This window comes from Pseudomonas sp. B16(2017) (assembly GCF_002113205.1).
Taxonomy (GTDB): domain Bacteria; phylum Pseudomonadota; class Gammaproteobacteria; order Pseudomonadales; family Pseudomonadaceae; genus Aquipseudomonas; species Aquipseudomonas pharyngis.
Genome location: NZ_NEKA01000002.1, coordinates 56726 through 170705, shown reverse-complemented (window position 1 = coordinate 170705; position 113980 = coordinate 56726). Strand labels below are relative to the sequence as shown.

At 61.8% G+C, this 113980-nt stretch carries 101 protein-coding genes (2 of these 101 cut by a window edge); 42 read left to right on the top strand and 59 right to left on the bottom strand.

Annotated elements, in window-relative coordinates:
* The 3 genes from CAG25_RS03525 to CAG25_RS03515 form a co-directional block, all read left to right on the top strand.
* A protein-coding gene (locus CAG25_RS03525) for a DUF2126 domain-containing protein (protein WP_085611054.1) crosses the window boundary here: on the top strand, nt 1-1670 show its 3' portion. Its footprint begins 1606 nt before the window's first position; the window shows 1670 of its 3276 coding nt (coding positions 1607-3276); its start codon lies off the left edge, out of view; its stop codon occupies nt 1668-1670.
* A gap of 88 nt (nt 1671-1758) precedes the next feature.
* Nucleotides 1759-4245 carry a circularly permuted type 2 ATP-grasp protein gene (locus CAG25_RS03520; RefSeq protein WP_085611053.1) on the top strand — a complete coding sequence of 829 codons (2487 nt, stop codon included), beginning with the start codon at nt 1759-1761 and terminating at the stop codon, nt 4243-4245.
* Entirely contained in the window at nt 4245-5138 is an 894-nt protein-coding gene (locus CAG25_RS03515; RefSeq protein ID WP_085611052.1) for a transglutaminase family protein, read from the top strand. Before CAG25_RS03520 ends, CAG25_RS03515 begins: the two co-directional genes overlap by 1 nt.
* 127 nt (nt 5139-5265) lie before the next feature.
* Here CAG25_RS03515 and CAG25_RS03510 read toward each other — a convergent pair whose 3' ends face one another.
* Together CAG25_RS03510 and CAG25_RS03505 are read right to left on the bottom strand one after the other, a co-directional pair.
* Entirely contained in the window at nt 5266-5448 is a 183-nt protein-coding gene (locus tag CAG25_RS03510; RefSeq protein ID WP_064593122.1) for a hypothetical protein, read from the bottom strand.
* Nucleotides 5449-5516: 68 nt separating this feature from the next.
* A complete protein-coding gene (locus CAG25_RS03505) occupies nt 5517-6104 on the bottom strand; it encodes a TIGR00730 family Rossman fold protein (RefSeq protein ID WP_064593125.1) in 588 nt (195 codons plus the stop codon).
* 340 nt (nt 6105-6444) lie between these two features.
* Between CAG25_RS03505 and azu the strand changes: the two genes are divergently transcribed.
* On the top strand, nt 6445-6891 hold the full coding sequence (gene azu / locus CAG25_RS03500; protein ID WP_064593127.1) for an azurin: 447 nt from the start codon (nt 6445-6447) through the stop codon (nt 6889-6891).
* A 224-nt stretch (nt 6892-7115) separates the two neighbouring features.
* Nucleotides 7116-8036 carry a hypothetical protein gene (locus CAG25_RS03495; protein WP_085611051.1) on the top strand — a complete coding sequence of 307 codons (921 nt, stop codon included), beginning with the start codon at nt 7116-7118 and terminating at the stop codon, nt 8034-8036.
* A gap of 76 nt (nt 8037-8112) precedes the next feature.
* On the opposite strand, the gene nadE is transcribed toward CAG25_RS03495, so the two are convergent.
* From nadE to CAG25_RS03480, 3 genes are all read right to left on the bottom strand, one after another.
* A complete protein-coding gene (gene nadE / locus CAG25_RS03490) occupies nt 8113-8940 on the bottom strand; it encodes an ammonia-dependent NAD(+) synthetase (RefSeq protein WP_085611050.1) in 828 nt (275 codons plus the stop codon).
* Nucleotides 8941-8944: 4 nt separating this feature from the next.
* Nucleotides 8945-10168, bottom strand: coding sequence for a nicotinate phosphoribosyltransferase (gene pncB, locus CAG25_RS03485; RefSeq protein ID WP_011332202.1), 1224 nt, complete (start codon nt 10166-10168; stop codon nt 8945-8947).
* A gap of 118 nt (nt 10169-10286) precedes the next feature.
* Complete coding sequence (locus tag CAG25_RS03480) at nt 10287-11186, bottom strand: LysR family transcriptional regulator (protein WP_085611049.1); 900 nt, start codon at nt 11184-11186, stop codon at nt 10287-10289.
* A gap of 161 nt (nt 11187-11347) precedes the next feature.
* Between CAG25_RS03480 and CAG25_RS03475 the strand changes: the two genes are divergently transcribed.
* The 9 genes from CAG25_RS03475 (at nt 11348) to CAG25_RS03430 (ending at nt 22347) form a co-directional block, all read left to right on the top strand.
* A complete protein-coding gene (locus tag CAG25_RS03475) occupies nt 11348-12838 on the top strand; it encodes an aldehyde dehydrogenase family protein (protein ID WP_085611048.1) in 1491 nt (496 codons plus the stop codon).
* A 156-nt stretch (nt 12839-12994) separates the two neighbouring features.
* Nucleotides 12995-14278, top strand: a complete 1284-nt coding sequence (locus CAG25_RS03470; RefSeq protein WP_039766701.1) for an FAD-binding oxidoreductase — start codon at nt 12995-12997, stop codon at nt 14276-14278.
* Nucleotides 14279-14642: 364 nt separating this feature from the next.
* Nucleotides 14643-15776, top strand: a complete 1134-nt coding sequence (locus CAG25_RS03465) for an ABC transporter substrate-binding protein (RefSeq protein ID WP_039766703.1) — start codon at nt 14643-14645, stop codon at nt 15774-15776.
* A 229-nt stretch (nt 15777-16005) separates the two neighbouring features.
* A complete protein-coding gene (locus CAG25_RS03460; protein WP_039766704.1) occupies nt 16006-16920 on the top strand; it encodes a branched-chain amino acid ABC transporter permease in 915 nt (304 codons plus the stop codon).
* Nucleotides 16921-16923: 3 nt separating this feature from the next.
* The gene (livM, locus tag CAG25_RS03455) at nt 16924-18225 is read left to right on the top strand and encodes a high-affinity branched-chain amino acid ABC transporter permease LivM (RefSeq protein ID WP_064593135.1); all 1302 of its coding nucleotides are present in this window, start codon (nt 16924-16926) and stop codon (nt 18223-18225) included.
* Nucleotides 18222-19094 carry an ATP-binding cassette domain-containing protein gene (locus CAG25_RS03450; protein ID WP_064593137.1) on the top strand — a complete coding sequence of 291 codons (873 nt, stop codon included), beginning with the start codon at nt 18222-18224 and terminating at the stop codon, nt 19092-19094. The genes livM and CAG25_RS03450 overlap by 4 nt, the downstream gene beginning before the upstream one ends.
* On the top strand, nt 19091-19807 hold the full coding sequence (locus CAG25_RS03445) for an ABC transporter ATP-binding protein (RefSeq protein ID WP_011332208.1): 717 nt from the start codon (nt 19091-19093) through the stop codon (nt 19805-19807). Before CAG25_RS03450 ends, CAG25_RS03445 begins: the two co-directional genes overlap by 4 nt.
* A gap of 739 nt (nt 19808-20546) precedes the next feature.
* Nucleotides 20547-21311, top strand: a complete 765-nt coding sequence (locus CAG25_RS03435; protein ID WP_085611047.1) for an SDR family oxidoreductase — start codon at nt 20547-20549, stop codon at nt 21309-21311.
* Nucleotides 21312-21441: 130 nt separating this feature from the next.
* The gene (locus tag CAG25_RS03430; RefSeq protein ID WP_064593138.1) at nt 21442-22347 is read left to right on the top strand and encodes a cation diffusion facilitator family transporter; all 906 of its coding nucleotides are present in this window, start codon (nt 21442-21444) and stop codon (nt 22345-22347) included.
* 30 nt (nt 22348-22377) lie between these two features.
* Here CAG25_RS03430 and CAG25_RS03425 read toward each other — a convergent pair whose 3' ends face one another.
* The 7 genes from CAG25_RS03425 to CAG25_RS03395 all read right to left on the bottom strand — a co-directional run bounded on the left by CAG25_RS03425 (nt 22378) and on the right by CAG25_RS03395 (nt 27482).
* Entirely contained in the window at nt 22378-23505 is a 1128-nt protein-coding gene (locus CAG25_RS03425; RefSeq protein WP_085611046.1) for an AGE family epimerase/isomerase, read from the bottom strand.
* Nucleotides 23506-23605: 100 nt separating this feature from the next.
* Nucleotides 23606-24178, bottom strand: a complete 573-nt coding sequence (locus CAG25_RS03420; RefSeq protein ID WP_085611045.1) for a HupE/UreJ family protein — start codon at nt 24176-24178, stop codon at nt 23606-23608.
* A gap of 27 nt (nt 24179-24205) precedes the next feature.
* Nucleotides 24206-24820: an urease accessory protein UreG gene (ureG, locus tag CAG25_RS03415; RefSeq protein ID WP_007950645.1), complete on the bottom strand. Its 615-nt coding sequence runs from the start codon at nt 24818-24820 to the stop codon at nt 24206-24208.
* Between the two features lie 22 nt (nt 24821-24842).
* Entirely contained in the window at nt 24843-25517 is a 675-nt protein-coding gene (locus CAG25_RS03410; RefSeq protein ID WP_085611044.1) for an urease accessory protein UreF, read from the bottom strand.
* Nucleotides 25514-26014, bottom strand: a complete 501-nt coding sequence (ureE, locus tag CAG25_RS03405; RefSeq protein WP_011332214.1) for an urease accessory protein UreE — start codon at nt 26012-26014, stop codon at nt 25514-25516. The genes CAG25_RS03410 and ureE overlap by 4 nt, the downstream gene beginning before the upstream one ends.
* A gap of 199 nt (nt 26015-26213) precedes the next feature.
* Nucleotides 26214-26846, bottom strand: a complete 633-nt coding sequence (locus tag CAG25_RS03400) for a TetR family transcriptional regulator (RefSeq protein WP_039766718.1) — start codon at nt 26844-26846, stop codon at nt 26214-26216.
* Nucleotides 26847-27017: 171 nt separating this feature from the next.
* On the bottom strand, nt 27018-27482 hold the full coding sequence (locus CAG25_RS03395) for a hypothetical protein (RefSeq protein ID WP_064379127.1): 465 nt from the start codon (nt 27480-27482) through the stop codon (nt 27018-27020).
* A gap of 380 nt (nt 27483-27862) precedes the next feature.
* On the opposite strand from CAG25_RS03395, the gene CAG25_RS03390 reads away from it, so the two are divergent.
* Entirely contained in the window at nt 27863-29938 is a 2076-nt protein-coding gene (locus tag CAG25_RS03390; protein ID WP_085611043.1) for an AsmA family protein, read from the top strand.
* A 111-nt stretch (nt 29939-30049) separates the two neighbouring features.
* Here the strand turns inward: CAG25_RS03390 and CAG25_RS03385 are convergent, their stop codons facing one another.
* Together CAG25_RS03385 and CAG25_RS03380 are read right to left on the bottom strand one after the other, a co-directional pair.
* Nucleotides 30050-30580 carry a bacterioferritin gene (locus CAG25_RS03385; RefSeq protein WP_064593148.1) on the bottom strand — a complete coding sequence of 177 codons (531 nt, stop codon included), beginning with the start codon at nt 30578-30580 and terminating at the stop codon, nt 30050-30052.
* Nucleotides 30581-30678: 98 nt separating this feature from the next.
* Nucleotides 30679-31581 (bottom strand): LysR substrate-binding domain-containing protein, encoded by a 903-nt coding sequence (locus tag CAG25_RS03380; protein ID WP_074689655.1) that lies wholly within the window; start codon nt 31579-31581, stop codon nt 30679-30681.
* A 120-nt stretch (nt 31582-31701) separates the two neighbouring features.
* Here CAG25_RS03380 and CAG25_RS03375 point away from each other — a divergent pair, with 120 nt between their 5' ends.
* The 3 genes from CAG25_RS03375 (at nt 31702) to CAG25_RS03365 (ending at nt 33628) form a co-directional block, all read left to right on the top strand.
* On the top strand, nt 31702-32340 hold the full coding sequence (locus CAG25_RS03375; protein ID WP_085611042.1) for an FMN-dependent NADH-azoreductase: 639 nt from the start codon (nt 31702-31704) through the stop codon (nt 32338-32340).
* Nucleotides 32341-32646 (top strand): multidrug efflux SMR transporter, encoded by a 306-nt coding sequence (locus CAG25_RS03370; RefSeq protein WP_011332220.1) that lies wholly within the window; start codon nt 32341-32343, stop codon nt 32644-32646. It begins immediately after the preceding gene.
* 91 nt (nt 32647-32737) lie between these two features.
* Nucleotides 32738-33628 (top strand): triacylglycerol lipase, encoded by an 891-nt coding sequence (locus CAG25_RS03365; protein ID WP_085611041.1) that lies wholly within the window; start codon nt 32738-32740, stop codon nt 33626-33628.
* Nucleotides 33629-33748: 120 nt separating this feature from the next.
* Here the strand turns inward: CAG25_RS03365 and CAG25_RS03360 are convergent, their stop codons facing one another.
* Complete coding sequence (locus CAG25_RS03360; RefSeq protein ID WP_085611040.1) at nt 33749-34636, bottom strand: DMT family transporter; 888 nt, start codon at nt 34634-34636, stop codon at nt 33749-33751.
* Between the two features lie 98 nt (nt 34637-34734).
* Between CAG25_RS03360 and CAG25_RS03355 the strand changes: the two genes are divergently transcribed.
* The 3 genes from CAG25_RS03355 (at nt 34735) to CAG25_RS03345 (ending at nt 37141) form a co-directional block, all read left to right on the top strand.
* Complete coding sequence (locus tag CAG25_RS03355) at nt 34735-35529, top strand: helix-turn-helix transcriptional regulator (protein ID WP_085611039.1); 795 nt, start codon at nt 34735-34737, stop codon at nt 35527-35529.
* A gap of 63 nt (nt 35530-35592) precedes the next feature.
* The gene (locus CAG25_RS03350) at nt 35593-35898 is read left to right on the top strand and encodes a PsiF family protein (RefSeq protein WP_085611038.1); all 306 of its coding nucleotides are present in this window, start codon (nt 35593-35595) and stop codon (nt 35896-35898) included.
* Between the two features lie 229 nt (nt 35899-36127).
* On the top strand, nt 36128-37141 hold the full coding sequence (locus CAG25_RS03345) for an AI-2E family transporter (RefSeq protein WP_064593159.1): 1014 nt from the start codon (nt 36128-36130) through the stop codon (nt 37139-37141).
* Between the two features lie 113 nt (nt 37142-37254).
* Here the strand turns inward: CAG25_RS03345 and CAG25_RS03340 are convergent, their stop codons facing one another.
* Nucleotides 37255-38529 (bottom strand): Hsp70 family protein, encoded by a 1275-nt coding sequence (locus CAG25_RS03340; RefSeq protein ID WP_085611037.1) that lies wholly within the window; start codon nt 38527-38529, stop codon nt 37255-37257.
* A gap of 292 nt (nt 38530-38821) precedes the next feature.
* Between CAG25_RS03340 and CAG25_RS03335 the strand changes: the two genes are divergently transcribed.
* Together CAG25_RS03335 and CAG25_RS03330 are read left to right on the top strand one after the other, a co-directional pair.
* The gene (locus CAG25_RS03335) at nt 38822-39772 is read left to right on the top strand and encodes a DnaJ C-terminal domain-containing protein (protein ID WP_064600657.1); all 951 of its coding nucleotides are present in this window, start codon (nt 38822-38824) and stop codon (nt 39770-39772) included.
* A 23-nt stretch (nt 39773-39795) separates the two neighbouring features.
* The gene (locus CAG25_RS03330) at nt 39796-40101 is read left to right on the top strand and encodes a chaperone modulator CbpM (protein ID WP_039766735.1); all 306 of its coding nucleotides are present in this window, start codon (nt 39796-39798) and stop codon (nt 40099-40101) included.
* Nucleotides 40102-40105: 4 nt separating this feature from the next.
* Here the strand turns inward: CAG25_RS03330 and CAG25_RS03325 are convergent, their stop codons facing one another.
* The 26 genes from CAG25_RS03325 to cbiE all read right to left on the bottom strand — a co-directional run bounded on the left by CAG25_RS03325 (nt 40106) and on the right by cbiE (nt 65785).
* Nucleotides 40106-41233 (bottom strand): sensor histidine kinase, encoded by a 1128-nt coding sequence (locus CAG25_RS03325; RefSeq protein WP_085611036.1) that lies wholly within the window; start codon nt 41231-41233, stop codon nt 40106-40108.
* 156 nt (nt 41234-41389) lie between these two features.
* Entirely contained in the window at nt 41390-43090 is a 1701-nt protein-coding gene (gene ureC, locus CAG25_RS03320; RefSeq protein ID WP_085611035.1) for an urease subunit alpha, read from the bottom strand.
* A gap of 149 nt (nt 43091-43239) precedes the next feature.
* A complete protein-coding gene (locus CAG25_RS03315) occupies nt 43240-43545 on the bottom strand; it encodes an urease subunit beta (RefSeq protein WP_085611034.1) in 306 nt (101 codons plus the stop codon).
* Nucleotides 43545-44078 (bottom strand): GNAT family N-acetyltransferase, encoded by a 534-nt coding sequence (locus CAG25_RS03310; protein WP_085611033.1) that lies wholly within the window; start codon nt 44076-44078, stop codon nt 43545-43547. The genes CAG25_RS03315 and CAG25_RS03310 overlap by 1 nt, the downstream gene beginning before the upstream one ends.
* Nucleotides 44079-44083: 5 nt before the next feature.
* Nucleotides 44084-44617 (bottom strand): GNAT family N-acetyltransferase, encoded by a 534-nt coding sequence (locus tag CAG25_RS03305; RefSeq protein WP_007950603.1) that lies wholly within the window; start codon nt 44615-44617, stop codon nt 44084-44086.
* A gap of 9 nt (nt 44618-44626) precedes the next feature.
* The gene (ureA, locus tag CAG25_RS03300) at nt 44627-44929 is read right to left on the bottom strand and encodes an urease subunit gamma (protein ID WP_039766748.1); all 303 of its coding nucleotides are present in this window, start codon (nt 44927-44929) and stop codon (nt 44627-44629) included.
* 33 nt (nt 44930-44962) lie between these two features.
* Nucleotides 44963-45802 (bottom strand): urease accessory protein UreD, encoded by an 840-nt coding sequence (locus CAG25_RS03295; RefSeq protein WP_085611032.1) that lies wholly within the window; start codon nt 45800-45802, stop codon nt 44963-44965.
* Between the two features lie 43 nt (nt 45803-45845).
* The gene (gene urtE / locus CAG25_RS03290) at nt 45846-46544 is read right to left on the bottom strand and encodes an urea ABC transporter ATP-binding subunit UrtE (RefSeq protein ID WP_039766753.1); all 699 of its coding nucleotides are present in this window, start codon (nt 46542-46544) and stop codon (nt 45846-45848) included.
* Between the two features lie 134 nt (nt 46545-46678).
* Nucleotides 46679-47548, bottom strand: a complete 870-nt coding sequence (gene urtD, locus CAG25_RS03285) for an urea ABC transporter ATP-binding protein UrtD (protein ID WP_007950599.1) — start codon at nt 47546-47548, stop codon at nt 46679-46681.
* Nucleotides 47545-48624: an urea ABC transporter permease subunit UrtC gene (gene urtC / locus CAG25_RS03280; RefSeq protein ID WP_039766758.1), complete on the bottom strand. Its 1080-nt coding sequence runs from the start codon at nt 48622-48624 to the stop codon at nt 47545-47547. Before urtC ends, urtD begins: the two co-directional genes overlap by 4 nt.
* Nucleotides 48624-50126, bottom strand: coding sequence for an urea ABC transporter permease subunit UrtB (gene urtB, locus CAG25_RS03275; protein ID WP_085611031.1), 1503 nt, complete (start codon nt 50124-50126; stop codon nt 48624-48626). Before urtB ends, urtC begins: the two co-directional genes overlap by 1 nt.
* Nucleotides 50127-50298: 172 nt before the next feature.
* Entirely contained in the window at nt 50299-51564 is a 1266-nt protein-coding gene (gene urtA, locus CAG25_RS03270) for an urea ABC transporter substrate-binding protein (protein WP_085611030.1), read from the bottom strand.
* A 205-nt stretch (nt 51565-51769) separates the two neighbouring features.
* Entirely contained in the window at nt 51770-52780 is a 1011-nt protein-coding gene (locus CAG25_RS03265; protein WP_085611029.1) for an iron ABC transporter permease, read from the bottom strand.
* Nucleotides 52777-53724 carry an ABC transporter substrate-binding protein gene (locus CAG25_RS03260; protein WP_085611028.1) on the bottom strand — a complete coding sequence of 316 codons (948 nt, stop codon included), beginning with the start codon at nt 53722-53724 and terminating at the stop codon, nt 52777-52779. Before CAG25_RS03260 ends, CAG25_RS03265 begins: the two co-directional genes overlap by 4 nt.
* Entirely contained in the window at nt 53721-54509 is a 789-nt protein-coding gene (locus tag CAG25_RS03255) for an ABC transporter ATP-binding protein (RefSeq protein ID WP_085611027.1), read from the bottom strand. The genes CAG25_RS03260 and CAG25_RS03255 overlap by 4 nt, the downstream gene beginning before the upstream one ends.
* Before the next feature lie 12 nt (nt 54510-54521).
* The gene (locus CAG25_RS03250) at nt 54522-56648 is read right to left on the bottom strand and encodes a TonB-dependent siderophore receptor (protein ID WP_085611026.1); all 2127 of its coding nucleotides are present in this window, start codon (nt 56646-56648) and stop codon (nt 54522-54524) included.
* 162 nt (nt 56649-56810) lie between these two features.
* Nucleotides 56811-58190, bottom strand: a complete 1380-nt coding sequence (locus tag CAG25_RS03245) for a PepSY domain-containing protein (protein WP_085611025.1) — start codon at nt 58188-58190, stop codon at nt 56811-56813.
* 80 nt (nt 58191-58270) lie between these two features.
* The gene (locus tag CAG25_RS03240) at nt 58271-60391 is read right to left on the bottom strand and encodes a TonB-dependent copper receptor (RefSeq protein WP_085611024.1); all 2121 of its coding nucleotides are present in this window, start codon (nt 60389-60391) and stop codon (nt 58271-58273) included.
* Between the two features lie 84 nt (nt 60392-60475).
* Entirely contained in the window at nt 60476-60922 is a 447-nt protein-coding gene (locus CAG25_RS03235) for a DUF2946 domain-containing protein (protein ID WP_085611023.1), read from the bottom strand.
* A 21-nt stretch (nt 60923-60943) separates the two neighbouring features.
* Entirely contained in the window at nt 60944-61423 is a 480-nt protein-coding gene (locus CAG25_RS03230) for a copper chaperone PCu(A)C (RefSeq protein WP_085611022.1), read from the bottom strand.
* A 48-nt stretch (nt 61424-61471) separates the two neighbouring features.
* The gene (locus CAG25_RS03225) at nt 61472-61873 is read right to left on the bottom strand and encodes a DUF2946 domain-containing protein (RefSeq protein ID WP_039772017.1); all 402 of its coding nucleotides are present in this window, start codon (nt 61871-61873) and stop codon (nt 61472-61474) included.
* Nucleotides 61874-61970: 97 nt separating this feature from the next.
* Nucleotides 61971-62261: an addiction module antidote protein gene (locus tag CAG25_RS03220; RefSeq protein WP_085609233.1), complete on the bottom strand. Its 291-nt coding sequence runs from the start codon at nt 62259-62261 to the stop codon at nt 61971-61973.
* A 3-nt stretch (nt 62262-62264) separates the two neighbouring features.
* On the bottom strand, nt 62265-62567 hold the full coding sequence (locus tag CAG25_RS03215) for a type II toxin-antitoxin system RelE/ParE family toxin (RefSeq protein ID WP_085611238.1): 303 nt from the start codon (nt 62565-62567) through the stop codon (nt 62265-62267).
* A 191-nt stretch (nt 62568-62758) separates the two neighbouring features.
* Complete coding sequence (locus CAG25_RS03210) at nt 62759-63487, bottom strand: cobalt-precorrin-6A reductase (RefSeq protein ID WP_085611021.1); 729 nt, start codon at nt 63485-63487, stop codon at nt 62759-62761.
* Nucleotides 63484-64581: a cobalt-precorrin-5B (C(1))-methyltransferase gene (locus tag CAG25_RS03205; RefSeq protein ID WP_085611020.1), complete on the bottom strand. Its 1098-nt coding sequence runs from the start codon at nt 64579-64581 to the stop codon at nt 63484-63486. The genes CAG25_RS03210 and CAG25_RS03205 overlap by 4 nt, the downstream gene beginning before the upstream one ends.
* Entirely contained in the window at nt 64574-65785 is a 1212-nt protein-coding gene (cbiE, locus tag CAG25_RS03200; protein WP_085611019.1) for a precorrin-6y C5,15-methyltransferase (decarboxylating) subunit CbiE, read from the bottom strand. Before cbiE ends, CAG25_RS03205 begins: the two co-directional genes overlap by 8 nt.
* Before the next feature lie 268 nt (nt 65786-66053).
* On the opposite strand from cbiE, the gene CAG25_RS03195 reads away from it, so the two are divergent.
* The 6 genes from CAG25_RS03195 (at nt 66054) to CAG25_RS03170 (ending at nt 78675) form a co-directional block, all read left to right on the top strand.
* Nucleotides 66054-66692 (top strand): hypothetical protein, encoded by a 639-nt coding sequence (locus CAG25_RS03195; protein ID WP_085611018.1) that lies wholly within the window; start codon nt 66054-66056, stop codon nt 66690-66692.
* Between the two features lie 159 nt (nt 66693-66851).
* Complete coding sequence (gene cobG / locus CAG25_RS03190; protein ID WP_085611017.1) at nt 66852-68150, top strand: precorrin-3B synthase; 1299 nt, start codon at nt 66852-66854, stop codon at nt 68148-68150.
* Nucleotides 68143-68769 (top strand): precorrin-8X methylmutase, encoded by a 627-nt coding sequence (locus tag CAG25_RS03185; RefSeq protein ID WP_085611016.1) that lies wholly within the window; start codon nt 68143-68145, stop codon nt 68767-68769. Before cobG ends, CAG25_RS03185 begins: the two co-directional genes overlap by 8 nt.
* Complete coding sequence (locus tag CAG25_RS03180; RefSeq protein WP_371857699.1) at nt 68766-69500, top strand: precorrin-2 C(20)-methyltransferase; 735 nt, start codon at nt 68766-68768, stop codon at nt 69498-69500. The genes CAG25_RS03185 and CAG25_RS03180 overlap by 4 nt, the downstream gene beginning before the upstream one ends.
* The gene (cobJ, locus tag CAG25_RS03175; protein ID WP_085611015.1) at nt 69500-71203 is read left to right on the top strand and encodes a precorrin-3B C(17)-methyltransferase; all 1704 of its coding nucleotides are present in this window, start codon (nt 69500-69502) and stop codon (nt 71201-71203) included. The genes CAG25_RS03180 and cobJ overlap by 1 nt, the downstream gene beginning before the upstream one ends.
* Before the next feature lie 344 nt (nt 71204-71547).
* Nucleotides 71548-78675: a TcdA/TcdB pore-forming domain-containing protein gene (locus CAG25_RS03170; RefSeq protein ID WP_085611014.1), complete on the top strand. Its 7128-nt coding sequence runs from the start codon at nt 71548-71550 to the stop codon at nt 78673-78675.
* Between the two features lie 88 nt (nt 78676-78763).
* Here CAG25_RS03170 and CAG25_RS03165 read toward each other — a convergent pair whose 3' ends face one another.
* The gene (locus CAG25_RS03165) at nt 78764-79360 is read right to left on the bottom strand and encodes a MarC family protein (protein WP_085611013.1); all 597 of its coding nucleotides are present in this window, start codon (nt 79358-79360) and stop codon (nt 78764-78766) included.
* Nucleotides 79361-79594: 234 nt separating this feature from the next.
* Between CAG25_RS03165 and CAG25_RS03160 the strand changes: the two genes are divergently transcribed.
* Both CAG25_RS03160 and CAG25_RS03155 read left to right on the top strand, forming a co-directional pair.
* Nucleotides 79595-80386, top strand: coding sequence for a hypothetical protein (locus CAG25_RS03160; RefSeq protein ID WP_085611012.1), 792 nt, complete (start codon nt 79595-79597; stop codon nt 80384-80386).
* 49 nt (nt 80387-80435) lie between these two features.
* Complete coding sequence (locus tag CAG25_RS03155) at nt 80436-81119, top strand: hypothetical protein (RefSeq protein ID WP_085611011.1); 684 nt, start codon at nt 80436-80438, stop codon at nt 81117-81119.
* A 28-nt stretch (nt 81120-81147) separates the two neighbouring features.
* Here CAG25_RS03155 and CAG25_RS03150 read toward each other — a convergent pair whose 3' ends face one another.
* From CAG25_RS03150 to gcbA, 13 genes are all read right to left on the bottom strand, one after another.
* Entirely contained in the window at nt 81148-83922 is a 2775-nt protein-coding gene (locus CAG25_RS03150; RefSeq protein WP_085611010.1) for a hybrid sensor histidine kinase/response regulator, read from the bottom strand.
* A 102-nt stretch (nt 83923-84024) separates the two neighbouring features.
* On the bottom strand, nt 84025-85317 hold the full coding sequence (gene purD / locus CAG25_RS03145; protein ID WP_007951030.1) for a phosphoribosylamine--glycine ligase: 1293 nt from the start codon (nt 85315-85317) through the stop codon (nt 84025-84027).
* A 147-nt stretch (nt 85318-85464) separates the two neighbouring features.
* Nucleotides 85465-87072 (bottom strand): bifunctional phosphoribosylaminoimidazolecarboxamide formyltransferase/IMP cyclohydrolase, encoded by a 1608-nt coding sequence (purH, locus tag CAG25_RS03140; protein WP_039772035.1) that lies wholly within the window; start codon nt 87070-87072, stop codon nt 85465-85467.
* An 82-nt stretch (nt 87073-87154) separates the two neighbouring features.
* Nucleotides 87155-87475 carry a DNA-binding transcriptional regulator Fis gene (fis, locus tag CAG25_RS03135; RefSeq protein ID WP_002555375.1) on the bottom strand — a complete coding sequence of 107 codons (321 nt, stop codon included), beginning with the start codon at nt 87473-87475 and terminating at the stop codon, nt 87155-87157.
* Nucleotides 87472-88482, bottom strand: coding sequence for a tRNA dihydrouridine synthase DusB (gene dusB, locus CAG25_RS03130; RefSeq protein ID WP_085611009.1), 1011 nt, complete (start codon nt 88480-88482; stop codon nt 87472-87474). Before dusB ends, fis begins: the two co-directional genes overlap by 4 nt.
* A gap of 185 nt (nt 88483-88667) precedes the next feature.
* Nucleotides 88668-89936 (bottom strand): DUF3426 domain-containing protein, encoded by a 1269-nt coding sequence (locus CAG25_RS03125; protein ID WP_085611008.1) that lies wholly within the window; start codon nt 89934-89936, stop codon nt 88668-88670.
* A 30-nt stretch (nt 89937-89966) separates the two neighbouring features.
* Nucleotides 89967-90845: a 50S ribosomal protein L11 methyltransferase gene (gene prmA, locus CAG25_RS03120; RefSeq protein WP_085611007.1), complete on the bottom strand. Its 879-nt coding sequence runs from the start codon at nt 90843-90845 to the stop codon at nt 89967-89969.
* A gap of 166 nt (nt 90846-91011) precedes the next feature.
* Entirely contained in the window at nt 91012-92370 is a 1359-nt protein-coding gene (gene accC, locus CAG25_RS03115; RefSeq protein ID WP_064593229.1) for an acetyl-CoA carboxylase biotin carboxylase subunit, read from the bottom strand.
* A gap of 17 nt (nt 92371-92387) precedes the next feature.
* Nucleotides 92388-92855, bottom strand: a complete 468-nt coding sequence (gene accB / locus CAG25_RS03110; RefSeq protein WP_007951023.1) for an acetyl-CoA carboxylase biotin carboxyl carrier protein — start codon at nt 92853-92855, stop codon at nt 92388-92390.
* A gap of 24 nt (nt 92856-92879) precedes the next feature.
* Nucleotides 92880-93335: a type II 3-dehydroquinate dehydratase gene (aroQ, locus tag CAG25_RS03105; protein ID WP_064593231.1), complete on the bottom strand. Its 456-nt coding sequence runs from the start codon at nt 93333-93335 to the stop codon at nt 92880-92882.
* A 132-nt stretch (nt 93336-93467) separates the two neighbouring features.
* A complete protein-coding gene (locus tag CAG25_RS03100; RefSeq protein ID WP_085611006.1) occupies nt 93468-95225 on the bottom strand; it encodes a protein-disulfide reductase DsbD in 1758 nt (585 codons plus the stop codon).
* Nucleotides 95226-95283: 58 nt separating this feature from the next.
* Nucleotides 95284-96327: a methyl-accepting chemotaxis protein gene (locus CAG25_RS29015; RefSeq protein ID WP_371857702.1), complete on the bottom strand. Its 1044-nt coding sequence runs from the start codon at nt 96325-96327 to the stop codon at nt 95284-95286.
* A gap of 953 nt (nt 96328-97280) precedes the next feature.
* Nucleotides 97281-98951, bottom strand: a complete 1671-nt coding sequence (gene gcbA / locus CAG25_RS03090; protein WP_039772046.1) for a diguanylate cyclase GcbA — start codon at nt 98949-98951, stop codon at nt 97281-97283.
* A gap of 428 nt (nt 98952-99379) precedes the next feature.
* Between gcbA and CAG25_RS03080 the strand changes: the two genes are divergently transcribed.
* The 6 genes from CAG25_RS03080 to CAG25_RS03055 all read left to right on the top strand — a co-directional run bounded on the left by CAG25_RS03080 (nt 99380) and on the right by CAG25_RS03055 (nt 106072).
* Nucleotides 99380-100447 (top strand): DUF2333 family protein, encoded by a 1068-nt coding sequence (locus tag CAG25_RS03080; protein ID WP_039772049.1) that lies wholly within the window; start codon nt 99380-99382, stop codon nt 100445-100447.
* Nucleotides 100448-100450: 3 nt separating this feature from the next.
* Nucleotides 100451-101008 (top strand): NUDIX hydrolase, encoded by a 558-nt coding sequence (locus CAG25_RS03075; protein WP_085611003.1) that lies wholly within the window; start codon nt 100451-100453, stop codon nt 101006-101008.
* Between the two features lie 187 nt (nt 101009-101195).
* The gene (locus CAG25_RS03070) at nt 101196-101567 is read left to right on the top strand and encodes a translation initiation factor Sui1 (RefSeq protein WP_085611002.1); all 372 of its coding nucleotides are present in this window, start codon (nt 101196-101198) and stop codon (nt 101565-101567) included.
* Between the two features lie 218 nt (nt 101568-101785).
* The gene (gene speA, locus CAG25_RS03065; RefSeq protein WP_085611001.1) at nt 101786-103699 is read left to right on the top strand and encodes an arginine decarboxylase; all 1914 of its coding nucleotides are present in this window, start codon (nt 101786-101788) and stop codon (nt 103697-103699) included.
* A 232-nt stretch (nt 103700-103931) separates the two neighbouring features.
* Nucleotides 103932-105281 (top strand): type VI secretion system Vgr family protein, encoded by a 1350-nt coding sequence (locus tag CAG25_RS03060; RefSeq protein ID WP_085611000.1) that lies wholly within the window; start codon nt 103932-103934, stop codon nt 105279-105281.
* A complete protein-coding gene (locus CAG25_RS03055; RefSeq protein ID WP_085610999.1) occupies nt 105278-106072 on the top strand; it encodes a DUF4123 domain-containing protein in 795 nt (264 codons plus the stop codon). The genes CAG25_RS03060 and CAG25_RS03055 overlap by 4 nt, the downstream gene beginning before the upstream one ends.
* A 9-nt stretch (nt 106073-106081) precedes the next feature.
* Here the strand turns inward: CAG25_RS03055 and CAG25_RS03050 are convergent, their stop codons facing one another.
* Together CAG25_RS03050 and CAG25_RS03045 are read right to left on the bottom strand one after the other, a co-directional pair.
* Complete coding sequence (locus tag CAG25_RS03050) at nt 106082-107431, bottom strand: MATE family efflux transporter (RefSeq protein WP_085610998.1); 1350 nt, start codon at nt 107429-107431, stop codon at nt 106082-106084.
* 37 nt (nt 107432-107468) lie between these two features.
* Nucleotides 107469-107762, bottom strand: coding sequence for a hypothetical protein (locus CAG25_RS03045; protein ID WP_007951010.1), 294 nt, complete (start codon nt 107760-107762; stop codon nt 107469-107471).
* Between the two features lie 143 nt (nt 107763-107905).
* Here CAG25_RS03045 and CAG25_RS03040 point away from each other — a divergent pair, with 143 nt between their 5' ends.
* The 5 genes from CAG25_RS03040 (at nt 107906) to CAG25_RS03020 (ending at nt 112341) form a co-directional block, all read left to right on the top strand.
* A complete protein-coding gene (locus CAG25_RS03040) occupies nt 107906-108208 on the top strand; it encodes a MazG-like family protein (protein ID WP_085610997.1) in 303 nt (100 codons plus the stop codon).
* Entirely contained in the window at nt 108208-108957 is a 750-nt protein-coding gene (locus CAG25_RS03035; protein ID WP_064593249.1) for a methyltransferase, read from the top strand. The genes CAG25_RS03040 and CAG25_RS03035 overlap by 1 nt, the downstream gene beginning before the upstream one ends.
* 12 nt (nt 108958-108969) lie before the next feature.
* The gene (locus CAG25_RS03030) at nt 108970-109581 is read left to right on the top strand and encodes a DUF4136 domain-containing protein (RefSeq protein ID WP_064379241.1); all 612 of its coding nucleotides are present in this window, start codon (nt 108970-108972) and stop codon (nt 109579-109581) included.
* A 53-nt stretch (nt 109582-109634) separates the two neighbouring features.
* Nucleotides 109635-110192, top strand: a complete 558-nt coding sequence (locus CAG25_RS03025) for a DUF4136 domain-containing protein (RefSeq protein ID WP_085610996.1) — start codon at nt 109635-109637, stop codon at nt 110190-110192.
* A 151-nt stretch (nt 110193-110343) separates the two neighbouring features.
* Nucleotides 110344-112341 carry a pilus assembly protein TadG-related protein gene (locus CAG25_RS03020; RefSeq protein ID WP_085610995.1) on the top strand — a complete coding sequence of 666 codons (1998 nt, stop codon included), beginning with the start codon at nt 110344-110346 and terminating at the stop codon, nt 112339-112341.
* Here CAG25_RS03020 and CAG25_RS03015 read toward each other — a convergent pair.
* A protein-coding gene (locus CAG25_RS03015) for an ATP-binding protein (protein WP_085610994.1) crosses the window boundary here: on the bottom strand, nt 112338-113980 show its 3' portion. The gene runs 1105 nt beyond the window's last position; only the last 1643 of its 2748 coding nucleotides appear in the window; the start codon falls outside the window, past its right edge; its stop codon occupies nt 112338-112340. The two genes, CAG25_RS03020 and CAG25_RS03015, sit on opposite strands and share 4 nt — an antisense overlap.

The following is a 113980-nucleotide window of genomic DNA, read 5'->3' as shown; positions in this document are numbered from 1 at the left end:
GCTCGCAGCCCTGGGTGAAGGCAGCGGAGTATCCGTTCATTCATCCGAACGACCCGAACCAGGATTTCCCCGAGCTGCCCGAAACATCGCAGCTCAACGACCACCGTGAGCCGGCTCCGGCAGACGAGCGTGTACCGAAGATCGATGAGTCCGCCGACTGGCTGACCCGCACCGCCTTGTGCGCCGAGGCCCGGGAAGGCCGGTTGTACCTGTTCATGCCGCCGCTGGAGCGGGTCGAGGATTATCTGGAACTGGTCGCGGCCATCGAAGCCACCGCCGAAGAGCTGCATTGTCCGGTGTTGCTGGAAGGCTACGAGCCGCCGAGCGATCCGCGCCTGAGCAATTTCCGCATCACCCCGGATCCCGGCGTGATCGAGGTCAACGTGCAGCCGTCCGCGACGTGGGACGAGTTGGTCGAACGCACCGAGTTTCTGTACGAAGAAGCGCGCCAGACCCGACTGTCCACCGAGAAATTCATGGTCGACGGGCGGCACACCGGCACCGGCGGTGGTAACCATTTCGTGCTCGGCGGCGCGACACCGGGCGACTCACCGTTTCTGCGCCGTCCGGACCTGCTGCGTAGCCTGATCAGTTACTGGCATAACCATCCTTCACTGTCGTACCTGTTTTCCGGTCTGTTCATCGGCCCGACCTCTCAGGCGCCGCGGGTCGACGAAGCGCGCAACGACGCGCTGTATGAACTGGAAATCGCTTTCGCACAAATGCCGGCGCCGGGAGAGGAATGCCCGCCGTGGCTGGTCGATCGCCTGTTGCGCAATTTGCTGATCGACGTCACCGGCAACACCCACCGCGCCGAGTTCTGCATCGACAAGCTGTATTCACCGGACGGCGCCACCGGGCGCCTCGGCTTGCTGGAGTTGCGTGGTTTCGAAATGCCACCCCATGCGCGCATGAGCTTGGCGCAGCAGCTGTTGTTGCGAGCGCTGGTGGCGCGGTTCTGGCGGGAGCCCTATGCGCCGCCGAAACTGGCGCGCTGGGGTACGGAGCTGCACGACCGCTTCATGTTGCCGCACTTCATCGAACAGGACTTCGCCGACGTCATCGTCGAACTCAACAATGCCGGTTACCCCCTGCGTGCGGAATGGTTTGCGGCGCATCTTGAGTTCCGTTTCCCCAAGGTCGGCGATTACGCCGTCAACGGTATCGAGCTGGAATTGCGCCAGGCTCTCGAACCCTGGCACGTGCTGGGCGAGGAGGGCGCGGCGGGCGGCACGGTGCGCTACGTCGATTCATCGCTGGAGCGTTTGCAGGTCAAGCTTACGGGGCTGCCGCCGCAGCGCTATCTGCTGACCTGCAATGGCATCCCGGTGCCGCTGCAACCGACCGGACGGGTTGGCGAGTTTGTCGCCGGCGTACGTTTTCGCGCGTGGCAACCGGCCAACTGTCTGCAACCGACGATCCCGGTGCATGCGCCGCTGGTGTTCGACTTGCTCGATACCTGGATGCAGCGTTCGCTGGGCGGCTGTCAGTACCACGTCGCCCATCCGGGCGGGCGCAATTACGAGACGCTGCCGGTCAACGCCAACGAAGCGGAGAGCCGGCGCATGGCGCGGTTCTTCCGCATCGGACACACGCCGGGGAAACTTCCTGTACCGAACCTGACTATCTCCGACGAACTGCCGATGACTCTCGATTTACGACGTTTTTGATTCGTACACGACGCCCGGATTTTTCGTATATCCGGGCGTCATGTGCCTGCGTTAGTCTGACTGTTCCCTGCCGGCTGCCGAGCTTTCCATGCCTGACCTGCTTGACCGCTACCCGCTGACTGCGGGCACCTATCACGAACTGCTCGACGACAGCGGGGCGGTGCGCCCGCACTGGCGGCGACTGGTCGACCATTTGCAGCGCAGCACCCCGGCGCACCTGGTGCAGCGTCAGGCATTGCTGACCCGGCAGATTCAGGAAAACGGCGTGACCTACAACGTCTATGCGGATCCGAAAGGCGCGGATCGTCCGTGGGAGCTGGATCTGCTGCCCCACGTGATCGCTGCTGACGAGTGGCAGCAACTGTCCGCCGGAATCGCCCAGCGCGCGCGGCTGCTCAATGCGGTGCTGGCGGATCTGTACGGCCCGCAGCGGCTGATCAGCGAAGGGCTGCTGCCGGCGGAGCTGGTGTTCGGCCACAACAACTTCCTCTGGCCCTGTCAGGGCATTGCGCCGCCGGACGGGGCCTTTCTGCACCTGTATGCCGTGGATCTGGCGCGCACGCCGGACGGACGCTGGTGGGTGACGGCGGATCGTACCCAGGCGCCATCCGGCGCCGGTTATGCGCTGGAAAACCGCACCATCGTGTCCCGCGCCTTCCCCGAGTTGTATCGGGATCTGAAAGTGCAGCATCTGGCCGGATTCTTCCGCACCCTGCAGGAAACCCTCGCCCGTCAGGCTCCCTGCGACGATGACGCGCCGCTGGTGGTGTTGCTGACCCCGGGGCGCTTCAACGAGAGCTATTTCGAACATCTTTATCTTGCCCGCCAGCTCGGTTATCCGCTGGTGGAGGGCGGTGACCTGACGGTGCGTGATGCCACGGTCTACCTGAAAACCCTCAGTGGCCTGCGCCGGGTGCACGCGATCCTGCGCCGGCTCGACGATGACTTCTGCGATCCGCTGGAATTGCGCACCGATTCCGCGCTGGGCGTTCCCGGATTGCTGGACGCGGTGCGTCAGGGCCGGGTGCTGGTGGCCAATGCACTGGGCAGTGGCGTACTGGAGTCGCCGGGGCTGCTCGGTTTTCTGCCGAAGATCAATCAGTACCTGTTCGGCGAAGACCTGATCCTGCCTTCCATCGCCACGTGGTGGTGCGGCGAAGCGCCGGTGTTGGCCCAGGCCCTGGAGAAACTGCCGGAGCTGTTGATCAAACCGGCGTTCCCGTCGCAAAGCTTCCCTCCGGTTTTTGGCCGGGATCTGAGCGAAAAACAGCGTGAAAGTCTCGCCGCGCGCATGCAGGCCCGCCCTTATGCCTATGTCGCGCAAGAACTCGCGCAGCTGTCCCAGGCGCCGATCTGGCAGCCCGAGGACGGGCAACTGCAACCCCGGGCGATCGGCATGCGCATGTACGCGGTGGCCAGTCACGACGGTTATCGGGTGTTGCCCGGTGGCCTGACCCGGGTCGCGGCCGAAGCCGATGCCGAAGTGGTGTCGATGCAGCGCGGTGGTGCGAGCAAGGACACCTGGGTGCTGGGGGATCGGCCGCCGAGCGGGGAACAGTGGAAAGCCCAGCGCAATATCGGCGTGCCCGATCTGGTGCGCCGCGATCCGTACCTGCCGTCGCGGGTGGTGGAAAACCTGTTCTGGTTCGGCCGTTACTGCGAGCGCTGCGACGACAGCGCGCGGCTGCTGCGGATCATGCTCGCGCGCTACGTCGACGGCGATGACCCGCAAGCCTTGCAGGCCGCTGTGGATCTGGGCGAGCGACTGATGCTGCTGCCGGACGAAGGTGAACTGCCGGAACGCTTGCTTGCGGCGCTGCTCGGCGAGGACTGGTCGTTCAGCCTGCGCTCCAACCTGCAGCGCTTGCAGTGGGCTGCATCGCAAGTGCGCGGCAAGTTGTCCCGGGAAAACTGGCAGGCGCTGGTGGAGCTGCAACGCGAGGCTTCGGAGCTGGACACCGACGAACCTGACTTCGGCGAGCTGCTGGATTTTCTCAACCGGTTGGTGATGTCGCTGGCGGCGCTGTCCGGGTTTGCCCTCGACGACATGACCCGTGACGAAGGCTGGCGCTTCCTGATGATCGGCCGGCGCATCGAACGCCTGCAATTTCTCAGCGGCAGTCTCGCGGGTTTCCTGCGGGGCGCCGGGGCGTTCGATCAGGCCGGGCTTGAGTGGTTGCTGGAGCTGGGCAACAGCAGCATCACCTATCGCTCGCGTTATCTGGCGGTGGCGCAGTTGATTCCGGTGCTCGACCTGTTGCTGCTGGACGAGCAGAACCCCCATGCGGTGCTGTTCCAGTTGAAGCTGGTGACCCGCACCCTCAAGCGGCTGAATGATGACTTCGGTATGCCGAGGGAGGCAGGATTGCCGCCGCTGGTCGAGCGTCTGGCGCGCTTCGACCTGAGCTGTCTGGAAAATCCCCTGTTCGGCGAGTCCAGCGTGCGTGCGGCCCTCGACGGACTGGCGGATTTGCTGCAGGAGATCGCCGACGCCAGCAGTCAGGTGTCGGACCGTCTGGCCCTGCGCCATTTCGCCCATGTCGATGATGTCAGCCAGCGTACGGTGTCCGTCTGATGAGCGCCCATTACCAGATCTTTCACGATACCTGCTATCGCTACGACAGCCCGGTATCCCTGGCCCAGCAACTGGCGCATCTGTGGCCGCGCGAGTGCGACTGGCAGCGCTGCACCGAGCAGCAATTGCTGATCAGCCCGGAGCCGACCACCCGCCGTGACGAGCAGGATGTGTTCGGCAATCCGCTGACCCGCCTGGCCTTCGAACGGCCCCACGATGAATTGCAGGTCAACGCACGGCTGACGGTCGAAGTGCTGGCGCGGCCCGTGGTGGATTTCCAGCAGTCGCCGGCCTGGGAACTGACCCGCAACGCGCTGACCTACAGCAGCCAGCCGCTGTCCGCTTCGTTGCTGGAAGTCTGTCGCTATCGATTTCAGTCGCCCTACGTGCATCTCAAACGCAGCTTCGTCGAGTTCTCGGAGAGCTGTTTCCCGGCCGGCAGACCGTTGATGCTGGGTGTGCAGGCCCTGATGCAGAAGATCTTCAGCGAATTCACCTTCGATGCCGAAGCGACGCAAGTCGCGACGCCGCTGGTGGAAGTGCTGGAGCGCCGACGCGGGGTCTGTCAGGACTTCGCGCATCTGATGCTCGCCTGTGTGCGCTCACGCGGGCTGGCGGCGCGTTACGTCAGTGGCTACCTGCTGACCCAACCGCCACCGGGGCAGCCACGGTTGATCGGCGCCGATGCGTCCCATGCCTGGGTCTCGGTGTTTTGCCCGGTGCTGGGCTGGGTGGATTTCGATCCGACAAACAATGTGCAGCCGGCACTGGAGCACATCACCCTGGCCTGGGGCCGGGATTTCTCCGATGTGTCGCCGTTGCGCGGGGTGATTCTGGGCGGTGGCAATCACGACCCGGAAGTCCGCGTCACCGTGTTGCCACTGGAGGAGTGAAGATCAAATGTGGGAGCGAGCTTGCTCGCGAAAGCAATTTTTCAGTCACATCCATAGTGAATGTCACGACGCTTTCGCGAGCATGCCCGCTCCCACAGGGATTGTGTTCAAGGTTTCAGCAATTTGCTCAGGCGTCGGGCGCCGGGTCTTTCGGTGTCTCAACATCATCATCTTCAGTCGCCACTTCACCGTCAGGGTTCAGTGCCGCCTCTTCAGCCATCTGTTTCTTGCGCTGAAGCTTTTCCTCTTTCTTCTGTTCCTTGGCCAAGTCACGTTGACGTTTGGCGAAGGAGTAATTGGGTTTGGCCATGGGCGATCCTCTGGGGTCGAAGGTGAGGTTGAGCGGCGCGTATTCTGCCCTGTATCGGTGCCCGGCGGTTAATCGGGTTTCTGGTCGACCCACTTGGGCGTGACGGTGGGCTTCCAGTGGTCGAGAGCCTCGAGCAGCGTTTGCGGCGATTCACTCACTTGCAGCATGTCACGGTGCGGCGCACGAACGAAGCCTTCGCCGACGATGTGATCGAGAAATGCAGTGAGTTTGCTGTAGAAACCGTTCACTTCCAGCAGGCCCAGCGGCTTGCCGTGGTAGCCGAGCTGGCCCCAGGTCCAGACTTCGAACAACTCTTCCAGGGTGCCGAGGCCACCGGGCAGGGCGATGAATGCATCGCTGAGTTCGGCCATCCGCGCCTTGCGGGCGTGCATGCCGTCGACCACTTCCAGGCGCGTCAGGCTCTTGTGACCGATTTCCTTGTCCATCAGGCTCTGCGGGATGATGCCGATCACTTCGCCGCCGGCCGCCAGTGCAGCGTCGGCGACAATCCCCATCAGGCCGACAGCGCCACCGCCGTAGACCAGCGTCAGCTTACGCTCGGCGATAGCTGTGCCGAGGGCGATGGCGGCTTCGGTGTACGCCGGAGTGGTGCCGGCGTTGGCACCGCAAAATACACAAACGGATGTGAGAGACATGCCTTCCTCCTGGGTCAATCGGTCACAGGGTAATGGCTGGCACGTCTTGATCCAAGGGCTAGACTTCGCGTTTCGGGGTTTCACAGGTACCGCTGGCGCCACAGGCGTAAGCAGCGAGCAGACTGCACAACAGGCTGTTGAAGGACATGACGGATGCTCCAGATGAGTGTCGAGCCCTGAAGATACGGCCCGGCCAAACGTCTGGCTGTTAGATTGTTTCGATGAGTGTCATAGCCTGGAAGTTGTATACAATTTTTGACTCAAGTCATAGGAACTTGCGAAGATTTCAGGCAGTCTTCCAACCATTCGTGTTTTGTTAACCCTGCCTTGGAGATTCACCATGTTTTCCAAAGTTGTTGCGGTATCCCTGCTGGCGCTGGCCAGCAGCCAATTGATGGCTGCCGAGTGCAAAACCACCGTTGACTCCACCGACCAGATGTCCTTCAACACCAAGGCCATCGAAATCGACAAGAGCTGCAAGACCTTCACCGTCGAGCTGACCCACTCCGGCAGCCTGCCGAAAAACGTCATGGGCCATAACCTGGTGATCAGCAAAGAAGCCGACATGCAGCCGATCGCCACCGACGGCCTGGCCGCCGGCATCGACAAGAACTACCTGAAGGACGGTGACGAGCGCGTTATCGCTCACACCAAGATCATCGGCGCCAAGGAAACCGACTCGGTGACCTTCGACGTGTCCAAGCTCAAGGCTGACGAGAAATACGGCTTCTTCTGCTCGTTCCCGGGCCACATCTCGATGATGAAAGGCACCGTGACCCTCAAGTAATACGGCTCACACGTAACACGAAAAACGCCGCTGCAAGTGATTGCAGCGGCGTTTTTTTCTGTTGATCAAATCGGCACCTATTGCCTCATTCTCTAATCATGGCCGTTGGTCTGAATTACCCTCGAACCTGTAATTTCTGACAGTAGACGCGGATTTCGAAGAAGCCTCGAATGAGGGGGCGCTCAGATGACTGTGCGCATCCATTCCGAAAAAGGAGTTTTCGTATGACCGATCAAGAGAAATTACCCCAGCAGCGTACGTTGGTTCAGGATCCGAACAGAAGTAATGTGACAAGCGGAACCGTCATTGAGACAGTTACCAATGGCAATGGTAAAACCATCGAAAATGGCGGGGTCAGCACAAATCCAGATTTGTCTTTTGTTGGTTCCGCTGCTCCCAATCAAACGGCGCAGCTTTTCGACAACGGTGCCCCTGCGCATTCCCCGGTAAATGTTGATAACAATGGCCACTTTAGTTTGATCATTACAGATCAGAAAAACGGGCCGCATGTCTACGCCGTGGAAACCACCGACGGGCAGGTGTCTGATCCATACATCGTTCACATGGAACTGCCCCTGCACGCCGCAATTGTGTGGATAAACGATCCCAACGGAGACGTCATCGAAAATGGTGGAAGCACTACGTTTGTCGATCTGAGCTTTGTAGGCGAGGGAGAGCCAAATACAACAGTCGTGCTTTTGGATTACGGAATTCTTGTAGGCAGACTGAACATCGATGCAAATTCGCACTGGAGTGCTGTGCTGAACGGACTGTCAGTAGGGGCGCATAGCTTCACAGTGATAGGAAGCGATGGTGTTGAATCCAGACCCTGGATCATTCTAGTTGTGAACTCCGTGCCGGTAACCATCCAGTTTCTCCTGGGAGATAACGGGGAATTTATCGGCAATCACGAGCAAACGACCGCTACAACGGTAACGGTTGTCGGTACGGCAAACCCAGGTGAAAAAGGAAAAATAGTCGACTACGAGAACGACCTGGCTCCATTCACGGCCGACTCGAATGGAATCTACACGGCTAAGATTTCGAATCTGGCTGAAAAGGTTCACACCATTAGAACGATAACTGCTGCTGGTCGAATCTCGTCCCCTTGGGCATTCAGGGTGGTTCCGGCAAAAGCCCGTTAAATTTGCCATTGAATCCTGTTCAAAGAAAAGCCCGCTGAGGATCACGCCTCAGCGGGCTTCTTCATTCACTCACCAATTACGGCGCAAACGGCATGACCCGCTTGTGATGAGTCTTTTTGTAAGTGTTGACGATGATGTCGAACGCTTCCTGACGCACCGGCTCGCCGTGCAGGAACGCGTCGATCTCGGCGTAGGTCACGCCGTGGGAGGCCTCGTCCGGCTTGCCCGGCGACAGGTCTTCCAGATCCGCCGTCGGCACTTTTTCAACCAGCGATTCCGGTGCGCCGAAGCTGCGGGCGATGGCCCGGACCTGGTTTTTCACCAGACCGCTGAGCGGGGCCAGGTCGCAGGCACCGTCACCGAACTTGGTGAAGAAACCCATCACCGCTTCCGCCGCGTGGTCGGTGCCGATCACCAGACCATGGGCTGCGCCGGCGATGGTGTACTGGGCGACCATGCGCATCCGCGCTTTGGTGTTGCCGAGCACGAAATCCACCGACACCGCGTGCTTGCCTTCGAAGGCTGCGACTTCGCTGGCCAGGGACTTTACTGCCGGGCCGATGTTGACGGTGTGGCGTTCGTCCGGGGCGATGAAGTCCACCGAGGCCTGGGCGTCATGTTCATCGAACTGCACGTCGTACGGCAGGCGCACGGCGATGAACTTGTAGGCCTCGTCACCGGTGCGCTCGCGCAGTTCACGCATGGCGCGCTGGGCCAGCAGGCCTGCGGTCAGCGAATCGACCCCGCCGCTGATGCCCAGCACCAGGGTCTTGAGTCCGGAATTGGTCAGGCAGTCCTGGATGAAGGTGATGCGTCGGGCGACTTCCGCTTCGAGGGCCTGGTAATCGGCGAACGGCGGCTGAACGTTGAGCTGTTCAGCAATCTCACGCTGTACGGCTTGCATGAATTCACTCCTTGCTGGAAAGGCTGGAAACGGCAGGAACCTGGAAAACGTGTCGCAAGTAGGCGACGAAATTCGGGTCTTTGCAGTGGGTCTTGCCCGGCTCGTCGGAGATCTTCGCCACCGGTTGGCCGTTGCAGGCGGTCATTTTAAGCACGATGCTCATCGGTTCGACACCCGGAATGTCACAGGTCAGGTTGGTGCCGATGCCGAAGCTGACGTTGATCCGGCCGCGCAGGGCCCGGAAGATCTCCAGCGACTTGGGCAGGGTCAGGCTGTCGGAGAACACCAACGTCTTGCTCATCGGGTCGATGCCGAGCTTGTGATAGTGGGCGATGCATTTTTCGCCCCACAGCACCGGGTCCCCGGAGTCGTGGCGCAGACCGTCGAACAGCTTGGCGAAGAACAGATCGAAATCGCCGAGGAAGGCATCGGTAGTGATGCAGTCTGTGAGGGCGATCCCCAGCAGGCCGCGATACTCGCGAACCCAGCAGTCGAGGGCGGCGATCTGGCTGTCGATCAGCCGTGGACCGAGTTGCTGGTGGGCCATGATCCACTCATGAGCCATGGTGCCCAGCGGTTTCATGTCCAGTTCGCGGGACAGGTGCACGTTGCTGGTGCCGACGAAACGACCGGGGAAATCGTGCTTGAGCACGTTCACCACTTCTTCCTGCACACGGTAGGAAAACCGCCGGCGTGTGCCGAAATCGGCGACCTGCAACTGCGACAGTTCTTCGGCCGAAGCATTGGCGGTCAGCCAGTCGAATTTGCGATACAGCTGTTCGCGGGCCTGTTCCAGCACCGTTTCACGGTAGCGATAGCGGTTGCGCACTTCGCTGACGATCGCCAGCAGCGGCACTTCAAACAGAATCACGTGCAGCCACGGCCCGCGCAGGCGGATGAACAACTCGCCGTTCTCGATGCCGGTGTGCAGGTAGCGCAGGTTGAAACGGAACAGACCGAGGAACCGCAGGAAATCCGGCTTGAGGAACGAGATGCGCTCGAGAAAACTCAACTGATCGGCGCTCAGGCTCAACTCGGCCAGACGCTCGACCTGGAAGCGGATCTCCGCCAGATAAGGGCGCAGATCCTCACTGTTACGGCAACGGAACTCCCATTCGACTTCGACGTTGGGGTAGTTGTGCAGCACCGCCTGCATCATCGTCAGTTTGTAGAAGTCGGTGTCGAGCAGGTTCTGCACGATGCGATCGGCAAACACACTCTCGCTCATAAAGGGGTCTCCAGGCGGACCGCGCGTTGGCGCGGTATCAATCAATGGCGCTAGTGGCGCATATCCGGGGTGGGGATTGCCAGCGATTTTTTGACCGCCACAGGGACTGAATACAACTTCAAACCGGACTGTCGATCTGCTCCAGCATCCACTTCACGAAATCCCGCACCTTGGGCACTTCTGCCGCGTGTTCCGGGTAGGCCAGGTAATAGGCGTCGGTGCTGGGCATTGCATGCTGCCAGGGAATGACCAGTTTGCCGTCGGCCAATTCCTCTTCCACCAAAAACCTCGGCAGCAGGGCGACGCCGCAGCCGACCTGGGCGGCGCGGATGCACATATAAAAGGTTTCGAAGCGCGGGCCGTGGTAGCTGTGTTCGGTCTGGTAGCCCTGGCTGTCGAACCAGTCGTGCCACGCTTGCGGGCGGGAAGCATTCTGCAGCAGGACCAGATCGGTGAGTTGCGTTGGATCAGTCAACGGAATGTCTGGGAGGCTGCTCGGCGCGCAGACTGGCACCAGCTCTTCGCCGAACAGCTTCAGGCATTCGGTGCCGGGGCGTGAACCCTGGCCGAAATAGAACGCCAGGTCGCTGCGCCCTTGCAGCAGGTCATCGGCCTCCTGCTCGTTGCACAGGTCCAGGTGAATCGACGGGTGACGCAGGCGCCAGCCCTTGAGGCGTGGCACCAGCCAGCGAGCGCCGAAGGTCGAGGGCGTAGAGACGCGCAGGACTTCGGTTTCGCCGCCGTAGGAACGCAGGTAATGGGTCGACATCTCGACCTGGGTCAGGATTTTTCTGACTTCCACCAGGTACAGATCGCCGGCCGGGGTCATCTGCAAACGGCGGCGTACGCGACGGAACAACAAGTGCTGCAGCAATTCCTCGAGCTGCGCCACCTGTTTGCTGACGGCGCTCTGGGTCAGGTTCAGCTCCTCGGCGGCCCGGGTGAAACTCAGGTGCCGGGTCACAGCCTCGAAGCACTGCAACGCGGTGATCGACGGCAAGTGGCGTTTGTTCAGCATGGGCGATCCTTTTCTTGTCTTTCTGCGCAGCATGAATAAACGGAATGATATCTCGCGTAAAGGTCGTTTGTTGCACAGCCTTCCTGACGCTACAACTAAAGGTCTGCCCGGTCGTGAAAACGCGCCCGCACACATTCAGTTTTTTGCTTGAGGAGTGACCCATGGTTGCCGCATTGCTTGATCGTCTAGGTGTGAACCCGGCCCTGTACCAGAACGGCAAAGTGCCGGTGCATTCGCCCATCGACGGCAGCCGCATCGGCGCCGTGAACTGGGAAGGCCCGGCCGAAGTCGAGCAGCACATCAGTCGCGCAGATCATGCGTTCGAACATTGGCGCAAGGTGCCGGCCCCGCGTCGTGGCGAACTGGTGCGTCAGTTCGGCGAAGTGCTGCGGGAATACAAGACCGAACTCGGCGAACTGGTGTCCTGGGAAGCGGGCAAGATCACCCAGGAAGGCCTCGGTGAAGTGCAGGAGATGATCGACATCTGCGATTTCGCCGTCGGCCTGTCGCGTCAGTTGTACGGCTTGACCATCGCTTCCGAGCGTCCGGGCCACCACATGCGTGAAACCTGGCACCCGCTGGGCGTGGTCGGCGTGATCAGCGCGTTCAACTTCCCGGTGGCGGTGTGGGCGTGGAACACCACGCTGGCGCTGGTCTGCGGCAACCCGGTAGTGTGGAAACCGTCGGAGAAAACCCCGCTGACCGCGCTGGCCTGTCAGGCGCTGTTCGAGCGCGTACTGAAGAATTTCAGCGATGCCCCGACGCACCTGAGCCAGGTGATCATCGGCGGCCGCGATGCCGGCGAAGCGCTGGTCGATGACCCGCGTGTTGCGCTGATCAGCGCTACCGGCAGCACCCGCATGGGCCGCGAAGTGGCGCCGAAAGTCGCCGCGCGTTTCGCCCGCAGCATTCTCGAACTGGGCGGCAACAACGCGATGATCCTCGGCCCGAGCGCCGATCTGGACATGGCCGTGCGCGCCATTCTGTTCAGCGCCGTCGGCACCGCCGGTCAGCGTTGCACCACGTTGCGGCGCCTGATCGCCCATGAATCGGTGAAAGAAGAAATTGTCACCCGCCTCAAAGCCGCGTACTCCAAAGTCCGCATCGGCCACCCGCTGGAAGGCAACCTGATCGGCCCGCTGATCGACAAGCACAGCTTCGAAAACATGCAGGACGCGCTGGAGCAGGCGTTGAGCGAGGGCGGTCGGGTGTTCGGCGGCAAGCGCCAGCTCGAAGACCAATTCCCTAACGCCTACTACGTGTCGCCGGCCATCGTTGAAATGCCGGAGCAGAGCGACGTGGTGTGCAGCGAGACTTTCGCACCGATCCTGTACGTGGTCGGTTACAGCGAATTCGAAGAGGCGCTGCGTCTGAACAACGCCGTGCCGCAAGGGTTGTCGTCGTGCATCTTCACCACCGATGTGCGCGAGGCCGAGAAATTCATGTCGGCGGTCGGCAGCGACTGCGGCATCGCCAACGTCAACATCGGCCCGAGCGGCGCGGAAATCGGCGGCGCGTTTGGTGGCGAGAAAGAGACGGGCGGTGGTCGTGAGTCGGGCTCGGATGCATGGCGCGCGTACATGCGCCGGCAGACCAATACCGTGAACTACTCGCTGGAGTTGCCGCTGGCGCAGGGCATTACGTTCGATTGACAGAGTAATCGATGCGACGAAGAAACCTGTGGGAGCGGGCTTGCCCGCGATAGCAATCTTTCAGCCAACTAACCCCTGACTGGACTGACGCAATCGCGGGCAAGCCCGCTCCCACAGGGTATGCAGTGTTTGTTAGGTTTCTGTTGGAGTCTGGCAATGCCGTTACGCGAAGAATGTCTGTGGGAAAAACTCACGCCGCAACGACCGGATAACACGGCGCTCAGGGGCGAGGTCAAAGTCGATGTCTGCGTGATCGGCGCCGGGTTCACCGGACTGTCGGCGGCGCTGCATCTGTTGGAAAAGGGCAAGAGCGTCTGTGTGCTCGAAGCCCATCGCGCGGGGCATGGCGGCTCCGGGCGCAACGTCGGGCTGGTCAACGCCGGGATGTGGATTCCGCCGGACGAGATCGAGGCCGGGTTCGGCGAGGCGGTCGGCAGTCAGCTCAACCGCATGCTCGGTGCGGCGCCGGCGCTGGTGTTCAGCCTTGTGGATAAATACAACATCGATTGCCAGTTGCGCCGCGAGGGCACCCTGCACATGGCGCACAACGCCAAAGGGGAAGCGGATCTGCGCAGTCGCGAGGAACAGTGGAAGCGCCGCGGTGCGCCGGTCGAACTGCTGACCGGCAAGGCCTGTGAACAGGCGACCGGCACGCAAAAGATTGCTGCCGCGCTGCTCGACCGGCGCGCCGGCACGCTCAATCCGATGGCCTACGTTACCGGCCTGGCCAACGCTGTCATCAGCCTTGGCGGGCAGATGTTCGATCACTCCCCGGTCGCGCGTCTTGAACGGCAAGGGCAGAAATGGTCGGTGCAGACCGAGCAGGGTTCGGTGCTGGCCGAACAAGTGGTGATCGCCTCCAACGCCTACACCGAAGGCGACTGGACCGAACTCAAGCGCAATTTCTTCCCCGGTTACTACTATCAGGTCGCTTCGGTGCCGTTGACTGAAGACGCTGCCCAGGAAATCCTCCCGGGCGGGCAGGGCTCGTGGGATACCCGTCAGGTGCTGAGCAGCATCCGCCGCGACAAGGACGGGCGTTTGTTGCTGGGCAGCCTCGGCAACGGCAATCAGAAACCGACATGGTTCCTCAAGGCCTGGGCCGACCGGGTGCAGCAGCATTACTTCCCCAATCTGAAACCCGTGGAGTGGGAATGCACCTGGACCGGGCGCATCGCGTTCACCCCTGATCATTTGATGCGCCTGTTCGAACCGGCGCCGGGACTGGTGGCCGTCACCGGTTACAACGGCCGGGGCGTGACTACCGGCACCGTGGTCGGCAAGGCCTTCGCCGATTACCTGTGTAACGGAAATCCTCAGGCATTGCCGATTCCGTTCGCACCGATGCAGCCGCTGGCGGGAGTTGGCTTGCGCAGTTGTCTGTACGAGGCCGGGTTCTCGCTGTATCACGCGGGCCAGTGCCTGCGGATCGTCATCTGAGTGTTGAAATATGTTGCCGGAAGCGGCGCTTTTCGATGTAGCGACTAGCCTGTAATGGTGCGGGTTGTAGCAGTCCCGCACCAGCAGTGTGCAGTTCGGTGACGCGGGCTGTTACAGGCTGGTTGCACGTCGTTTGGCGCCGCGGTTGCAATGATGGCGCGTGCGGGTTGCGCCTGAAAAAATAAATGGTTTCACCTTCCGCGGTTTAGACGGTTGCACGCCCAATGAAAATGGGAACGAAACAGTCGAAATAACAAGAAAGCAGCGACTTTTTGAAGAATAAAAAACCGATGGCACGGCCCTTGCTCTGAGCATTCAAGTGAAGTCGCAGTGCCAACTAAAAAAAACCTTGGAGCACCACCTCATGTCCCAGACGTTTTACAAGAAAGGCTTTCTGGCCCTCGCAGTGGCTACTGCGCTGGGTGTTTCTGCGTTTGCACAAGCTGATGTGAAAATCGGTGTGGCGGGTCCGATGACGGGCGCCAACGCGGCATTTGGCGAGCAATACATGAAAGGGGCACAAGCGGCGGCCGACGCGGTCAACGCGGCGGGCGGCGTCAACGGGGAGAAGATCGTCCTGGTCAAGGGCGATGACGCTTGCGAGCCGAAACAGGCGGTGACGGTCGCCAAGGACCTCACCAACCAGAAAGTCGCCGGTGTGGTCGGTCACTTCTGCTCGTCCTCCACCATTCCTGCGTCCGAGATCTACGACGAAGCCGGGATCATCGCCATCACGCCGGGTTCCACCAACCCGCAAGTGACCGAGCGCGGCCTGAGCGCCATGTTCCGTATGTGCGGCCGTGACGACCAGCAAGGCATCGTCGCCGGCGATTACATCGTCGACGTGCTCAAGGGCAAGAAAGTCGTCGTGCTGCACGACAAGGACACCTACGGTCAAGGCCTGGCCGACGCGACCAAGGCTCAGCTGGAAAAACGCGGCGTGAAGCCAGTGCTGTACGAAGGCCTGACCCGTGGCGAAAAAGATTTCAGCACCATCGTCACCAAGATCCGTGGCGCCGGTGCCGATGTCGTCTACTTCGGCGGCCTGCACCCGGAAGCCGGCCCGCTGGTTCGCCAACTGCGTGAACAAGGCCTGAAAGACGTCAAGTTCATGTCCGACGACGGCATCGTGACCGACGAACTGGTGACCACCGCCGGTGGCCCGCAGTTCGTCGACGGCGTGCTGATGACCTTCGGTGCCGACCCACGCCTGCTGCCAGACAGCAAGACCGTGGTAGATGCATTCCGCAAGGCTGGCACCGAGCCTGAAGGCTACACCCTGTACGCCTATGCATCGGTTCAGACCCTGGCCGCCGCCTTCAACGGCGCCAAGTCGAACAAGGGCGAGGAGGCCGCTGCCTGGCTGAAGAAAAACCCGGTCAAGACCGTCATGGGCGAGAAGACCTGGGATTCCAAAGGCGACCTTAAGGTCTCCGACTACGTGGTCTACCAGTGGGACAAGGACGGCAAATATCACCAGCTGGAAAAACAGAAATAACGGCACCTGATCAACCGGGCGCCACATTCCCTGTGGGAGCGGGCTTGCCCGCGATGACGGCCTGACAGTCGACAACTTTGTTGAATGTTCTAACGCTATCGCTGGCAAGCCAGCTCCCACAAGGGGGCTGCGGTTTCCTGTCTGACATTGCTCCGACGTAAATCTGTATTTTTCCTAGAAGAACCGCGCGCCTCAGGGTGTGCAGGTTCTCACTGCGTGAGATTGCGTTATGGATGGTATTTTCCTGCAGCAACTGGTCAACGGCCTGACCCTCGGGTCGGTCTATGGCCTGATCGCCATCGGCTACACAATGGTCTACGGCATCATCGGCATGATCAACTTCGCCCACGGCGAGGTTTACATGATTTCTGCTTACCTGGCGGCAATCAGTCTGGCTCTGCTGGCTTACTTCGGTATTGAATCCTTCCCGCTGCTGATGCTCGGCACCCTGGTATTCACCATCGTGATCACGGCGGTGTATGGCTGGGTCATCGAGCGAGTCGCTTACAAACCCCTGCGCAACTCCACCCGACTGGCACCGTTGATCAGCGCCATCGGCATCTCCCTGATCCTGCAGAACTACGCACAGATCGCCCAAGGCGCCAAACAACAGGGCGTTCCCACCCTGCTGACCGGTGCATGGCGAGTCGAAGTCGGTACCGGCTTCGTGCAGCTGACCTACACCAAAGTCTTCATCCTGGTGGCCGCATTCGTCGGCATGGGACTGCTGACCTATGTCATCAAGTACACCAAGCTCGGGCGCATGTGCCGTGCGACCCAGCAGGACCGCAAAATGGCTTCGATCCTCGGCATCAACACCGACCGAGTGATTTCCTACGTGTTCATCATCGGTGCGGCCATGGCGGCGTTGGCCGGCGTGCTGATCACCATGAACTACGGCACCTTCGACTTCTATGCCGGCTTCATCATCGGCATCAAGGCATTTACCGCGGCAGTACTGGGCGGGATCGGTTCGCTGCCTGGCGCCATGCTCGGCGGGATCATCCTCGGGATCTCCGAGTCGCTGTTCTCGGGCCTGGTCAACTCCGACTACAAAGACGTGTTCAGCTTCTCGCTGCTCGTACTTGTTCTGGTCTTCCGGCCTCAGGGCCTGCTGGGCCGTCCTCTTGTGTCGAAGGTGTAAGCGATGTCTTCAACCACTGCAAAATCCATTGATGTCAAAAAAAGCCTGGTTGAGGCGATTCTCGCCGGTCTGATCGCCCTGATCGTGTTCGGGCCGATCGTCGGCGTCGTACTCGACGGCTACAGCTTCAACCTCGAACCGACCCGCGTGGCGTGGATCATTGCCATCGTCATGGCCGGCCGGTTTGCCCTCAGTCTGTTCCTGCAAACCCCGAAGGGCCTGCGCATTCTCGACGGATTCGAGAGCACCGGTTCCGGCGTACATGTGCTGGCCCCGGACTACAAATCGCGCCTGCGCTGGATCATCCCGCTGATGATTGCCATCGCCGTGGCGTTGCCGTTCTTCTCCAACTCCTACCTGCTGGGCGTGGTCATCCTTGGTTTGATCTACGTGCTGCTGGGGCTGGGACTGAACATCGTGGTAGGCCTGGCCGGCCTGCTCGACCTGGGTTACGTGGCGTTCTACGCCATCGGCGCCTATGGTCTGGCGCTCGGGTATCAGTATCTCGGCCTGGGCTTCTGGACCGTGCTGCCACTGGCGGCGATCACCGCTGGCCTTGCCGGTTGCATCCTCGGTTTCCCGGTACTGCGCCTGCACGGCGACTACCTGGCGATCGTGACCCTGGGCTTCGGTGAAATCATTCGTCTGGTGCTCAACAACTGGCTGTCCCTGACCGGTGGCCCGAACGGCATGCCGGCGCCACTGCCGACCTTCTTCGGTCTGGAATTCGGCAAGCGGGCGAAGGATGGCGGGGTGCCGTTCCACGAGTTCTTCGGCATCGCCTACAACCCGGACGTGAAGTACTACTTCATCTATGCGGTGCTGTTCCTGGTGGTACTGGCCGTGCTGTACATCAAGCATCGCCTGGTGAAGATGCCGGTCGGCCGCGCCTGGGAAGCCCTGCGTGAAGACGAGATCGCCTGCCGCTCGATGGGCCTCAACCACGTGCTGGTCAAGCTCTCGGCGTTCACCATCGGTGCGTCGACGGCAGGTCTGGCGGGTGTGTTCTTCGCCACCTATCAAGGCTTTGTCAACCCGACCTCGTTCACCTTCTTCGAATCGGCGCTGATCCTCGCCATCGTGGTGCTCGGCGGCATGGGCTCGACCATCGGTGTGGTGATTGCAGCGTTCGTGCTGACGGTTGCTCCGGAACTGCTGCGCGGCTTCGCCGAATACCGCGTGCTGCTGTTCGGGATCCTGATGGTGTTGATGATGATCTGGCGACCTCGCGGGCTGATCCGCATCAGCCGTACCGGGGTCACTCCACGCAAAGGTGCCATTCACTATGAGAGGACTGCGCCATGAGTGAAGTCGTACTCTCTGTTGAAAAACTGATGATGCATTTCGGTGGCATCAAGGCCTTGAGCGATGTCAGCCTGAAGGTCAAACGCAACTCGATCTTCGCCCTGATCGGCCCCAACGGCGCCGGCAAGACCACAGTGTTCAACTGCCTGACCGGGTTCTACAAGGCCTCCGGCGGCAAGATCGAACTCAACGTGCGCGGCCGGCAGACCAACGTCATTCAGCTGCTGGGCGAATCGTTCAAGCCGACCGACTTCGTCTCGCCGAAAAACTTCGCCAGTCGCCTGTACTACAAGATGTTCGGCGGCACCCACCTGGTGAACCGCGCGGGCCTGGCCCGGACGTTCCAGAACATTCGCCTGTTCAAGGAAATGTCGGTGCTGGAGAACCTGCTGGTGGCCCAGCACATGTGGGTCAACCGCAACATGCTGGCCGGCATCCTCAACACCAAGGGCTATCGCAAGGCCGAAAGCGACGCGCTGGACTGCGCGTTCTACTGGCTGGAAGTGGTGGATCTGGTGGACTGCGCCAACCGTCTGGCCGGTGAGCTTTCCTACGGCCAGCAACGGCGTCTGGAGATCGCCCGGGCCATGTGCACGCGGCCGCAGATCATCTGCCTCGACGAACCGGCCGCCGGCCTCAACCCTCAGGAAACCGAAGCGCTGAGCGCGATGATCCGGCTGCTGCGCGACGAGCACGATCTGACCGTGGTGCTGATCGAACACGACATGGGCATGGTAATGAGCATTTCCGATCACATCGTGGTGCTGGACCACGGCATCGTCATCGCCGAGGGCGGACCGGATGCCATTCGTAACGATCCGAAAGTGATCGCCGCTTACCTGGGCGCCGACGAAGAGGAAGTCGTATGACGCAACCCATCCTCGAACTCAAGGATCTGGACGTGTTCTACGGCCCGATCCAGGCCCTCAAAGGTGTTTCGCTGCAGATCAACGAAGGGGAAACCGTCAGCCTGATCGGCTCCAACGGTGCCGGCAAATCCACGCTGCTGATGTCGATTTTCGGCCAGCCAAGGGCAGCGGGCGGGCAGATCCTCTATCAAGGCGTGGACATTACCCACAAGTCATCGCACTACATCGCCTCAAACGGCATCGCGCAGTCGCCGGAAGGGCGGCGGGTGTTCCCCGACATGACCGTCGAGGAAAACCTGCTGATGGGCACCATTCCGATCGGCGACAAGTACGCCAAGGAAGACATGCAGCGCATGTTCGAGCTGTTCCCGCGGCTCGAGGAGCGCCGTAATCAGCGGGCCATGACCATGTCCGGCGGCGAGCAGCAGATGCTCGCCATCGCCCGGGCCTTGATGAGCCGGCCCAAGCTGTTGCTGCTGGATGAGCCAAGCCTGGGGCTGGCGCCGATCGTGGTCAAACAGATCTTCGCCACCCTGCGGGAACTGGCGAAAACCGGCATGACCATTTTCCTCGTCGAGCAGAACGCCAATCATGCGTTGAAGCTGTCCGACCGGGCATACGTGATGGTCAACGGCGAGATCCGCCTGACGGGAACCGGCCAGGAACTGCTGGTGAACGAGGAGGTGCGTAACGCTTACCTCGGCGGTCACTGATCGGTTGAAGTTGTCCACAAGCCTCGATGCGAAAGTGTCGGGGCTTTTTTGCGCCTGCCTGTTCACCGAAGAAAGACACATTCGGGAAATTGTGGAAAACAAAATTGCCAACCTGCCAAAGCGCGACATATAGACGCTGCAAATGGCTGTTTTTCCACAGTTTTGACTTGTCCCCGTTTGCTGTGGAGCTGGCTGTGAATAACGTGGGTGTGGCTCGCTGAAAGCCTTGTAAACCGAGGCTTTCAGGGGTGTGGTTGTTTTTTGAGCAGTGTATTTTTGCTGAAGGGCAGGCCTGTTTGTCAACCTTTTTTATAGGGTACAAAAAGGTGCAGATCGTTGTGGTCAATCCTGTGGATAAGTCTGTGATTAAACTCTGGAAAGACTCGGCTGAGGGCCGTAATTGCTGGCCTCGCGCAATCATGGGCATGACCGGCCGGTCGTGCAAAATGCCCTGCCCGGCACAACTGGTTGTTCAGGGTCAAGAAAAAAACTTTCCAGATCACCCGCAAAGCCTTGTGGGGCGCGGCTTTGCGCTTTTCCACTTGCCCCCGGAAACTGTGGAAGGGCTTGTGGATAACTTGCGTGCACATGGCTACAGGCCACGGCGCGTATGGCGTAGCGGCCGTTGATCAATTAATGAGCAGGATTCGATGGTTGCCGGTTAAAGCGGGGCCGGGCATGCTGCCCGCTGATTTTCTATTCCAATGGCCGCCCCGGCGGCCGAAGCAAGGAGAACACGATGTCCAACACCCTGTTTATCACCGGCGCGACCTCCGGTTTTGGTGAAGCCTGTGCCCGTCGTTTTGCCGAGGCCGGCTGGAAACTGGTGCTGACCGGTCGTCGTGAAGAACGCCTCAACGCGCTGTGCGCCGAGCTGTCGAAGCAGACCGAAGTACATGGTCTGGTGCTGGACGTGCGTGATCGCAAGGCGATGGAAGAGGCGATTGCCAACCTGCCGCCATCGTTCGCCAAGCTGCGCGGCCTGATCAATAACGCCGGCCTGGCGCTGGGCGTGGACCCTGCACCGAAGTGCGACCTCGATGATTGGGACACCATGGTCGACACCAACGTCAAAGGTCTGATGTACAGCACTCGCCTGTTGCTGCCTCGCCTGATCGCCCACGGTCGTGGGGCCGGCATCATCAACCTCGGTTCCATCGCCGGTAACTACCCGTACCCGGGCAGCCACGTTTACGGCGCGACCAAGGCCTTCGTCAAACAGTTCTCGCTGAACCTGCGTTGCGATCTGCAGGGCACTGGCGTGCGCGTCAGCAACATCGAGCCGGGCCTGTGCGAGAGCGAGTTCTCGCTGGTGCGTTTCGCCGGCGATCAGGCGCGTTACGATGCCACCTACGCCGGTGCCGAGCCGATCCAGCCGCAGGACATCGCCGAGACCATCTTCTGGGTGCTGAACGCGCCGGCGCACATCAACGTCAACAGCCTGGAACTGATGCCGGTGAGTCAGACCTGGGCGGGTTTTGCCATCGAGCGTAACAAGGCCTGATACGGTGTTGCCCTCTTCGCCAATCTGCTGGCGAAGAGGGCAAATCGGCCAAATTCTGGCAGTAAGGTAGACTCACTCCTCAACAACCCCACCGCACCCTGCGGTTTTCAAGGTTTTTCGAGGAGTCAAAGTGAGTAACCGAGGTGAGCAGTCGCTGCTCAAACAATCCACCCTTCTAATGTTGGCCGTGTCGGTCGCCGGAATCGTCACCGGTTTTGTTTCGGGTTCCCAGTCCATCCTGTTCGATGGCTTTTTTTCGCTGATCGCCACCTTCATCAAAGTCCTGATGCTGATCACCGCGAAGCTGATCGCCAAGCAAAGCAACCAGCGTTTCCAGTTCGGTTTCTGGCACCTGGAGCCGATGGTGCTGCTGATCGAGGGCAGTTTCCTGCTGCTGATCGCCATTTACGCGTTTCTCAACGGTGTGTTCGGCATCATCAATGGCGGACGTGAAATCGAACTGGGCCTGGTGATCATCTACGCGGCGGTGTTCACCGTTGTCGAGTTCGCCTACTTCTTCTATGTGCGCCACCGTAATCGCACGCTCAAGTCGAGCCTGATCCAGTTCGACAACATCAGTTGGCTGGTGGACGCGATGCTGTCGGTGGGCCTGCTGATCAGTTTCCTCGCGGCGCTGTTGCTCCAGTCCCAGGGTTACGGCGAGTGGGCGAAATTTGTCGACCCGCTGATCCTGATCGTGCTGGCCCTGACCATGCTGCCGCCGGCCTTCAAGATCCTCGGCCCGGCGTTGCGGGACGTGCTCGGCATTGCGCCGGACACGCTGGACGATCAGGTGCGCCAGGTGATGGACGCGGCCAAGGTCGAGCATGGTTTCGACGACTACGTGTCCTACGTGCAGAAGCACGGGCGGGCGCGGTTCATCGAGATTCATGTGGTGTTGCCAGCGGACTACCGGCTGCAGAGCGTCGGGCAGTTGGATGTGCTGCGTGAAGAGATTTCCGCGAAGCTGGGCAAACCGGATGCGGCGCGCTGGCTGACCATCAGCTTCACTGGCGACAGGAAGTGGATTGCTTGACTTGTGCGGGCGCGCGGGCTCGCCACGACGTCAGCTCAGATAGTCGGCGATGCCGCGATAGCAGGTCGCCAAATGATACGGCGTGGTCGACGGCATGTCCTTGCGGCTGACCTCGCCCTGATCGTCACGGCACTCGTGCCAGCCGCCGGCATGCAGAAAGCGCTCTTGCAACGCCTGCAACTGGCGCCGCACCGCGCTCTCGCTGTTCGGGCGCAAGGTCAGGGCGCGCAGGTATTCGGCCTGGGCCCAGATGCGCTGGGTCGAATCCTTCCCGTGTCCTTGCGGATCAAGCATGGCCAGCACCGCACCGGTGTCGGCCTCGACGCCCTGTTGTTCGGTGAAGGCAAACGCACGATCCAGTGCCGCGTGCAGCTTCGAGCCGCGTAGCAGCGGTGAGGATTCGAGCAGGAAATACCATTCGAACTGATGCCCCGGTTCAAACCAGTTATCCACAGCCCCCAGCGGCTTTTCCATCAACACGCCCTGTTGCGATTCGATGAAGCGCTTGTGCATGGCTGTGCATAACTCGCTCAGCGCCTGCCGGGTCTGCGGATCTTCGCGCACCGCCAAGGTGGCCAGGAAGGCTTCGGCCAGGTGCATCAGCGGATTTTGCAGCGGGCCGGTTTCCAGCGTGATCCAGTCGCGATCAAGGCAGGCTTCGTAGAGGCCGTCGCCCGTTGCGAAGCGCCGGCCGATCACTTCCAGCGCAGCGTTGAGCGTCGATTCCACCAAGGGCTCGCGGGATTTTTCCCAGTAATGCGCGCAAGCGAACAGGATGAAGGCGTGGGTGTAGAGATCCTTGCGCTGATCCAGCGGTTTGCCCTGCGGATCGATGCTGTAGAACCAGCCGCCGTGCTCGGCATCGTGGAAGTGCCGTTGCAGGGAGCGGAACAGTGCAGCCGCGCGGATTTCGGCGTTATCCACAACCCCGATCAGGCTGGAAAACAGGTACAGCTGCCGTGCGCAGGCCATGGCCCGATAGCGCTGCGGTGGCAGCGGCTGATGCGCGGCGTCCAGCGCCTCGTAAGGCAACGCCATGTCGGCGTTCCAGCCCGGTCCTTGCCAGAGGGGCACGATCACGTTCAGAAAGTGCTGTTGCACTTCGCCGAACAGGGCGGTCAGTTCAGGCAGGGAGGTGGAGCGGGAAGCGTGGGGCATGGGCGGACGTCGTCACGGCAGGGGCGATTGCGCGACATGGTAGCAGAGAGTGGCGATCGATCGTTCCCGCGCCATGCGCGGGAACGATCAGAGGTGCAGTTCAGCCGGCCAGCAACCACGCGCCTGTCACTGCCGAAGCCGCTCCGGCCAGTCGAACCAGCGGCGCGGCCGCCTGAGGCAGAAAACGCACGACCGCATAACCCGCTGCGTGCAGCGCCGCGGTCGCGACCACGAAACCGGCGGCATACGCCCAAGGGCTCGACATGTCCGGCAACTCGAGGCCGTGGGCCACGCCGTGGAACAGCGCAAACAGCGCCGTCGCCGCCACCGCCATCATCAGTGGTGGACGCACCGCCAGCGCCACCGCCAGACCCAGCGCCAGCACCGAGGCGGCAATCCCGCTTTCCAGCGCCGGCAATTCCAGCCCTTCAAAGCCGAGCAGGCCACCGATCAGCATGGTGCCGACAAAGGTGCATGGCAGCGCCCAGCGTGCGGCGCCTTGCTGCTGCGCGGCCCACAGGCCGACGGCCAGCATTGCCAGCAAATGGTCGAGACCGCCGATCGGGTGGCTGATGCCGGCCACCAGGCCAGAGTCGCCGTGGCCAGGGTGGGCGAAGGCCAGGGCCGGAGTCAGCAGCAGCGCGACGGCGCCGAGAATACGTTTGAGTGTCATGGATAAGCTTCCTTGTTGAGCAGTGAATCAGGCTGCAGTCAGCAGGCCCTGGCGTTCGATGAAGGCGATGATGTCTTCCAGGCCCTGACCGGTTTTCTGGTTGCTGAACACGAACGGCTTGCCGTTGCGCATGCGTTGGGTGTCGCTGTTCATCATCTCCAGCGAGGCGCCGACCAGCGGCGCAAGGTCGATCTTGTTGATTACCAGCAGGTCGGATTTGCAAATGCCGGGCCCGCCCTTGCGCGGCAGCTTGTCGCCGGCCGAAACGTCGATCACGTAGATGGTCAGGTCGGACAGTTCCGGGCTGAAGGTCGCGGAAAGGTTGTCGCCACCGGACTCCACCAGAATCAGGTCCAGCCCCGGAAAACGTCGGTTCAGTTGATCCACCGCTTCGAGGTTGATCGAGGCGTCCTCGCGGATCGCCGTGTGCGGGCAGCCGCCGGTTTCCACGCCGATGATGCGTTCCGGCGCCAGGGCTTCGTTGCGCACCAGAAAGTCGGCGTCTTCGCGGGTATAGATGTCGTTCGTGACTACAGCCAGGTTGTAGCGCTCGCGCAGGGCCAGGCACAGGGCCAGGGTCAACGCGGTCTTGCCGGAACCGACCGGGCCGCCAATGCCGACGCGCAGGGGTTGTGTGTTCATGTGCTTCTCCAGATAAAAGGCCCTAGGAACGGAACAGACGGCTGTACTGGCGCTCATGGGCCATGCATGCCAGGGACAGACCGAACGCGGCGCTGCCGAGGTGTTCGGGATTGATTCGGGTGGCGTCCTGCTGCGCCTGTTGCAGCAGCGGCAGCAGTTCGCTGGTCAGGCGCTGGGCGGCTTGCTGGCCCAGCGGCAGGGTTTTCATCAGCACCGCGAGCTGGTTTTCCAGCCAGCTCCACAGCCACGCGGCGAGGGCGTCCTGCGGGCTGATCTGCCAGGCGCGCGCGGCCAGAGCCCAGCACAGGGCCAGATGCGGTTCGGTGCAGTGTTCAAGGAAGTCCCGCGCGGCCTGATCGAGCTCGGGCAAGCCGTTGAGCAATTGCTGCAACGAGTAGCCCATCTGCCGGCTCTCCAGATGCAGTTCGCGGGTTTCGCGGCTGGCGCGATGGCTTTCGCAGAGCTTGCGCAATTCTTCCCAGTGTTCGTCCGCGGCGGCCTGGCAATGGGCGAGCAGCATGGGCGCTTCGAACCGCGCGAGGTTGAGCAGCAATTGATCGCTGATCCAGCGACGGGCGCTGTCCTGGCTGTCGACGCGGCCGTTATCCACCGCCATTTCCAGGCCCTGGGAATAGCTGTAGCCGCCAATCGGCAATTGCGGACTGGCCAGGCGCAGCAGCGCCCAGGCCGGGTTCACAAACGGACGCCGAACTGATGGAGTTTCGGCGCGTAGTTGAAGTCTTCGTCGCCGTGCCGCGAATGGTGATGGCCGCCGCCATAGGCGCCGTGCTCGGGCTGAAAGGGTGCTTCGATCGATTCGACCTGCGCGCCCAGTTGTTCAAGCATCGCCTTGAGCACGTAATCGTCGAGTAGCCGCAGCCAGCCGTCACCGACTTGCAGCGCCACATGGCGATTGCCCAGGTGATAGGCGGCGCGGGTCAGTTCGAAAGCATTGGCGCAGGTGACGTGCAGCAATTGTTCGGGGCGGGCGCAGACCCGGACGATCCGGCCATCTTCGGCTTGCAGGCACTCACCGTCATACAGCGGCGGCTGACCGCGCTCCAGAAACAGTCCGACGTCCTCGCCTTCGGCACTGAAACAGCGCAAGCGGCTTTTGCTCCTGGCTTCGAAGGTCAGGTGCAACTCGGCGGCCCAGACGGGTTGGGGGTCGATTCTGCGGTGAATCACCAGCATCGGAAAGCTTCCAGCAGTGGACAATGCTCAGGCTAGAGCAAGGGGCTTGCCAATCGGACGAGATGTAGGAAAACCCTGTCGGAGCGTAGTGGATGTTTCAAGATGTTGCAGGATTGTGAGATGTTTTGGTGCATGAAGTTTTTTACATGCACCAAATGTGAGCTGTGACACAGGAGCCCGTGTGGGATCTGGAGGAGAACTATTCGGTACTGCCGAGCCCTTGCCAGTGCTTCAGCCCGATAAAGATAAAGCGCAACTGCTGGGTGATCTTCGCCTGTGGCGTCAGATGCTCCGGCAGAGCTTCGGCGGGCGGGTCGATGATGTCCGGCAGGGTGGCGAACACCGATTTGACGATCAGGTCGGCCATCACGCTCAGGCCATCGCGATTCAGATGCTGAAGCTTGGGCATCAGGGCCAGGTCCGCCGCCAGGTCGGAGCTGATGTCTTCACGCAAGCGGCCGATGGCCTGACGCACCGGCAACGATCCGCCGTACTGCTCGCGGGCCAGAAACAGGAATTGCGAACGGTTGGCGCTGACCACGTCGAGGAAGATCCGCACCGACGCATCGATGATGCCGCCCATGACGAATTCGTTGTGGCGGACCAGGCGGATGGTTTCGCGGAAGGTCTGGCCGACTTCACTGACCAGCACCAGGCCGAGTTCGTCCATGTCGGCGAAATGGCGGTAGAAACCGGTTGGCACGATGCCGGCGGTTTTCGTCACTTCACGCAGGCTCAGGCTGCCGAATCCTCGGCCGCTTTCCATCAGGTGGCGGGCAGCGTCCATCAGGGCGTTGCGGGTCTGTTGTTTCTGTTCGGCGCGGGGCAGCATCGCAAGGGTGTGTTCTTAGGCAAGACAAGCGCCGCACTCTAGCAAATCGGCTTTGTCGGCGTCGAACGGCAGGGGAGATGGAGGCGGGAAATCGCGACTTCTTTATACAGGCTGCTGAAAAGTCAAAAGCCCAATCCGGGGATTGGGCTTTTTTTCCAGGCCACCATGGGCTTAGCTCAAAGCGCTGTTGCGTTCGATCACACGGTCACCACCGCCTTCGGCCAGGGTTTGACCTTGTGGGGTACGGTCGCCACCGTCCGATGCCAGGGTCTGGCCTTGTGGGGTACGGTCGCCGCCGTCAGAGGCCAGGGTTTGACCTTGTGGAGTGCGATCCGAACCGTCTTGAACCAGACCTTTCTCTTCCAGACGATCGCGACCGCCTTCAGCTACGGTTTGACCTTGTGGGGTTTTGTCATAGCCATCTTGAACCAGGCCTTTTTCTTCCAGACGGTTACGACCGTTTTCAGCCAGGGTCTGGCCTTGTGGAGTGCGGTCCGAGCCATCAGCAGCAACGGTCTGGCTGAACACCGAGTGGCTGGTTTTGACTTGCGGAGTCGCTTGATCGGCAGCTGGCAGAGCGAAAGCGGTGCTGGCCAGCATCGAGAGGGTAAGACTGAACAGAAGTTGGCGTTTCATGATGGGTTGCTCCTTGGGAGGGCGATAAAGTGGGTACGAAGCTAATGCTACTCTCGATAAGTCGATATAAAAGTTCATAAACACAATGGTAATAATCAACAGAATTGATTGTTCCATTGGGAGGCTCTAGCTCGGGCGTTTCAGGCGGGCGGTTTTGCACTGCGGTGGGTATTTTCCACCCACTTGCGCCCCGCAAATGTGCGGGGCGGTAACGCCAATTCGACCGATCGGTCAGAATGGCGACCGTTTTTTCCCCTCGCTGGGGCTTTGGATTAAACCTGCGGGCTGTTTGTCAGTCACAGATTTCATGAGGGCCATCATGGCCTGCCGTTTCAGCTGCGTCGTGCCAATGGATGCAGTCGTCTTCAGGAGCTTTGTGCATGACGCGCACCCGTAAAATCTTCGCCTGGACCTTCGCCACCCTTGTGCTGCTTCTGGCGGTGCTGGTGTTGGTCATCGTGTTTTTCGACTGGAACCGGATCAAGCCGCCGCTCAATGCCAAAGTCTCGGAAGAATTGCATCGACCGTTCGCCATCAACGGCAACCTGTCGGTGGTTTGGCGGCGTGAACTCGACGAGGGCGGCTGGCGCGCCTGGGTGCCGTGGCCGCATGTGGTGGCCGAAGACCTGACGCTGGGCAATCCGGACTGGTCGAAACAGCCGCAGATGGTCACCCTCAAACGGGTCGAGCTGCGCATCTCGCCACTGGCCTTGCTGGCGCAACGGGTGACGATCCCGCGGATCGACCTGACTGAGCCGAACGCGCAATTGCAGCGCCTGGCCGACGGTCGCGCCAACTGGACCTTCAAGTTCGATCCCAAGGACCCGAACACCGAGCCCTCGAACTGGGTGGTCGACATCGGCGCCATCGGTTTCGACAAGGGCCACGTCACCCTGGATGACCAGACCCTCAGGACCAACCTCGACTTGCTGATCGATCCGCTGGGCAAGCCGATTCCGTTCAGCGACATCGTCGGCGACAAAGCCGCGAAAACCGCGCAGGACAAGGGCGGCGCACCTCAGGATTACGCCTTCGGCCTGAAAGTCACCGGCCAGTACCACGGCCAGAAACTTGCCGGCCAGGGCAAGATCGGCGGCCTGCTGGCGCTACAGGACGCGAGCAAACCGTTCCCGTTGCAGGCCCAGGCGAAGATCGGCGATACCAGCATCGAACTCGCCGGCACCCTGACCGATCCGCTGAATCTCGGCGCCCTCGACCTGCGCCTGAAACTGGCGGGCGCCAGCCTCGGCAATCTGTATCCGCTGACCGGCGTGACCCTACCGGACACCCCGCCTTATGCCACCGACGGCCATTTGATCGCCAAGCTGCATGAGCCGGGCGGCGCGCAGTTCCGCTACGAACAGTTCAACGGCAAGATCGGCAGCAGCGACATCCATGGCGATCTGGCTTACGTCGCCAGCCAGCCACGGCCCAAGCTGAGTGGCGCGCTGCTGTCCAATCAACTGTTGTTTGCCGACCTCGCGCCGCTGATCGGTGCCGACTCCAATGCCAAGCAGAAGGCCCGTGGCGGCGAAAGCAAGCAGCCGGCGGACAAGGTGTTGCCGGTGGAAGAATTCAAGACCGAGCGCTGGCGCGACATGGACGCCGACGTCGAATTCACCGGCAAACGCATCGTCCACAGTGAAGAACTGCCTTTCACCGATCTCTATACCCACCTGAAACTCAACGACGGCGAACTGAGTCTGGAGCCACTGCGCTTCGGTGTGGCCGGCGGCAATCTCGATGCGCAGATTCGCCTCAACGGTCGTACCGAGCCACTGGAAGGCCGGGCCAAATTGACCGCGCGCAAGTTCAAGCTCAAACAGCTGTTCCCGACCTTCGAACCGATGAAGACCAGTTTCGGCGAGCTTAACGGTGATGCCGACATCGCCGGTCGCGGCAACTCGGTGGCGAAGCTGTTGGGCGGTGCCAACGGCAATCTGAAGATGCTGATCAACGACGGCGCCATCAGTCGCGAGTTGATGGAGCTGGCAGGCCTGAACGTCGGCAACTACGTGGTCGGCAAGATCTTTGGCGACAAGGAAGTGAAGATCAACTGCGCGGCGGCGGACTTCGACATCAAGACCGGCCTGGCCAGTACGCGGCTGTTTGTGTTCGATACCGAGAACGCGATCATCTACATCGACGGCACGGCGAACATGGCCACCGAGCAACTGGATCTGACGGTGACGCCGGAATCCAAGGGCTGGCGCCTGATTTCCCTGCGCTCGCCGTTGTATGTACGCGGCAAGTTCATCAAGCCGGATGCCGGGGTGAAAGCGGTGCCGTTGATGTTGCGCGGGGCAGGGATGGTGGCGTTGGGCGTGATCGCCGCGCCGGCGGCGGGGCTGCTGGCGCTGGTGGCGCCGAGCGGCGGCGAGCCGAATCAGTGCGCGCCGTTGCTGGCGCAGATGAAGTCGGGCAAGGCACCCGTCACAGTGAAACCTACAAAATGATCGGTGATTGACAGGGCCTCTTCGTCGGATCGCCGCCCGGACCAAGCCCGCTCCCACAGCGTTTCACTGAACCTGTGGGAGCGGGCTTGCCCGCGATTGGATCTGGAGGAGTCAGAGGTCTTTCAGGATATCGGCCATGTCATCGGCATGCTCTTCTTCCTGAGCCAGGATGTCTTCGAAGATCCGGCGGGTGGTCGGGTCCTTTTCACCGATGTACTGGATGATCTCGCGGTAGCTGTCGATGGCGATCCGCTCGGCCACCAGGTCCTCGTAGACCATTTCCTTCAAGGTATTGCCGGCCACGTATTGCGCGTGGGACATCTTCGACAGCAAGTCCGGGTTGAACTCCGGCTCGCCGCCCAGTTGCACGATGCGCTCGGCGAGACGGTCGGCGTGTTCGGCTTCCTGAGTGGCGTGCTCGAGGAACTCGTTGGCGGCGACGTTGGCTTTCAGGCCGTTGGCCATGAAGTAGTGGCGCTTGTAGCGCAAGACGCAGACCAGTTCAGTGGCCAGCGACTCGTTGAGCAGGCGCAGCACTTCTTCACGGTTGGCGCTGTAGCTTTCGGTCACCGCGCCATTTTCCACATGCAGTCGTGCGCGCTCGCGCAGGGTTTGAACATCAGACAAATGCAGGTCACTCATTTCAGTCTCCTGGAGGCTAATCCGATTGGCGTCACGTTCTGCTGACGTGATCGTTACCAGGTTGTGAGTGATGAACGCGGCAAAAAGTTTTGTCGGATTCAGCGCGGGGCATGTCCCGAAAGCAATGCCTCCTCGCGCAGCCAGGCAAAAAACGCCTTCACCGGCGGGTGCCGCTCGCGGCCCGGTACGCAAAGTGCGCTGTATCCGGCGCCATCGACCTGGACCTCGCCCTTGTACGGCACCAGCAAACCGCTGGCGACGCTCTGCGACACCAGAATGTTGCTCGCCAGCACCAGCCCCTGTCCGGCAATGGCCGCTTGCAGGGCGTAATGCTCTTCGTCGTATTCGCGGACGGCCGGGTGCTGATTCAGCCAGTTCTCGCCCGACTGCGCGCACCAGGCCTCCCAGCCGTGGGCGTATAGCTTCGAATTGTGCCAATGCACGCTGATCAGCGCCGGGGTGCGACGGGCGGCCAGCGCCACCTGTTCCGGCGAGCCGTACACGCCGAACGATTCATCGAACAGGCACAACCCGTAGAGGTTCGGGTAATCGTCGAGGCTGTAGCGCAACACCAGATCGACGCTCGCGTCCTGATGCAGGTCGATGACTTCGCAATGCGTATCCAGGCGCACATTGATGTTCGGGTGCCTGGCGTAAAACCGCCCCAGGCGCGGCACCAGCCATAGCGCAGCAAACGCGGCGGTGGTCGACAGCGTCAAGCTGCTGCCGCTACGTTGCGGGCGCAGGGTGTCGACGCTTTGCGCCACTTCCAGAAATGCGCCGTGCAGGCTGCGAAACAGCCGCTCGCCGCCCTCGGTCAGGCGCACCTGACGCGGCAGGCGTTCGAACAGCGCCACGCCGAGCCAGTCCTCCAGCGAGCGGATCTGATGGGAAATCGCCGTGGGTGTCACCGCCAGTTCTTCGGCGGCCGCCTTGAAACTCAACAGACGTGAGGCGGATTCGAACGCGCGCAGGGCGGTCAGGGGCAAGGCTGCGAACATGAAAACTCCACGGATGAGATCAATTCATCCCGACTGATTTTTGCTCATTTGAGGCGGTGATGTGATGCCTGCAATCTGGCGCCACACAGTCACTCAAGTCTAGACCTCAAGGAGATTCAGATGAGCAAGATTCTTGCAATCCATGCCAGCCCACGCGGTGAACGTTCTCATTCGCGGCGTCTGGCAGAAAGCTTTCTCAGCGCCTGGCAAGTCCGCCATCCACAGGCTCAGGTCACCCGCCGTGAAGTCGGGCGGGCGGTGATTCCGGCGGTTAATGAGGCGTTTGTCGCGGCGGCGTTTTACCCGGAGCCCGAGGCTCGACCGCTGACGATGCAAGCCGATCTGGCGCTCAGCGATCAACTGGTGGGCGAGCTGTTCGATCACGACCTGCTGCTGATTTCCACGCCGATGTACAACTTCAACGTGCCCAGCGGCCTCAAGGCCTGGGTCGATCAGATCGTCCGGTTGGGCCTGACGTTTGATCACACCCTCGACAACGGCATCGCCCAGTACACGCCGTTGTTGCACGGCAAGAAGGCGCTGATCGTCACCAGTCGCGGCGGTTTCGGTTTCGGCCCGGGTGGCGAGCTGGAGGCGCTGAACCATGCCGATCCATGGCTGCGCACGGCATTGGGTTTCATCGGCATCAACGACGTCACGGTGGTCGCCGCCGAGGGTGAGGAATCCGCCGAGCGCACCTGCGCGGTGTCGGTGGCCGAGGCCGAGCAGCGCTTGCTCGACCTGGCCCGGGAGTTCTAGGTGGCCTGGCTGTTTCTGCTGATCGCGGCCGGGTTTGAGGTCACTTTCGCCATGGGCATGAAGTACGCCGAAGGTTTCACCCGGCTCTGGCCATCGCTGATCACTGTGGTCGCGGCGGTGGGCGGGGTGTACTTCCTGACCCTGGCGATGCGCGAGTTGCCGGTGAGCATCGCCTATCCGATCTGGACCGCCATCGGTTCGCTCGGCACGGTGTTTCTCGGTTTCGCCCTGCTGGGCGAGAGTCTGACGCTGGTGAAGTTGCTGTCGGTGGGGCTGATTGTGGCGGGGGTGGTGGGGCTGAAGTAGGCTGGTCGTGGAGTTGTCATCATCGAGGAGGATGCTTGGCGGGCGTTTTGCACGCCTTGCATCCACTCACCGACCACAAGGATGTTTGCCCATGTCGCAAGATTCGGCCACACGTTATCCACTGGTGCTGGTGCCGGGAATGCTCGGTTTCATCCGTCTGGTGCTGTACCCGTACTGGTACGGGATCATCAAAGCGTTGCGCCGGGGTGGTGCGACAGTGATTGCGGTGCAGGTGTCGCCGCTCAACTCCACCGAAGTGCGCGGCGAGCAGTTGCTGGCGCGCATCGATGAAATCCTGCGCGAGACCGGTGCGGCCAAGGTCAATCTCTTCGGCCATAGCCAGGGGTCGCTGACGGCGCGTTATGCGGCGGCCAAGCGTCCGGACCTGGTGGCCTCGGTGACGTCGGTGGCCGGGCCCAATCACGGTTCGGAACTGGCCGACTACCTGGCGAAACACTATCCGGCGGACAGCGCCAAGGGGCGCATTCTTGAGGCGCTGTTACGCTTTGTCGGCTGGCTGATGGCGCTGCTGGAAACCGGCTATCACGGGCCGAAACTACCGGTGGATATCCACGCCTCGCACAACTCGCTGACCACCGAAGGCGTGGCGCTGTTCAACCAGCGTTATCCACAGGGCTTGCCGCAAACCTGGGGTGGGCACGGGCCGGAAGAGGTCAACGGCGTGCGCTACTACTCGTGGTCCGGCACCTTGCAGCCGGGCAAGACCGATCGTGGTGGCAACCTGTTCGACGGCACCAACCGCAGTTGCCGGTTGTTCGCCAAAACCTTCGTGCGCGAGCCGGGGCAGTGCGACGGCATGGTCGGACGCTACAGCTCGCACCTGGGCACGGTCATCGGCGATGACTACCCGATGGATCACTTCGACATCGTCAACCAGTCGCTGGGCCTGGTCGGCAAAGGCGCGGATCCGGTGCGGCTGTTCGTCGAGCATGCCGCGCGGTTGAAAGCCGCCGGGGTTTAACCGTTAAACCGAGTTATCGTTCTTCGCGAGCAAGCCCGCTCCCACAGTGATTCAGGTGTGCACAAGATCTGTGCTCGACACCAACCCTGTGGGAGCTGGCTTGCCAGCGAAGGCGCCCGATCAGGCGACGCGGAGTCTGCGGCCGAGCACCGTCGTCCAGCGCTCGGAAAGAATCACTCCGCCCAAGGTCAGCAAGCCACCGACCAGGTGGTACATCGCCAGTTGCTCCTTCAGCACCAGTGCTGCAATCAGCGCCGTGATCAGCGGCAGCAGGTTGAAGAACAGCGTGGTCCGGCTCGGGCCCAGACGCTGCACGGCCTGCATCCACGCCAGTGGCGCAAGCATCGAGGCCAGCAGGCACGCATACAGCACCAGCGGAATGTTCTGCAGGGTCAGGCCGGTTTTCGGCGACACGGCGTACAGCGGAAACAGCACCACCACCGCTACCAGCACCTGCAAATACAGCAACACCAGCGGCGGCAGGCGCAGCTGCCACTTTTTCAGCAGGGTGCTGTAGATCGCGTAGGCGAGGGTGGCGACCAGCATCATCGCGTCACCCAGGTTCACCCCGTGTTGCAGCAATGCGCCGAGGCTGCCGGACGACACCACCACCAGCACACCGGCGAACGACAGCAGCGCACCGACCAGCGCACCGGCCGTCAGGCGCTGGCCGAGGCTGATGATCGCCATGGCCAGCGACATCAACGGCATCAGCGACAGGATGATGCCCATGTTGGTGGCGCTGGTCAGGGTCGCGGCGAAGTAGGCCAGGCTCTGATAGACCGCCATGCCGAGCACGCCGAGGATGAAGATCTTGCCCAGGTTCGGGCGAATCTGCGGCCAGTGCGCGATCACCTTCTTGAGCATGAACGGGGTAAACAGCAGGCCGGCGAGCAGCCAGCGGTAAAAGCCGATCTCGGCGGGAAAGATCGCACCGACCGCGAGCTTGTTGATCACGGTGTTGCCGGCCCAGATGAAAATCGCCAGCAGGGGAAACGCGTATTGCATGAGAGGAGAAACCAGTACGTTGATGAACGGCGATTATCCCCTGTCTGGATGCAGGCCTATACTGCGAACCGGACAACCCGCCCCTGATTCCGGACAGCATGAACAGTAAACACATCGATCTGCTGGATTTCAGCGAACTGCCGTCGGCAGTGTATTTCCGCTATGCCGACTTCAACGCCCACGAATACGCCGCGCCGCACCGCCATCCGTGGGGCACGCTGGAGTACGCAGCCCACGGCGTGCTGCACATGGATGTCGACGGCAGCCGTTTCATGTCGCCGCCGCAGTACGCGGTGTGGGTGCCGCCGCAGGTCGAGCACAGTTTCTACAGCCATCAGCCGGTCAACTATCGGGCGGTGTGCCTGGCGCCGGATGTGTGTTCCGATTTGCCGGCGCAGGCCTGCACTCTTGCGATCAGCGACATTCTCAAGGCGATCCTCAAGGACTTCGCCGCCCGCGATGTGAAGATTCCCGCGTTCGAAGCCGACCAGCGCCTGGCCCAGGTGTTGGTGGATCAATTGCGCCAGGCGCCGGTTCATCAATGCTATCTGCCCTACGCCAGCAGCCCCGGATTGCTGACCATCCTTGAAACCCTGCAGGCCGAGCCCGGCAACAACCAGCCGCTGGCGCACTGGGCGGCGCAGGTGCATGTCAGCGAGCGCACCCTGGCCCGGCAGTTCGTGCGGGAGCTGGGGATGAGTTTCGGCGAATGGCGTCAGCGGCTGCGTTATCTCGCGGCCATCGAGGCGCTGGAGAGTTCGCGCAGCGTGCAGGAAATCGCCTTCGATCTCGGCTACAGCAGCGGCTCGGCCTTCATCGCCATGTTTGCCCGGCAGGCCGGATGTACCCCGGAGCAGTATCGGCGCAGCCATCTTGAGGCCAGGAAGGTGTAACAAGCTTTGACTACACTCCAGCAGAGGCCACCTCCATCGAGGCGGCGCCAAGGAGAAAACTCCATGAAGATGTTGCGTGTCCCTTTGTTGATGATCGGTCTGCTGCTGTGCTCCCAGGGTTTCGCCGCCACGGCGCAACAGAACAAGATGACCACCTGCAACGCCGACGCCACGGCCAAGAGCCTCAAGGGCGACGAGCGCAAAGCCTTCATGAGCACCTGCCTCAAGGCAGCCCCGGCGGCCAACGACGCCAAGGCCCTGACCCCGCAGCAACAGAAAATGAAAACCTGCAATGCCGATGCCAAGACCAAGGCGCTGACCGGCGATGCGCGCAAGACCTTCATGAGTGATTGCCTGAAGAAAAAATAAACCCCGCAGCTTCGTGGTGAGTGTGCTGGCCCCGTCGTCGGATCGCCGCCCGGACCAAGCGCGCTCCCACAGGGAGTGAGGCTGTTCAAAATATTTGTGTTCGACACTTAACGTGTGGGAGCTGGCTTGCCAGCGATGAGGCCCGAAAGGGCTGCCCGCATATCCCTAGTGCTCCTCTCGGATCGCTGGCAGACTGCCAATCCTTTTACGCCGTTCGTTTTGAGGCTGTATGCCAACGTTTTCTGAGCGTCATGTTGTGTTCTGGGTCAGTTGCATCATCATTTTCGGCGGTCTGTTGCTGGTGTTGCCATTGCGTTTGCTGCCCAGTCTGCTGGCCGGGTTGCTGGTGTTCGAACTGGTCAACATGCTCACCCCGCAACTGCAACGGCTGATCGAAGGCCGTCGCGCGCGCTGGCTGGCGGTGGCGCTGCTGGGCACGCTGGTGGTGAGTGTGCTGGCGCTGATCTTTGCCGGGGCCATCAGTTTCCTGTTGCACGAGGCGGAAAACCCCGGCGCTTCCCTCGACAAATTCATGGGTGTGGTTGATCGCGCCCGCGGGCAACTGCCGCCGTTTATCGATAGCTACCTGCCGGCCAGTGCCGCCGAGTTCCGGGTGGCCATCGGTGAATGGGCGAGCAAGCATTTGTCCGAACTGCAACTGGTGGGCAAAGACGCGGCGCACATGTTCGTGACGCTGCTGATCGGCATGGTGCTCGGCGCGATCATCGCCTTGCAGCGCGTGCCGGACGTCACCAAGCGCAAGCCGCTGGCGGCCGCCCTGTTCGACCGTCTGCACCTGCTGGTTCAGGCGTTTCGCAACATCGTGTTCGCACAGATCAAGATTTCCCTGCTCAACACCTTCTTCACCGGGATCTTCCTGGCCGTGATCCTGCCGCTGTTCGGGATCAAGCTGCCGCTGACCAAGACCCTGATCGTGTTGACCTTCCTGCTCGGCCTGCTACCGGTGATCGGCAATCTGATGTCGAACACGCTGATTACCATCGTCGGCCTGTCGCTGTCGATCTGGGTGGCGATTGCGGCGCTGGGCTACCTGATCTTTATCCACAAGCTCGAATACTTTCTCAACGCGCGCATCGTCGGCGGGCAGATCAGTGCCAAGTCCTGGGAGTTGCTGCTGGCAATGCTGGTGTTCGAGGCCGCGTTCGGCCTGCCGGGGGTGGTGGCGGGGCCGATTTATTACGCGTATCTGAAGAGTGAGTTGAAGCTGGGCGGGATGGTTTGATCCAGACTTCCAGCGTCTGAACTGGCCCTTTCGCGAGCAAGCCCGCTCCCACAGGATCACACTGAACCTGTGGGAGCGGGCTTGCTCGCGAAGGGCGCACCGCCGCTTTTGGATCAGTTCACCGAGCCGTAACGTTTCATGGCTTCAATCGCCAGACCGCTACCAATGCTGCCAAAGATGTTCCCTTCCACATGCCGCGCGTTCGGCAGCATCGCCGAGATGCTGTTGCGCAGTGCCGGGATGCCGCTGGAACCGCCGGTGAAGAACACCGTATCGACCTGACCCACCGCCACATTGGCGTCGGCCAGCAACCGGGTGACGCTGGCGCGCACGCGCTCGAGCTGCGACTCGATGGCCGACTCGAACAATGCCCGGGTCAGTTCCACGCTCAGGCCCGACTCGATGCGATCCAGCGGCACATGACGGCTGTCGTTGTGGGTCAGGTGGATTTTGGTTTCTTCCACTTCCATCGCCAGCCAGTGCCCGGCGCGCTGTTCGATCAGCTTGAACAGACGGTCGATGCCGCCGGTGTCCTCGATGTCGTAGCGCATGCTGCCCAGGGCCAGGGTCGATTTCTGCGAGTACACCGAGTTGATGGTGTGCCAGGTCGCCAGGTTCATGTGGTGGCTGGTCGGCATGAACGCGCCGCTTTTCATGCGGCTGCCGTAGCCGAACAGCGGCATCAGGCCTTGCAGGCTCAGCTGTTTGTCGAAATCGGTCCCGCCGATGTGCACGCCGCCGGTGGCGAGGATGTCGTCGTGGCGGTTATCCACACCACGACGCTCGGGCGACAGCCGCACCAGCGAGAAGTCCGAGGTACCACCGCCGATGTCGACGATCAGGACCAGCTCTTCCTTTTCGATGGTCGACTCGTAGTCGAAGGCCGCGGCAATCGGCTCGTACTGGAACGACACGTCCTTGAAACCGAGCTTGCGTGCCACTTCCACCAAGGTGTCCTCGGCTTCCTGGTCGGCCAGCGGATCGTCGTCGACGAAGAACACCGGACGGCCCAGCACCACTTGCTCGAACTCACGACCGGCGGTCGCTTCAGCGCGGCTCTTGAGCTGGCCGATGAACAGCCCGAGCAAGTCCTTGAACGGCATCGCGGTGCCGAGGACGCTGGTGTCGTGCTTGATCAGCTTGGAACCGAGCAGGCTCTTGAGCGAGCGCATTAGCCGGCCTTCGTAGCCTTCCAGGTATTCGTGCAGCGCCAGACGGCCGTAAACCGGACGGCGCTCTTCGATGTTGAAAAAGACCACCGACGGCAGGGTGATCTTGTCGTCTTCCAGCGCGATCATCGTTTCCATGCCGGGGCGCAGCCAGCCGACGGTGGAGTTGGACGTGCCGAAGTCGATGCCGCAGGCACGGGCTGGAGAGGCGTCTTTCATGGTCTTTCGGTTCCGGTCAAAAAACGGCCGCGCAGTGTATGTCAGTGCGCGACAGATTCGAAGGCCGGTCATCTGCTATTTCACGACTAAGCTTGCTTGAAACTCGGCGCTTTGCCCCAAACTTGCTGGCATGGGCCGGCAGACATACCGGCGGTCGCAAGAACCGCCGTCCACTGCCGATAAACTTCTGCTGCGCCACCCGGTCACAACCTTGAGATCGGTCAACCCGGCACGTGCGAATCGGCGCATGCTGGCATCGGCGCGAAATCGATAACGGATGGTGATTCCTTCGATGGACTTCAAAGACTATTACAAGATACTCGGCGTGGAGCCGACGGCTGACGACAAGGCGATCAAGGCTGCCTATCGCAAGCTGGCGCGCAAATACCACCCCGATGTCAGCAAGGAAAAGGACGCCGAGGCCAAGTTCAAGGACGCCTCGGAAGCCTATGAAGCGCTGAAAAGCGCCGACAAGCGCGCCGAATACGACGAACTGCGTCGTTATGGCCAGCACGGTCAGCCGTTTCAGGGCCCGCCGGGCTGGCAGAGCCGTGGCGGCTTTGGTGGCGGCGGTGGCGACACCGGTGACTTCTCGGACTTCTTCAGTTCGATCTTCGGCAATCGCGGCCCCGGTTTCGGTGGCGGCGCTGGCCGGCAATCCCGCAGCGCCGGACGGCGAGGGCAAGACGTGGAACTGGAACTGCCGATCTTTCTGGAAGAGACGCTTTCGAACGAATCGAAAAAGATCAGCTTCCAGGTCCCGCAATACAACGGTTCGGGCCAGCATGTCAGCAACACCAGCAAGAGCCTGAACGTGAAGATCCCGGCCGGCGTGGCCGACGGCGAGCGCATCCGCCTCAAGGGCCAGGGCGCACCGGGCATCGGTGGCGGCGCCAATGGCGATCTGTACCTGACCATCCGTTTCGCGCCGCACCCGAAATTCGACGTTGAAGGCGAAAACCTGATCATCACCTTGCCGCTCGCTCCCTGGGAGCTGGCGCTGGGCGCCGAAGTGGCCGTGCCGACCCTGACCGGCAAGATCAACCTCAAGGTTCCGGCCGGCAGCCAGAACGGCCAGCGCATGCGTGCCAAGGGCCACGGTCTGCAGAACAAGGCGGGCGAGCGCGGTTATCTGTTCGTCCAGCTCAAGGCCGTGATGCCCAAAGCCAACGGCGATGACGTCAAGGCGCTGTGGCAGGAACTGGCGAAGAAGGCCGCCTTCAATCCGCGCGAGAACTTCTGATACTGACGACGGAGTAGCCCATCATGAGCAGCCCCCTGATCGTTCAACTGGACATGGCAGAATTCTGTGAGGCGGCCGACCTGTCGGACGTCTACGTGATCGAAATCGTCGAACACGGCATCCTCGAACCTCAGGGCGCGCAGCCCAGGGAATGGCGCTTCACCGATTACGAACTGGCCCTGGCCAAACGCGCCGCCAAGCTGCGGCGCGACCTGGAGCTGGAATGGGAAGGTGTCGCGCTGGCGCTGGACCTGCTGGAAGAAGTGCAGGAGTTGCGATCCGAGAACCGCATGCTCCGTCAGCGTCTGGCGCGGCTGGTGGTCGAGTAGCGTTTCATACCCGTCTGGGCAGCGTCACGCTGAACAGCGTACCGTCGGCTGCGCTTGAACTGACTTCGATCGTCCCGCCGTGTGCGGTCACCACTTCCTTGACGATGAACAGGCCCAGACCGAGGCTGGTCGACGGCTGTCCGAGTTCTTCGTCGGCACTGCGCACCAATGGATCGAAAAGGGTGCCGATGGCTTCCTCAGGGATCGGCACGCCGTGGTTGTGCACGCTCAGGTGCACGCTTGCAGCGTCGCCCCGCAGCGTCACCAGGATCTCCTGCCGGTTCGAGCCATGCTGCAAGGCATTACCGATCAGATTCTGCAGCAGTTGATCGATCCGTCCGGCATCCCAGACACCACGGGTATCGCCCTCGGCTTTCAGGGTCGGGTCGCATTGTGGATTGCCGGCGCAGGCCTCGGCGATGGCCGCTCGCGCCGCGTCGGCCAGGTCCATCGGCGCGGGTTCGATCGGCAGGCTTCTGCCCAGGCGGCTGCGTACCAGCTCCAAGAGGTCGCTGACCATGGCCCCCATGTGTCGCGCGCCTGTTTTGATGTTCAGCGCGCAAGTCAGAGCATCGCCTTGCAGCGTGGTTTTGCGCATCAGCAACTCGGTGGACATGCTCACCGCTTGCAGGGGCGCGCGCAGGTCATGGCCGAGAATGGCGAGGAAAATGTCGCGTGAGCGGTTGACCTGCTCGGCGTAGGCGGCGGTCGATTCGGCCAGGGCTTCGTCGATGGCTTCGTTGAAGCGGATCATGTCCTGGAAGTACGCCATGTCCGGCGATTCCAGACTGTCGACCCAGCGCCGTATCACACAGGCGCGCAGGTGGCGGAATTCCGAGGTCATCTGCACCAGGTCAAAGCCGACGGTATGGCGAAGTTCTCCATGGCTGGCGCCGGCTTCATCCAGACTCGGGGTCTTTTCGGGGCCTTCGCCCTTGGCCTTGGCGACCTGTTCGTCGCGGCTTTGCGGTTTGCTCATGTCGCGGGCGGCGGCCCGCAGGATGGCGCTGGCGTGATCGCGCAGACCGGCGGAGTCCAGATAGTCGGCGGCCGGGGTGATGGTAGCGGCAAACTGTTCCCATTCATCGACGATAGCGTCGATATTGGCCAGGATGAACTCGGAAAGACGCATGGGCAGTTCCTGAAAAAAGGCGACAGCGAATCGAATATTAGTCCCTTTGGCGAGAAATACACGACCCTTTGCCCAGTGGTTTTCCAGCACCACGAAAAAGGCCCCGAGACCCTGCGTCAGGCAGGTGCTCGGGGCCTTTTTTGCGTGCGTCGGCTGTCAGAACAGGAAGTAACGCTGCGCCATCGGCAGGGTTTCGGCCGGTTCACACCAGAGCAGCACGCCGTCGGCCTTGACCTGATAGGTCTGCGGATCGACGTCGATGTTCGGCAGATAGTCATTGTGGATCAGGTCGGTTTTCTGCACCTCGCGGCAACCTCTGACCACCGCGATTTTCTTCTTCAGGCCCAACGCTTCGGGCAGTCCCGACGCCTGCGCCGCCTGGCTGATGAAGGTCAGGCTGGTGGCGTGCAGCGAGCCACCGTAGCTGGCGAACATCGGGCGGTAGTGCACCGGTTGCGGGGTCGGGATCGAGGCGTTGGCGTCGCCCATCAGGCTGGCGGCGATGGCGCCGCCCTTGAGGATCAGCGTCGGTTTCACGCCGAAGAACGCCGGGCGCCAGAGCACCAGGTCGGCCCACTTGCCGACTTCCACCGAACCCACTTCATGGCTGATGCCATGGGTAATCGCCGGGTTGATCGTGTACTTGGCGATGTAGCGTTTGGCGCGGAAGTTGTCGTTGCCTTCGCCGTCCTGCGCGAGCGGGCCGCGCTGCTTTTTCATCTTGTCGGCGGTCTGCCAGGTGCGCGTGATGACTTCGCCGACGCGGCCCATGGCCTGGCTGTCGGAGCTGATCATCGAGAACGCGCCGAGGTCATGCAGGATGTCTTCGGCGGCAATGGTTTCGCGGCGGATGCGACTCTCGGCGAACGCCACGTCTTCGGCAATGCTCGGGTCGAGGTGGTGGCAGACCATCAGCATGTCGAGGTGTTCGTCGATGGTGTTGCGGGTGAACGGCCGGGTCGGGTTGGTCGAGCTCGGCAGCACGTTGGCGAATCCGCAGGCCTTGATGATGTCCGGTGCGTGGCCGCCACCGGCCCCTTCGGTGTGGTAAGTGTGAATGGTGCGACCCTTGAACGCGCCGAGGGTGGTTTCGACGAAACCGGACTCGTTGAGGGTGTCGGTGTGGATCGCCACCTGCACGTCGTACTGGTCGGCGACGCTCAGGCAGTTGTCGATGCTCGCCGGGGTGGTACCCCAGTCTTCGTGCAGCTTGAGGCCGATGGCGCCGGCCTTGACCTGTTCGATCAGCGGTTCCGGCAGGCTGGCGTTGCCCTTGCCGGTGAGGCCGATGTTCATCGGGAACGCGTCCGCCGCCTGGAGCATCCGCGCCAGGTGCCACGGCCCCGAAGTGCAGGTCGTGGCATTGGTGCCGGTGGCCGGACCGGTGCCGCCGCCGATCATGGTGGTGACGCCGCTCATCAGCGCTTCTTCGATTTGCTGCGGGCAGATGAAGTGGATGTGGGTGTCGATGCCGCCGGCGGTGAGGATCATGCCTTCGCCGGCGATCACTTCGCTGCTGGCGCCGATGGCGATGGTCACGCCGGGCTGCACGTCCGGGTTGCCGGCCTTGCCGATGGCGGCGATGCGCCCGTCCTTGAGGCCGACGTCGGCCTTGACGATGCCCCAGTGGTCGATGATCAGCGCATTGGTGATGACGGTGTCGACCACTTCGGCCGCCAGCAACTGGCTCTGGCCCTGGCCGTCACGGATCACTTTGCCGCCGCCGAATTTCACTTCTTCGCCGTAGGTGGTGAAGTCCTGTTCGACTTCGATCCACAGCTCGGTGTCGGCCAGGCGCACCTTGTCGCCGACGGTGGGGCCGAACATGTCGGCGTAGGCTTGACGCGAGATCTTCATGTGTTCGCCTTGGAATTCAATTGGTTTTGAGATCGTTCGCTGCGCTCACTTTCGCGAGCAGGCTCGCTCCCACAGAGGATCGGATTCCAGCTGGAGGAACTCGGTTTAATGTGGGAGCGAGCCTGCTCGCGATGGCGGCACCGCAAAATTCAGAGGTCACCCATGACCCGCCCGGCAAACCCGAACACCCGCCGGTGCCCGGCGTAATCCACCAGTTCCACCTCGCGGCTCTGCCCCGGCTCGAAGCGCACGGCGGTGCCCGCCGGAATGTTCAGGCGCATGCCACGGCTGGCGTCGCGGTCGAAGGTCAGGGCGTCGTTGGTCTCGAAAAAATGGTAGTGCGAGCCGACCTGGATCGGCCGGTCGCCGCTGTTCGCCACTTTCAGGCTGACGGTGCGGCGACCGACATTGAGTTCGATATCGCCGGGCTGGATCCGGTATTCGCCGGGAATCATCAGTTCGCTCCTTGCAGGACTTTGTAATAGAGGGCCGTCGGGCGATAGGTGCCGTTCGGGTCGCAGGCGTAGTCGGGGATTTCCCCGGCGCGGGTGTAACCCAGGGCCTTGTAGAAATCTTCGGCGGGGGAGCCGGCCTCGGTGTCGAGGTAAAGCATGCCGCGCTTGTACTGACGCGCGGTCTGTTCCAGCGCTTGCATCAACTGCTGGCCGAGGCCGCGCCGCCGGGCGTGTTCACGCACCAGCAATTTCTGCACCTCGGCGCGGTTCAGGCCGTTGGCCTTCTGGCACAGGCTCAACTGGACGCTGGCCTGCACCTGTTCGTCCTTGACCACCACCCACAGCAACACGTTGCTCTTGTTCAGGTTGTCCTGCACGTCGTCGAAATAGGCGCGTGCCTGAGTGGCATCGAGGTCGGCCATGAAACCGACGCTGGCGCCATACCCCACGGCGTCGAGCAGCAGGTCGATCAGGCCCTGACGATAGTGCGCAAAACTTTCAGCATTGACGCGTCGCAGTTGGGCGGGGTTCATCGGTGTCACTCCTTGTGGGCGGGCGGCGGCTCCGCGCCAGGATTGAGGGTCAGTTGCATGAAAGTCAGGTCGAGCCAGCGGCCGAACTTGGTGCCGACTTGCGGCATCTGCCCGGTGGTGATGAAACCGGCGCGCTCGTGCAGGCGGATCGATGCGGCGTTGCCGCTCTCGATGGCGGCGACCATGACGTGTTTGTCGCAGGTTTTCGCGCGTTCGATCAGTGCGGTCATCAGTTGCGGGCCGAGACCGTTGCCGCGCTGGTCGCTGCGCACGTAGACCGAGTGCTCGACGGTGTGGCGGAAACCGTCGAACGGTCGCCAGTCACCGAACGAAGCGTAGCCGAGGGTGGTGTTGTCGGCGTCGACGATCACCAGGATCGGATAGCCTTGGGCCTGACGTGCGCTGAACCACGCCTGACGGTTGCCGAGGTCGACGGCGGATTCATTCCAGATCGCCGTGGTGTTGAGCACGGCGTCGTTGTAGATGTCGCGGATCGCCGGCAGGTCGGCGTGCAGGGCATCGCGGATGGTGTAGGTCATGGCGCGGCCTCAGACGATCGGTTGATGGACGGTGACCAGTTTGGTGCCGTCGGGAAACGTCGCTTCGACCTGGATCTCCGGGATCATTTCCGGGATGCCTTCCATCACCTGATCGCGGGTCAACAGGGTGGTGCCGTAGTGCATCAGCTCGGCCACGGTCTGGCCGTCACGGGCGCCTTCGAGCAGCGCCGCCGAGATGTAGGCCATGGCTTCCGGGTAGTTGAGCTTCACGCCACGGGCCAGTCGCCGCTCGGCCACGAGGCCGGCGGTGAAGATCAGCAGCTTGTCTTTTTCGCGTGGGGTCAGGTCCATCGTTTGAAATCCATTGTCGGCAGTTGAAGAAAATCAGGTGTTCCAGATTCGGGGGGGCAGGGCTTCGCGGCCGAGCAGCGCAGGTCTGAGCAAACGCCACAGATCGATCAGCCAGGCTCGCGCCAGCAACGCTTCACTGGCCAGGCAACGTGCGACCAACAGACCGGGCAACTGCGTCAGATCCCCTCGCACTTCATGCCCCAGCGAGCGGCAGCGCTCCAGCAGTTCGGCATCGATTTCGCCGGTCACCAGCAACGTCGCAAACACCGGACTGCCATCGAGACCAATCGGCGAATCGAGCAAGCCGTCATCGCCAACGATGCGCTGGCGCTCATGCCACAACAACCGCCCATCACGGCGAATATCCAGATGCGCCTGGAAATGCCCGAGGTCAAAGCGCTCGCCACTGGCCGGACGACCCAGCGCCACCACGTCCCAGTAAAACAGTCGCGCATCGCCTTTAAGCTCAATCGAAGTCGTGAGTTCCGCCTGGGCGGCGCTGTAGACGATGGTTTCCTGGGGCAGCCATTCCAGTGTCGCGCCATCAGCGACAAGCAGGTTCAGCGACTGATAGGCGGGGCCGGCCGCGCGATACCACTTGGCCGCGCCGGGGCTGGTGATTTGCGCCCAGGCGTCTTGTTCGACGCGGGCGCTGATGTCGAGCCGGTCGCCGCCGGCAATCCCGCCCGGCGGGTGGACGATGATGTGCTGACAGACCTCTGGGCCTTCGGCGTACAGATGCTTTTGCACCCGCAACGGGCCGAGGTGCCGGCGTCGGGTCGGCCGCGTGCAATCGCCGAAGCGGGCGTACGCCAGCTCCAGCTCGGCGTGCCAGCTCGGGGTAAACAGGGCAGTCGCAACAGGTAAGTTCATGTTTTCTGATTATCGTTAGGACGCTACAGATTAGACCGTAACCTCAAATAGTCACCAGCCCGCGTACGCCTTCGGCTTCCATATTTTCGCCACGGCCCTGCTGCACGATCTCGCCCCGGGACATCACCAGGTACTGATCGGCCAGTTCGGCGGCGAAATCGTAGAACTGCTCCACCAGCAGAATCGCCATGTCGCCACGGGCGGCGAGTTTTTTGATCACCGCGCCGATTTCCTTGATTACCGACGGCTGGATGCCTTCGGTGGGCTCGTCGAGGATCAGCAGACGCGGACGGCTGGCCAGTGCGCGGCCAATCGCAAGCTGCTGTTGCTGACCGCCGGACAGATCGCCGCCGCGCCGCTGTTTCATTTGCAGCAGCACCGGGAACAGCTCGTAGATGAACGCCGGAACCTCTTTGGCTTCGCTGCCGGGAAAGCGCGACAGGCCCATCAGCAGGTTCTCTTCCACGGTCAGCCGGCCGAAAATCTCCCGGCCCTGCGGCACGTAGGCGATCCCCGCATGCACCCGTTGATGCGGCTTGAACGTGGTGATCGGTTGGCCTTCCCAGTTCACCGCGCCTTCCTTGGCCGGCAACAGGCCCATCAGGCATTTGAGCAACGTGGTCTTGCCCACACCGTTACGCCCGAGCAGGCAGGTCACTTCGCCGACCTTCACGTCGAAGCTCAGGCCACGCAGGATGTGGCTACCGCCGTAGTACTGGTGCAGCTTGTCGACTTGCAGCATGTTCAAGTTCTCCTCAAATCCCCCTGTGGGAGCGGGCTTGCTCGCGAATGCGGTAGATCAGTCACCATCAACTTTGAATGACACACCGCATTCGCGAGCAAGCCCGCTCCCACATTGGAAAGGTGTTTGCAGTTTCAGCGGCCGAGATAGACTTCGATCACGCGCTCGTTGTCCTGCACCTGCTCCAGCGATCCCTCGGCCAGCACGCTGCCCTGATGCAACACCGTGACGTGGTCGGCAATCGAGCCGACGAAGCCCATGTCGTGTTCCACCACCATCAGCGAATGCTTGCCTGCCAGCGACTTGAACAGCTCGGCAGTGAACTCGGTTTCGGCGTCGGTCATGCCGGCCACCGGTTCATCGAGCAGCAGCAGTTGCGGGTCCTGCATCAGCAACATGCCGATTTCCAGAAACTGTTTCTGCCCGTGGGACAGCAGCCCTGCCGGACGATTGACCGAGGTGGTCAGGCGAATGGTGTCGAGCACCTCGCTGATCCGGTCTTTCTGCTCGCCGCTCAACTTTGCCCGCAGGCTGGCCCACACCGACTTGTCGGTTTTCTGTGCCAGCTCCAGGTTTTCGAACACGCTCAATGCTTCGAACACCGTCGGTTTCTGGAATTTGCGACCGATGCCGGCCTGGGCGATCTGCACTTCGCTCATCTGCGTCAGGTCGAGGGTTTCACCGAACCACGCCTTGCCGTGGCTCGGGCGAGTCTTGCCGGTGATCACGTCCATCAGCGTGGTCTTGCCCGCGCCGTTGGGGCCGATGATGCAGCGCAGTTCGCCGACGCCGATGTACAGGTTCAGATTGTTCAGCGCGCGGAAGCCGTCGAAACTGACGCTGATGTCTTCCAGAGTCAGGATCGTGCCGTGGCGGGTGTCGAGGCCCGGACCTACGCGTTGCCCGAGGCCGATCGAGTCGCGGCTGGTGCCTTCGTCCTTGTTCGGTTCCACCGGGAAAAAGGCCGGTTCCAGCATGAATTCAGCGCTCGCCGTGACTCTCATGATTCACCTCGTTTCTTCAGCAGACCGATCACGCCCTTGGGCAGGTACAACGTCACGACGATGAACAGCGCGCCGAGGAAGAACAGCCAGTATTCGGGGAACGCTACGGTGAACCAGCTCTTCATGCCGTTGACCACGCCGGCACCGAGCAGCGGGCCGATCAAGGTGCCGCGTCCGCCAAGGGCCACCCACACAGCGGCTTCGATCGAGTTGGTCGGCGACATTTCGCTCGGGTTGATGATCCCCACCTGCGGTACGTACAACGCACCGGCCAGACCACACAACACCGCACTCAACACCCAGACGAACAGCTTGAAGCCGCGCGGGTCGTAGCCGCAGAACATCAGGCGATTTTCCGCGTCACGCAACGCGGTCAGAACCCGGCCGAACTTGCTGCGCGCCAGCCGCCAGCCGATGAACAGGCTCGCCACCAACAACAGCACCGTCGCCAGAAACAGCACCGCGCGAGTGCCCGGTTCGGTGATACCGAAACCGAGGATCGTGCGGAAATTGGTGAAGCCGTTGTTGCCGCCGAAGCCGGTCTCGTTGCGGAAAAACAGCAGCATCCCGGCGAAGGTCAGGGCCTGGGTCATGATCGAGAAATACACGCCCTTGATCCTTGAGCGGAAGGCGAAAAAACCGAACACCAGCGCCAGCAACCCCGGCGCCAACACCACCAGGCACATCGCCCAGAGGAAGCTGCCGGTGCCGCTCCAGTACCACGGCAACTCGGTCCACGACAGGAAGGTCATGAACGCCGGCAAGCCATCGCCGGCAGCCTGGCGCATCAGGTACATGCCCATCGCATAACCGCCGAGGGCGAAGAACAGACCGTGGCCCAGCGACAGGAGACCGGCGTAACCCCAGACCAGATCCAGTGCCAGGGCGACGATGGCGTAGCAGAGAATCTTGCCCACCAGCGTCAGGGTGTAGGCCGAAACATGCAGCGAGCTGTCCGCCGGCAACAGCGACAGCAGAGGCAGGGCGATCAGCAAGGCGAGCACCACCGCGCCGATGGCGAGGGTGACTTTCGGGCCGGCCTTTTGTGTGGCCGTGACTAGTAGAGGCTGGTTCATCAGTCGATCACCCGTCCTTTCAGTGCGAAGAGGCCTTGCGGACGTTTCTGGATGAACAGAATGATCAGCGCGAGGATCAGGATCTTGCCGAGTACCGCACCGATCTGCGGTTCGAGAATCTTGTTGGCGATGCCCAGGCCGAACGCGGCGAACACGCTGCCGGCCAGTTGCCCGACGCCGCCGAGCACCACCACCAGGAACGAGTCGATGATGTAGCTCTGGCCGAGATCCGGGCCGACGTTGCCGATCTGGCTCAGCGCCACGCCACCGAGCCCGGCGATGCCCGAGCCGAGGCCGAAGGCGAGCATGTCGACGCGACCGGTGGGCACGCCGCAACAGGCGGCCATGTTGCGGTTCTGGGTGACGGCACGCACGTTCAGACCCAGGCGGGTCTTGTTCAGCAGCAGCCAGGTCAGCACCACCACGAACAACGCAAACGCGATGATCACGATGCGGTTGTACGGCAGCACCAGATTCGGCAACACCTGAATCCCGCCGGACAGCCACGCCGGGTTCGCCACTTCCACGTTCTGCGCACCGAACACCAGACGCACCAGCTGAATCAGCATCAGGCTGATGCCCCAGGTGGCGAGCAGGGTTTCCAGTGGTCGACCGTAGAGGTGACGGATCACCGTGCGTTCCAGGGCCATGCCGATGGCGGCGGTGACGAAGAACGCCACCGGCAGCGCAATCAGAGGATAGAACTCGATGGCCTGCGGCGCGTAGCGCTGGAACATCAACTGCACCACGTAGGTCGAGTAGGCGCCGAGCATCAGCATCTCGCCGTGGGCCATGTTGATCACGCCGAGCAGGCCGAAAGTGATCGCCAGACCCAGCGCCGCGAGCAACAGAATCGAACCGAGGGACATGCCGCTGAAGGCCTGGCCGAGCAGTTCGCCGATCAGCAGTTTGCGCTTGACCTGGGCGAGGCTGGTTTCGGCGGCGGTGCGCACATTGGCATCGGTTTCGACGCCAGGTTCGAGCAAACCTTCGAGGCGAGTACGGGCCAATGGGTCGCCGGTTTCACCGAGCAGACGCACGGCCGCCAGGCGCACCGCCGGGTCGGTGTCGACCAGTTGCAGGTTGGCCAGCGCCAGGCTCAGGGCGGCGTGGACGCTTTCGTCTTGTTCGCCAGCCAGTTGCCGGTCGAGGAATTTCAGCTGCGCCGGTTTGGCGCTTTTCTGCAATTGCTGCGCGGCGCTCAGACGGGTTTTGGCGTCGGCGGCGAGCAATTGGTGGCTGGCCAGCGCGGTGTCGATCAGACCCCGCAGGCGGTTGTTCAGGCGCAGGGTCTTGGGTTGGCCGTCGACGGTCAGTTCGCCTTGTTGCAGGGCGTTGATCAGTTCGACACGCGCCGGATCGGGCTGCGCGGCCCAGGCTTCCAGCAGTTTGGCCTGTTGCGTCGAGTTGGCGGCGACGAAGTCTTCGGCGTCGCCTGCATGGGTAGCCATCGGCAGCAAAAGTGCGAGGGCCAGGATCAAGCGATAAAAGGCAGTGGGCATAGAGAGTCGCCTTGCTCGGACTATTGTGGGAGCGAGCCTGCTCGCGATAGCGGTGGTTCAGTCACAGTGATGTTGAATGTGCTGCCGTCATCGCGAGCAGGTCGAAGCGTCGAACCGTCGCTCCCACAGGGATTTGTACCCGCCTCAAGTATCGAGGCGGGCATCCAATGGCTCAGTTGCTCTTCACCGCATACTCCGGCTTCTTGTCATTACCCGGAATGAACCGGCTCCACGGCTGCGCACGGATCGGCCCTTCGGTCTGCCACACCACGTTGAACTGACCGTCGCTCTGGATCTCGCCGATCATCACCGGTTTGTGCAGGTGGTGATTGGTCTTGTCCATGGTCAGGGTGTAGCCGGACGGCGCGGCGAAGGTCTGGCCGCCGAGGGCTTCGCGGACCTTGTCGACGTCGGTGGATTTGGCTTTCTCCGCCGCCTGCGCCCACATGTGGATGCCGACGTAAGTGGCTTCCATCGGGTCGTTGGTCACGGCCTTGTCGGCGCCCGGCAGGTTGTGTTTCTTCGCGTAGGCTTTCCAGTCATCGACGAACTTCTTGTTCACCGGGTTCTCCACCGACTCGAAGTAGTTCCATGCCGCGAGGTTGCCCACCAGCGGCTTGGTGTCGATGCCGCGCAGTTCTTCTTCGCCCACCGAGAACGCCACCACCGGTACGTCGGTCGCCTTCAGGCCCTGGTTGGCCAGCTCTTTGTAGAACGGCACGTTGGAGTCGCCGTTGACGGTGGAGATCACAGCGGTCTTGCCGCCGGCCGAGAATTTTTTGATGTTGGCGACGATGGTTTGATAGTCGCTGTGGCCGAACGGGGTGTAGACCTCTTCGATGTCTTTATCCGCTACGCCTTTGGAGTGCAGGAACGAGCGCAGGATCTTGTTGGTGGTGCGCGGGTACACGTAATCGGTGCCAAGCAGGAAGTAGCGCTTGGCGCTGCCGCCTTCTTCGCTCATCAGGTATTCAACCGCCGGGATCGCTTGCTGGTTCGGCGCGGCGCCGGTGTAGAACACGTTCGGCGACATCTCTTCACCTTCGTATTGCACCGGGTAGAACAGCAGGCCGTTGAGCTCTTCGAACACCGGCAGCACCGATTTGCGCGACACCGAGGTCCAGCAACCAAACACCACCGCGACCTTGTCCTGGGTCAGCAACTGGCGGCCCTTTTCCGCGAACAGCGGCCAGTTCGACGCCGGGTCGACCACCACCGGTTCAAGCATCTTGCCGTTCACCCCGCCCTTGGCGTTGATCTCGTCGATGGTCATCAACGCCATGTCCTTGAGCGACGTTTCGGAGATCGCCATGGTGCCGGACAACGAATGCAGAATCCCGACCTTGATGGTCTCGGCGGCCTGTACGGTCCAGGTCATGCCCATCGCGGCAATCGATGCCGTGAGTGTGAAAGCCTTGATCAAACTGCGACGCTTCATTGTGCGATCTCCATGAACGTTAAAGTTTTTTATGGTTGGCAGATGCGAACGACTGAAGGCTGTTTTGCAAGGGCTGTGCCCGGTCGGGTTTGGGCAGGGAAATGTCGGTTTAGAGCGGTCGCGCGTTGAGTCGGCGCACCATGAGGGGACGTGTTGCATGCAAAGGTGCAGCGGGACGCGCCAAATTGGGGCGCGCCCCCTGGGTTCAGCGACGGCGCATCAGGCCGATGAAGAACAGCCCGCCGAGGGCTGCGGTGGCAACGCCGATGGGCAAGTCTTCGGGGGCTATCAACGTGCGGGCGGCGACGTCCACCCAGACGAGGAAAACGCTGCCGAGCAACACGCACACCGGCAGCAGACGCCGATGCTCGGCACCGATCAGGCGCCGGGCAATGTGCGGCACCATCAGCCCGACAAAACCGATGGAGCCACTGATCGACACCAGCACTCCGGTCATCAGCGAGGTGATCACAAATACCCGCAGGCGCACCACCCGCGCATTCAGGCCAAGGGTGACGGCGGTCTGTTCGCCGGCCATCAAGGCGTTCAGCGGACGGGCCATGCCGATCAGCAGAATCAATCCGAGCAGGACGCTCAACGCCGGCACCGCCAACAACTCCCAGCGCGCCAGACCTAGGCCGCCAAGCATCCAGAACATCACCGCCGAACTGGCGCGATGATCGCCCATGAACAACAGCAGATTGGCGATCGCCATCATCACGAACGAAACGGCCACGCCACACAGCAGCAGACGATCACTGTCCAGCCGACCCTGGCGGTTGGCGATGCCCAGCACCAGAAACATGCTCAACAACGCGCCGATGAACGCGGCGATCGGCAAGGTCAGCAGGCCGACGATTTCGCCGATGTGCAGCACCACGATCACTGCACCGAGCGTGGCACCGGAGGTGACGCCAAGCAGGTGTGGATCGGCCAGCGGATTGCGCGTCACCGCTTGCAGCACCGCGCCGATCAACGCCAGCCCGGCACCGACCAATGCACCGAGCAACATGCGCGGTACGCGGATCAGCCAGACGATGTGTTCCTGGCCGGCGCTCCAGTCCGCCACACCGAGGCCGAACAGTTTGTGCAGTAGAATCCGCCACACCACGTCCACCGGCACCCGCGCCGGGCCGAAGCCCAGCGACACCACGCACGACACCAGCAGCACGGCACCGAGGGCGATCAGTAGCAGCGCATAGCGACGATCGATCATTCGCCGTGGAAACCTTTGGCCAGGGTTTCCACCGCCAGCACGTTGTCGATCCCCGGCGTGGCCTGCACGTAAGGGATGACGATGAAGCGCTGGTTCTTGATCGCGTCCACCGATTGCAGGGCCTTGTTCTTCAGCAGGAATTCAATCTTCTGCTCGGCGGTGATTTCACTGTAATCGACGATGACGATCACCTGCGGATTGCGCTCGACCACGGTTTCCCAGTTGACTCGGGTCCAGCTCGCTTCGACGTCATCGAGAACGTTGCGCCCGCCGGCGGCGTCGATCAGCGCCTGCGGCATGCCGAGGCGGCCGGAGGTCATGGCGCGGTCTTCGCCGCTGTCGTACAGGAACACCCGGGGTTTTTCCGCAGGCAGGTCTTTGCGGATGTCGGCGACCTGACTTTGCATGTCGGCGATCAGCGCGTTGGCGCGATCCTGCACGTCGAAAATCTTTCCGAGGTTGCGCAGGTCGTTGTAGGTGTCGTCCAGCGTGGCGGCCGGGCGCTTCATCACGAAGGCGCAGGACTCGGTCAGTTCATACACATGGATGCCCAGCGGTTGCAGGGTCTGCGGCGTGAGATCGCCACCGACGCGCATGCCGTAATCCCAGCCGGCGAAGAAGAAATCGACGTTGGCGTTGAGCAGGGTTTCCACCGAGGGGTACTTGGCCGCCAGCTCCGGCAAACCGTCGAGCAGCGACTGCATTTCAGGCGTTACCGATTTCCAGCCACTGACGCCGCTGTAGCCGGCCATCTTCGACTTGAGGCCGAGGGCGAGCATCATCTGGGTCATGTTGATGTCGTGGCTGACCGCATGCTTCGGCGCTTCCTTGAAGGTCACTTCACGGTTGCAGCTGTGGATCGTCAGCGGGTACTTCGTCGCCTCGGCGAAGGCGTGGGTGGTGCCCAGCAACAGGGCGAGGCAAAGCAGGGAGCGCACAGTCATGGTCGGGTTATCCAGGTGATTCGCGGGTAGCCGTGGAGGGGGTGGGAATCGATCAATGCTTCGACGCCGAATACGTCGCGCAGCAGTTCGACGGTGAGCACTTCTTGCGGCGTGCCGCTGGCGACGATCCGGCCGTGGTTGATCACATACAAACGGTCGCAGAACGCGGCGGCGAGGTTCAGGTCGTGGATGCTCGCCAGGGTGCCGATCTGCAAACGCTTGACCAGTTGCAGCAGTTCAAGTTGATAACGCGGATCGAGGTGGTTGGTCGGCTCGTCGAGGATCAGCAGTTGCGGTTGCTGGGTCAGGGCCCGGGCGAGGATCACCCGCTGTTTTTCTCCACCGGACAGCGTGGCGAACGCGTGATCTTCGAAGCCGTCGAGGCCCACGGATTTGAGGGCCTGGGTGGCGAGGTGGCGGTCTTCCAGCGTGTCGCCGTCGAACAGGCCTTTGTGCGGTGTACGGCCCATGGCGACCACTTCCTCGACGGTCAGGCCGAAGGTGTCGGGGAATTCCTGCAGCACCACGGCGATGCGTTGCGCACACCAGCGCGAGGATTGCTTCCACACGTTGTGGTGATCGAGTCTGACCTCACCGTGTTCCGGCTGACTGAAGCGATAGGCGCAGCGCAACAGGCTGGTCTTGCCGCTGCCATTGGGCCCGATCAACCCGACGAACTCCCCGGCGGCCACTTGCAACGAGGCGTCACGCAGCTGGAACTGGTGATGGCAGTGGCCGTGGCCCAGGGGTGTCCAGGCGAGATGGGTGAGGGACAGTGAGGTCATTTCGTTCCTGTTCTAGAAGGTGTAGTCAGCGGTGACAAAGAACGAACGAGGCTCACCCAGAATCCACTGCTGGCCCTCATTGTATTGGCTTTGTGCATACGTCCGGTCAAACAGATTGTTCACCTGCAACCCCAGCGTGGTGTTGCGCACGGCTTTCCATGACAACGTTGCATCGACCACGGTGTAGCTCGGCAGCTCGTTGCGGTTGGCCATATCGGCGTAGCGCGCATCGACATAACGCACGCCGGCGCCGGCTTTCAGGTCATCGGCCAGCGCTTTGCTCAGCCAAAGATTGGCGGTGCGTCGTGGCACGTCCACCGGGCGATTGCCGTTGCGCGACACCGGCACGCCGCCGACCACTTCTTCGAAATCGTCGTACTTGGCTTTGACGATGGCGGCGTTGGCCTGCAGTTGCCAGGCGTGCGGCAGTTGCAGATCGAGGCTCGCCTCCAGGCCGTTCGACGACTGCTGGCCGACCTGTTGCTTGAGCGTCGGGTTGCCCGGATCGTCGGTCAGCAACTTCTTCTTCACGATGCGATACGCCGCCAGCGTGAACTCGCCACGCTGATCCCAGAACAGCTGCTTCAGGCCGATCTCGGTTTGCCGCGCGGTGGACAGGTCATATTGCTGCTGGCTCGGGCTCAGGGAAATCAAACCGCCGATGCCATCGGTGCTGGTGGCAACCTGGCCGTAGAACGAGGTGTCTTGCGTCAGCGCGAACACCAGGCCGGCCTTCCAGTTGTTGCCGGTCAGGGTCTTGTCGCTCTGACTGCCGTCGACCAGGTTGTTGCGATCCACATGCACGTAGTCGCGGCGCACACCGGTCACCAGCGACCAGCGCTCGCTCAGTTGCGTGCGGTTTTCGGCGAACACCGACATCTGTTTTGTGGTGCTGTCGAACTGACCGCGATACGGATCGGCGCTCTCGAAATAGCCGGTCTGCGGGTGATACCGATCCAGCGGCTGGCCGTTCGGCAATACGTCGTTGAACGGCGAGTTGCTGTCGAGCTGGAAGCGGATGCGGTTGTAGTCGACGCCGGTCACGGTCTGGCTGTCGAGGCCGAACAGCGAGTGCTTGAAGGTGAAGGTCTGGCGGTCGCCGACCTGCTCCTGTTTGTGGCCGATGCCGAAGTAGCCGCTGCGGCTGAGTTGCTGGCTGTCAGCGTTGAAGTTGTAGTTCTCGGCGTTCTGCCAGCGGCGCTGGGCCTTGAGGTAGTACAGCTCGTTGCTGGCGCTGACCGCATCGTTGATCTGCCAATCCGTGGTCAGACGGGTCCATTGATCGTTGTAGTGCTGCTTGTCGTCGCGCACGTTGTAGTTCTTGTTGCGCAGGCTGTCTTTCAACTGGCCGTTGATCAACGGTGTGCCGAAGTAGTTTTGCGGGCGCTGATCGCCGTAATCGTGGGCGAGGGTGAAGGTCAGATCGTCCGTGGCCTGCCAGCGCAGGGAGGCGTTGATAAAGTCGCTGGACGAGTCGCCGCGATCGACCCAGCCGTTGCTGCGCAGGCGGTTGAGGTTGAGGCGATAGCTCAGGGTGTCGGTCAGCGAGCCGCCGCTGTCGAACGCCTGTTGCTGGCGGTCAGATGAGCCGTAGCCGACCCGCACATGGTTTTCGATTTCGCCTTCGAACGGTTTCTTCGGAATCACGTTGACCACCGCGCCGGTCGCGCCCTCGCCATACAATACCGAGGCCGGGCCGCGCAGGACATCGACGCGTTCCACCGACCAGGTGTCGACCGGAAACGTCACCGTGCCCATGCCGGTGTACATGCGGTTGCCGTCATACAACTGCATCACCGAACTCTGCCCGGTAAAACCCCGGGCCTGCAACGAAGTGCCGCCATCACCCGGCGTGCCGGTGCGACTGATGCCGGTGCTGCGCGACACCGCGTCCTGCACGCTGCGGTCGCCACGGGCGCGGACCTGTTCGCCGCTCAGGCTTTCGACACTGGCCGGGGTTTCCATGGCTGTGAGGTTCAGACGCGAGCCGGCGCTGGTCGGCGTGGTCAGGCTGACGGTCGGGTCGTCATTGGCCGGGGCGGTGATGGTGCCGGTGGGCAGCGTCAGCGGCGCGTTGTCGGCGTGGGCGCTGTGGTTCAGGGCGAACAGACAGAGGCTGGACAAGAGGTACTTGTTCATCGGGGCGGTGAATCACTTCTTCAAAAGAAAAGCCCGCAGGCTCATGACGGTGCATGGCTGCGGGCAGAGCAGCAAATTTGCGTTATACAGTAACACTAAAAAATGCCGAAGTTTAAGCCCCGGCAGTTTAAAGATCTGTCTGGATCGCGCATCTCGCGTGATTCACGATGAAGTTGAGGCAGATTCAGTTTGCCGGCCCAGACGCGACAACAGCAGCCGATCCAGCAACCACACCACCACCAGCGAAGCCCCCACCAGCGGAAACACTACCGCCAGTGCGAGCATGATCGCCACCCCGGTTTTCCATTTCGGCAGATCGTGGCGCAGCGGCGGTACGCCGAACTTGCCCTGCGGCCGGCGCTTCCACCAGATCACTACGCCGCTGACGGCGCTGAGCAGGATCATCAGGCAGATCAGCAACACGATGATCTGGTTGAAGGTGCCGAACATCTTGCCTTCGTGGAGCATCACGCCGATCTCGGTAGCCCGGGCAACCGCGCCGTATTGCTCGAAGCGCACATCGGCGAGAACCTTGCCGGTGTACTGATCGATGTGCAGGGTGGCGTCGTTGCGCGGGTCGTCGGCGAACACGGCGATGGTGAACACGCCGGTGGCGGTGGTCGGCAGGGTGATGCTGTAGCCCGGCTCGACCTTGCGCTCAACGGCGATGTTTTGCACATCCTGCAGGCGGATGGTCGGTGCAGCGGGGCCGTGTTGCATGCCACCGTGGGCCATGTGTTCGGCGTGGTCGCCGGACATCGGCATCGGGGTGTTTTCCATCGCCCAGGGTACGGTCTGGCGCGCGGCGTTATTGAGGCTGCCGGCCTCGACGTCGGAGGTTGGCACGTTGTCCCACATCGCCGCCGGGAACACGTTCCACACCTGGGCGTACTGCTTGCCCCAGAAGCCGGTCCAGGTCATGCCGCTGAGCAGCATCACCAGCAGCAATGCCGCGCCCCAGAATCCGGTCACGGCATGCAGGTCACGCCACAGCACGCGGCCGCGACTGCTCAGGCGTGGCCACAGAATCCCTGCTGCCTGACCTCGCGGCCACCACAGGAAAACCCCGGACACCACCAGCACCACGCCCCAGCCGGCGGCCATTTCGATCAACCGGTCACCGACGGTGCCGATCATCAATTCGCCGTGGATCGCCCGGGCGATGGCTTGCAGGTTCTGCCTGGCATCCTGCTCGCCGAGGATGTCGCCGTGGTACGGATCGACGAACACGTTCAGCTCATGGCCGGCATTGGCCACGACAAACTGCGCGCTGCGCTCGGCATTCACCGGCGGCAGGTACTGGGTGACCTGGCCCTGTGGATAAGCGCTTTTGACCTTTTGCAGCAGGTCGTCGGCCGGCACGGTGTGATGCCCGGCCGGGACGTTCAGCAGGCTGCTGTACATCAGCGAATCGAGTTGCGGCTTGAACAGGTAAATGATGCCGGTCAGGGCCAGCATCACCATGAACGGGGCGACGAACAATCCGGCATAAAAATGCCAACGCCAGGCCAGGTTGTAGAAATTCGGTTTGGGCTGTTTCATCACGTGTGCTCCGCTTGGCTTGGATCTTCTCGTTGTCTGTTGTCACTCGCTCCCTCAAGGGGAGCGAGTGCCCTTGAGGGTTAGAAACTCATGTCCACCTTGGTCCAGAGCGTGCGCCCCGGTTCATTGATCGCTTGCGGGTCGTTGGCCGGGTAGCCGAACCCGGCGTTGCCCGCCAGGTTCAGGTGTTCGGCGTAAGCCTTGCCGAACAGGTTGTCGACGCCGGTACTGACCTTCCAGTGTTTGTTGATCCGGTAGGCACCGTTGAGCGAGAACACGCCGAAGCCTGAACTCTTGTCGTAATCCTTGCCGACCACGTTGCCCTTGTTCTGGTCGATACGGTTTTGCGCGGCAACCACCCTCCACAGTGCGCCGGCGCTCCAGTTGTCTTCGCTGTAGGTGAGGCCGAAGCGGGCATCCAGCGGTGGCATCTGCGGCAGGGCCTTGCCGTCGGTGCTGTTCTTGCCCCAGGCATAGGCCAGGGTCGCATCGGCTTTCCAGTTGTCGGTGAGTTTGTAAGCGGCACCGAGTTCACCGCCCATGATCCGCGCGTCGATGTTCTCGGCGCGGGAAGTGCTCATGCCCATCATCCCCGGGGTGTAGTCGAACAGGATGTAATCGCGCACCACACCGATGTAACCCGAGGCCCAGGCTTCAAGTTCGGCGCTCTTGTAGTTCACGCCGAAGTCGAGCTGAGTGGTCTTTTCCGGCTTGATCGAATCGAACGCATTGACCGAACCCGCCGGGCCGGATTTGGGCGAAAACAGCTCCCAGTAATCCGGAAAACGCTGGGCGTGGCCGAGCCCGGCGTAGAGCGTGGTCGGGCTGTCAGCCAGGTCATGCTCGTAACGGATGAAACCACTCGGCAGGGTGTCGGCGCGGGTATCGCCAGCGGTCGGGTTCGGCCGGGACATCATTCCCGAGCCGGTGCTCTGCCGATAATCCTTGGCCGAGGCGCGGTCGACCCGGGCGCCGGCAATCAGCCGGTCGCGGTCGGCGGCGTACCAGGTCATTTCGCTGAACACGCCGTAGTTATGGAAGTCGGCGTCCTTGGTGAACGGCTGATCCTTGTAGGTATCGATGCCCATGCCGCTGCGCTGCCGGTGTTCGTTGGTCTGCGCATCGAGCCCGGTGATCAGCTGGATGTCGGCCCAGCGCCAGGTGGCCTTGATGCGCGCGCCGAGGGTACGACGGTCGACGTTGGACGCCATCGGTCCCGCCATCATCCCGGTGCCGGACGGTGTGCGCAGGGTGTAGTTGTCCATCACGTGGTCGGCGTAGTTGTAGTAGACCTGCGCTTCGAGCTTCTCCAGCACCTCGGTGAGGTTGGATTTCTCGAAGCGCAGACCGAGGCTTTCGCGCAGGAATTGCGAGCCGTCCATGCCGCGTCCGGCGTAGCGCGCTTGGCCGTCGCCCTTGCCGGCGGTGAGTTCGATCAGGGTGTCGGCGTCCGGTGTCCAGCCCAGCGCCACGTCGCCGTTCCACTTGTCATAGCGCGAGGCAACGATGTCGTTGTTGCCGTCGCGGTAATCGTCGGAATGCGCGGTGTTGCCGATCACCCGCACGTAGCCCAACGAACCGCCGGCCGCCGCATCGACGACTTTGTCGAAGCGCCCGTGGGAGCCGGCCAGCACGCTGGCGTTCACCCGCGTGCCCAGTTCGCCGAAGCTTTCCGGTTCGCGGTCGAACAGGATCGTGCCGGCCGAGGCGCCCGGTCCATAAAGCACGGTTTGCGGGCCTTTGATCACGGTGAGTTTGTCGTAGGTCTCGGGCGAAATGTACGAGGTCGGCGCGTCCATTCGGCCGGGGCAGGCGCCGAGCATCATGCTGCCGTTGGTGAGGATGTTCAGGCGCGAACCGAACATGCCGCGCAATACCGGATCACCGTTGGTGCCGCCGTTGCGCACCAGGGCGAAGCCGGGAATGGTCTTCAGGTAGTCGCCGCCGTCGCTGGCCGGCACCGGTTGGCGCGGGTCTTTCGGGTTGGTGACGATGGTCAGCGGTGAGCTCGGGGCGATGGCGGTGATCACCGTCGGGCTCAGTTCTTCAGCGTGGCCGGCGTGTTCGTCGGCGTGGACCAGCGGGGACAGCAGGACGCCGCAAAGGACGGCGGTCGCGTGTCTGAAGCGAACGCGGGATTCGTTCAGAGCAAAGGACGCCGGGGCAGAACCCGGGCGTGGGACAGCAGAAAACCTGGACATGACAATTTCCATCAAACAGTCGTAAACAACACGGCCGGCAGCCTGAAGCTGTCTTCTCAACCGTGTGCAATCAGAGGTGGGTGTTTACGCTGCGACGGGCGGGGCGCGGGTGCGGGCGCCGGGGAAAAAGGTCTGCCGGGCATGGCCCAGACGCGGGGAGGGTGGGGTGAAGGTGTTGACCAGTGGAATGCTGAAGGTGGCGAAGCTGCCACCGCCGGTCAGCGCCGGGCAGTTGAACAGCAGGCTGCAATAACCGCATTTTTCCCACAGTACGTGGTGCGAGGATTGTGGCGGGCAGTGTTCGGCCGAGGGTTTTGTTTCATGCGCGGAATGATCCATACCCGCCATGTCCATCGACATGTCCATGCTCATTGGCATGGTTGTCGAGGCGTGCTGATCCATCGGCATTGACTGGGAAATCAGCGGGCCGATGAAGATCATCAACATGGCGAACAGGGCGATCCAGCTGCCGCGGGTCAGGTGTTCAGTCTGACGGCGTTGCAGGGAGGGCCTGGCGCTCAGGGGGCGCATGGGCGGAGTCTGCCGGAACGGCTACTGGGCGTGCGCGTGGGCTTGCGTGGCTTGCGGCGGCTTCTTCTGCACGGCGACTTCGACGGTCACGTCACCGGCCTTTTCAAAGTGCATCGTCAGGGGAAAGCGCTTGCCGTCGGTCAGCAGACTGCGGTCGGTCGGATTCATCAGCATCACGTGATAGGCCATCGGCGCGAATGTCACGTTTTCACCGGCCGGGATCGCCACGTTCGGCACCTGTTGCATCTTCATCAGATCGCCCTGCATCACGTGCTCGTGCAGTTCCGCTGTCGGGGCAATCGGCGAGTCGACGCTGAGCAGGCGGTCAGCCGTCTTGCCGGCGTTGTGAATGATGAAATACGCGGCAACGGTCGGCGCGTTCGGCGGCAGTTCCTGCGACCACGGGTGGGCGATTTCCAGCTCGCCGGCCTTGTATTCGTGGGCATGGACGAAGCACGCAGGCAGCAAAAGCGCAGCGATGACGATGAATTTGTTCAACATGGCAGTTCTCCAGAACGATTTGAAACGCAGGTCAAATGCGGGAACAAATCAGACCAGAGGAGAGGCGCGGGGATTGAGGCTCGGCCATTGCTGGCGCGGTGTCGGGGTTTGCAGCAAGGCGGGCGCCACACTGCGATTACTTTCGTACTGAGCGAAATACAGCTGCGGCGAATGCCCCGGCAACGCCACCACCGGCGCCGATCCGGAACAGCACCAGCAATGCTGCATGGTCGAATGATTGTCACCGCTTTGCGGCGCTTTTTGATCGAGGCTGCCGATGTCGATCGCCACCATCTTCGTCCCGCTGCCGGTGCAGAAACTGCTCCACAACAACTGCTCGGCCGGCGTCTGCGCCGCCTGCGCCATCGCTCCCGTCAACGGCATGGCGAGCATGTTGAACAGCACTGCAAAGCAGGCGATCCAGGCAAATGCGAGCCGGTGTCGGTTCATGGGACAGATCCGTGGGGTGGGCGATCAGGCGCGGCTATTTAGCCTGATCAGGGCCGATAAGTAAAAAAGCGTCGTGCGGTTTGGTGTCGCAGAGGATTCAGCCTGCTACGGCATGCAGCCGCAAACCCAGCGCCTTCATGACTTTCATGATAGTCGCGAATTCCGGATTTCCAGTGCTGCTCAGCGCTTTATAAAGGCTTTCACGACCCAGACCTGCATCCCGCGCAACCTGAGTCATGCCTTGGGCGCGGGCAATGTCATTAAGCGCTGCACGGATGAGAACGCCATCGCCAGCATCTTCGTCAAAACAGGCGTCCAGGTAAGCCGCCATTTCCTCCGGCGTTTTAAGAAACTCTGCAGCGTCGAAGCGGGTGAATTTTTCGGTCATGACTTACTCCTCATTACCGATGCTTTGCGCCATCCGGATGGCGCGTTTGATATCTCGTTTTTGTGTCGACTTGTCGCCCCCCAGCAGTAGCAGATAAATCACGTTACCTTTACGTGTGAAGTACATCCTGTAGCCGGGACCGTAATGAACGCGCATTTCATAAACGGCACTGCCAACGAACTCGCAATCACCCATATTTCCATGCTCTGCACCTCGAATTCTGGCGATGATGCGAGCTTTGCCGTTGGTGTCTTTCATCGAGTCGAGCCAATCGGCAAATGCAGGGGATCGTTCAAATTCGATCATGTCGAAATCGTATTCCTTGGGATACAGACTGACAAGCCGCATTTTTCTTGAAGGCAGCAGTGCGCTTCAAGAATTTGCTCGCTGCAAATCTGTGTGGATTAAAGGAATCGAAATCTTGGCGTGAGGTGGCAGGGGCGAACAGTCGGCTGGTTCCTGAAATTCTGCCGGTCAAATCAAGGATTAGCTCGAAATCAGGAATTATCTGACGTAGAGAGGGCTTCCAGGACTTCAGACGTACTCTTGAACTCCCGATCAACCCTCGCCAACACCGGCCGCTTCAACACCATCACCGGAACCCCAAGCTCCCGCGCCACTTCCAGTTTCGGCTCGGTTGCGGTGCTGCCGCTGTTCTTGCTGATCAGCACGTCGATCTGCCGGCTTTCGAACAGGGTCCGTTCATCCTGCAGCAGAAACGGTCCACGGGCGCCGATGATTTCGCAGCGTTCGTTGCCGGGATAAATGTCGAGGGCGCGCAGGGTCCAGAACTGGTGCGCGGGGATTTCGTCGAGGTGTTGCAGCGGTTCGCGGCCCAGGGTGAACAGGGGGCGGCGGAAGGGTTCGAGGGCGGTGATCAGTTCGGCCCAGTCGGCGACTTCGCGCCAGTCATCGCCGGGTTGCGGTTGCCACGCGGGGCGGCGCAGGGCCCAGCAGGGGATACCGGTGAGTTGCGCGGCGGTGGCGGCGTTCCGGCTGATTTGCGCGGCGTAGGGATGGGTCGCGTCGAACAGAAGATTGATGCCTTCATCGCGAATGAACTGCGCCAGGCCTTCGGCACCGCCGTAGCCGCCGACGCGCACCTGACACGTCAGATCGGTCGGCACCCGGCCGACACCGGCCAGGCTGTAAATGTGTTCCGGTCCCAACGTGCGTGCGATGGCGAGCGCTTCAGTCACGCCGCCGAGCAACAAGATTCGCTTCATTCAAAGGCACCCGCATGGCCAACAATGCCACCCTGACGATCAATCGCAAACACCTCGACCTGCACCTGAGCCGGCACCACGCTGCGGGCGAACTCCAGAGCATGGCGGCAAACTTCATCACCGAGGGCAACACCCGCCGCACGGGCCATCGCCAACGCCTGCTGGCTGGTGTTCGCCTCGCGAATGGCTTGCTGCAAGGTGTCGTCGGCGCCAATTGCCGCCGCCCAGTCGGCCAGTTGCGGCAGGTCGATGCTCGAATGACGCGAGTGCAGGTCCATGTGCCCGGCCGCCAGTTTGCTGATCTTGCCGAAGCCCCCGCACAGGCTGAGTTTATCCACAGGCACTTTGCGCAGGTGCTTGAGCACGGCGCCGACGAAGTCGCCCATTTCGATCAGGGCGATTTCCGGCAGGTTGTAGACCCGGCGCATGGTGTCTTCGCTGGCGTTGCCGGTGCAGGCGGCGATGTGCAGGTAGCCGTTGGTTTTTGCCACGTCGATGCCTTGATGGATCGAGGCAATGTACGCCGCGCAGGAAAACGGCCGGACGATGCCGCTGGTGCCGAGGATCGACAAGCCGCCGAGAATCCCCAGACGCGGGTTCATGGTTTTCAATGCCAAAGCTTCGCCGCCCTCGACATTGACCGTCACCTCGAAGCCGCCGCGATAGCCGGTTTCTTCGGCGAGCAGGGTCAGGTGATCGCTGATCATCTTGCGCGGCACCGGGTTGATCGCCGGTTCGCCGACGCCCAGCACCAGCCCCGGCCGGGTCACGGTGCCGACGCCCTTGCCGGCCATGAAGCGAATCCCCGGCTCGGCCATCAGCCGCACCCGCGAATAAAGCAGGGCGCCGTGAGTCACGTCCGGATCATCGCCGGCATCCTTGATCGTTCCGGCTTCGGCGCCGTCTTCGGTCAGCCGGCAGAACTCCAGACGCATCTGCACCTGCTTGCCCTTGGGCAACACGATCTGCACGGCGTCGGCCGATGAGCCACCGAGCAGCAGACGGGCAGCGGCGAGGCTGGTGGCCGTGGCGCAGCTGCCGGTGGTCAGGCCGCTGCGCAGGGGCGCGGGTTGTTCGGCGGTTTCGTCACGCATCAAGGGGTTTGACCAGATCGAGCAGGGAGATCGGCAAGGCCTGGCGCCAGGTGTCGAACTCGCCCAGCGGCTGTGCCTGGGCAATGTGGATGCGGGTCAACTCGCCACCGTGGCGTTCGCGCCAGGCCATCAAGGTCATTTCGCTTTGCAGCGTCACGGCGTTGGCCACCAGTCGGCCACCGGGTTTGAGGTGTTCCCAGCAGGTGTCGAGCACCCCTTCGCGGGTCACGCCGCCGCCGATGAAAATGGCGTCCGGACGCTCCAGCCCGGTGAGGGCCTGCGGGGCGCTGCCGCGAATCAGTTGCAGGCCAGGAACGCCCAAGGCATCACGGTTGTGTTCGATCAGTTGCTGGCGACCCTCGTCGGCCTCGATGGCCAGGGCGCGGCAGCTCGGGTGCGCGCGCATCCACTCGATGCCGATCGAGCCGCTGCCGGCGCCGACGTCCCACAACAGTTCGCCCGGGGTCGGGGCGAGGCGGGCGAGGGTGATGGCGCGTACGTCGCGCTTGGTCAGTTGGCCGTCGTGCTCGAAGGCCGAGTCCGGCAGGCCGGCCAGGCGCGACAGGCGCGGTGTATGCGGATCGGCCAGGCATTCGATGGCGATCACGTTGAGGTCGGCAATGAGCGGGTCGTTCCAGTGGTTGGCGGTGCTGTCGATTCGGCGTTCGGCGCTGCCGCCCAGATGCTCCAGGACGCTCAGACGACTGGCGCCGAATCCGCGTTCACGCAGCAACGTGGCAACCGCCGCCGGGCTCTGGCCGTCATTGCTCAGCAGCAACAGGCGCACGCCGCTGAACAGTTGCGCGTTGAGGGCCGCAAGAGGGCGGGCCACCAGCGACAACACACTGACGTCCTGCAACGGCCAGCCCAGTCGGGCGGCCGCCAGCGAGCATGAGGATGGCGCTGGCAGAACCAGCATCTCGACTCCTGGCACCTGCCGCGCCAGACTTGCGCCAACGCCGTAGTACATCGGATCACCACTGGCCAGCACGCAGACCGCTTCGCCACGGCGTTCAAGAACCGGGGCCAGGGAGAACGGGCTCGGCCACAACTGGCGCTCGCCACCGATGCACGCCGGCAACAGGTCCAGTTGACGCTGGCCGCCGATGATCCGCGAGGCGCCCAGCACGGCGCGGCGGGCATTCTTGCCCAGGCCCTTGAAGCCGTCTTCACCGATTCCCACTACCGTCAGCCAGGGTGTCATGCCGTTCCTCAATCTCGTGCGCCGTTCAATCGGCGCATGATAGCGCGGCTTCTGTTGTCTGGCGTTGCTGCCTTGTTGCAGGCGAAGGCAGCGTAGACATGTTATGTGGCTGAAAACCGATTGGTGGATCGAGCGTCTTTGTTATTTTGGTTTTTGATCAAGTTGAACGTTACCCATAAAACGCACTGGATCATTTTCTGAACGATTATTTAATTAACTAGTGGTTGAACGCCTTGCTGGCGTCCTGTTATAGGGATGTGATGTAAACATGGATGACATAAAACATAATGCGACACTTGTCGGCGATATATTGCTGACCGGCAGTCGGGGACAAACACACGAGGACTATCAGTTCGCGTTGAACTGTACTTACCTGGCACAGCGCCAGGCGGATATGACTTATAACAGTGCGACCCAGCCTGGACGATGGACCGATTATTTTACCGATGTACTGTGGTCGCATGGCTGGAGCCGTGATTATCAACCGATCGAGCACGTTCAAACGCAGTTCAGGGGCAGCGTGCGCGAGGTCTGGTCACGACTGGCATCGCCGCTGCTGAGTGCTGAACAGGTGGCTGGCGTTGATCGAGGGCTGATGGCGCTTGAAGGCGACGTTGAACTGTTGAAAAAGGTCAAAGGCCTTAGTGGCAAGGTCTTCGATTTCAAAATCATGCCGATCAATTACAACGCCAATGGTGATATGGAATTGATCGTGACAAATACCCGGTTCATCAAGTCGAGCCTGAACACCGGGTATTTTTTCTGGAACGTTTCGCAAGTAATGACTCAGCTGGATGTTCTGGCTCGGAAGGTGGTGATCAGTCGCCGGGTCTTGGACGCTCGTCGAGCCAGTGTGATAAAGGCGCTGGAGGGGATCAAATTCAATTTCGAGGATTACCCGCTGTGACCGCCTCCCTCTGAGGCGATTTTCTTCCACGGGAATAGCCCGGCAACGCAGAATCCGACCGGCAGGCATTTTCATGCGCTCGGGCAAAGCAGGCATAATGGCGACCTTTCGCCCTCACGGTGCTGCCAGCCAGCCGGTCATCCCTTGAACGAACGCTCGATGTCAACAGCTCTACGCCCCTCGGCTTGTCCGGGGTTGCTGCGTATCGTCCAGGCGCTGGATGGCGGTATCTGCCGGATCAAACTCAATGGTGGTTCGATCAGCGCCGATCAGGCTGAGGTGGTGGCGCATGCCGCCGAGCGTTTCGCCAGTGGCGTGATCGAGGCCACCAACCGCGCCAACCTGCAGATTCGCGGGATCGATGAGCACGGCACCGCGCTGATCGACAGCCTGCTGGCCGCCGGCCTCGGGCCGCGAACCGCCGCCGGTGATGATGTGCGCAACCTGATGCTAAGCCCTGCTGCAGGGATCGACCCGCAGATGCGCCTGGATACCCGCACGCTCGCCGGGCAGATTCTCGATACCCTGCAAAGCCATCCGCGTTTCCACGAGTTGAGCGCCAAGTTCGCCGTGCAACTGGATGGCGGTGAAGCGCTGGCGATGCTCGAACATCCCCATGATCTGTGGTTGTCGGTATACGAAGAGCGCGGGGAAACGCTGTTGGCATTCGGCCTGGCGGGTTGCCCGACGGAGCGACCGCTGGCCGCCGTGGCGCTTGCGCACGGACATGCGCTGGTGGTGGTGGTGCTTGAGGTGTTCCTCGATCTGGCTCGACCGGAGCAGACGCGAATGCGTCATCTGCTGGATGAATGTCCGGCGCCGATGTTCCTGGCAACACTCGGGCGGCGGATCAGTCTGCAAAGCGTCGGCGACTGGCGGCGTGAATCGACGCCGGAAGGCTTGCACATCGGCATCCATCCTCAGCCATCGGCCGGTCAGGTGTATGTCGGTGCCGCACCGGCGTTTGGCCGCCTCGATCCGGACATGCTGCGTGGCGCCGCGCAACTGGCCAGAACTTTCGGCGACGGCACCCTGCGTTTCACCCCTTGGCAGAGTCTGTTGCTGCCCAATGTGCGGGAAACCGCTGCGGTTCAAGTGCTCGACGAATTGGGCAAGCTGAACCTGCTGACCCATGCCGAAAATCCTGTAGCGCACCTGATCGCCTGCACCGGCTCCAACGGTTGCGGCAAAGGCCTGGCCGACACCAAACACGATGCCCGCCTTTTGGCGACGCTGTTGCCCCACGCCGTGGATGTGCACCTGTCCGGCTGCCCGCGTTCCTGCGCCGCCGCCCACCGTGCTCCGGCAACGTTGCTGGCCGTCAGCCCCGGTCATTACGACCTCTACATTCGCGATGCAGCGGTGCCCGGTTTCGGCGCGCTGCACGCTCAAAACCTTACTATCGAAGCGGCCGCGACCCTGCTCGTCGCCCGCTCACGGAGCCCCCTTGATGCTTGATTACATCCGCGACGGTCAGGAGATCTATCGCAACTCCTTCGCGATCATTCGCCGCGAGGCCAACCTCGCGCGCATCCCGGCCGACCTGGAAAAACTCGCCGTGCGGGTGATCCACGCCTGCGGCATGGTCGAGGCCATCGACGGGCTGCAATTCTCCGAAGGCGCCGGCAAGGCGGGGCGCGATGCGCTGGCTGCCGGTGCGCCGATCCTGTGCGATGCGCGGATGGTTTCCGAGGGCGTGACCCGTGCGCGCCTGCCGGCCAACAACGAAGTGATCTGCACCCTGCGCGACGACAGCGTGCCGGAGCTGGCGCGCGAGCTGGGCAACACCCGCTCGGCAGCGGCGCTGGAACTGTGGCGTCCGCATCTGGAGGGCAGCGTGGTGGTGATCGGCAACGCGCCGACCGCGCTGTTCTATCTGCTGGAAATGCTCGACGCCGGTGCCCCGAAACCGGCGCTGATCCTCGGCTTTCCGGTGGGCTTCGTCGGCGCTGCCGAATCCAAGGCCGAGCTGGCCGCCAACAGCCGTGGGGTGCCGTTCGTGATCATGCAGGGCCGCCTCGGCGGCAGCGCCATGGCCGCCGCGGCGGTCAATGCCCTCGCCACGGAGATCGAATGATGCAGGTTCAAGGACGTTTGATTGGCCTGGGCGTCGGCCCCGGTGATCCGGAACTGATTACCGTCAAGGCCCTGCGCCTGTTGCGCGAGTCGCCGGTGGTGGCGTACTTCGTGGCCAAGGGCAAAAAGGGTAACGCGTTCGGCATCATCGAAGCGCACCTGCAGGACGCGCAGAATCTGCTGCCGCTGGTGTACCCGGTAACCACCGAAGTACTGCCGGCGCCACTGTCCTACGAACAGGTGATCAGCGATTTCTACGATGACGCCGCCGAGGAAGTGGCCGTGCATCTGGATGCCGGCCGCGATGTAGCGGTGATCTGCGAAGGTGACCCGTTCTTCTACGGCTCCTACATGTACCTGCATGACCGCCTCGCCAGCCGTTACGAAGCCGAAGTGGTGCCGGGCGTCTGCTCGATGCTCGGCGGCGCTTCGGTGCTGGGCGCGCCGCTGGTGTATCGCAATCAGAGCCTGTCGGTATTGTCCGGTGTCCTGCCTCATGACGAGCTCAAACGTCGTCTGGCCGATGCCGACGCGGCGGTGATCATGAAGCTGGGGCGCAATTTCCCGAAAGTGCGCGACGTGTTGGCAGAACTGGGTCTGGCCGAGCGTGCGCTGTACGTCGAGCGCGCGACCATGGCCAACCAGAAGATCGTGCCGCTGGATGAGGTCGAGCCGATGTCCTCGCCGTACTTCTCGCTGATCATTGTGCCCGGCGAACGGTGGCAAGGCTGATGACTCATTCCACACCGGCCATCGTCATTCTCGGCCAGGGCGCGTTCGCTACGGCCCGTCGCCTTCAGCAGGTCTATCCGGCCGCGCAGATTCATGGGCTCAAAGGGCGCGTCGAAGGCGCCGACCTGACTTACAGCGACTTCGGCGCGACCCTGCGCGAGCTGTATCAACAGGACACGCCGATCATTGCCCTGTGCGCGGCGGGCATTGTCATCCGCACGCTGGCGCCGCTGTTGCTGGAGAAGGGCGCCGAGCCAGCGGTGCTCGCCGTGGCTGAAGACGGCAGCGCCGTGGTGCCGCTGCTCGGCGGCCTCGGCGGGGTGAACGTCATGGCCCGCGAGATTGCGGCTGCACTTGAAGTCGCAGCGGCGATCACCACCAGCGGCGAGTTGCGTTTCGGCACTTGCCTGCTCAATCCACCCGGCGGTTACGCGCTCGGCGATCTGGAGCAGGGCAAGCGCTTTGTCTCCGACCTGCTCGCCGGCCACAGCGTGCGCATCGACGGTGCCGCGCCGTGGCTTGCGCAGGCGCAACTGCCGGAAGATCCACAGGCGCAGCGCTCGATTCATGTCGGCAGCGATGCCCGCGCGGCGAGCGCCAGTGAGTTGTTGATTTATCCACGCAGTGTGGCGGTAGCGGTAGGTGCTGATGTGGTCGACCTGCCGGGCACCATCCGTGATGCGTTGCAGCATGCTGGTGTGGCGATTCAATCGCTGGCCTGTCTGGTGGCGGCGGACGTTCAGATGGCCAGCCCGGCGCTGCGTGAAGCAGCGCTCGAGCTGGGAGTGCCGCTGCGCTTTGTCGCGCCGGCGAGTGACATTGGTAAGCTGGCTCGCGATGCTGTCCCCGACGCTCGAATCATCAAAACATCCCGCGACCTTGCCATCGCAGTGGCAGAACAGCCACTGGATGTTTCGCAGATCGGTCGTCCGCGCGGACGTCTGGCCGTCATCGGCCTCGGCCCGGGCGCGGCAGAGCTGATGGTGCCGGCGGTAAAAGCCGAGCTGGCCCGTGCCACCGACGTATTGGGTTATGAAACCTACGTGCGCATGGCAGGTCCCTTCCGCGACGATCAGGTGCAGCATTGCACCGACAACCGCGAAGAAATGCAGCGTGCCCGCCACGCTTTCCGACTGGCCGCACAGGGCCGTTCGGTGATTGTGGTTTCGTCCGGCGATCCGGGGGTGTTCGCCATGGCGGCGGCGGTGCTCGAAGCGTTGCACGAGTCGACGGATCCGGCGTGGCACAGCGTCGATCTGGAAATCCTGCCGGGTGTGTCCGCCTCACTCGCTACCGCCGCTCAGGCCGGTGCACCGCTGGGACACGACTTTTGCGTGATGTCGCTGTCGGACAACCTCAAGCCGTGGTCGATCATTGAGAAGCGCCTGGACCTGGCCGCCGAGGCCGATCTGGCATTGGCGTTTTACAACCCGATCTCCCGCGCCCGTCCGTGGCAGTTGGGACGAGCCCTGGAAATCGTTGCCCAACATCGCACGCCGCAGACGCCGGTGGTGCTCGGTCGCGATATCGGCAGACCGGGGCAGACCCTGCGTACCACTACGCTGGGCGCATTGACCGCGGATCAGGTGGACATGCGCACCATGGTGCTGATCGGTTCATCCACCACCTGCACCTTCCCCCGTGCGACGGGAGGCGACTGGGTGTACACCCCCCGCTGGTATGGCGAAAAGCCTGCCGGCTGATGCTCCTTTCCATGACGTGTGCCCCCTCGGGTATCGATTGACAAGACAAGGCCGCGAATGGTTTGTTCGCGGCCTTGTCTTTCGTATCGCACGGCAATTTATATATCTGTGACACTTGTTTGGAAGTTTTGATGTCGCGGGAAGTTTCCGTTGAAATCGTTTGAATGGCTTGTTGTTTGTTGAGTTGGTTTTTTTATACTAGTTTCGCTTCCGGAAAGTGCGTGTCGAATCTGTTGTTCGTGCATTGATATCAACTTGTTGCAAGAGCGGTTTTTTTGTAATGGGGTATTTGTGCGCGTGATTTTCAATCGGCTCGTGTAATTTATTATTTCGGGGGTTCATGTATGCGGGAAATTAATAATGATGTTGCCGATGTCGGTCATTTGAAGTTTGCGACGTTGTTCAAGTTTTCCGAATTTGAGCAGGCTTTGCAGCCTTACAAGGACAGCGCGCAATATGACGCGGCGCTTCTTTACTATTCTGCGTGTATCGATCTGCTCGACTCGCCTCGACTGTTGCAACCGCTGGCGCTGCTCAAGCAGGCACTGGGAGAATTGAACAAGGGGCGAGTGCGCCGTAGTTTAGAGAAGGCACCGGTATCGACACCGGACGGCGGGACAGCGCCGAATCTTGCGCAGATCTTTGACAGGCTCGAAGTTGTCGAGTCGCGCCTGCACTCCAGTGTCGAGTTGATGAAACTTCCGGCTACGGCCGTGCCGAAAATCCTGCACTTCGTCTGGCTCGGTGGCGGGCTCGGCGAGATCCAGCGCGACTACATCAATCTCTGGAAACAAGTGCTGGCTGGAGAGGGTTACAAGATCAACCTCTGGTATGACAGTGATGCCATGTTGGCGCATGAAACCAATCGGCTGATCAGGGAGGCTGCGAAACTGCACAGCCTGCAGAACGGCGGTATGGATAGCTCCACTGAAGCGCAGCTTGGATCAATGTATGAGGCGCGGGCCATCGTACTGAAACAGCAGATGTTCGCGCACATCAATCAGGCTGTTGCAAACGGGGTGTCGGCTGATGAGGCTCGGACGCAGTTGTTGAGTCGGGCGTACGGACAGCAGGCAGAAAGACTCAAATCGTTGAAAGAGCGCAATTTGCAGAGCGTGCATGCGTTGGTCGGTGGCGACTTGCAGTTGCGTGATCTCGCCGGGGCTGCGCAACCCATGCGGCTACAAGCGATCTACGATCAGGAGATGCGCTTGCGCGGCAATCTTGCCGCCGGGTCCGATGTCGTGCGGCTGGAGGCATTGCTCCCCGAAGGGGGGCTGTACGCGGATGTCGATAATCTCCCGCCGTTCATGAAGGTACTGGGCGGCGTGGATATCAGTACGGTCGGAAGCGATGGCCAGCGGGGGATTTTGCAATTATTGCTGGACCACAATCCGCACTGGATGCCGGGGCGCCAGGCAGTGCGCAGCGGTTACACGGATTATGCCGACAGTATTCCCGCAGAGCATCGCCAGGCGCTGGAAGCGTTCGCCAGAAGCAGCCCTGCGTTGAATCAGGTTTTCCAGCCCCCTTCCGATCTCCTTGCACGCCCCTACATGTTGCGTGCTGTGCGTGAGGGCAATTCGTTGAGCAATGCCTGGCTGATGGCGCACCCGGGCTCGCCAATGCTGGAGGCCGTCATGCAGCGGCTGCGTTTTAACTATCAAGTGGTCAACGCAGTGTTCCGGACGGCGGCTGAAAGAAGTATAGCCCCTCACGACGATGACTCCATGCAAGCCCTGGCGATCGCGGAGCTTGAGGATCGCCTCGGTGCCCTGGAGGGGCTGTCGGACGAGGATGAAATCGCGATGAGATATCTGGCGGACGCCGCTGCCAGTTACTACAGCGACGGCATTCGCCTTGAACGTGAGGGCACGATCTATCTCACCGGACCGGCTGCCATGCGTCTTGGCATGGGAGATTACGAGCAGGCGCATTTCACCCCGCGTGCTGGCGAAGCCTCTCGGGCTGAAGTCGGCATTGAACCGAAGGGCACGGTCAGTCGTTCAAGCGAGGAAGAGCTGGATCATTCCTGGAAAGAAAACGGAGCCGATGAACAACAGTGGGTCAGGAACGAACAGCAGCGTTTTCGCGACGGCCGATACACCACCCGTTACGCCGGCGACCTCGACGAACTGCTCAATCATTCCACCGTCGAGTTCGAGCTCGGCTGGCCGCTCATTGAAGGGCGCCATGTTCTGCTGACCGGGCTGCTGCAACGCCTGGCCGAGCGTCTGGGTAAACCGTTTACCCAGGCGATGATGAACGGCCATGACGGCCCGGTAGTGTTCGTCGACCGGCTGCCACTGGATTTCGACGACCGTCAGGCGATCCGCAATCAGGACACGCGGCTGCGACCACCGGCTTCTCTGGCCAATGAACAGACCCGGAGCCTTGCGCTGGACGAAGTGCTGGTGCGTCTGGGGGCGGGCTCCTTGCAACGGGCTCACCTCAGTCCGTTGCAGCGCCTGACACTCGGGGCCTTGCTCGGCGTTGAATCGCTGGATGAACAGAGTTTGCTGGCGCAGAACAGTGTGATGGAAAACCTGATCAACAGTGTCAGGGAGCGCGGGACTTCGGGACGGTTCGGGGCGATCGAGCAGCATCTGTTTCAGCGCAGGGACACCGCATTCGTTGCCGGGTTGAACAGTGTCCAGCACGAACTGCCGATGGACTTGCCGAGTGCGCTGAGTCTGAAGAAAGCCGCCCTGGCCGGGGCGACGACGCTGTATGAGTGGGGGCAGCAGGTCGCGCAGATCAAGAAGGTGGCCCTCCAGGAACATCGTGAGCAAGTGCAGGATCGCCTGGAGCAGGTGCTCAATCAGCTCGAGGGCGGTGCCGTGAAACTGGCGCCACAGGACCTGCTGATGCACGGAATGGGCGATATGACTGCCGGGCGATGTTTTCCTCTTGCGCTGGCGATGAGTGCAGCCATCACTGAGGGCAAGGCTGCCACCCAGCGATTGCACGAGCGTTTTTACCTTGCGGTACTCGAGCCGGAACACGCTGACACAATCGCCTTTCTGGGGGCACTTGAGGAGATGCGTGGCGTGACGTATGGCGATGTCGGGACTCCGCTGGGGCGGCTGGATCTGGACCAGGTCACGGCGACCCTCGAGGAGTCTGTCGGTACTCGAACCTTGATGCTCAACTCTGACAATCATTCGATGCTGGTTGCTCGTACCGTCAACGGCACGGAAGTCATCTACCACTTTTATGATCCCAACTTCGGCCTCTTCGAGTTCGAGACTGCTGCCACATTCAGAGCGGTACTGACGAAATTTTTCCAGAGAGGCATGACCAGACATTACGCCGCCTATGGTGAGCCTGACCGTCCGCAGTTCGATCTGATCGATCTCCAGGGGGAACGGGTAGCCGATCTGGATCTGTCGAGCGGTGCCAAGGTGGCACACCTTTTAAGGGAGGATGCGTTGCCGAGCATGCCGCTGCGCAGGGTTCGCCAGCGGCTTTTCAGCGCACACGGACAATCGCTGGTTGAAAATCCACACCTGGCCAGCACATTGCTGCAGTCCGACAGCCACTGGTGGGCCGAACAGGTCGCAGACGTGACTTCGCGGTTGCAGGAGGGGCATGAGTCAGTGTCGCCACTGGTGCCGTTATTCGAGTCGCTGGAGGTCACCCTCGAGGGCACTTATCGGGTGAGCATGCTCGATCCGAAGAGCGGCGAGGTGATGGCAACGGTCATCAGCCGCGACAGCCGTCTGCTGCGGATCAAAAATTATCTGGCCGAGCTGTTTTCGACGCTGGCCCAAAAACGTACCCGGGCCGGCGCGCCAGTCGATCCGACGGAAGCTTCCGCTGTTCACACCCTCAACGCCGGGTTCGCCGTTCAGGCGTTGATGAATGCCTTGCGCGACCGCGAAGGTGGAGGCCGCACATTGACCACCGCCGTGCAATGGCATGCCTACGTCAACTATGCGCAGCTGGTGCATGGCAATCTGGTGGACGTGGCGGGGCTGGTCGGGGTCCTGCAAACGGCATTGCGTGATGAAAGGATCATGGCCCGGACCACTGGGCAAGTGGTGGCCGAAGCGCTGGCGCCACTGACCGCCAGGACATTGGGCAATGTGGCGGGGCATGTGGCCAATGAAGGCGTTGGCGCGGTACTGGGGCTGGCCAATGTCGGGTTCGATATCTATCAGTTGGCGAACGCAAAGAACGATGTGGAGGTCGCGACTTACGGTACTCAGTTGGGCTTTGACGCGGCGAGCCTGGCCCTGACCGGTACAGGGCTTGCTGCGGCGGCCCTGGGGGCGGGTACGGCCGCTGCGGTGCTCGGTGGCGCCGGGGTGATTCTGGGCGGGCTGGCGATCGGGGTGACCGCGTTGGCACATGCCTACGCCATCATTGCCGAGGAGGCAAAAGCCGTCGGTCTGTTCTTCGATGAAATCGAGCAGGCTCATCGCGGTGCCGGCTACCGGTACGACGGCACGCAAGGTGCCTGGCTGCCGCGACCGTCGCTGATTATCAGGCAGCTGGATCTGGGCAACGGCAGGATGCAGCTGGACAGCACCCGGCTGTATCCGCTGCGTGATCATTTCGGAGTGCCGGAATTCGAAGCCGATTACTCACGCGCCATCAACCTCAGTGCCGAGCTGGGCTATCCCGACGAGATGAGTTTCGCTCCGCATGCCGATCAACCCATCGTTTTACCCTGTACACCACTGAACTGTTATCGCTACGAGTACAAGACCCTGCCGTTTGTCTCGGTGTTTCACGACAAGGGTTTTGACATTGCACGTCGCCTGGAAAAGAAAAAACCGGACGGCCAATGGCTGTTCCTGTTTTCGTTCTATTCCTTTCCCAGCGAATACGTCGTCTATCGGATTTATCCCGATTACCGACCCACCGACATCACCGTCAAGCTTGATGCCCGCGAGCGCAAGCTGGTCGTGCCGGTGATCCCGTCCCTGTGGCGGGGCAAGGTTTCCTATCGGCTGCAGGGGGGCGGCGGGACTTGCACGCTGGTGCTCAATCCCGGTGTCGACGTTGAGTTGCAGACGATCGGTGCGCAGAAGGATCGCTGGATTATCGCGGCGCCCTGGGCTCGTGAAACCGACATCGTGTTCGGCGAGGACGGCCGGTTCAGCGTCAAGGATTGCCGGTTCAAGGTCAGTGCCGGTGTTCCACCTGATCTGTATGTGCTACTCGAAGGCGGCAACCTGTTCAAAGTCGAAGGCCGCATACTCACGTTATTGCTGGACCACCCCCCTCAGGAACAGCACGGACAGGTATTGCAGAATCATCTGCAGGAACTGGCCCGGGCCCATCGGCTGGTGCTGCCCTACACGCCGATCCACGATTATCTGATTCCATTCGAACCAGCCGATGCACCGCGTTACACCACCGGTTGGTACGACGCCCGTGAGGACCGGATTCTTTACGTGCGCAATGATGACGTGTCGGCCGACGATGCGCAGTTGTCGGTCGTGGTGGGCGAGTCGGCGTTTTTTCAATCGGCCGAGGGTTTCGAAATCTGGCAGGTCGAGGCGAACACCGGGTTGCTCAGCCATCGCTATCGTCTGTTGTTAAAGCCGCGTGGCACCAGCTCGATTCGCAGTGTGGAGGCCGACGGGCAGGGTGTGGTTCATGTGGTGCAGGAGTATCTGCAGGCCGACGGCCGTGTGGAGCGCTTCAATTACCTCATTCACGATGGGCAGTTATGGTTGAGTTCAGTCACGCGCGGTCTTGAACCGGCATTCGAGGCGCTCCTTGATGAAACGGCCCCGTTGACCGATTGGACGTCTGTGCTCGGCGAACAGATCGTGCTCAAGTCGAGTCATGACAAGTCCTACGCGACGGTCCACTGGCAGCTCGCGCCCTATGTGTCGATCTGCTGGATGATCGAAAAAAACCTCCGTGACATGGCCTGGATCCGCACCCGCGACGACCTGATCATTCGCCCGGTGCCGCGTCGTCATCGCGCCCGGGGCTGGGCCGATTCGATCCAGAATCTGAACGACCTGATGCTGCTGACGGTGGCTGATGACAGCGATGTATTTGTCATCTATGACCGTAACGCGCAGACCCTGTGCCGGACGCACCGCACCAAGGTCAAGGGACAGGTGCAATGGGCACACCGCTGGGTGCAACCGGCTGGATTGAAGCAGATTGCCGCACAGGAAAACGGCTATCTGGCGAGTACCGCAGAGGGGCTTTCGTTTGAAATCGACAGCACCGGTGAGGTGCGCTTCGCCGTTGTGGGCGAACAATGGCTCAAGGGCCGCGCCCAATGGTGGCTGGCGCTGGAAGGGCTGGCCAAGCGGTACTCCGTTGAACGGTTCACGATTGTCGGCGTTGCCAATGCCACCGCAGACGCGCGTTTGCATGCCTGGTACGTGGATAGTCATCTGGTGCTGTGTAGGGCGCGACAGGGCGATGTACGTCTTCTGGGACTGACCCCCGACAGACAGGCGGCGTGGTTGTTCGAACCAGCGGCAGGGCAAGTCTGGCGGCAGGCGTTGATCGATCCGCAGCGACTGGATCAGGCGTTCGGAACCGCTGCGCAGCTGTTGCACGCTGAAGTGTTGCCCTTGCCGGAACGGCAATGGGCACCGTGGAGCTTCGCCGACGTCAGGATCGACGGTACGGGGCTGCTGGGCACGACCCTCAATGGCCAGGTGTTGCAGTTGCATGCAGAGGCGCAACCTGTGCTGGCCGGTGTGGCGCTCGATTGGGTGGTCGCTCATGACGAGCACCTGATCCGTGACCTCAAGGCCATGCTGGTGAACCAGGCGCATCGCCCGTTCATTTCCATCGCCACCCGCGACGCGAGCGCGTGCTGGTACTTCGTCGACAGTGCGCGATTGATCCGGATCGCAGCGCAGGATCTACCCGGGGATTACGAGTTGCTGGGCGTCCGGCGACCCTCGGATGTCCTTCTGAACGATTCAGGGCAGCGACTGATTCGGGGTTATCCGAGCAAGCGGCAGATCGGGCCGCTGGATTACGTCCAGCGCAACGCCGAGGTGCTGGTGATCGAAGGGCAGGTGGATGCGCCGAACTTGTTGCCGCTGATTCCCGATGGCGTGCGCACACTGGTGGTGCGGATGGGCCACGGCTCCATGAAGTGCCATCTGTCGCAGGCTCTGACGCGCAGACTGGAACGGCTGGTCATTGATGCCCGGTTCCCGATGGCCGGCCCGCCAGCGCTGATGAGTCGCCTGATCTGGACGCTGGACACATCGCAAGCGCTGGAGGTCGGCATTGCCGGGGATCACCTGGTGCTGATCGATCCTGATTCCGGACTCTGCGTGTTGTTCCGTGATGCCTGCGCGAACGATCCGGCGTTGCACGGCGACGTCATACTCGAGGTCAAGGGGTTGCGACCTTGCCAGATATCGACGCTCGCTCGAGGGATGATGGGACGCAAGGGCGGGACAGGCAGCGTGACACTCAAAAGCTTGATAGAGGAGGCGAAGAGCAAGGTCATGACTGAATCAACGATTTGAGTTAACGATTCAGTTGTGCTTGAAAAATAGTTGTCAGTGACCAAAGAAGACCGCCGATGGAAGTATTGGCGGTCTTTTGCATTCCGGTCTATGGCACCAGATAGCCCTTCACCCCGGTGAAGATGATCTGTGCGGCCAGCGCGCACACGAACAATCCCATCAGGCGACTGACGATCTGCAAGCCTTGATCGCCGAGGATCCGTTCGATGCGATTCGACAGATAAAGCACGATACCCACGGTAAAGCTGGCCAGGGCGATGCTCATGATGGCGGTGAGTTTGTCGTCCCAGTGGGGCTGACTGACGCCCATGACCAGCAACGCACCAATAGTGCCCGGGCCGACAGTCAGGGGAATGGTCAGCGGCACAATCGTCACGTCCTGCTGCACATTGTCCGTCTGCACCACCGACTTGCCTTGCGCCATGCCCAGTGCCGAGATGAACAGCACGCTGCCGGCGCCGATCCGGAAAGCATCTACGGTAATGCCGAACACATCGAAAATCACTCGCCCGAACAAATACAGAAGAACGCTGGAGACCAGCGTGGCGATCGCCACTTTCCAGGCCAGGCGTCGTTGCTCCTTGCGCGAATAACCACGGGTCAGGCTGATAAAGCAGGACAGCACGAAGAACGGGCTGTAGAGCACAAGCATCTTCAGGTAAACGCTGAACAACACATGGAGCATGGTTTCGACTCGCCGCTGTGGAGTGGACGACGTGGAGTCTATCAGTGGTTTAGTTGTTTGTGTCTGGAAGCGTGGTTTTAATCAGGTTTGATTTAACTTGTATGGAAGTTGCTAAGTGGGTGGAAAGTTCAGATATCAAGTTACATGTTTTGCTTTGTTGTTTGTTTGATACTTGGTTATTGTTATTTGGCAAGTTCATGAGGAGCTTGTGATTCTAACTAATGGATGTGTCAAATGTATAATCAAGCTGTTCGTGAAAGTTATGTAAACACCTGTCTTGAAACGCTGGGTGAGTGTGATATCGGTGATCCGCTGATTATCAAGCCACGTGGCTTGCAGATTTCCGGTGATGATGTTGAAGCGCCGTCGCGCGGTAGCATCGTCGGTGAGGGCGTGCTGGGTTTCTCCAGTAACCTCACTGGCGATAACAAGTCCGATGCGCAGAATGCTTTTTTATTCGCAACGCGTGCAGCAAACAAAAAATACCCTGAAGAATCTCAGGGCAAGGAATGGTACCTGTACTTCCGGGACATCATGACCATGGCAGGCTGGACCCCTGTCAGCCGTTACTACAGCGATCTGCAAGTGGGTGGTACCAGTGTTCGCATGGACAAACTGGTTCTGGAGATTCTGTCTTCGGTCGTCGCGGGTGTTGCCTTGCCTGGCCCAACCAGCGCATTGATGCTGAAAGTAGCGGGCGATGCCATTGCCGCCCTGCAAAAGCGTGATACCGCAGCACTGACCGTTTACGAACGCAATCTGCTCGAGCATGGCGTCGGTGGTGTTTCCAGCGCCGCCTGCGTGGAAGTCGACGGTGAAGCGATCATGGCGGTCGGCGCAGTGCGCTTCCTGCGTCGGAACACCTCGACCAAAGTCATGTTTGTGGATGTTGATATTCGTAATGTGAAGTTGTATCGCGGTGAAACGGTATTTGCCAAAAATACATTCGTGGCGGATGGCGTCCGTGATTTGATCAAGAACAAGTTGATTCCGCATAAAGACAAAATTGACGAGATCGACATTTGATGAGTGAAAAGGCGGCCGTAACAGGTCGCCTTTTTTATGGGGGGACGATATGAAACTTGATTATTCGGTTTTGATCGTTGGCGCTTGCGTGATGTTGCTACCGGCAGCGGACGATGCGGATAGTTACAGCGATCTGGTCAACTCCGTGTTGTTGGCGCAGTTGGCCGCGAGCAAGAAAGTCGAAAAGTCGCAAGGTAGCGACTGGTATGACGCTTACATCCAATTGATGGATGACTACTGGCTGCGCTACGCGCGCGCCCGACAAGACTGGTCCGTCAATGAGGGGGATGTCGAATCCGTCAGCGAATGGATCAGTGGCGCTATTGCCAAAGGTGATTCGCAAAACGCCAGTGCTGCGGTGGCGACCTTGCAGCGTTTGGCTCAGTTATCGGGAGCCGATCCCGTCATGGCGCTGCTGCGAGCGCACGTGCAAAGGACCAAGTTCCTACCCGGTGAGGCTCATGACCCTGCCGGATCCGTGCGATTGCTAGTGATCATTGCCTCGACGCCAATGCGCATTTCGAGCGTCTATGTTGAGTTCCAGGCTCATGGGTCTATCGAACTCAACCCGCTGGCCCAGCGTTTCGAAGCACGGGACATACAGGGAGCGGTCTGCTTGCGCTACGCCAAAGCCAGTTTGTCGGAAACACTCTACGGGCCTGTACGTGATGCCATCGCCTTGAAAGTCAGGGACAGGCGTGCGGCTCACGTTTTGCAGATGGCTGTTGAATAACGGCGAGACGCTTGATCGGCAACGCCGCTCAGAACGTTGAGGCGGTGCGATTCTGTTGGTCGCGCTGCGCCACCCAGTGTTCGATCAGCTCACGCAGTTGCGACAGCTCCACCGGTTTGGCCATGTGCCCGTCCATCCCGGCCTGACGCGCGCGCTCCCTGTGTTCAGCGAGGATGTGCGCCGTCAGGGCAACGATCGGCGTGCGAATGCGCTGGTTGCTGACTTCCCATGCGCGCAATTGCTGAGTCGCCGAGAACCCGTCGAGGATCGGCATTTCGCAGTCCATCAACACCAGGTCATAACGCTGGGCTTTCATTGCCTGCAAGGCTTCTTCGCCATTGCTGGCGGTGTCCGGTTGCAGATTGAGTTTGCCGAGCATGCCGCGGATGACCTTGGTGGAAATCGTGTTGTCTTCGGCCACCAGAATGCGGAAGTCGCTCGGCACCTTGACCGGCGCAGCGGGGCTGGCCGGCTGCGGCTGGAATGCCACCTGGCCACGGTTGCGCTGGTTCAGTTCGTCGGCAAGCGTGGTCTTGAGGGTGTAGCCGGCCACCGGTTTGGCCAGGATGCGCTTGATCCCCGAATTGCGCGCGATGATCTTGCTCGGCGCATTGCTGATGCCGGTGAGCATGATCAGCAGGATGTCGTGGTTCAGGCTCGGGTCTTCCTTGATCTTGGCCGCCAGTTGCATGCCGGTCATGCCGGGCATGTTCTGGTCGAGCAGAACCACGTCGAAATAGTCGCGCAGGTGCGCCTTGGTGCGCAGCAGGGCCAGCGCTTCCTTGCCCGACGGCACGGCGCTGACGTTCAGGCCCCAGGCGCTGCATTGCTGCACCAGCACCTTGCGGCAGGTGTCGTTGTCGTCGACCACCAATACGCGTGCGCCTTGCAGCGGGCTGTCGAGGTCCGAGGTCGGGTGCTCCAGGCGATCGGGATCCAACGGCAGGGTCAGCCAGAGCGTGCTGCCCTGGCTGGCGCCGCTCTTGATGCCGAACTCGCCCTGCATCAAACGGATCAATTGGCGGGCGATCACCAGCCCGAGGTTGCCGCCCAGACGGTTGGCCGACAGGAAGTGCTTGCTGTGCAACTCGGCGTGCATCAGCGCGTCGCGCTCTTCCTGATCCATCGGCTGGCCGCTGTCCTGCACGGCAATGCGCAGGCGTGGGCCGGCGCTGCGTTCGTCGAGGGCGACCACCACCAGCACTTCGCCTTCCTCGGTTTTCTTCAGGGCGTTTTCCAGCAGGCTCAGCAGTGTCTGGCGCAGGCGCGTCGGATCACCACTGATGACCCGTGGCACTTGCGGCTGGATGAAACTGATCAGCTCGACGTTCTGCTGTTCGGCCTTGGCGCGGTAGATGCTCAGGCAATCGTCGATCAGCGCGTTGAGGTCGAACTGCACGTCGTCGAGTTCGATCTGCCCGGACTCGAGCCGCGAGATGTCGAGGATCTCGTTTATCAGGGTCAGCAATTCGTTGCCGGCGCTGTGGATGGTTTGCACGTAGTCGCGTTGCTTGACCGACAGCGGCGTGCCGAGCAGCAGTTCGGTCATGCCCAGTACGCCGTTCATCGGCGTGCGGATTTCGTGGCTGATCTTGGCCAGGAACTCGGCCTTGGCGTTGATCTCGGCGTTGCTCGCGGCGAGGTCGCGGCTGATGCTGAAACGGCTTTCGGTAATGCTGCGCTGACGTTCGCCGAGGGCGATGCTCATCAGCAGGCCACTGATGCAGATGAAACCCATCAGGGTCATGATCAGGCCTTGCGGCGCCACCAGGGTCAGCCCCAGCAAGGCCGGGAGAATGATCAGTGTGCCGATGTTGAACACCACCATCGCGGCAACGAACAAGCGGGCAGGGCGGTAGCCTTTCTGCCAGTGATAGAAACCCACCAGCAGCATGCTCAGCCCAGCCAGGGCTACGAGCGCGTAGGTGATGATGTTCAGCGGCAGGGTGTTGACGAACAACAGCAGCAGGCTGCAGATCACGATGAACAGGATGTCGCCGATCAGCAGCTTGTTCAGCGGATGCGGGCCGAGCGGCGCGAAGAAACGGTAGGCGAACATCAGGCCCGCCGGTGCGGTCAGCAGCAGGGCCAGATAGGCGCCGGGAGTCTGGATCGCATGCCAGTTCGGCAGCCACGGACCGGCGAGGTTGAGCAACAGCAACAGGCTCAGGCTCAACAGGCCTTCACACACCGCGAGCCACAGGCTGCTGCGCGAGCGGGTGTAGGCGTAGCGGATCAGGTTGTGCAGGATCAGCATCGCCAGACAGCCGAACAGCAGGCCGTAGATCAGCGTCTGGTTGTGATTGGCCGCGGCCATCACTGCCGATTGCAGGGTGATATACGGGCGCAACTGGTGATCGGAGACCAGTCGCAGGTAGACGTCGAGGGGGTTGTCGCTTTGCGGCAGCGGCAGCATGAAATCGCTGCTCGGCAGCGGTCGTTCAACCTGGGGCTGGGTGGTGCCGGTGTCGCGCTGTTCGATCAGGCGATCGCCGTCGAGGACATACAGATTGAGGTGCGACAGGTCGGGGGCGAAGATCCGCAGCACTTGTTCGTGCGTGCCGGGCGCCAGCCTGAAGCGCAGCCACAGGGCGCCATCGGGTTCGGCCGCGGTGAGGCGGTCAAGCTCGATAGGGCTGAATTGATTGGTGTAGCGGGCGGAGCGGATGTCGCTCAGCTGCAGGTTGCCCTGATCGTCAAGCAATACCGACCAGCCACTGCCTTGCGCGGCCTGGGCCGGGAGCATGCAGAGCAAGGTCAACAGCGTGACGGTGAAGCCTATGGCAATCCTGAGCCAGCGCACGGCGAAATCCCTTCGTAGGTTGATGCCAGAATATAACGATGCGCAGCGTCGGAACAGTCCGGCAAGGGCGATGAGCCCCTGCCGGAAACACAGCGTAGCTTATTACTGAGACTCACCGCGTTCACGGGCAATGGCGCGGTAGCCAATGTCGGTGCGGTAGAAGCAGCCTTCCCAGTCGATGGCCTTGGCCAGTTTGTAGGCCTGCTCCTGGGCGGCGCCGACGCTGGCGCCCATGGCGGTGGCGCACAGCACCCGACCGCCGGCCGTCACGACGTTGCCGTCCTTGAGCGCAGTACCGGCGTGGAAGACCTTGCCTTCCAGTGCGGCGGCAGCGTCCAGACCGTTGATCGGCGCGCCCTTGGCGTAGTCGCCCGGGTAACCGCCGGCGGCCAGCACGATGCCGACGCTCGGACGTGGATCCCACTGCGCTTCAACCTTGTCCAGCGCCTGGGCCAGTGCCGCTTCGACCAGCAGCACCAGGCTCGACTGCAGACGCAGCATCACCGGTTGGGTTTCCGGATCGCCGAAGCGGCAGTTGAACTCGATGACCTTCGGATTGCCGGCCTTGTCGATCATCAGACCGGCGTACAGAAAACCGGTATAGACGTTGCCTTCGTCGGCCATGCCGCGCACGGTCGGCCAGATCACCTGGTCCATCACGCGCTGGTGCACGTCGGCGGTGACCACCGGTGCAGGGGAGTAAGCACCCATGCCGCCGGTGTTCGGGCCGCTGTCGCCGTCGCCGACGCGTTTGTGGTCCTGGCTGGTGGCCATCGGCAGAACGTTCTTGCCGTCGACCATGACGATGAAGCTGGCTTCTTCGCCGTCGAGGAATTCTTCGATGACAACGCGCGAACCGGCGTCGCCAAAGGAATTGCCGGCGAGCATGTCGCGCACGGCGTCTTCGGCTTCGGCCAGGGTCATGGCGACGATCACGCCTTTACCGGCGGCCAGACCGTCAGCCTTGATCACGATCGGTGCGCCTTTTTCACGCAGATAAGCCAGGGCCGGCTCGATCTCGGTGAAGTTCTGGTAGTCGGCGGTCGGGATCTTGTGGCGTGCCAGGAAATCCTTGGTGAAGGCTTTCGAGCCTTCCAGCTGCGCGGCGCCGGCGGTCGGACCGAAGCAGTCCAGGCCACGGGAGCGGAACAGGTCGACGACGCCAGCCACCAGCGGTACTTCCGGGCCGACGATGGTCAGGGAAACGTTTTTCTCGGCGAAGTCAGCGAGCTGCTCGAGGGCCAGCACGTCGATGGCGACGTTTTCGCACTTGGCCTCAATCGCGGTGCCGGCGTTGCCCGGTGCGACGAAAACCTTCTGCACGCGCGGATCCTGAGCCACTTTCCAGGCCAGGGCGTGTTCGCGGCCACCGCTGCCAATGATCAAAACATTCATTTCAAAAACCTCAAAATTCTGTCAGGCGCTACTGGAGCGCTTTATGTGGGAGCGAGCCTGCTCGCGAAAGCGGTGTGTCAGTCAACGTCAACGTCGCTGGCAGATTGCATTCGCGAGCAGGCTCGCTCCCACATTTGAATCTGTGTATCAGTGACGGAAATGACGCATGCCGGTGAACACCATCGCGATGCCGGCCTCATCAGCAGCAGCAATCACTTCAGCATCACGCATCGAGCCACCCGGCTGGATCACCGCCGTGATACCGACCTTGGCCGCGTTGTCCAGACCGTCGCGGAACGGGAAGAACGCGTCCGACGCCATCACCGAACCAGCCACTTGCAGACCGGCGTGCTCAGCCTTGATCGCGGCGATACGCGCCGAGTTCACGCGGCTCATCTGGCCGGCGCCGACACCGATGGTCTGGCGGTTCTTGGCGTAGACGATGGCGTTGGATTTGACGAACTTGGCCACTTTCCAGGCGAAGATCAGGTCGTGGACTTCCTGCTCGGTCGGGGCGCGCTTGGTCACCACTTTCAGGTCGTCGGCGCCGATCATGCCGATGTCGCGGCTCTGTACCAGCAGCCCGCCGTTGACGCGCTTGTAGTCCCAGGCCGGAACGCGATCGGCCGACCACTCGCCGCAGGCCAGCAGGCGAACGTTAGCCTTGGCAGCGACGATGGCACGGGCTTCTTCGCTGACGCTTGGGGCGATGATCACTTCAACGAACTGACGCTCGACGATCGCCTTGGCGGTCTCGGCATCCAGTTCACGGTTGAAGGCGATGATGCCGCCGAACGCGGATTCGGTGTCAGTGGCGTAGGCCAGTTCGTAGGCCTGACGGATGCCGCCTTCGGCGTCCGGGCTCACGGCCACGCCGCACGGGTTGGCGTGCTTGACGATCACGCAGGCCGGTTTGACGAAGCTCTTCACGCATTCCAGCGCAGCGTCGGTGTCGGCCACGTTGTTGTACGACAGCTCTTTGCCTTGCAGCTGGGTGGCGGTGGCGATGCCGACTTCGGCAGGCTTGGCTTCAACGTAGAACGCCGCGCTCTGGTGCGGGTTCTCGCCGTAGCGCATTTCCTGGGCCTTGATGAACTGGCTGTTGAAGGTGCGCGGGAATTCGCTGCGACCTTCGGTGCTCAGGGTTTCGGCAGCCTGGTTCACGGTGCCCATGTAGTTGGCGATCATGCCGTCGTAGGCGGCGGTGTGTTCGAACGCCTTGAGCATCAGGTCGAAACGCTGAGCATAGGTCAGGCCACCGGCCTTGAGGTTTTCCAGGACGTTGGCGTAATCGCTGGCATTCACCACGATGGCCACGTCTTTGTGGTTTTTCGCCGCCGAACGGACCATGGTCGGGCCGCCGATGTCGATGTTTTCGATGGCGGTCGGCAGGTCGCAGCCTGGCTTGCTGATGGTGGCTTCGAACGGGTACAGGTTCACGGCTACCAGATCGATCGGCTTGATGCCGTGCTCGTTCATGATGGCGTCGTCGATACCGCGACGACCGAGGATCCCGCCGTGGATTTTCGGGTGCAGGGTTTTCACCCGACCGTCCATCATCTCTGCGAAACCGGTGTAATCCGCGACTTCCACTGCGGCCACGCCGTTGTCCTGCAGCAGTTTGAAGGTCCCGCCGGTGGAAAGGATTTCCACGCCCAGGGCTTCCAGCTCCCTGGCGAATTCGAGGATCCCGGTCTTGTCGGAAACACTGATCAAGGCGCGGCGGATCGGCAGGCGGGTAGTCTGGTCGGTCATCTCAATTTCCATCAAAAGCAAGGGAAGTCAGCAAAAAAGGCGACCGGTTTTACGCGGGCGCCTTTCTGGTTTGATTGAATGCTTACAGCAGATCGTACTGCTTGAGTTTCTTGCGCAGCGTGCCGCGGTTCAGTCCGAGCAGCTCGCTGGCCTTGGTCTGGTTGCCCTTGACGTAGTTCATCACGCTTTCGAGCAGGGGAGCCTCGACTTCGGAGAGCACCAGGTTGTACACATCCGTGACGGACGCGCCCTCAAGGTGGGCGAAATAATTGTGCAGCGCCTTCTCGACACTCCCGCGAAGGGTCTGGCCTTCTTCGCTCGGGGTATTGAGGTGCTGTTTCAAATTCACGTTGTCGCTCACGGGTGTTGTTCCACTCACTAAAGTCTCGGTCATCATCGTCATGCGGCCACCCCTTCTCCGTCCCCTGTCAGGCTCTTGTAACGTTCGGCGAAGAACTCCCGAACGTTGGCGCATTGTGTTTCCGTACCATCCAAACGATTGAAGTGGGCGCGAAACTCCTTGGCGCCCGGCAAGGTTGCGAGATACCAGCCCACATGTTTGCGGGCAATTCGCACGCCCATCACGTCCCCATAGAAGGCGTGGAGGGCGGCCAGATGCTCAAGCAGAATGCGTTCCACCTCGATCAGCTCCGGCGCCGGCAGTTTTTCGCCGGTACGCAGAAAGTGTTCGATCTCGCGAAAAATCCATGGCCGCCCCTGGGCGGCCCGGCCGATCAACAGGCCATCGGCACCGGTCGCGTCGAGCACGTAGCGGGCCTTTTCCGGCGATACGATGTCGCCGTTGGCAAAGACCGGAATCGACACCGCCTGCTTGATCGCGGCAATGGTGTCGTACTCGGCTTCGCCGGTGTACAGGTCGGCGCGGGTGCGGCCATGCACCGCCAGCGCCGTGATCCCGGCCTGTTCGGCGATCTTCGCCACGGTCAGGCCGTTCTTGTTGTCGCGATCCCATCCGGTGCGGATCTTCAGGGTCACCGGCACATCAACCGCCGCCACGACGGCATGCAGGATCTCGGTAACCAGTGCTTCATCCTTCAACAACGCGGAGCCGGCGGCCTTGTTGCAGACCTTCTTCGCCGGGCAACCCATGTTGATATCAATAATCTGTGCGCCCAGCTCGACGTTGGCCCGGGCCGCATCCGCCAGCATCTGCGCATCGCCACCGGCGATCTGCACCGAGCGTGGCTCGGGATCGCCTTCGTGGATCATGCGCATGCGCGACTTGCGGGTGTTCCACAGGCTCATGTCACTGGTGACCATTTCCGAGACTACAAGCCCTGCGCCCAGACGCTTGCACAGCTGACGAAAGGGCTGGTCGGTGACACCCGCCATCGGGGCGAGGATCAAACCGTTCTGCAATGTATATGGGCCGATGCGTACCGCCGACATAGGACTTCCCTGAAGTGGGGCCGGATCATGAGAGTTCGAAAAAGGGTTGGCATGATACCCGCTCTCGATGACTGGATAAAGGCTGAATTGAACAAAATCTGAACAGTTATTCTGTTATTACCGCCGGTTTGGTCGCGCGGTGTGCAGTCAGAAAATTGCCGTCAATCCGGGAGCGGTGAAGCGTTTCACTCGGGTGAGTGGAAACTCAGGCTGTAGTTCACCGCTTTCGGGCCTGGGTCAAGGATGTCCAGAGCGATGTGGATCGGCGTCTGCGGCGGCATTTCCGCCATGCCTTCGAGGTCGCCGTTGAGGTATTCGCCGGGTTTGAAGCGACGACTGGCGATCAGGTGACCGTTGAGGTCGGCGAAGCGCAGCTCCAGCAGCGGAAACGGCTGCGAGAACGGCGCGCGGTTATAAATGATCGCGTCCACCACCAGCGCACCGCTGAATTCCGGGTGGCTGCGCACCACCAGGTTGCTGCTCTTTATCTTGGAGATATCCACCTTGGACGGCACCGTGCAGCCGATTTGCGGGCACAGTTGCTGGAACCATGGCCGGTATTGATCCTGGCGGGCCAGTTCATCGAAGTGATAGGCGATGTATTGTCCGCCCAGGCCGGCGGCGGCCAGCACGATCAGCAACAGCCAGAGCAGGCGACGGCCCCAGGGCGAGCGGCGTTTCTGCCAGTCCAGTTGCAGCGGGTCGTCGGTCAGATCCTGCAACGCTTCGGCGCGAACGCTGGATTCGACGCGTTCGCGCTTTTTGCGCGGTGCTTCGATGAGTGGCAGTTCGTCGTCGACGTCATCGCTGGCCGACAGGCGTTCGCGGCGGGCATTCGGGTCGATCGGATCGTGCAGGCGCAGTTGCGGGATCGGCGGTTCGTCGTCGAGATCCACCGGCTCCAGCGACAGCGAGGGTTCGGTTCGCTCCGGTCGGACGGGTTCAGGCTCGACGACGTCGGGTTCATCTTCGACTTCGGGTGCGCGCTCATCTGCCGGTTCGCTGAACAGGCTGTCCGGCCAAGTCGTGTCTTCCGGTTCGTGGCTGTCGCGGCGGGCGCTCAGGGCGTCTTCGCGTGGGCGGCCGAACTCGGTGGTCGGCTGGATTTCCCGTTGCTCGAGGCGGGCCAGTTCTTCGTCCAGATCCAGGCTGTCCAGATCCAGCTCGGCGGCGCTCCATTGCTTTTGGCTGATGGCGCGTGGCTCGAGCGTTTCGACGATGGCCGGTGGTTCGACAGGCGCAGGCTCGCTGATCGGCGGCGGCTCGCTGATTAACGGCGTCACCGGCGTGACCGCTTCCTTGCCTGCGTGTTGCTCCAGCAATTGCTTGGCGGCATTGAACACTTGCAGGCAGGAGCCGCAACGAACCACCCCGCGGGCCACGCTCAACTGAGCGTGGCTGACGCGGAAACTGGTTTGGCAATGCGGGCACTGGGTGACGAAGCTGTCGGTCATGCGGCGATCCGGATTGAGCAGGCGGTCATTCTAGCGCCGACGGCCGGTGATGCGCACCCAGCCATCACGATTGGTGATCGGGTCGAGATCGAAGTCCTGCGCGTAGGCGGCAGCGACTTCGTCACCTTGTTCGGCGAGGATCCCGGACAGCGCCAGACGCCCGCCGGACTTGACCAGGCCGGACAGTTGCGGCGCCAGGGAAACCAGCGGACCGGCCAGAATGTTGGCCACCAGTACGTCGGCTTTGACCTGCGGCAGGTCTTCCGGAAGGTACAGCGGGAACAGTTCGTCCGCGATGTTGTTGCGCCCGGCGTTGTCGCGGGAGGCTTCGAGTGCCTGCACGTCGATGTCGGTGCCCACGGCTTCTTTCGCGCCCAGCAGCAGGGCGGCAATCGCCAGAATCCCCGAGCCGCAGCCGAAGTCCAGCACGTTGCAGTCTTTCAGGTCCTGGCCGTCCAGCCATTCCAGGCACAGGGCGGTGGTCGGGTGGGTACCGGTGCCGAACGCCAGGCCCGGGTCCAGCAGCAGGTTGACCGCGTCCGGCTCCGGGGCGGCGTGCCAGCTCGGCACGATCCACAGACGCTGACCGAAACGCATCGGCTGGAAACCATCCATCCAGCTGCGTTCCCAGTCCTGGTCTTCGATTACTTCGCTGTGGTGCTCGGGCAGCGGGCTGCCGGTCAGCAGTTCCAGATGGGCCAGTACCGGGGCGGCTTCGGTGCCGCCCTCGAACAGGGCCAACAGGTGGGTGTGTGCCCACAGCGGGGTGGTGTTGAGTTCCGGCTCGAAGATCGGCTGGTCTTCGGCGTCCATGAAGGTCACCGAAACGGCGCCCACTTCAAGGAAAGCGTCTTCGTAGGTTTCGGCTTGTTCCGGGCTGATGGCGAGTCTTACTTGCAGCCAAGGCATGGCGGGCACCTGTGAAAAAGATTGATTGCAGCCTAGCGGCCTGCAAGAAGCGCGCAAGTTTACGCGAGCGCGACGGTTTTGTGGGAGCGGGGAATGTGTGAGCAGATGAAACCTTCGGAAACAACAAAGCCGCCCGAAGGCGGCTTTGTCAGGTGCGGGCTGAAGCTTAGTGCTTCTCGCCAGCCAGCTTGTGCTCGAGGTAGTGAATGTTCACGCCCCCTTTGCAGAAGCCTTCGTCGCGGGTCAGATCACGGTGCAGCGGGATGTTGGTCTTGATCCCGTCAACCACGATTTCGTCCAGGGCATTGCGCATGCGGGCCATGGCTTCGTCGCGGGTCGCGCCGTAAGTGATCAGCTTGCCGATCAGCGAGTCGTAGTTCGGCGGAACGGCATAACCGCTGTACAGGTGCGAATCGACGCGAACGCCGTTGCCGCCTGGTGCGTGGAAATGCTTGACCGTACCCGGGCTCGGCATGAAGGTTTTCGGGTCTTCGGCGTTGATCCGGCATTCCAGCGAGTGACCGCGGATCACCACATCATCCTGGGTATACGACAGCTTGTTGCCAGCGGCGATGCTGAGCATCTCCTTGACGATGTCGATACCGGTGACCATTTCCGAAACCGGGTGCTCCACCTGAACACGGGTGTTCATTTCGATGAAGTAGAAGCGACCGTTCTCGTACAGGAACTCGAAGGTGCCGGCGCCACGGTAGCCGATGTCGATGCACGCCTTGACGCAGCGAGCCAGGACTTCCTTGCGCGCGTTCTCGTCGATGCCCGGTGCCGGCGCTTCCTCGAGAACCTTCTGGTGGCGGCGTTGCAGCGAGCAATCGCGGTCGCCCAGATGGATGGCATTGCCCTGGCCGTCGGACAGAACCTGCACTTCGACGTGACGCGGGTTGGTCAGGAATTTTTCCAGATAGACCATCGGGTTGCCGAACGCCGCGCCTGCTTCGGAGCGGGTCAGTTTCGCCGAGGCGATCAGGTCTTCTTCCTTGTGCACCACGCGCATGCCGCGACCACCACCGCCGCCGGCGGCCTTGATGATCACCGGATAGCCGACTTCACGACCGATGCGCAGCGCCGTTTCCTCGTCTTCCGGCAGCGGGCCGTCGGAACCTGGAACGGTTGGCACGCCCGCTTCGATCATCGCGTGCTTGGCCGATACCTTGTCGCCCATCAGGCGAATGGTTTCGGCTTTCGGACCGATGAAGGCGAAGCCGGAGTTCTCGACCTGCTCGGCGAAGTCGGCGTTTTCCGCGAGGAAACCGTAGCCTGGGTGAATGGCGGTAGCGCCAGTCACTTCAGCGGCAGCGATGATGGCCGGGATGTGCAGGTAGGACTGAGCGGCAGAAGCCGGGCCGATGCAGACGGATTCGTCTGCCAGACCCAGGTGCATCAGCTCTTTGTCGGCCTTGGAGTAAACGGCGACGGTCTTGATGCCCATCTCTTTGCAGGCACGCAGAATCCGCAGGGCGATCTCACCGCGGTTAGCGATCAGAACTTTTTCCAACTTCGCAGTCATCAAAGGCTCTCCGCAGTTCAAACGATGGTGAACAGCGGTTGGTCGTACTCAACCGGCTGGCCGTCTTCGACGAGGATGGACTCGATCACACCGCTGGTTTCAGCTTCGATGTGGTTCATCATCTTCATGGCTTCGACGATGCACAGGGTGTCGCCTTTCTTCACGGTCTGGCCGACTTCAACGAAGGACGGCGAGGTTGGCGAAGATTTGCGATAGAAGGTGCCGACCATCGGCGAACGGGCAACGGTGCCGTTCAGCGCTGGAGCAGCAGCGGCAGCTGGAGCTGCGGCAGCAGCAACCGGAGCGGCAGCGGCGGCAGGTGCAGCGGCCGGAGCCTGCATCGGAGCCGGAGCGTAGTACTGCTGCGCCGGGGTCTTGCTGTGACGGCTGATGCGTACGGACTCTTCGCCTTCCTTGATCTCGAGCTCGTCGATGCCGGACTCTTCCAGCAATTCGATCAGTTTCTTAACTTTACGGATATCCATGAATCATCAACTCCCAAGGGTCGGTCAGGGGCGTATAGCTTGGTGTTCAAGCTGCTCTAGTGCAGCCTCCAGGGCCAGTCGGTAACCGCTGGCGCCAAGGCCGCAGATCACTCCTACCGCTACGTCGGAGAAGTAGGAGTGATGGCGGAAAGGTTCGCGTTTGTGCACGTTGGACAAATGCACTTCGATGAATGGGATGCTCACTCCCAGCAGCGCGTCACGTAATGCGACACTTGTGTGTGTAAATGCCGCCGGGTTGATCAGAATGAAGTCCACGCCTTCGCCGCGTGCGGCGTGGATGCGGTCGATCAATTCGTACTCGGCGTTGCTTTGCAGATACAGCAGATGATGGCCGGCTTCACGGGCGCGGCGTTCCAGATCCTGATTGATCTGCGCCAGGGTGGTCGACCCGTAGGTCCCGGGTTCCCGGGTGCCGAGCAGGTTCAGGTTGGGGCCGTGCAGCACCAGTAGCGTTGCCATCTGCGTGTTCCTTGTTATGGGTGAGCCTTCGTCAGAACCCGGCGACTATGCCGCAAAGACTTTGTGACTGTCCAGTTCTCTGCAATAGCCAGCACGATGACCGATGTTTGCGCAAAATATGTGACTGACTGATTAAATCCGGTCATTCGCTCTGGCAACACGTTCGGCGAAGTCGCGGGCGTTGATCTCGCCGATCACCCGCACATCGCGGCGTTCTGCCCCGTCCTTGCCGAAGAACATCAGCGCCGGTGGCCCGAACAGGCTGTAGCGGTCGAGCAGGGTGCGCTGTTCGGCATTGCTCGCGGTGATGTCGAAGCGGATCAGTCGATAGCCCTTGAGCCGCTCCACCACCGTGGCGTCATTGAGCACTTCGTGTTCGATGACTTTGCAGCTGATGCACCAGTCGGCGTACCAGTCGAGCAGCAGCGGGGTGCCGGCGGTTTTCGCTTCGAGCAGTGCCCGATCCAGTTCCGCCGGGGTGCTGACGGTCTGCCACGAGCCGCTGTTTTGCGCGGTCGAGCCGCTGTCGGCAAGTCGTGCCGGGGCTATTGGATTCAGCGGGTCGGTCTGCCCGCTGAACGCGCCGTACCAGCAGGCCAGCGCATAAAACAGCAGGAACAGGCCCAGCAACTGGCCGAGGCGTTTGCGCGGCGGTTTGTAGACGAATTCCAGAGCGCCGAGGAACAGGCCGACGCCGCCGGCCAGCAGGCCGATCAGCAGCAAGGTGATCTGTCCCGGCAATACCCGGCTGAGCAGACCGATCGCCAGCCCGAGCAGCAACACGCCGATGCCGTTCTTCACGTACATCATCCACGGCCCGCTTTTCGGCAGCCACGCCGCGCCACCGGTAGCCACCAGCAACAGCGGCGCGCCCATGCCCAGGCCGAGCATGAACAGCTTCAGGCCGCCGCCCAACGCGTCGCCGCTGGCGCTTATATAAAGCAGTGCGCCGGCCAGCGGTGCGGAAACGCACGGCGATACCAGCAAACTCGACACCACACCCAACACCGCCGCGCCCCACAACGAGCCGCCTTCGGTGCGCCCGGCGATCCGGTCGAGGCGGCTGCTGATGAAGTGCGGCAGTTTCAGCTCGAATACGCCGAACATCGCCAGCGCAAACACCGCAAAAAACATCGAGAACGGCACCAGCACCCACGCCGATTGCAGCCGTGCCTGCAAATTCAGTTGCGCGCCGAAGAGCCCCATCAAGGCCCCGAGCAGCGCAAAGCACGCGGCCATCGGCAGCACATAAGCCAACGACAGATTGAAACCACGCAAACCGCCGACCTGCCCGCGCAACACCACACCGGACAGGATCGGCAGCATCGGCAATACACACGGCGTGAAGGTCAGGCCCAGGCCCGCCAGGAAAAACAGCGCCAGATCACGCCAGTCCCAACCGGTCACCGGAGCGGACGCCTCACGTGCCGCTGCGTTGCCCTCGATGCTCAGGCGTTCGGTTTCCGGTGGATAGCACAAACCCTTGTCGGCACAGCCCTGATAGGTGACGGCCAGCGTGAAGGCTCGGGCATCACTGCGTGGCAGCTCCACATCGAGAATGCCGTGGTAGACCTCGACGTCGCCGAAATACTCGTCGTGTTTCTGTTCGCCTTGCGGCAGTTGTGCGGCGCCAAGTTTTACGTCCGCCGGCTCGGCGCGAAATTGGAAACGGTGGCGGTAGAGGTAATAGCCTTCGGTGGCGACGAAGCGCAGTTTGACCGATTGCGGCGTGCTCTCGACCAGACTCAGTTGAAAGGCTTCGCGCACCGGCAGGAAATCGGCGCTGTTGTTGACCGAGCCCAGCGTGGCGCTGGGTTTGCTGTCGAACAGACCGGCGGCGCCGGCCGGCAGGGCGAAGACGAAAAGCAGCAGGCAGAGCAGACGGCGCATGACAATCTCGCGAATCAAAGGTGCGGGAATGATAGCGGACTTGGCCCTGAGCTGTGTGTCACACGCGGAACGCCTGCACGGCGGTGTGCAGCTGACCGCCCAGCAACAGCAGGTTCTCGCCTTGCTCGCGGCCCTGACCGATGCGCAGCAGATTGTCCCCGCCCAACTGGTGAATCCGCTCGCTGTGATCGCGGATCTCGCTGACCGCGCCGCTCTGTTGCGCGGTGATGTCGGCGATGCGGATCGCGGTGTCGGAGATGGTCTGGATCGCGCCAACAATCTTGTCCAGCGCCCCGTCCGCCGATTGCGCCTGATTGGCGGTGGCTTCGGCATGTTCGACCTGTGCGCGCATGCCCTCGACCGATTGCCGGGCGGCGGTTTGCAGGCCGGCAATCAGAGTCTGGATTTCGGCGGTGGCGCCGGCGGTGCGTTGTGCCAGTGAGCGGACTTCTTCGGCCACCACGGCAAACCCACGGCCCATTTCCCCGGCGCGGGCGGCTTCGATCGCCGCGTTGAGCGCCAGCAGGTTGGTCTGGTCGGCAATCGAGCGGATTACCGTCAGCACGCCGCCGATGGTCGCCGACTCTTCGGCCAGGTGTTCGATCATCTGCGCGTTGCCTTGCACTTCGCCGACCAGCGCGTGCAGGCCGGTGAGGCTCTGGCCGATCACCTGTTGCCCGTGTTCGACCGCCAGCCCGGCATGGCGACTGGCGTCGGCGGCCTGGCGCGCATCGCCGGCCACTTGCTGAATGGTCGCTTCCAGTTCGCCGAGAGAATCACGGATCAGCGCTGTGTCGCCGGCCTGATGTTCGGCACCGCTGTGCAAGTCATTGCTCAGTTCGGCGAGGGTGCGGCTGCTGCCCGCCACCTGCTCGGCATTGCCGCGAATGGTCCCGACCAGATCCACCAGGTAGGCGCGCAAGCGATTGAGCGAGGCTTCGATGTCGTGCAGTTCGCGGTTGGTCTTGCCCAGATGAATGTCGCGGCTGAAGTCGCCTTCGGCCCAGGTTGACAGCGCCGGCGCGAGGTTGGTCAAAGTGCGGGCCAGGCGCCGCTGCAGGGTATCGATCAGCAGTGCGATCAGCAGAATCAGACCGATCATCACGCCTTGCATCAGCCGTACTTCGCCCTGGATCTGCCCGTGCTGGGCGCGTACCACCGGTTCGAGGCCGGCGATGGCTTGTTGCACGGCGGCGATTTTCTGGTGGGTTGCGGTGCTCAGGTCGGTGCGTTTCTGGATCTGCTCGCGGGTGCGCGCCAGCTCCGCCGGATAACGGCCGAGCAAACTGTTGAGTTCGCGTTTGAGGCCGACGCCGGCGTCTTCGGCGGCGGCTTTTTCGGTGCTTTCGATGCCCATCAGCGCGGCGAAGTCGTCGCTGCCGGACTCACTGCTGGCGACCACACCGAGCAAGGGCAGGGCATCGATCGTTTGGGCCTGGGCGCGGATGTTGCTGACTTCGCGCTCGACATCGGCGGCCAGTTCACTGCGTCCGCTGCTGACCAGTTTGTCCCGGGCCAGCGACAGTTTGCCCAAATGTTGAGAGGCAATCAGCAGGGGTGTCAGGTAGGTCGCGTTACCGCCGGCGTAGGTGCTGAGTTGGTCGAGACTGGCGCTCAATTCGCGCTCGGCCTGCAATAGCAACGCCTGCGGATCACCGGCGAGTTTGCCGGCGGCCAGCAGGTCGGTCTTGCTGAATTCATCGAGGCCGCTGAGGCTCGGGCGCAAGGTGTCGGCCAGCGCGGGCGGCAGCTCACCGAGTTCTTTCTGCAATTGATCGATGGCCTGACTGGCGCTGCTCAGGCGCAGGGCGTCGCCGCTGGCGAGGTAATCCTCGACGTTGCGTGCCACGTCATTCTGAAATTGCTGCGACAGGCCCAGGTAACGCTCCATCAACAGATACGGGCGTTCCAGGGCTTTCTGCGACCACCACAACGTGGCGCCGAGCGCCAAGCAGACGGCGACCAGCAACAGAGTATTGAGATTGGTGAGCAACTTCAGGCGCATGACGGCTACCAACGGCAGAATGGTAAGCGCCTGAATTTATTGCGGTTCTGTTACAGGGTTATGACCGATTGGGGCGATTCCGATGAAAAAGTGGCACTTTGCTTTGAGTCGCGGGCGGTCTGCACCCGATTGCGCCCTTCGCCCTTGGCGCGGTACAGCGCCTCGTCGGCCTGGCTGGCCATCATCAGGCTGTCGGAGTCGTCGCGCATCTCCACCACGCCGGCGCTGAAGGTGCACCACAGATCCTGCGGCTGGGCCGGATAGTGAATCTCGGCAAAGCGCTGGCGGATTTCGTCGAGCACTTTGTGCGCGGCTTCTATATCGGTGTCGGGCATGACGATGGCGAACTCTTCGCCGCCGTAACGGCCGATGAAGTCGGTCTTGCGCAGACGCTGCTTGAGGAACAGCGCCAGGCTCTTGATCACCCGGTCGCCCATGGGGTGGCCGTGGCTGTCGTTGACCCGTTTGAAGTGGTCGATGTCGAGCATGGCAAAGCTCAACGGCTTGTTCTCGCGGCGGGCGCGGAACGAACAGTCTTCGAGCAATTGCAGAATGTGCGTGTGGTTGTAAAGGCCAGTGAGGCTGTCGCGGACCATCCGTGCTTTCAGGTTGCGCGCGCGGGCGGCGCGGTTGCGCACGGTGGTGATCAGGTGGCGCGGCTTGATCGGCTTGGTCAGGAAGTCGTCGCCGCCTTCGCTCATGGCGTCGAGCTGTTTGTCCAGATCGTCCTCGGCCGACAGGTAAATGATCGGCACGCTGACGTAGCGATCGTTATGACGAATGACCTTGGCCAGCTCGGTGCCGGTGCAGGCCGGCATGTACATGTCGAGGATGATCAGGTCTGGCTGGAAGTCCGCCAGCTCGGCCATGGCCTGGATCGGTTCGATCAGGGTGCGGGTGACGATCCCGGCGCTGTTGAGCAGGCGTTCGGTGTGCAGGGCCTGGGCGCGGGAGTCGTCGATGATCAGCACTTTATAGGGTTCGTACTGGGCGACGCAGGTCAGGACTTCGATCTTCTCCAGCAGGCTCGAGGCTTCGAGGGTACCGGTGAGAAATTCCTGGCCACCGGCGCGCACCGCTGCGAGGCGGGTCGGGGTGTCGGTTTCGTGCAGGCTGAAGAACAGCAGCGGCAGCGGTTCTTCCAGACCTTGCTGGGCTTCGGCGGCGAGCTTCAGACCGACGCCGGCGCCGCTGAAATCCACGTCCATGACAATCGCGGCCGGCAGGCGCTCGACCATTGAGGAGCGAAACGCCGACACACTGTCCAGCGCCTGGGCGCTCAGACCGAAAAACTCCAGCTGCTTGGCCAGCCGCTCGGCGCGGTCGTGATCCTGCAGCATCACGTAGATCGGTTTGCGCAGGGGCGGCAGGAAGGTCTGATCGAGCTGATCGCCATGGCGCAGCCCGGTGCGCGACAGACGCTGCATCAAACGGTTGAGATCGGTGATCAGGCCGCTGCTCAGGCGTCCGCGATTGGCGTCCACCGCTTCCAGCGACTGGCTGATGTGGCGGGCCAACTGCGTGTGCTCGGGCTGTTCGAAGCGCTCGGCAAAACGCAGCAGGCGCAGATTGGCCTCGCTCAGTTCGGCGAGGTCGGCAGTGGACCACTCACTGCGTTGCAGGCGCTGCCATATCTCAAGAATCTGACGTGCCTGATGAATTACCCGCTGGGCAAAGTGGTGCTTGAGGCGCTCACGGCTGGGGTCTTCTGGCTCGGTCATATCCTGACTACTAGTTAGGGTGCATGCTGAGATCGACTGGTGGCTCTATGCTAGCACCTCTTTTCCCTTACATGAGTGTCGTACGTCAATAATCTGCTGTGCGTCACCATTCAGTTTCTGACTGCCGGGTTTCAATTTGAACCTGATCGTCGGTGAAGCCCCCATCTGCCGGGCATTTGCCGATCTGCGCAACCATGAATTTACCGGAGCGCGGGGAAGGGATGGCAGGGTCTTTGTGCTGTCCCGTTGCGGGTATCGGCAGCGCAATGGCGATGAATTCGCTATCGGGGAATCCCTTAGGGCGGTCTGTCCCGGCCTTGTGTCGGGTGGCGAGGCAGCGCCTGTCAATATTGACGGGTGCCCGGTCGAGGCACGTTGTTGTATGGTTGTGGTCGAACCGTTGAACCCAAGATTGAAAGGATATCGCCATGCTGGACTGGAAGAACCGCGCGGGCAGCGCGCCTGAACGTGCCGCCGAGCCCAAGTCGGCCGCCCGCAGCTATGTCGGCGGGCTGTTGTTCAGCCGGGCGCTGGCCACGTTGGTTGCCATTTACCTGTTGGTGACCATTGGCCTGGGTTGGTACTGGAGCCAGGAGCCGGCGCTGTTTCCCGTGGCGCAGAACGCTCAGGTTGCCGCCGAGAAAGAGGGCAAGCAGATGGTGGTCGGCTACACCACCGTCGAAACCCTGAAAACCGTTGCCGGCACTTTGCTCGACAAGCCGGGCGGCTATATTTCCAACGACCGTTTCCCGCCGGGCCTGTGGATGGACAACATGCCGAGCTGGGAATACGGCGTACTGGTGCAGGTCCGCGACCTGACCCGTGCCTTGCGCAAGGACTTCGCCCGCTCGCAGTCGCAATCGGCTGAAGACGCCGACCTGGCCAAGGCCGAGCCGCGCTTCAACTTCGACAACAAGAGCTGGATCCTGCCATCCAGCGAATCGGAGTATCAGGAAGGCATCAATTCCCTGAGCCGTTATCAGGCGCGCCTGTCCGATCCGACCCAGAAAAATGCCTTGTTCTATGCCCGTGCCGACAACCTGAACAACTGGCTGGGTGATGTCGGTACTCGTCTCGGGTCGCTGTCGCAACGCCTGTCGGCCAGTGTTGGCCGGGTCAAGCTCAACACCGCGCTGAAAACCGAAGTGCCGGCGGTGGGTGAAGTGCCGCAGGTCGACGAGGAAGTCGTCGAGACTCCGTGGATGCAGATCGACAACGTGTTCTACGAAGCTCGCGGTCAGGCCTGGGCGCTGTCGCACCTGCTGCGCGCGATCGAGGTCGATTTCGCCGATGTGCTGGCAAAGAAGAACGCGACCGTCAGCGTGCGTCAGATCATCCGCGAACTGGAAGCCTCCCAGGAACCGATCTGGAGCCCGATGATCCTCAATGGCAGCGGTTTCGGTGTGCTGGCCAACCACTCGCTGGTCATGGCCAACTACATTTCCCGGGCCAACGCGGCCGTGATCGATTTGCGTCAACTGCTCAATCAGGGCTGAGTCATGGACGAGAGCGCCAGAGAGGCGGCCCACCGCGCCGCCTCGGATGCCGAACAGATCGCCTGGGTCGACGAGCAGGACAACCTGCTCGGCGCCCTGGTGCGTTCGGACCTGCGAGAACGCGGACTGATCGGCCGTGGCACCTACATCATGCTGTTCAACTCCGCCGGTGAACTCTGCGTGCATCGGCGCACGTTGAGCAAAGCCATCTATCCCGGTTACTGGGACGTGGCGGCGGGCGGCATGGTGCAGGCGAACGAGACCTACGCCGAGTCGGCGGCCCGTGAACTGGAGGAAGAGCTGGGGGTGAGTGGTGTCGAACTGACGGCCCACGACCATTTCTACTTCGAAGACACCGGCAATCGCCTGTGGTGTTCGGCGTTTTCGGCGGTGTGGGACGGGCCGTTGATCCTGCAGCCGGAGGAGGTGCTCGAAGCGCGCTTCATTCCGATCGAACAGGTCATGCGGGAAATCGAGCAAAAGCCTTATTGCCCGGACTCTCTGGCAGCCTTGAAACGTTATCTGAAGGCTCAGCAAAGCAACGTCGCAAAGAACACATAAATTGGCGCCGATTGGCACTTAGCAATCGGCGTTTTTGCCGTTACACTGCGCGACCTTTTCAAGCTGCACCGGCCTGCTTTTATTGAAGAACCGGTGCAGTAGCGCTGCCCCTGCCTGAGTGGGGCTTCGCGGTCGATAGCCTTGCCCAAGGCTGCGATCAGTCTTTGTCCTCCCGAGAGGATTGCCGGTGGCCAAAAAAGCCGCATCCTTCGCCGCCCTTGGCGGCCTGGTATTTTCCACCGACGCAGGTCGTCATTGTCCGGAATGCAGCAAGCCGGTGGACGCCTGTATCTGCAAGCAAACCGTGATCCCGGCCGGCGACGGCATTGCCCGTGTGCGCCGCGAGAGCAAGGGGCGTGGCGGCAAGACGGTGACCACCATCAACGGCGTGCCTCTGGCCGAAGACGCACTCAAGGAGCTGGCGACAACGTTGAAGAAACGTTGCGGCACCGGCGGTGCGTTGAAAGACGGGATCATCGAGATCCAGGGCGACCATGTCGAGCTGCTCCTGGCCGAGTTGGTCAAGCACGGCTTCAAAGCGAAGAAGTCCGGCGGCTAGCAGCCTCTGTGAAACCCACCGGCGGCTTGATTCAGCTCCAGAGTCCCTGGGCCTGACGTCGTTTCCATGGTTTTCACAGAGCCTGTTCATGACCGGTTTCTAAACTCAACGCTGTCAGCGCGGTCTACCGCCCCGCTGACGAACCGTCATTTTCATTCTTTAGACTGCGCCGGCCTGCGATCAGGCGACGCACTATGACTTCTTTATAGGGGACTTCGATGTCCGTACGACGCACACGCAAAGACGATGGCAGCCAATGGACAGTTGCGGACAGCCGCAGTGTTTACGGGATTCGCCATTGGGGGGCCGGGTATTTCGCGATCAATGACGCCGGTCGCGTCGAAGTTCGTCCCAACGGCCCGAGCAGCTCGCCTATCGATCTGTTCGAACAAGTCGACCAGCTGCGCAAGAGTGGCTTGTCCCTGCCGCTGCTGGTGCGTTTTCCCGACATCCTGCAAGACCGCGTCCGTCAGCTGACCGGCGCTTTCGATGCGAACATCGAGCGTCTGGAATACCAGAGCAAATACACCGCGCTGTACCCGATCAAGGTCAACCAGCAGGAAGCGGTGATCGAGAACATCATCGCCACCCAGAACGTTTCCATCGGTCTGGAAGCCGGCTCCAAGCCCGAGCTGCTGGCCGTGCTGGCGCTGGCGCCGAAGGGCGGCACCATCGTCTGCAACGGTTACAAGGACCGCGAGTTCATCCGTCTGGCGCTGATGGGCCAGAAGCTCGGCCACAATGTATTCATTGTGATCGAGAAAGAATCCGAAGTCGGTCTGGTGATCGAAGAGGCCGCCTCGCTCAAGGTCAAGCCGCAGGTCGGTCTGCGCGTGCGTCTGTCCTCCCTGGCGTCGTCGAAGTGGGCGGACACCGGTGGCGAGAAATCCAAGTTCGGTCTGTCGGCGGCGCAACTGCTGTCGGTGGTCGAGCGTTTCCGCGCGGCGGGCCTGGATCAGGGCATCCGTCTGCTGCACTTCCACATGGGTTCGCAGATCGCCAACCTGGCCGACTACCAGCACGGTTTCAAGGAAGCGATCCGTTACTACGGCGAGCTGCGCAACCTCGGTCTGCCGGTCGATCACATCGACGTCGGTGGTGGCCTGGGTGTGGACTACGACGGTACGCACTCGCGCAACGCCAGTTCGATCAACTACGACATGGATGACTACGCCGGTGTCGTGGTCGGCATGCTCAAGGAGTTCTGCGATGCGCAGGCGCTGCCGCATCCGCACATCTTCTCCGAAAGCGGCCGCTCGCTGACCGCGCACCACGCGATGCTGGTGGTGCAGGTCACCGACGTCGAGAAACACAACGACGAAATCCCGTTGATCGAGAACAAGGAAGCGCTGCCGGAAACCGTGCAGTGGCTGGTTGACCTGCTGGGCCCGACCGACATCGAAATGGTCACCGAAACCTACTGGCGCGCCACCCACTACATGAGCGACGTGGCCGCCCAGTACGCCGACGGCAAACTGACCCTGGCCGAGAAGGCCCTGGCCGAGCAGTGCTACTTCGCCGTATGCCGTCGTCTGCACAACTCGCTGAAGGCACGTCAGCGTTCGCACCGTCAGGTGCTGGACGAACTCAACGACAAGCTGGCCGACAAGTACATCTGCAACTTCTCGGTATTCCAGAGCCTGCCGGACACCTGGGCGATCGATCAGGTGCTGCCGATCATCCCGTTGCACCGTCTCGACGAAGAGCCGCTGCGTCGCGCGGTGCTGCAGGATCTGACCTGCGACTCCGACGGCAAGATCAACCAGTACGTCGACGAGCAGAGCATCGAGACCAGCCTGCCGGTGCATGCGCTGAACGAAGGTCAAGACTATCTGCTGGGCGTGTTCCTGGTCGGCGCCTATCAGGAAATTCTTGGCGACATGCACAACCTGTTCGGTGACACCGACTCGGTGAACATTTACCAGAACGCCGACGGCAGCGTTTACCACGCCGGCATTGAAACCCACGACACCATCGAAGACATGCTGCGCTATGTGCACCTGTCGCCGGAAGAACTGATGACTCACTATCGCGACAAGTGCGCCAGTGCCCGCATCAGCGCCAGCGAACGCACCCAGTTCCTCGATGCCCTGCGCCTGGGTCTGACCCGCTCCTCCTACCTGTCCTCCTGAGGCCAGGTTCCGCTTTTATCTGGTTGTCTGAAATTGTTCCGCCCACCGCGGACGTTTCAGATGACCGGGTGAGACGCTTCTTTTTCTCTTCGCGAAATGGCCTGTTTCCAGGCCAGCAAAGTGACGTTGTCTGCTTTTCGCGTAGGTCATTTCCGAATTTGTAGTTCGGCCCTCTACTCGGCCATGGGTCTCGGCGAGAATCCCCGCCCGCCCCCCTGTAGAGAATCCCCCCATGTTCGATCCAGCCGACGAGCCGTCGTTTCGTCTCGATGTAGCGGGCCTGTCCGACTCGCTTGAAGTCCTGGCATTTACGGGTTGCGAAGCCATCAGCGAGCCTTTCGCGTTCGAGATCGACTTGCTGGTCGATGATCCGCACCTGGACCTTGCCGGGCTGATGTATCGTTCGGCGCGCCTGTGTTTCGGGCCTTGCGGCAATGGTATTCACGGGCAGTTGCATAGCCTTGTCCAGCATGAACAGGGGCGCAGCGCCCGGTTGTGCCGGGCGCGGCTGGGGCCGCGGTTGAGCTGTCTGGGACTGCGCTTCAGCCAGCGCATCTTCAGCGACCGCTCGGTGCCGCAGATTCTGGATCAGGTGCTCAAGGAGCACGGCATCAGTGGCAACTGGCGTCGGTTCGATCTGCAAGGCGCTTATCCGCCCCGGACATTCTGCACCCAGTACGGCGAGTCGGATCTGCAACTGGTACAGAGGCTGTGCGGACAGGCACGCATTCACTATCACTTCGAGCAAGGGAGCCAGGGGCATTGCCTGGTGTTCGGTGATGACCCGGCCCGGCTGCCACGCGCCGGCAACCTGCAATTCGAGAGCGAAGATGGAGCGCCGTCGCCGCCAGTGCGCCGCTGGCAACTGGGCGAGCATGCCCGCCTGCACGCAAAGGGGCCGCGGCGGACACTGACGGCTCAGGGGCATTCCGATTCGCCAACCCTGCGCAGTGGTCACTGGTTGACGATTTCCGGCGAGCCCTTGGCAGACGCCAATACGGACTGGCTGGTGAGTCGAATCGAGCATCGAGCCGATCAGTCGCTCGAGCCGCCCTACAGCAACCGGATTTTTGCCCTTGACCAGTTGCCGGAGCCTCGATCACCCGTTGAATACCGCGGTGCTCGCATGTGCAGCCCACAGCGTGCCTGGGTGGTGTCGGTCGAGGAGACGCAACCTGATGCCGTGCGGCCGGTGGCCGTTCAGTTCGACTGGCTTTATCAGGGCGAAGGGGCCCGCCCCAGCCACTGCTGGCTGCCGCTGGCGCCGGCGTTGGCCGATACGCCGATGGCATCATTGAAGGACGGGGTAGAGGTGGTGGTGAGCTTTCTCGAAGGTGACCCTGAGCAGCCCGTGATCAGTGGCGTCTTGCAGGTCCCGGCACTCATCGAGGGCATTGAGGATGACGCATCGTCAACGCTGCCCGAGCGCCTGGATACCGCCGGCGTGCCTCAATGGTTGAAGGCGGCCGAGCCTCTGTTGTTGCTGTGCCTGATACCGGGGGGCGGCAGTTATCGCCATTGCTCGGCGTCACTGTGCAGCTGTCGATTGGTCGCCGGGCTCAAAACGAGCGATGGAAGATGAGCGGCGCAGCCCCCGGACAACGCGCTCAATGGTTGTTGCTGGATATCGCACAGGCGCCTCAGGCAGTGAAGACGTTACGTCAGGGATTCTCCGGTGTGCACTGCCTGCAGCTGTTTGACGGTACCGAGTTTCAGCCGGTCAGTGAGCAAGGCCCATGGCTGATCGACCTGCGTGATTGCCCGGCGCTATCGGCGCTCTGCCACACCGATCCCATGACCTGGCAAGGGCTGCTGCTGGGCAGCGAGGTCTCGGCGCAGACACTGCGCGAACACTTGCAGCGGATGCTGACCGTGTCCATCGGCCTGAATCACCGGGCACTGCTCAATTTCTACAATCGGCAGACCGCCAGTTACTTTTTCGATGCCTGCGATGCCCGGCAATTGAGCTGCTGGCTTGGGCCGATCGGATGGCTGCGCTGGTTCGGCGGGACTTGGGCCGATCTGGCTGCTGGCAGTCAGGGCTGGCAGCAACTGCGCAATCCGGGGCTGGCCGTGGAGCCGCTGCGCATCGAGCAAAGCCTGACCCGTCAACAGCGTGAACGCTTGCACCGTTGCCTGCTGGATCAGCATGTCTGGCGCTGGAGTCAGGCGACGGGAAACAACTTTCGGCTGATATCAGCCTTTCAGGAACAAGGTCTGGCACTGGGCTTCAGCGAGCAGACGCTGCTGGACGACTGGTTGTGGTTGCGTTTGCTGCATCCGCGTGCCGAGCTGATGCCGCTGCCGCAAGGTTTGACTCCGCGAGAACGACTCGAACTGTTGCGTCGGCGCTGGTTGAACGATCCGTCGTGAAGCATCGCTTCAGTGAGCGGCACCGTTGAACCAGCCATCGGTGCGTCGCAGCCACCACGCCAGTCCCCCGAGTGTCAGGCTGCGCAGCACCATGAACAACAGGAACGAAATCCACAGGCCGTGATTGCCCAGACCTTGCAGCGCCCAAGCGACAGGCAGCAGCAGGATCACGGTCGCCAGCATGCCGTTGCGCATTTCCCGGGCGCGGGTGGCGCCGATGAACAGGCCGTCGAGCAAGTAGCTCCAGACCGCGATCAACGGCAGCACGGCCAGGTAGGGCAGGTAAATGAACGCGGTTTCGCGCACGCTCTGGATGTCGGTCTGCATTTCGATGAACAGGTGGCCGGCCAACAGAAACAGCGCGGCAAAGCCCAGGCTCGCGAGCAACGACCAGCCGCCGGCAACCACCAGCGAACGGCGCAGGGCCAGACGATCACGGGCGCCGATGGCGTGGCCGCACAGGGCTTCGACGGCGTGGGCCAGTCCGTCCAGTGCGTGGGCGGTCAGCAGCAGGCCGTTGAGCAGCAGCGCGTTGGCCGCGACCGTGGCATCGCCGAGTCGCGCGCCCTGCACGGTGATCAGGAAAAACACCGATTGCAGAGCCAGGCTGCGGATGAAAATGTCGCGGTTGACCGCCAGCAGCGGACGCCAGCTCTGCCAGACTTTCAGAGCAACCCAGGCGATGTGACCGGGATAGGCGCGCAATGCCTTGCGAGTCATCCACAAGCCGAGCAGGGCGCCGCTCCATTCGGCGATCACCGAGGCCCGGGCCGAACCGACCACGCCCCAGTCAAGACCAATCACGAACCACAGGTTGAGCACGATGTTGATCAGGTTGGTGCTCAGCAGAATGGCCAGCGGCGCCCGGGCGTTCTGGGTGCCGAGGAACCAGCCGACCAGCGCATAACTGGCCAGCGCCGCCGGCAGCCCGAACAGGCGGGTGTGGAAGAAGTCACGGGTCAGTTGATCCAGCTCCGCCGACGGTTGCATGAAGTGCAGCGCGACCCCGCTCAGTGGTACACCCAGCGCCCCGAGCAGCAGCGCCAGCCCCATCGCCAGCAGCAGGCCCTGAAGCAGAATCTGCCGCAAGGCCGCGCCGTCGCTGCGCCCGGCGGCCTGGGCGGCGAAGCCAGTGGTGCCCATGCGCAGGAATCCCATGGCCCAAGCCAGAAAGGTGTACAGGCTGGCGCCTACCGCCACCGCGCCCAGTTGATGGGCGTGGGGAAGGTGACCGATGACGGTGCTGTCGACCAGCGCCACCAGCGGCACGGAAATGTTGGAGAGGATCATGGGGGCGGCGAGGGCCCAGACCCGGCGATGGGTCGGGCGGTCGCGCCAGTCGGCGATCAGGTTGGACATGCGGGCTCCTTGGGGAGCGGCATTGTAACGGGAGGTGTCAGTGAATGATCCAGCTCAGCAGCCACAATCCCAGCAGCAACCAGATGATCCCGGCAATGATCGAGGCATTCATGAACGCGCGGATCGCCGACCACAGCAGCATCAGGCCGACGATCAGCGCGATGATGCTGATGATCGACGTGTCCATGCCCAGCGCCTTCGACAGCCCGTCGACAAAGTTGCCGCCGGCGTTGCCGAGCAGATTGAACAGGCCGCTGAGGCCATCGACGATGAAGCGGATGATCGAGCCGAGCGCCTGGCCCAGCCATTCGAAAAAGCTTTCTACCTGCATGTCTGTTTCCTGATGAAAGAGCTGAGCCTTTGGCCGCAGCGGGTGCGGTCGAGTTCCCTGCAAGCATAGAGGGTTTTAACGGGCGACTGGCGCTTGCCTTCGCTCGGCATCCCCCCGAAGCTATACGCCTTCAGGAGAGCCCGATGAACCTTGTTGAACTGACCGAACGCCTGCACGCCATTCGCGACCGCAATGACTGGCGGCAATTTCACAGCCCGAAAAACCTGGCCATGGCCGCCAGCGTGGAAATGTCCGAACTGGTGGAAATTTTCCAGTGGCTGACCGAAGACCAGTCGCGCGCACTGCCGGCGGACAAGCTGGCCCACGCCGGGCAGGAAGTCGGCGACATCGTCCTTTATCTGTTGCTGCTGTGCAGCGAACTGGGGCTGGACATGAATGAAGTGGTGCGCAGCAAACTCGCCGACAGCGAACGGCGGTTCAGCTGATGAGCGACCGTCATTTCGATCAACTGGCGACCCGTTTCGCCGAAAAAATCTACGGTGGCGCCAAAGGCGCGATCCGCCTCGCCGTGTTGCAGGCCGACCTCGCCGAAGCCTTGCCGGATCGTCCGTTGCGGGTGCTGGATATCGGTGGCGGGCTGGGCCACATGTCGTTGTGGCTGGCTGAACGCGGGCACGAGGTGACCTTCACCGAGCCGGCCGAACCGATGCTCGAAGGCGCCCGCCAGCGCTTTGCCGAAGCCGGGCAAAGCGCGACGTTCATTCAGGCGCCCTGGCAGGAACTGCTCGGCCAGCTCACCGAGCCTTACGATCTGGTGCTGTGCCATGCGGTGCTGGAATGGCTGGCCGAACCCCACGCGATCCTGCCGGTGCTGCATCAGTTGACCAAGCCCGGCGGCTGGCTGTCGCTGGCGTTCTACAACCGCGATGCGCTGATTTACCGGAACCTGCTCAAAGGCCATTTCAAGAAAATGCGCAAGAACGACCTGGCCGGCGAAAAGCAGAGCCTGACCCCGCAGCAGCCACTCGATCCACGGGAACTGGCGACGCAACTCGCCGGGTTGTGGCAGGTCGAAACCCAGAGCGGGGTGCGGGTTTTCCACGATTACATGCCGGTGGAATTCCAGGCCCGCGCCGAGTTGATTGATTTGCTCGAGATGGAACTCGCCCACCGTCGTCACCCAAGCTTCGCCGGGCTTGGGCGCTACTTGCACTGGATCTGCCGGCCGATCTGATCGGAGCGAGATATGAAAGGTCATTCAGGGTTACTGCTGATCTGTCTGGGGTTGGCCGCCTGCCAGGGCAGCAACCCTTACGTGGCGCAGTCACGACCGTTGCCGCCGGCCCCACCGCAAGCGGCGACCACCTTCGACCGCAGCGCTTATCCTGCGCCGCCACGGGATTACGGGCGCTATCGCAGTTGGGCGTGGCTCAACGGTCAACTCCCACCGGGCACGGCCTGGGCGGATTCGGCGCAAGTGGCCGAAGCCGTGAGCAGTGCGCTGGACCAGCGCGGCCTGCGCCCGCTGCATGACAACCGCCCGGCCGACCTGCTGGTCAGCGCCAACCTGAGCCTGGAAACCCGCCTGCGTCAGGTGCAGGACGATTACGGTTACTACGGCGGCTACGGCGGATATGACCGTTACGGCCGCGGTTACGGAATGTACAACACAGTGCCGATCGTGCGTACCTATCAGGAGCAGGTCGTGGTGGTGCGGGTCGATCTGTTCGACGCCGGCAGTGGTCAACCGGTCTGGAGCGCCAGCGCCGAAACCGGTACCCAGGGTAAACAAAGTGATCGCACCGATGCGATTCGGGAGGCTGTCGAAAAGGCCATGTCGGCGTATCCTCCCGGTTAGCCTTCTGCAAATGAAAGCGCCCTCAGGTTCATGTCTTCCACCGGAGAAAAACCATGTTCCGCCGTCTTGCTTTACTGGTCGTTATCGCGCTGCTCAGTGCCTGCGCCTCGAACCAGGTCAATCATGATTTTGACGCCAGCCGCGACTTCGCCGCGTATCGCAGCTGGAGCTGGAAAGACCCCGCCCTGCAATACCGCCCCGATGATCCACGGATCAAGAGCGACCTGACCGAGCAGCGCATCCGTCAGGCCGTTGCCGATCAACTGGATCAGCGTGGCTTGCGCCCGGCCGCCTCGGGCGCCCGAGGCGATCTGTTTGTGCAGACCTACCTGATCGTCGAGGACCGTCAGCAACAGGTGACCACCAACTACGGCGGCGGTTGGGGTGGCCCGTGGAACGGTTACTGGGGCGCGCCGATGTACAACGAAACCCGCAACATCACCTACAAGGTGGCGACCATTCAGGTCGATCTGCTCGACGGCAAGGACGGCAAACTGGTGTGGCGCGGCAGCGACGAGCAAATGCTCAGCCGCACGCCGAACCCGGCGGATCGCAGCAATGCCATCCGCGAAACCGTGGCGCGGATCCTGTCCAACTATCCGCCGCGTTGAGTCTGTTGAAAAAAGTACGGGAGCCAGATGGCTCCCGTTTTTTATGGGCGGGTGAAAATGGCGCGTTGCCAGCAGTGTTGCCTGCGCGTGTCTACACTCTTACCCATCCATGGAGGTTGCGCCCGGCCGTGCGCCGGCAAAGGAGTGCGCCATGTCGCGTCATTCGCAGTGCGGCGGGCCAGCCCGGCAGCGGGGAGCCATCGGCCTGATGGCGGCCGCCACCCTCAGCCTGGCGCTGGTGTTGATGTTGCTGGTCGTGGACACCGGTCGCCTGTACATGGAGCAACGCAAACTGCAGCGCCTGGTGGACACCGCCGCCCTCGAAGCCGTCAGCCGAGGCGGCAACTGCCTGCCGGGCCTCACCGCGGCCAGTTACGCGGGGCAAAGCGCGACACGCAACGGGTTTGTCGCCAATGCCACCAACGTTCTTGTGATCGATTGCGGAAAGTTGGCGACAGCCGCCACCGGCCTGCGCACTTTTACGGTGGACGCCACGCAATCAGAGGCGGTCAAGGTCGCGGCCAACCGTACCGTCACCACCAGTTTTGCCGGCGGGGTGCAGGCGTTGTTCAGTGGCACACCCGTCAGTCTCAACACCGTGCTATACGCTTCGGCGGTGGCGGCCAAACCCAAGCCGACCGTCGCTCAATTGAACATCCGCAGCAACCTGGCCAGCATCAGCACCGCGCAATCGAACATCCTCAATCCACTGTTTTCCGGGCTGCTGGGCGGTAACGTCAACCTGACGGCCCTGGGCTGGGAAAGCCTGCTCAACACTGACATCAACCTGCTTGGCTACCTGAATCAACTGGCGATCAACCTCAACGTGGCCGCCGGCAATTACAGCCAGTTGCTCAATACCCAGGCCACAGTGACGCAACTGATCCAGGCCGCGATTACGGCGGTCCAGCTCAACGGCGCCACTGCTGAAGTGATTACCGCGCTGGGCCAACTGCAAGTGGCGGCGATCAATGCCGCCCCGGTCAAGCTCGGCGACATCCTGCAATTGCAGACCGGCACCACGGCCGCCGGGCTGGATGCCAATCTGCAGTTGCTGCAACTGGTCCAGGGCGTGATTCAACTGGCCAACAGCAAAAGTGCGGTGGCCGCGACCCTGCCGATCAGCGTGCTGGGACTGGCGAATGTCACGGTGCGGGTCAAAGTCATCGAGCCGCCGCAGTTTTCCGCGATCGGCGATCCGGCGCTGGCCAGGGCCAATCCCACCGGGCCGAACCGGATCTATGTGCGCACCGCGCAGATACGCACGCTGCTTTCGGTGAATCTGCCGGTGTTGTCCGGGGTGACCGGGTTGGCCAATGCGGTACTCGGACTGGTTGGCACGCTGACACCGACCCTCAATGCACTGTTGAGCCTTAATCTGGTCGCCACATTGAATTCGGCCGGCTGCCTGCTCGGTGCCGGTTGTGAGCAACTGGACCCGAAGCTGTTGCCCTCGCCGCAGATCGACATCAGCCTGGACGCCGGTGGTGCTGTCAGTTATGTCACCGATTACAGTTGTCCGACCGGCAATGCCGGCACCAAAAGCCTGACGGCCCGAACCATCACCTCGATTGCCGATCTCAAACTGGGCAAGATCGACCCGACCAACGCCTTCTCTTCTGCCGCCCAACCCACCGTCACACCGTTGCCGCTGGTGGATCTGGGCACGGTGACCTGCCACAAGATTCTGGGGATCGGCAGCTGTGACCCGAGCACTCACGTGCCATACGGCGCCGGCGGTATCGCGATCATGGTCAACACCAGCGTGGCGCAGAACACCCAGAACCTGGTGTTTTCCAGCGGTAATCCGTTCGCCACACCGCCCAACCTGAAACTGCCGCCAAGCGTGATTGCTGCCGCGCCCTCAACCAACATCGTCAACAGCCTGGCAAGCACCCTCGCCGGGATCAATCTGATCGTCTACAAACCCCAGGGCAGCAACCCGCTGGGCGCGATTGTCACCGGCGTTGCCAGTCTGATCAGTGATGTCACGACGACTCTGCAACCGGTGATTACCAGCGTGGTGAGTCCGCTGCTGGATCCGCTGCTGAACAATTTGCTCAAGGGGCTGGGCATCAATCTGATGGACGTCGACGTAGGCGCCAACATGACCTGTGGCCAGACCGGCAAGGCCTATCTGGTGATCTAGTCGTCGGCGGCGATCGGCAGCTCGATGCAGAACCGTGCACCGTCCGCCGAGTTGCGCACACTGAGGTGGCCGCCCATGTTCTCGATGATCCCGTAACTCACCGACAACCCCAGGCCGGTGCCGACACCTATCGGTTTGGTGGTGAAGAACGGTTCGAAAATCCGCTCCAGCAAACGCGGGTCGATACCGCCGCCGTTGTCTTCGACCCACAGTCGCACGTGCTGCTCGTCGCGTTCGGCGTAGATCGAAATCCACGGTTTGAATGCTGAATCGGACTCGCGTTTGCCCAGCAGCGCATCCCGGGCGTTGACCATCAGGTTGATCAACACCTGTTCAAGCTGATCGACGTACCCGCGCACCTGAACCTCGAATGCGGTTTCACTGATGCGCAGATCCACGCCTTTGCCGCGCATGCCTTCGGCCAGCAGCGACAGCGTGCCTTCGATGGCGCTGGCCGGGTTGAACAGCTGCTGCTCGATCTCGGAGCGGCGACCGAATACCCGCATGTGGTCCACCACTTTCGCGGCGCGCTGCACCTGCGCATCGATGCGATTGAGTTTGTCGGTCAGGTAATCGATCTGCGCATCGCCGTTGCTCAGGCGCTTCCGTACGTTGACGATGGCCATGCGCATCACGTTCAGCGGCTGATTGATTTCGTGGGCCAGGCCGGTGGCCATTTCGCCGAGGGTGGCCATTTTTGCGCTTTGCGTGAGTTGCTGTTGTGAGCGGCGCACTTCGGTGTTGTCACGGCCCACCGCCTGTACTTCGATCAGCTTTCCGTGTTCATCGAACACGCCGCGATCCGACCACACCCACCACGCATGTTCGCGCCCCGGTAATTGCAGGTTGATTTCGGCGGTGCTGACGGGAGATTGCGGGGTCAACTGCGCCAGGCGCTCAACGAAGGCCGCGCGCTGAACGTCGGACATCCAGCTGCCCAGATCGACCCCGGCCAGGGCTTCGGGGGCGCATTCCAGATAGGTCGCCAGCGGGCGGTTGCCGAACGTCAGGATCAGATCCGGGCGATAGCGGCAAATCATCGCCGGCGAGTCCTCCACCAGAATCCGATAGCGTTCCTCACTCTGTCTGACCTGCTCGGCGGCCAGCGTTGCTTCGGTGACGTCCAGCCACAAGCCGACAGCTTCCACCGGCAGGCCGAGGTCGTTGCGCAACAGCCGGGCTTCGTCGAGCAGCCAGTGGTAACCGCCGCGACTGTCGCGCATGCGATAGCGGGCGCGCACCGAACCTTCGCGCAGCAGTTGCCGGGTTCGCTCGAAATACAGGGCGCGGTCTTCAGGATGAACCCGCTCTGCCAGCGCACTGGCGTCACAGTCCTCCAGGCTCCAGCCCAGTAGCGGTTGCAGGCTGGCGCTGAAAAACGCCGGCAGCAAGGCGCCTTCGACGTAGTGCTGGACGTAAATCACCGCTGGTGAACTGGCGATCAGGTTGTCCAGCCGCGCATGGGCCGCAGCGGCCAGTTGCTGCTGGTTCTTGATGTCGCTGATGTCGAGCATGAAACCCACCAGCCGCCGGTGCTCGCCGGTGCCGGTGACCTGCCCCTGAAGGCGATACCACGCCTGCGTCTGGTCGGCATCCCGAGGATGCAGGCGCACGCACAGGTCGAGGATTTCCCCTTGCA

What these genes read in the sequence shown, in the direction of transcription:
- CAG25_RS03520 (WP_085611053.1), top strand. Translation starts at nt 1,759, where the DNA reads ATGCCTGACCTGCTTGACCGCTACCCGCTGACTGCGGGCACCTATCAC.
- CAG25_RS03315 (WP_085611034.1), bottom strand. Translation starts at nt 43,545, where the DNA reads ATGATTCCCGGCGAATACCGGATCCAGCCCGGCGATATCGAACTCAAT.
- CAG25_RS03180 (WP_371857699.1), top strand. Translation starts at nt 68,766, where the DNA reads ATGATGCAGGTTCAAGGACGTTTGATTGGCCTGGGCGTCGGCCCCGGT.
- CAG25_RS03055 (WP_085610999.1), top strand. Translation starts at nt 105,278, where the DNA reads ATGAGCGGCGCAGCCCCCGGACAACGCGCTCAATGGTTGTTGCTGGAT.
- CAG25_RS03325 (WP_085611036.1), bottom strand. Translation starts at nt 41,233, where the DNA reads ATGCGTCTTTCCGAGTTCATCCTGGCCAATATCGACGCTATCGTCGAT.
- ureE (WP_011332214.1), bottom strand. Translation starts at nt 26,014, where the DNA reads ATGCTGGTGATTCACCGCAGAATCGACCCCCAACCCGTCTGGGCCGCC.
- CAG25_RS03465 (WP_039766703.1), top strand. Translation starts at nt 14,643, where the DNA reads ATGTCCCAGACGTTTTACAAGAAAGGCTTTCTGGCCCTCGCAGTGGCT.
- urtC (WP_039766758.1), bottom strand. Translation starts at nt 48,624, where the DNA reads ATGAACCAGCCTCTACTAGTCACGGCCACACAAAAGGCCGGCCCGAAA.
- CAG25_RS03240 (WP_085611024.1), bottom strand. Translation starts at nt 60,391, where the DNA reads ATGTCCAGGTTTTCTGCTGTCCCACGCCCGGGTTCTGCCCCGGCGTCC.
- CAG25_RS03165 (WP_085611013.1), bottom strand. Translation starts at nt 79,360, where the DNA reads ATGCTCCATGTGTTGTTCAGCGTTTACCTGAAGATGCTTGTGCTCTAC.
- ureA (WP_039766748.1), bottom strand. Translation starts at nt 44,929, where the DNA reads ATGGACCTGACCCCACGCGAAAAAGACAAGCTGCTGATCTTCACCGCC.
- CAG25_RS03335 (WP_064600657.1), top strand. Translation starts at nt 38,822, where the DNA reads ATGGACTTCAAAGACTATTACAAGATACTCGGCGTGGAGCCGACGGCT.
- CAG25_RS03025 (WP_085610996.1), top strand. Translation starts at nt 109,635, where the DNA reads ATGTTCCGCCGTCTTGCTTTACTGGTCGTTATCGCGCTGCTCAGTGCC.
- cbiE (WP_085611019.1), bottom strand. Translation starts at nt 65,785, where the DNA reads ATGACACCCTGGCTGACGGTAGTGGGAATCGGTGAAGACGGCTTCAAG.
- CAG25_RS03350 (WP_085611038.1), top strand. Translation starts at nt 35,593, where the DNA reads ATGAAGATGTTGCGTGTCCCTTTGTTGATGATCGGTCTGCTGCTGTGC.
- urtB (WP_085611031.1), bottom strand. Translation starts at nt 50,126, where the DNA reads ATGCCCACTGCCTTTTATCGCTTGATCCTGGCCCTCGCACTTTTGCTG.
- CAG25_RS03345 (WP_064593159.1), top strand. Translation starts at nt 36,128, where the DNA reads ATGCCAACGTTTTCTGAGCGTCATGTTGTGTTCTGGGTCAGTTGCATC.
- CAG25_RS03210 (WP_085611021.1), bottom strand. Translation starts at nt 63,487, where the DNA reads ATGAAGCGAATCTTGTTGCTCGGCGGCGTGACTGAAGCGCTCGCCATC.
- CAG25_RS03295 (WP_085611032.1), bottom strand. Translation starts at nt 45,802, where the DNA reads ATGAACTTACCTGTTGCGACTGCCCTGTTTACCCCGAGCTGGCACGCC.
- CAG25_RS03450 (WP_064593137.1), top strand. Translation starts at nt 18,222, where the DNA reads ATGAGTGAAGTCGTACTCTCTGTTGAAAAACTGATGATGCATTTCGGT.
- CAG25_RS03255 (WP_085611027.1), bottom strand. Translation starts at nt 54,509, where the DNA reads ATGACCTCACTGTCCCTCACCCATCTCGCCTGGACACCCCTGGGCCAC.
- CAG25_RS03080 (WP_039772049.1), top strand. Translation starts at nt 99,380, where the DNA reads ATGCTGGACTGGAAGAACCGCGCGGGCAGCGCGCCTGAACGTGCCGCC.
- CAG25_RS03515 (WP_085611052.1), top strand. Translation starts at nt 4,245, where the DNA reads ATGAGCGCCCATTACCAGATCTTTCACGATACCTGCTATCGCTACGAC.
- CAG25_RS03075 (WP_085611003.1), top strand. Translation starts at nt 100,451, where the DNA reads ATGGACGAGAGCGCCAGAGAGGCGGCCCACCGCGCCGCCTCGGATGCC.
- ureC (WP_085611035.1), bottom strand. Translation starts at nt 43,090, where the DNA reads ATGAAGATCTCGCGTCAAGCCTACGCCGACATGTTCGGCCCCACCGTC.
- CAG25_RS03045 (WP_007951010.1), bottom strand. Translation starts at nt 107,762, where the DNA reads ATGCAGGTAGAAAGCTTTTTCGAATGGCTGGGCCAGGCGCTCGGCTCG.
- dusB (WP_085611009.1), bottom strand. Translation starts at nt 88,482, where the DNA reads ATGTCGGCGGTACGCATCGGCCCATATACATTGCAGAACGGTTTGATC.
- CAG25_RS03160 (WP_085611012.1), top strand. Translation starts at nt 79,595, where the DNA reads ATGTATAATCAAGCTGTTCGTGAAAGTTATGTAAACACCTGTCTTGAA.
- CAG25_RS03230 (WP_085611022.1), bottom strand. Translation starts at nt 61,423, where the DNA reads ATGTTGAACAAATTCATCGTCATCGCTGCGCTTTTGCTGCCTGCGTGC.
- prmA (WP_085611007.1), bottom strand. Translation starts at nt 90,845, where the DNA reads ATGCCTTGGCTGCAAGTAAGACTCGCCATCAGCCCGGAACAAGCCGAA.
- cobJ (WP_085611015.1), top strand. Translation starts at nt 69,500, where the DNA reads ATGACTCATTCCACACCGGCCATCGTCATTCTCGGCCAGGGCGCGTTC.
- accC (WP_064593229.1), bottom strand. Translation starts at nt 92,370, where the DNA reads ATGACTGCGAAGTTGGAAAAAGTTCTGATCGCTAACCGCGGTGAGATC.
- CAG25_RS03475 (WP_085611048.1), top strand. Translation starts at nt 11,348, where the DNA reads ATGGTTGCCGCATTGCTTGATCGTCTAGGTGTGAACCCGGCCCTGTAC.
- CAG25_RS03030 (WP_064379241.1), top strand. Translation starts at nt 108,970, where the DNA reads ATGAAAGGTCATTCAGGGTTACTGCTGATCTGTCTGGGGTTGGCCGCC.
- CAG25_RS03170 (WP_085611014.1), top strand. Translation starts at nt 71,548, where the DNA reads ATGCGGGAAATTAATAATGATGTTGCCGATGTCGGTCATTTGAAGTTT.
- CAG25_RS03215 (WP_085611238.1), bottom strand. Translation starts at nt 62,567, where the DNA reads ATGATCGAATTTGAACGATCCCCTGCATTTGCCGATTGGCTCGACTCG.
- CAG25_RS03495 (WP_085611051.1), top strand. Translation starts at nt 7,116, where the DNA reads ATGACCGATCAAGAGAAATTACCCCAGCAGCGTACGTTGGTTCAGGAT.
- CAG25_RS03265 (WP_085611029.1), bottom strand. Translation starts at nt 52,780, where the DNA reads ATGATCGATCGTCGCTATGCGCTGCTACTGATCGCCCTCGGTGCCGTG.
- CAG25_RS03260 (WP_085611028.1), bottom strand. Translation starts at nt 53,724, where the DNA reads ATGACTGTGCGCTCCCTGCTTTGCCTCGCCCTGTTGCTGGGCACCACC.
- CAG25_RS03420 (WP_085611045.1), bottom strand. Translation starts at nt 24,178, where the DNA reads ATGACACTCAAACGTATTCTCGGCGCCGTCGCGCTGCTGCTGACTCCG.
- CAG25_RS03245 (WP_085611025.1), bottom strand. Translation starts at nt 58,190, where the DNA reads ATGAAACAGCCCAAACCGAATTTCTACAACCTGGCCTGGCGTTGGCAT.
- livM (WP_064593135.1), top strand. Translation starts at nt 16,924, where the DNA reads ATGTCTTCAACCACTGCAAAATCCATTGATGTCAAAAAAAGCCTGGTT.
- CAG25_RS03400 (WP_039766718.1), bottom strand. Translation starts at nt 26,846, where the DNA reads ATGCTGCCCCGCGCCGAACAGAAACAACAGACCCGCAACGCCCTGATG.
- CAG25_RS03480 (WP_085611049.1), bottom strand. Translation starts at nt 11,186, where the DNA reads ATGCTGAACAAACGCCACTTGCCGTCGATCACCGCGTTGCAGTGCTTC.
- CAG25_RS03435 (WP_085611047.1), top strand. Translation starts at nt 20,547, where the DNA reads ATGTCCAACACCCTGTTTATCACCGGCGCGACCTCCGGTTTTGGTGAA.
- urtE (WP_039766753.1), bottom strand. Translation starts at nt 46,544, where the DNA reads ATGCTGCAAGTCGACAAGCTGCACCAGTACTACGGCGGTAGCCACATC.
- CAG25_RS03330 (WP_039766735.1), top strand. Translation starts at nt 39,796, where the DNA reads ATGAGCAGCCCCCTGATCGTTCAACTGGACATGGCAGAATTCTGTGAG.
- CAG25_RS03250 (WP_085611026.1), bottom strand. Translation starts at nt 56,648, where the DNA reads ATGAACAAGTACCTCTTGTCCAGCCTCTGTCTGTTCGCCCTGAACCAC.
- CAG25_RS03020 (WP_085610995.1), top strand. Translation starts at nt 110,344, where the DNA reads ATGTCGCGTCATTCGCAGTGCGGCGGGCCAGCCCGGCAGCGGGGAGCC.
- nadE (WP_085611050.1), bottom strand. Translation starts at nt 8,940, where the DNA reads ATGCAAGCCGTACAGCGTGAGATTGCTGAACAGCTCAACGTTCAGCCG.
- CAG25_RS03185 (WP_085611016.1), top strand. Translation starts at nt 68,143, where the DNA reads ATGCTTGATTACATCCGCGACGGTCAGGAGATCTATCGCAACTCCTTC.
- CAG25_RS03470 (WP_039766701.1), top strand. Translation starts at nt 12,995, where the DNA reads ATGCCGTTACGCGAAGAATGTCTGTGGGAAAAACTCACGCCGCAACGA.
- CAG25_RS03360 (WP_085611040.1), bottom strand. Translation starts at nt 34,636, where the DNA reads ATGCAATACGCGTTTCCCCTGCTGGCGATTTTCATCTGGGCCGGCAAC.
- accB (WP_007951023.1), bottom strand. Translation starts at nt 92,855, where the DNA reads ATGGATATCCGTAAAGTTAAGAAACTGATCGAATTGCTGGAAGAGTCC.
- CAG25_RS03355 (WP_085611039.1), top strand. Translation starts at nt 34,735, where the DNA reads ATGAACAGTAAACACATCGATCTGCTGGATTTCAGCGAACTGCCGTCG.
- CAG25_RS03155 (WP_085611011.1), top strand. Translation starts at nt 80,436, where the DNA reads ATGAAACTTGATTATTCGGTTTTGATCGTTGGCGCTTGCGTGATGTTG.
- CAG25_RS03205 (WP_085611020.1), bottom strand. Translation starts at nt 64,581, where the DNA reads ATGCGTGACGAAACCGCCGAACAACCCGCGCCCCTGCGCAGCGGCCTG.
- cobG (WP_085611017.1), top strand. Translation starts at nt 66,852, where the DNA reads ATGTCAACAGCTCTACGCCCCTCGGCTTGTCCGGGGTTGCTGCGTATC.
- CAG25_RS03460 (WP_039766704.1), top strand. Translation starts at nt 16,006, where the DNA reads ATGGATGGTATTTTCCTGCAGCAACTGGTCAACGGCCTGACCCTCGGG.
- CAG25_RS03060 (WP_085611000.1), top strand. Translation starts at nt 103,932, where the DNA reads ATGTTCGATCCAGCCGACGAGCCGTCGTTTCGTCTCGATGTAGCGGGC.
- CAG25_RS03040 (WP_085610997.1), top strand. Translation starts at nt 107,906, where the DNA reads ATGAACCTTGTTGAACTGACCGAACGCCTGCACGCCATTCGCGACCGC.
- CAG25_RS03310 (WP_085611033.1), bottom strand. Translation starts at nt 44,078, where the DNA reads ATGAACCCCGCCCAACTGCGACGCGTCAATGCTGAAAGTTTTGCGCAC.
- CAG25_RS03365 (WP_085611041.1), top strand. Translation starts at nt 32,738, where the DNA reads ATGTCGCAAGATTCGGCCACACGTTATCCACTGGTGCTGGTGCCGGGA.
- CAG25_RS03390 (WP_085611043.1), top strand. Translation starts at nt 27,863, where the DNA reads ATGACGCGCACCCGTAAAATCTTCGCCTGGACCTTCGCCACCCTTGTG.
- CAG25_RS03100 (WP_085611006.1), bottom strand. Translation starts at nt 95,225, where the DNA reads ATGCGCCGTCTGCTCTGCCTGCTGCTTTTCGTCTTCGCCCTGCCGGCC.
- CAG25_RS03380 (WP_074689655.1), bottom strand. Translation starts at nt 31,581, where the DNA reads ATGTTCGCAGCCTTGCCCCTGACCGCCCTGCGCGCGTTCGAATCCGCC.
- pncB (WP_011332202.1), bottom strand. Translation starts at nt 10,168, where the DNA reads ATGAGCGAGAGTGTGTTTGCCGATCGCATCGTGCAGAACCTGCTCGAC.
- ureG (WP_007950645.1), bottom strand. Translation starts at nt 24,820, where the DNA reads ATGAACACACAACCCCTGCGCGTCGGCATTGGCGGCCCGGTCGGTTCC.
- CAG25_RS03220 (WP_085609233.1), bottom strand. Translation starts at nt 62,261, where the DNA reads ATGACCGAAAAATTCACCCGCTTCGACGCTGCAGAGTTTCTTAAAACG.
- CAG25_RS03125 (WP_085611008.1), bottom strand. Translation starts at nt 89,936, where the DNA reads ATGACCGACAGCTTCGTCACCCAGTGCCCGCATTGCCAAACCAGTTTC.
- CAG25_RS03510 (WP_064593122.1), bottom strand. Translation starts at nt 5,448, where the DNA reads ATGGCCAAACCCAATTACTCCTTCGCCAAACGTCAACGTGACTTGGCC.
- CAG25_RS03505 (WP_064593125.1), bottom strand. Translation starts at nt 6,104, where the DNA reads ATGTCTCTCACATCCGTTTGTGTATTTTGCGGTGCCAACGCCGGCACC.
- gcbA (WP_039772046.1), bottom strand. Translation starts at nt 98,951, where the DNA reads ATGACCGAGCCAGAAGACCCCAGCCGTGAGCGCCTCAAGCACCACTTT.
- CAG25_RS03395 (WP_064379127.1), bottom strand. Translation starts at nt 27,482, where the DNA reads ATGAAACGCCAACTTCTGTTCAGTCTTACCCTCTCGATGCTGGCCAGC.
- CAG25_RS03385 (WP_064593148.1), bottom strand. Translation starts at nt 30,580, where the DNA reads ATGAGTGACCTGCATTTGTCTGATGTTCAAACCCTGCGCGAGCGCGCA.
- CAG25_RS03225 (WP_039772017.1), bottom strand. Translation starts at nt 61,873, where the DNA reads ATGAACCGACACCGGCTCGCATTTGCCTGGATCGCCTGCTTTGCAGTG.
- CAG25_RS29015 (WP_371857702.1), bottom strand. Translation starts at nt 96,327, where the DNA reads ATGATCGGTCTGATTCTGCTGATCGCACTGCTGATCGATACCCTGCAG.
- purD (WP_007951030.1), bottom strand. Translation starts at nt 85,317, where the DNA reads ATGAATGTTTTGATCATTGGCAGCGGTGGCCGCGAACACGCCCTGGCC.
- CAG25_RS03305 (WP_007950603.1), bottom strand. Translation starts at nt 44,617, where the DNA reads ATGACCTACACCATCCGCGATGCCCTGCACGCCGACCTGCCGGCGATC.
- urtD (WP_007950599.1), bottom strand. Translation starts at nt 47,548, where the DNA reads ATGAGAGTCACGGCGAGCGCTGAATTCATGCTGGAACCGGCCTTTTTC.
- CAG25_RS03035 (WP_064593249.1), top strand. Translation starts at nt 108,208, where the DNA reads ATGAGCGACCGTCATTTCGATCAACTGGCGACCCGTTTCGCCGAAAAA.
- fis (WP_002555375.1), bottom strand. Translation starts at nt 87,475, where the DNA reads ATGACGATGATGACCGAGACTTTAGTGAGTGGAACAACACCCGTGAGC.
- CAG25_RS03195 (WP_085611018.1), top strand. Translation starts at nt 66,054, where the DNA reads ATGGATGACATAAAACATAATGCGACACTTGTCGGCGATATATTGCTG.
- CAG25_RS03425 (WP_085611046.1), bottom strand. Translation starts at nt 23,505, where the DNA reads ATGCCCCACGCTTCCCGCTCCACCTCCCTGCCTGAACTGACCGCCCTG.
- aroQ (WP_064593231.1), bottom strand. Translation starts at nt 93,335, where the DNA reads ATGGCAACGCTACTGGTGCTGCACGGCCCCAACCTGAACCTGCTCGGC.
- azu (WP_064593127.1), top strand. Translation starts at nt 6,445, where the DNA reads ATGTTTTCCAAAGTTGTTGCGGTATCCCTGCTGGCGCTGGCCAGCAGC.
- CAG25_RS03340 (WP_085611037.1), bottom strand. Translation starts at nt 38,529, where the DNA reads ATGAAAGACGCCTCTCCAGCCCGTGCCTGCGGCATCGACTTCGGCACG.
- purH (WP_039772035.1), bottom strand. Translation starts at nt 87,072, where the DNA reads ATGACCGACCAGACTACCCGCCTGCCGATCCGCCGCGCCTTGATCAGT.
- CAG25_RS03235 (WP_085611023.1), bottom strand. Translation starts at nt 60,922, where the DNA reads ATGCGCCCCCTGAGCGCCAGGCCCTCCCTGCAACGCCGTCAGACTGAA.
- CAG25_RS03375 (WP_085611042.1), top strand. Translation starts at nt 31,702, where the DNA reads ATGAGCAAGATTCTTGCAATCCATGCCAGCCCACGCGGTGAACGTTCT.
- speA (WP_085611001.1), top strand. Translation starts at nt 101,786, where the DNA reads ATGTCCGTACGACGCACACGCAAAGACGATGGCAGCCAATGGACAGTT.
- urtA (WP_085611030.1), bottom strand. Translation starts at nt 51,564, where the DNA reads ATGAAGCGTCGCAGTTTGATCAAGGCTTTCACACTCACGGCATCGATT.
- CAG25_RS03050 (WP_085610998.1), bottom strand. Translation starts at nt 107,431, where the DNA reads ATGTCCAACCTGATCGCCGACTGGCGCGACCGCCCGACCCATCGCCGG.
- CAG25_RS03445 (WP_011332208.1), top strand. Translation starts at nt 19,091, where the DNA reads ATGACGCAACCCATCCTCGAACTCAAGGATCTGGACGTGTTCTACGGC.